Here is a 115,343-nt window from a genome sequence, read left to right on the forward strand (position 1 = left end):
AAATTGTGGTTAGTAAGGTGTATTTGAGAACTTTCAATCCCATTAAACGAATGTCTTGAGCACTTTTCATGCCAGAGGCTGTAGCCACAATTGAGAGAAAAATGATCGGAAGGCTGACCAGCTTAAGCAAATTGATGAAAACCTCTGAAATAATAGAGGCTCCTTGATCTATCCATGGCAAATTCATATAACCTGCCAGTAGTCCAGCAAATACAGCAACAGCAAAACCGCTGTTCCCGTTATAATTTATTTTTAGGGGCATGGTGAGAGATCCTCGATAGTCATTGTCGTGTAGCTTTTTTACCGCTTAAGGGGTTGTTATAGAACAAACTTCTATTATCTGTCAAAACCGAGCTGCTATTCCCTTTTGCCAAAAATTGCGGTGCCAATCCTTAACAAAGTCGCCCCTTCTGCAATAGCCCACTCAAAATCATTCGACATTCCCATGGATAGATGAGAAAGAGGATACCCGCCGGAAACAACCAATTGCTCTTTAAGTTTACGTAGTTTTTTGAAGCACGTCCTGACAATATATTCATCTTGAGAAAAAGGAGCTATTGTCATCAGCCCCTCCACGCAGATACCAGAGAGGGAAAGAAGTTGCTCATATCCATTTCGGCAAGATTCAATCGTCCACCCCTGCTTCGTTAATTCTCCTGAGGTATTCACTTGAAGAAGGACGGAAGTTTTTTTGCCTAGTTTTAAGCTCGTCTCGGAGATTTTTCTGGCTACTTCGAAACTATCTACCGAATGGACAAGAGCAAATTTTCCTATAACTTTGGAAACTTTATTGAGCTGCAATGAACCAATCAAATGCCATTGGATATCTTGGGGAGTAAGGGGCTGTTTTTTGAGGGCTTCTTGAACCCGGTTTTCTCCAAAATTATGGCACCCCACCTCATATACAGATAAGATAGCTTCTACAGGATAAGTTTTAGTAACAGCGATTAGAGAGATTTCACCAGGAAGCCTCCCATAAGTATAAGCGAGTTGTTCAATACGAGTTTTAAGTTCGAGGTAATTGTCTTGAGCCCATGTCATTTTAAATCTATTCCTACTAAGGGGATTAAGCTTTTATAGGGAGAAGGCCAAGGAAAGGTGAAGGGAGGGTGGGTCAGTCTCTTTCATAACCTTTCGGCTTTCCCAAAATTTCATGGTAAAGGATCATATCTTTGGCAGAAGAAGCTTGACGCACTAATTTTTTTGCTCGTGACGCAGAATTTTTTGCATAGCGGGGATAATGAAATTCTTTAGAGGCAACAGGTAAAGTTTTGTCAAGAAGGCTTTTTTTGGCTGTATGTCCTGTAGAAATAGGCTTAGGGGGATTTTTTTTAGCTGGCCCCTTTACTTGCACATCCAATGCCCCCCGCAGTTCTTGAAAAGCTCGGGCCTCTTGCCCGCGTTCAAGTTGAAAATCGTCGGGATGGGAGCGACGTCTTCTCTCGTCTAGCACTTTTTTAACGAAGAGAAAAACCGCCGCGAACATCCAAATAATAACTCCCAAAACCTCGCTAATATCCATATTTACCGGATAGGCCTATCTTTTTCTTCAGGTTGAGCAATGGAAGCCCGCATATCTGTATCGGCTTGAATATTTTGGATACGTTGGTAGTCCATAATTCCTAAATTCCCTTTCTCAAAGGCATGGGCCATAGCGAGAGGCACAGCAGCTTTAGCTTCCACAAGCTTAGCTTCCATATCTTTAATTTTGGCAATATTTTCTTGTTCTAATGCAACAGCCATGGCGCGCCTTTTTTCAGCTTCAGCTTGAGCAATTTGCATATCTGCCTGCGCTTTAGCTGCACGCAGCTTAGCTCCAATGTTTTCTCCCAGATCCATTTCCACAATGTCAATCGATAAGATTAAAAAGGCGGTCGAAGAATCTAATCCTTTTTCAAGCACGACCTTAGAAATTCTTTGAGGTGATTCTAAAACTTGCAAGTGAGTATCTGACCCTCCGATAGCGCTGACAATCCCCTCACCTACCCGAGCAATGATCGTTTCTTCAGTGGCCCCCCCCACAAGCTGAGCAATATTAGTTCTAACCGTCACTCTCGCCCGCACTTTGATTTGAATTCCGTCCTTTGCTACCCCTACGCTATAGCCGCCAGGACTTGGACAATCAATCACTTTGGGATTAACAGAAGTCTGTACGGCGGCTTTCAGATCTCGTCCCGCTAAATCGATCGCGGTAGCCCGACGCCAATCTAAATTCAAATTTGCTTTATCTGCCGCAATCATTGCTTCTACGACTTCTGCGACATGCCCCCCTGCCATATAGTGGGTTTCCAAATCCGCTACTGAAATATCCTTTAAGCCTGCTTTATAGGCATTGATGCGAGCATTCACAATTAATTTTGGCGGAATCTTTCGCAAACTCATGCCGATAATATTAAAAAGCCCAATCGGGGTTCCTGAAACGAAAGCTTGAAACCATAGGCTGATAAATTTCCCTAGGATCCCTAGCATAATAAAAGCCACAATTCCTAGAAAAATAAAGAGCATATAAAACTCGCTACTAATCTCTGCTACTAAAAGATGCATAATCATACTTCCTTATGTGTCGTTGAATGGAGAGGAGGGTGAGTTAAATACTTTAACAATTAAACTTTCTCCTTCGCCACCGATAATTAAAACCTCAGTTCCTTTGATCAAATATCCGCTTTGAGAAATTGCTTGTAAATGCCTTCTCTCAAAAAGGATGATCCCCCCAGGTTTTAGATCGGTAAAAGCTATCGCGCGTTTTCCCAATAAAGCATTATCATACGTGGAAGCTTGATAGCCAGACTGATCTTGATTGGAGTAAATACTGAAACCCGGCTGGCTGCGTGGAATTTTCCATAACATAAATTTGCATACACCTATAACCAGGATAAGAGCTACCATTAAAAACAAGAGTGTTTCTACTGCAGATTGGGAGGACACCGCAAATAAGACAATGCCGATGCAGAGAGAAATGGCTCCCAAAACTGCCATAATAGCCCCCGGCAGATAAAATTCTATGCTAATTAACAAAAGGCCAATCAATAAAAACCCTATAGAAATCATGCTTTACTCTCTTCTTCTACCACTAAAGCGCCGCTGTCAAACCCGATAACACGAATAGGACTTCCCTTCTCTATCAATAAGCCGTTAGAAATCGCATCGTAATATTTTTCATCAATCATCACTTTGCCTGCAGGTCTTAAAGGGGTCTCTGCCGTTCCCTTTTTACCTGGCTGGGGCAAAAGCTCTGGGGAAATAAAGAAAGCCTGGTATCCTTCTTGTTCATGTCCTTTAAGCACAAACCTATTAAATCCAGAAAATGAAGGGGTGACATACCTAGCTAAAAGCATCATTAATCCAACAGCTGCCACCAAAGTCCCCGAAAGCCATGCAAGCCGGCTCATGACAGCCTCTCCAGCAGCATTGAAAGTGCCTGTATCAAATTCAAAATGCATGGAGCCTGCACCAGGCAGCATCAATCCAAACAATCCCACAAACAATAAGATCCCACCAAAAATACCCATTAAACCAAAAGTGGGAAGCACAAACAAATCGAGTATCACCATCACCCCACCAGCTAACAAGAGGATTAATTCTAGCCAACTTGCTATTTCCAATGCAAAGCTTGAAAGGATGATTAGAAATAAACACACTAGCGCAATCGATCCTGGAAAGCCAAAACCTGGAGTACTAAGCTCCATATAGGCTCCCATTAATAGCCCTAAAAATAACGCCGAAGAGACAACCGGATGACTTAAAAAGACAAAAAATTGCGTTTTCCAATCCATACGATATTGGTCGATTGAAGCTTGTGGGATAGATGAAAAGAAGGGATAATGGAAAAGCAGCATTTTAGAAGCAGCCCATTGGCCACTCTCTTTTTCCCGATCGGTGATTTGCGCAAGTTTTTGCGGTAATAGCTGCAAATCTGCCACACCATATTCAATTAACTCATTAGAATTTAAGGTTAAAAGCTTTCCTTTAGGGGTGATGATTCTATCTGGATCTGTTCCTGTTGTCCGAATTTGACTTTCTTGATCTAATTTAACGATTTTTCCATGCCGCAAAACTAAGATGATGTCTTTATCGACCATCGCTTCCGCAAGATAAGGATTGCGGTCAAAAAAACGGGCGCGATTAGCAAAGTCCGCGCGCAAAGCTGAATTGACTTTTTCAGAGGCGGCCTGCATTTGTCCGCTTTCATTCGCAATCACAGGCTCTGCAGCTCCCATGCTACCATCTTTAACCACTGCGATATACCTGCAAGAATAGGCTAACATGGCGCCTGCCGAAATCGCCCAGTTATTAATATAGGCCACTATGGGAATTCCAAATTGCGTGTCTATCTCTTTGAAAGCATCTGAAATTTTTTGAGCAGCAAATATTTCTCCTCCGGGGGTATTCAGCTCTAAGATAATGAAACTTGGTCGGTTCTTTTTGTAGTAATCCAACGCATTTTTTACATAAATCCAGGTAGACTGGTTGATCCCATTTGTCTGATCATCAATTCTGATGAGTCCCACTTGATTTTTCCCGTGCGGATTGAATGGAATATGCTGCTTTAGACTCTCTTCCAAGGGTCGATGAGAGATTTCCAAAGGAGAGATCGATGGAGCAATGGGAGCTGGCATATGGCTAGAGATTTGCTCCCATCCCATTTTTTGTTTAAAGGATTCAAGAGAAAGAATCGCTTGTAAGAGCTCCAAGTGTTTCAATTGGTTTTGATTGACCACTAAGGCTTCCCCAGCAGAAGAAATGAGACTACTTTTATCTCCCTTAACCTCTTCAGCGAGCTTCCATCCGGATTGATCGACAATTTGCACAGAAGGATCTGTCATCCCTAAAGCAAGAACTTGCAAAATTTGAAAATGGGGATTTTCCGGTACAACCAGGCTCACAACTCGGTTTCGCAAAATATTCTTAGGAAGCACTAACTCAGATCCTAAAGCCACGTCCCCCCAGGATGTGAAGAAAGAACAATAGAGCGCATCCGCCAAAAAAGGAAATACAGCGGCAGGGCCGAGTGCACTGTTTTCAATATATACAATAAGGGAAATCTTTTTCTCGGCTTTTAATTCATACAGATGCCTAGCCAAATCAAAAGCTTCAATTAGATCCCCCGAGGAAGAATCAATAAGCAAAATAAATTGCTGCTTCCCCTCTTGCACAGCCTGATCGATAGAACTTTTTCTCTGGTCTAAAACATCTTTATCTAAATGCCCTTTTAAATAAACCCAGGTAGGCTTTGCCGGGATCTCTTGCGCAAAGGCTGAGAACACATAGATGGAAAAGAGCAGAATAAGCGAATAAAACGATGCAGGCTTAACCCTATTTAACATTCCTAGAACCTATCTTTTCAAGCGGGACACAAGACTTTCCTCTCTGCTCTTTTTAGCAAAATAAACTATTAAAAAAAAGAAAAGAAAATGAGAGCTTGACGAGAGGGTACTCGCAGAGAGTCTGGCGAATAGGATGAGATAAAAATAGAATTAAAAAAGGGAATTTCTTATTCAAAGATGGTATAAGTTTGCCTAAAAAAGCAAAATTAATGATAGTTAAAATGTTTTGACTAATTTTTAACAAAAAATTAAAAAAAGGTGGATATGATGACTTTTCAAATTAACAGAGAAAGCTTTGGTTCTCACTTAAAAGAAATTGAAGAGATTAGCAATACAAGTATGGTGCAAACAGCTCCTTTAAAAGTCTCGCAAAAAGTGCACAAATTTGTAGAGAAATATCAACAATTTATAGAAGCAAAAGATCAACTAGTTTTAATCCGGGTGCTTGAAAAGCTTAAGGCTAACATCCATAAATGTGAAAAAGAAGAAGAAAACGGCATTCATAAGGTCATTAACAAAATTCATTCTCTACTTTCAGGCACTCCCCTTGAAATAAAAGGCCTTGCTAAGCCTCTTGAAATAAGCGATCTCCCTCAGGAAATGCTTGAGAATATATTGCTTCATCTTCCCTGGGAAAACTATAGAAGCTGCTCAAACGTAAATAAAATATGGAATGCCTTGATTATAGAAGTGAATAAAAAAAAGCAGGCTTTACTCCTCCGCACTTTTATTCAATGCACAATTGACCATGGCACCTTTCAACACAATCTCTCTCTCCTTGGTAACAGTAAGGGCAATCTGCCGGCATGTGAAATTGACACTTTTTGGCAAAAAAAAATAAAGGACCTAGAAAACATAAAAAATGGACTTAGCTTTTCACCCGCCAACACAACTAGCCAATTAGCAAGCACCCTTTGGGAGACTTATGTTAAACTTTTGATAGTGGTAAGATCTTATGATAAAAAGGCCTTGCAAGCATTGGAAGCGCGATCTAAAGGTTTGGAATTGCCTTGGGCCTTTGTTAAATTTTTTAAGCTCGTATCTGACAAGATATACATTCAGAAGGTTGCAATAAAGCTCATAGAAGACCTCATATATAGAGACCTATTTGATAAAGTTACTGAGTTCATAGAGCTGCTTGATGAGGACTTAGGTATTCTCAGAGATGTAGCTTTTTGGTTAATCACAAAGGACCGATACGAGCAAGCTTTTAAAGCTGCTGAAAAAATTAATAAAAACGGCCAAGACCTCCTGATGATTGGTATGGAATTCATAAAAAAAAAGCAAGGGGATAAAGCCATTGTAATTTCAAAAAAACTTAAGAGTCCTTATCTTAAGTTCAATCTAGACGACGCTTTGTACAACTTCTCTAAGGACTTAGCAGGAACCCGCCAATTTGAAAAGGCGCTTGAAATTGCCCAGGCCATCCCTGATAATCACCACCAAGACAAAGCTTTGTTGGCAATTTCAAACCTATTGGCTAGAGCCTCCCACTTTGAGAAGGCGCTAGAAATTGCCCAGGCACTTCCTAATGTATACGACCAAAACAAAGCTTTCTTGGCAATTTCTATCGTATTGGCTGAAGCCAGCCAATTTGAAAAGGCGCTGGAAATTGCACAGACAATCCCTAATGCATACGACCAAAGCAAAGCTTTCTTGGCAATTTCTATCCTATTGGCTGAAGCCCGCCAATTTGAGAAGGCGCTGGAAACCGCACAGACAATCTCTAATCAATACGAAAAAGATGAGGCTTTCTCTAAGATTTCTATCCTATTGTTCAAAACCAACCAATTTGAAAAGGCGCTGGAAATTGCACAGGCGATTTCTAGCAACCCCGAAAAAAATGAGGCTTTCTCTAAGATTTCTATCCTACTGGCCCAAACTAACCAATTTGAGAAAGCATTAGAAATTGCACAGTCAATCATTTCTATTGAATGCTATAAAAGCAAAGTTTTCGCTGAGATCTCTATACTATGGGCCGAAGCCAGCCAATTTGAAAAGGCGTTGAAAATGGTACAAACCGTCTCTGATAGAGACCAAAAAGATGGAGCTTTTCTTAAGCTTTCCATCTTATTGGCTAAAGCCAGCCAATTTGAGAAGGCTTTAGAAATGGCACAGACAATCTCTAGTGCATTCAAAAAAGACGCAGCTTTTTTTAAGATTTCTATCCTACTGGCCCAAGCTAACCAATTTGATAAGGGGCTGGAAATTGCACAAGCAATCTCTTCTTATACAGATCAAAAAAATGAAGCTATCTCTGAAATTTCCGTCCTATTAGCTAAAGCCAACCAAATTGAGAAGGCGCTTGTAATTGCACGGGCAATCCGTGAGAAAAATAAAATGTATGAAGGTTCCACTCTAGCCAAAAAAAACCAAGCTCTCTCTAAGATTTCAATCGTATTGGCTAAAGCCAACCAATTTGAGAAAGCGCTTGAAATTGCACAGACAATCCCTATTCTAGGCGAAGGAAACGGGCGTGTTATTGGACGCCCAAGAAGCAAAGCCTTCAGCGGGATTTCTATCTTCTTAGCTAGAGCCGGCCAATTTGAGAAGGCATTGGAAATGGCACAGACAGTTTCTAATCAATATGAAAAAAACAAAGCTCTCTCTAAGATTTCTATCTTATTGGCTAAAGCCAGCCAATTTGAGAAAGCGCTTGAAATTGCAGACGCAATCGAAGAGGGATATGAAATTTCTTTAAGTTTCCCTCTAGTCCTAAGAAACAAAGCTCTCTCTAAGATTTCTATCCTATTGGCTGAAGCCAGCCAATTTGAGAAAGCGCTTAAAATTGCACAGGCAATCCCTAAGGACCAGCTAAGATCCGGATTTTCCGCTCCAGACCAACAAAACAAAGCTCTCTCTAAGATTTCTACCCTATTGGCTAAATCCAGCCAATTTGAGAAGGCGCTAGAAATTGCACAGGCAATGTCTGGTAAATACTCCAAAAGCCAAGCTCTCTTTGAGATTTCTATCCTATTGGCTGAAGACAACCAATTTGAGAAGGCGCTAGAAATTGCACAGGCAATCCCTGATGAAATTAAAAAAAATGAAGCCTTCTCTAAGATTTCCATAGGATTAGCAAAAGTTGGCTAGCTTGTAAAGGCCTAAAAATTGCGGATATAAATGATCGAATGGCTAATAGCTCAGAAGTTAATCTCTCTTTAAGAGTTTTAAGCTAACCCATTCGAAGCCATTAGATGGTTCGAAGGTCGTACCTAACAGGAGTAAATATAGGGAAGTACTACAAATTATAAGAGATAAAAAATTCCGAAAAAGAGCGCAGTTGTACTTCCCTTTTTTATTGCAAATGATCTGCTTGTCAGCATGGAAAGGCTTTGCAATTTCCATAAGCTTCTATACTAGCCCTTCAGCTAAGTAAAATAATTGAAAGCCGAGAAGAAAATCTCAAGTTTATGCCCCGCGCAAGTTGTAAGGAAAAAAGAACCCTTGCTTACTTATCCCTATTATTAACCTGCTTTAGAAACTGTGCAGGTACTTGTATGCTTTTATTTCCATGGATAGAATTAAGACACCCTTTAATTCCCATACATAGCTACTCCCACCCATTTTCTAAGTAAAGCTTTAAACAAACTTTCCTTTACATTTTTCCTAAGGAACCCTAGATTTTGGAAAAGCTTTGAAAGGAGAGAGCTGTGAACCTGGTCAAATATTGGTTATTTTTTTTATGCGCGGTCGTTCAAATCGGGGCTACAAATTTTGAACACTCAGATTTTTATAAGCTTCCTGTTTTGTATCAAGGCCGTTTCCGCCCTTTAAATGCTTATACGCTTCTTTCAGAGCTTGATCTGTTTCACACCGCTACAAAAAGTCCCGATTTTCTTTGGAACCTTTTCCTTTATGGCCACCCTTCTTTCGACCATCAGCCTTTATTTAAAATCGACTCTCCTGCATTAAAAATCATGCTTGGATTTTCACCTCAAACCTCACTTTTTAGTTATCATGAGCTTCATCAAGCTTTGTTTGAACAGCCAGAGACCAATTTGGCGGTTATGCGACATTTAATTCCCAAAATTTACCTGGATTCCCTAAGGGAGACAAGCCCTTCTCTAATTGAGCTAACTTCCCTTGCGCCGGGGTTATGGATAAAACGGCAAGGAGGAGACATCCTGGTCGTTTCAACACCCAAACATTCTCCCTGGCAACATCTCACTGAAGGGATGGTTTTAAATACAGGGGAACCTCTTGATCAACGCATCGCCCAAGAAAGCCATGAAATGCTTAGGCGCCTGAATCGGTATGTTAAACTCAAACAAAAAGAGTTTCCCCTTGCCTCAATTGTCCAGGTTTTGAAAGATAAGCAACTCACCTCTCAAGAAATTGCGCTATTTTTAGAGGAAAAATTTCCTCTCCTCTCCCGAATTTTAGAAAGTGGCAGTGAATTTCAAATGCTTCCTTTAAAAGCCCCAAAAGATAGATGGGTTTCCCTCTCGGCCTTAAGCTTAGAGGTTTTTGATCCTGAAACAGGACTTTTAAAGCCTATTTCAAACTTTACACTTTACTCCGATTCTCTATTTAACGACATTCAGACGGCCTACCTGGCGCTTTTAAAAGAAAATGGCTCTAAGGACTTCCACAGACTAATTAAAGGGTTGAAAGAAGGCTATTCTTCCCTTGAAAACACAGTTTACCGCAAAAGCGCTGGCAAGCAGCTTTCTTACCCTTCTACCAATCAATTGCACTTAGAAGCTTTTTATTACTCTTTCCCATTGCTCGAATACGCTCTCTTTTTTTATGTCTGTTCGGGTTTTTGCTTTTTTTTAGCTTATAGCTTAAAGAACAAATTTTCAAAAAACATAGCGATATTTTGGATGATTTTAGGCTTTGTTTGCCACACGGGGCTTCTAGCTCTTCGCTGCTATATTTTGCAAAGGCCCCCTGTTTCAAACATGTTCGAAACGCTCTTATATGTCCCCTGGGTGGCAGTCTGTGCTAGCTTTTTCTTTTATCGGTTTTTTCAGAATATTTTTCCCCTCTTAGGAGCCTGCATAGTTACAATTCCTCTGCTTGCTTTACTTTCTGTTTCTCGCTTAAATACTGGCCTAGAAAATGTGCAAGCCGTGCTCGATTCGCAATATTGGCTCACTATTCACGTGTTGATGATTGTGGGAAGCTATAGTTTTTTTCTACTCTGTGGTATCCTAGGTCATCTTTTACTTTATGCCTATTCCTTTCACCTAGAAGAGCGCGATTGGGCAAAAAAATTGGAGCCTTTAATCTTGCATTCCATGTATGTAGGCACAGCCCTTTTAATACCAGGCACTTTGCTAGGGGGGGTTTGGGCTGCAGAAAGTTGGGGACGTTTTTGGGATTGGGATCCGAAAGAATCGTGGGCTTTTATTTCGAGCTGCATTTATCTGTTCTGGATCCATCTCTATCGCTTTCACCACATTAAAAGCTTCGGGCTCGCTTTTGGGGCAGCTGTAGGGATGCAATCGATTATTTTCACTTGGTACGGAGTCAACTATATTTTAGGAACAGGACTTCATAGTTATGGGTTTGGATCTGGAGACCACTTTTACTATTTCTTATTTATTGCCATCGACTTTGGCGTTCTGCTAGCTGCAGCGCTGCGATACATACAGCGGAGATGAAGATCACTCATTTTGAAAGCTGTGCAAGAACAGTTTCTGCTTGTTGTTTGATTTTAGCAAATTGCTCGTGGTTACCTGCATATTCAATGGCAAGCAAAAGAGAATTTTTTGCATTTTCATTATCTCCCACTGCTAAATAACAAGAAGCAGAGTGATAATGTGGCACAGGATTGGTCACTTCTGTCATGAGCGCCATTCCATAAGCCACTAAAGCCCCCTCGTATTCCTTTTTAAGCTGTTCTGACATCCCTAATCCTAGCCAATAATTGTGAACCTGGGAATCTAGAGTAGTTAAAAATAAAAAAGCGTCCGAAGCTTTCCCGTATTCTTTTGCTTGGAAAAGCCGATAAGCAGCCCCATAAAATTTTTCCATGGTTTCTTCAGAGTAACCGATAATTTCTCTTAGGCTTTTTCCTGCGGCCATTTCTTGGCGCAGGTGATCCACATTTTTCAATTTTTTTAACACTTGTTTAGGAATGTGAAACTCATCCATTTGATCCATAGTCAGCCTAATTGACTTGTAAAAATTATTGTTTTTTGACTTCATCCAGCAAAACTTGATACCCTTTTGCTAATCTTTCTCGAAAATTCCCCATCGTGGAATAGATTTTAGATTTAATTCTTTCAGCATAAAGTTCAAAAGGTTCTAGATCATTCCGGTAGCCCTCTTTTAAGCTGTCAACCACCGCATCGGCGACTTCTTCCAATGTCTCTTCATATTTCATTTCTGCCTGGTTACCCAAAGAATGCTTCCTTTTTCGCATCTCAGCCATGACACCTCTCCTTTTATTTCTTTTATCCCTATATTTAGCAGCCTGTTGATTCTTTTCGTACCTTTTTTATTAGCAAGGCCAAAAAAGGATAGATTTTTTTCAGCTTTTCTTACCTAAAATGATTTTAAGCACCTTTCTTTAATCACATAAAACAAAAATTAAATTAACTACATTTATTATTGTTTTTATTACAATTATATTTTAAAATTTATACTAAAACAAGCCGGCTTTAAATTAAATAATAAACAAACAGTTCAATTAAACATTTGCTACAATATTCAACTTCATTAATAATAACTAATTAAGCGTGATATACTTATGTTAAAGCCCCAACCAAAAAAATCTCGGATCAACTTGAGTGATTATCCTTATGAAAAGGATTTAGAAAATCGCCTACAGATGGCTTCTTTTTCTCCATTAGAAATTGATCTTCTGGATGTGATTTTAAATGGCTCATTAACGATGAATTTTCAAGAGCTAGAAGACGAATTAAACCTCAACGAAGAGGAGATGATTCTTTCGCTTGAAAAATTTGCTCGTTTAAAATTGCTGCAAATTCAGGGTAAAAAAATTCTCATCAATAAAGAAATGCGCAAATACTATGAATTGCATATTTCTCGCTTTAGCACAGATTTTGAACCCTCCATTGAATTTTTACAAGGATTGTTAAATCAAGTTCCTATTCACTTACTCCCCGTATGGTATACGATTCCCAAAAATTCTACGCATATTATTCAGGCGATCATTAATAAACACTTGCTGACCCCCAAAATTTATGAAAGATATTTGCAGGAAATTGAGGTGGAAGAACCTCTTTTGTATGCAATCGCTTCTGAAGTTTTTGCTTCCTCTTCTCTTTCTCTTTCCAGCTCCTTTTTAAAAAATAAATACCAACTAAAAGACAAGGAATTTGCCGAATGTGTAATGCGTTTAGAGTTCAATCTTCTTTGCTGTTCAAAATATGAGAGAAAAGGTAATGGCTGGGAAGAAATGCTAATCCCCTTTCATGAGTGGAGTGAATTCCTTTTATTTAAGCAAAACATGGCCCCCTCACCCATTAAAGAGGTAGACCTCATTGAAAATAGGCACCCCTTTCCTTTTGGATTTGTGCACGATTTAACTGTATTAACTCGACATCTAGGGCAAGCCCCTATTCCCTACCATACGTTACAAGATAAAACCCTGGAAATGCTCCCCCATATTTCTACTTTAGTCTCTTCGCAAGCTTATCTTTCTCAGCTATCAGAACAACTTATCGAATTAGAGCTTGCTTTTGAAGATGAAGGATGGCTGCGTCAACATCCCAAATCGATCGAATGGCTGCAAAAAGACTTGGAAACTCGAGCTTTAGGGGCATATCAAAGCTCTCTTATGAAATTTCTTACTTCTCAATCGCAATTTTTTGATAAAGATACACGCGAAATATTAAAATTCTTAAAGTCGGTCCGTAAAAAGGGGTGGATTTACTACCAAGATTTCTTAAAAGGATTCACGGCTCCTATTGGACGTGCTGACAACATTATGCTCGTCCCTAAAGGAAAGAGATGGAGATATACCCTCCCCTCTTATTCAGTAGAAGAAATGGACTTTTTGGAAACATTTATTTTTCTTTATCTTTTAGTGGGAGGGATTGTCTCTACAGGCACGCATAAAGGCAAGCGCTGTTTTTGCATCACCTCTTATGGCTACCATGCGCTCGATGATTATGCTTAGGCTAAGCGAATCGTTCGCTTTTCTGAAGAGATGCCTTCGCCCCTTGGCATCTCTTGCGTAGTAGTTAGAAAGACTTGATGCAATCCTTCAATATATTGGAATAATTTAGCCTTGCGAAAGGAATCCCAGCCCATGCCTGCATCGTCAATCAACATGAGAGGGGTCTCTCCCGTGATAGCCTTAAGGGAGTCCCATTCTGCCAGTTTTAAAGCAGCAACGAAACTGCGCTGCTGCCCTTCACTCGCAAAATAACGAGCTTCTTTGTCATTTAAATATAAATGTAAATCGTCTTTGTGCGGTCCTATTAAGGTATACCCTAACTCGCTCTCTTTTTTGCGAAGCTTTTGAAATTGTTCTAAATAATAATTTTTTAATTCCTCTTCAGAAGCTCCTTGTGGAGCAGCCGTTTTATAAATGACCGATAATTTTTCACGATCTGCACTTAATTGCTCATAAATCTGAGATCCTTTTTGGCACAATTCATGGGTAATTGCCGCTCGTTTTAAGATAAGGTAAGAGGCGGCATGAGCCATTTCATATTCCCAACTTTCGATGGTGGTTAAATTTTTCCCTCTTAACAAGTAGTTTCGCTGCCGCATAGCGCGATTAAAGCGGGTTAATTTATGAACGTACAAAGGATCGCTTTGAGCAAGTTGCAAATCAAGAAAGGCGCGGCGCATTACAGGGGCCCCTTTAATGAGAGCTGAATCATCAGGGCTTATGCACACTCCATAAAATACTCCTAACAAATAGATGAAGGAATGGTAAGAGGTGTGATTCAAAATGACTTTTCTTTCCTTCCCATTGTAGAAAACTTTTAAGCTCTGCTCGATCCCTTGCTTGATAAAGGTAGCTTCAAGCGAAAAATAAGCAGACTTTGTATGGATAAGGTCAGCTATTTGAGAGGTCCTAAAAGAGCGGCCAGCCATTAAAAAATGGATGGCCTCTAAAAGGGTAGTTTTTCCCACCGCATTAGGACCACAAATTACATTAATAGAAGGGGAAAAATCAAAACTAGCTTCTCGATATGAGCGAAATTGATGCAAATGGAGCGTACGTAAGAACATACCCATTTATGCATCTTCATTTAAGCGCATAGGCATCAAGACAAATAAAGGACTCACGGATGAATTAATTTGGGAAATCCCTTCCTTATCTGTAATCACTCCAGGGTTAAAAGGATCCGTTAAACCCATTGTGACAGTCTCTCCTTTGCTATGTCGCAAAATATCCAAAAAGTAGATCGGATTAAAGGCAATTTCTAGACGTGGCCCCGTGTAATTCACCGGCATGCTCACTTTGCCTTCTCCAATTTCCATGGTATTGGCAGCTAAGCGAAGCTCCCCTTCAGTAAAGGTAAAGCGCACAGAATGAGAAGTATCCACTGTGAATAAGGAAACTTGTCGCAGAAGGGTAATGAGTTCTTCTCTATGAAGGCTTAAGACAGTTTCTAATTGAGAAGGGATCACGCGGCTAACATCCGGATAATCCCCGGAGAGTAGCTTCGTAACAAGCAGGGTATTAGTGGTTTCTATTCCAATTTTATCATGCATCAAGTAAACCGTTGCTTCTCCACTATCTGAAAGGTTTTTTAAGATTTCTTCTACTGCTTTAATAGGAAGAATGTAATTTCCATTAAACGCAGCATCCAAACCTAAAGAAAGGTAAGTTCTTGATAACCGTTTTCCATCTGTTCCTGCAAATATCGCCTTTCCCTCAGTAATTTGCATAAACACACCTGTCAAAGCAAATCGGTTATCATCTCTGGAAACAGCAAAGGCTGTGCAAAACAGCATCTCCTTTAGATCGCTTTCTGAAATCTTAAATTGTACGGCTCCTTCCATTTGGGGCAACGAAGGAAATTCACTTTTATTCATTCCATGCAATTTGAAACGAGAGCTATCGGCGCTGATCTGGGTGGTTTCATTATCGTTTGTCGAAATTTCCACATTTATAGAAGTAAGTTCTCGAATTAATTGAGCAAATCGCTTTGCTGGTAATGCTGTCGCTCCTTCTTCAAGGACTTTCGCTTCAGTATGGCAACGGACTCCCACCGTTAAATCTGTGGCTGTTAAAATCAACTCTCCATTTTTTGCCTCCATAAGAAAATTGGAAAGAATCGGAATAGTCGCTTTTTGTGAAACGATGTTTAGACATTTATTAACCAAAAAATTTAGTTCCTGCGTTGAAATCACAAACTTCATGTTTTTTTCCTTAACTTAAGCTCTAAAGTCCCTACAAGCGTTTAATGGGACGTGTTTTATGGGCAGACATTCAAATGAAGAAATCATAGCATTATTTACTGTTTTGTCCTATACTATTTATGAGCAGCGCAGAAATTCTAAAGGCCTATTCAAGCCCGCATGGTAGATAACCAAAAACAGCCCTGCTCCTGCTAACTTGCCATCAACTCAACCTAACTGATCATCTATTATGAATGAACAAAAGCAAGAGCTCGTTTCCAACCGCCGTGCCACCTTTAACTATGAAATTTTGCAAACATTCGAAACAGGTATTGTTCTTTTAGGCACCGAAATCAAATCTTTACGCGATCATGGAGGAAGCCTCCAAGAAGCTTACGTTAAAATTTTCGACGACGAGTTATGGCTGCTTGGATGCAATATTGCGCCTTACCGTTTTGGCAATATTCATAATCACGACGAAAGGCGGCAACGTAAACTTTTGATGCACAAGCGAGAAATCTTGCGCTTGAAAGAAGCCGTGCAGGAAAAAGGACTTACCTTGATTCCTTTAGCTTTTTTCTTAAAAAATGGAAGAGTCAAGGTCCGCATCGCTACAGCAAAAGGAAAGAAAAACATCGACAAACGGGATTCTATTCGAGAAAAAGAAGATACCCGTAAAATGCAAAGAGCCCTTAAAAATGCAACTTAAGCTTCCATGTTAAAAATCAAAATTTTATCTGTTGGCAAAACCAAAGAAACATGGCTCAATACGGCTATTGAAGAATACCAAAAAAGGCTTCAAGGACAGGTTGAAATGGAATGGGTATGGGCTAAGGATGACCCTCAACTGATGGCTCTCGTTAGCCGCGAACCCTTGGTGGTTTGCCTAGATCCCCAGGGAAAAATGCTTTCTAGCGAGCAGTTTTCCTCATTTCTCATGCGTAAACTAGAAGAAGGGGGAAGCCGCTTAACATTTGTTATTGGAGGAGCTGAGGGGCTTCCCTTGTTTCTCAAACAAAATAAAGAAGCCATCAGCCTTTCACTTTTAACATTTACCCATCAAATTGCACGTGTGGTTTTGATTGAACAAATTTATCGAGCCCTCGAAATTGCCAAAGGCTCTCGCTACCACAAATAATGGCTTATTAAATCTGCTCCATGCGAGGAAGCGCAGATCTCAGATAGTAAATACCTCCCTGAATTAACGCTGTTCCAACGGCAATATCGATGAAAGCCCGCACATCTGAAGGCATCCCTAACACACGCATCATCACCCCTAATCCTATCATCGCCACAATTAGAAGGAAATTTCCTCTACTGTAAATGTTGAGAAGATGAGTGGGGTCAGAAAAAGCTTTAATTCTCAGCAAGTTTCGCAAGACTGCTTTTTTCAAGACAACCCGCCCCTTAAAAAATCCTGTCAAAAGGCTTAACACCACAAGGGCTAAAGCTGCAATCTTCACTTCTCCTACCGCACTTAATTGGTTCATTAACGGATACGTCCCTTCCGATTGCAAAAGCAAAGATTGCACGGCTTCCATTAAAAATCCTAATCCCAGTTGCAATAAAAAAACGCCAATTCCAATCCACATTGAACCTGCAATCACGATTAAAGTTTTATGACTGACTTTAAACATACTCTTCCTTAAATAGATTTAACATATAATAAACGATTGGACCCATCCTCGCCTGAAGGCTCTTGGAGTTGGACCCTGCCCTCTTATCCGAGGAACAACATTATTTTGGGCTGCATTAACGGCAAAAACGTGTTCTGTTGAGAATAGATAGAGAAATATCAAGTTCTTCATAAGTAAGTCCATGCCGCTAAGGCCCCTGCTATAAAGCTCTTTACCCTGCAAGCTGAGCCTGCAGCGTCTTAAGCCTGCTCTTTTATCGATTACAAGCTGAATTGAAAGGGTTTCCTCAGGTTTACAAGACAATGATATAACTTGGCTGATGAAAGCGTCAATAGATTTAAAAGGAGGAAAAACAGGGACTTTTCTTAATAGCCTCCATTCTATCGCACTACAGCGATCTCCCCCTCTAAAGGTCGCTGTTGACTCCCTTCTTAAAAGCCCAGCTTTTTATACAGCTTATGGATAAAATTGGGAAATCCTAAATAAGCGACCTTCGATGACTTGCAAATAGGCAACAAGTAGAAAAACGTTTGAATTCCCTTAAATCCACAAAAAAAATGGAATAAAGAGAAGAAAGATAAACAAAAGAGATTTCGAAACAGATCTAATTTCCCGCCTGTTATTTTTTTTAATATATAGACAAAAAATAGACCGTTCAATTATACCAAGTTGGGGACGGTCTGGCTGCCATCCTCAAGTCAATTGTTTAATCAAATATAAACACATGAGGCTTATCCGCAAAACCGCTTAGCCTTCTGCTATTTTTCGTGCTCACCTCGTTTTCCTCAAGAAAACCAGTTTTCAAAAACCACATGAGAATAGCTTTATTTAATGCGAGCAATGCTTAAAGGTTTGATTTTTCATTTCGGACTCCAGATGGTGGACTAAAATCAGAAAACATTAGCAAGACCGTAACAATATAGTGATCAGAATACAACAAAGATCGACTGAAAAATTAAGAGGACTTAATTAAAATGATGAGTATTTCTCTCGTATGTATCCGCGCATTTTTTGTGGCATTCGCCGTTCTTATTGCCCTAGCTTATGTCACAATTTATCCCCTTAGTTTCTCCCCATTCCTCAACCTTTCTATGGGAATTTTAGGAGGATTAGTCGCAAGCTTTATTATCGTGGGGTTAGAAAGCACCTGGAAGCGTTTCGGAATCATTGAATTTGCCCTTACATTAGCAGGTATCGTCCTCGGGAACTTTATGGGAGAAGCCCTTTGGACAATCTTGCAGCCTTTATCTTTTTACAGCCCCTCTGCTGAGATCGCCTCTCTTTTTAAAGCTAGCGTTTTTCTAATTTCGATCTACTTTAGCTTAAGCGCTCTTTTCCACACTGCTTATAAGCTTCAACTCCAGTCTTATTGGAAAAAGAAAGAAGCCAGCACCAGCTATACTTCTAACATATTGATTGATTCCTCTGCTCTTATGGATCCTAGGATTATTGACTTAGCTGCTTCGGGCATTTTGGACAACCATTTAATCATCCCTTCGTTTGTCACAAAAGAATTACAGCAGTTCGCGGATCAAATCGATGAACAAAGCAAAGCTAAGGGTCGCGCAGCTCTTGATATCATCAAAAAACTAGAAGCTCTTCCCCACTTAGAACTTCGGCATTCCGATATAGATTTCACTGATCTGGGAGGAGACACCAGGGCGAAATTAAATCGCCTTGCCACCGTTTTACCGGCAAAAATTTTAACAGCTGACATGAGCCGTACCCCCCAAAGTTCGGACGAAATTTCGATTATCAATATTCATTTTCTGTCCAATGCTTTAAAACCCATGACCCAAACAGGAGAATGCCTCACAATTAAAATTCAAAGGTATGGGAAAGAGCCTCGCCAAGGCGTGGGATATTTGAAAGATGGAACCATGGTGGTTGTCAATGGAGGAGCTGAATTTATTGGAGAAGAAATCAAAGCCTATGTTTTATCAGTCAAGCATACAGCTTCTGGGCGGATGATATTTTGCAACGCATCTGACGACGAACTCACTCCTGATCTTCCTGAACAAGAAGCTGCCGATCTTAAGGTTAAAAATAAAAACTACTACACGATATAAAAGCCCTTTGCATGCGGAGAATTAAAAAATGGCCATCCTTGGAATAGGGAATGATATTATTGAAATTAGCCGCATAGCAAAGAACATTGAGCAATACGGTCAAAAGTTTCTTGACCGCCTATTCACAAACCAAGAGCAAGCTTATTGCCTGCAGTATCGGCAATCAGATCGTCACTTTGCTGGACGCTTTGCTGCCAAAGAAGCAATCGTCAAAGCATTTGGCACAGGTTTCGGAACGCAAGTTGCATGGACAGACCTTGAAATCCTCAACGATCCTTCAGGGAAGCCTCATGTTCGCTTATCCGCGGCTTTGGAACTTCGCCTTCCCCCCGATACCCAAATTTTCATTTCAATCAGCCACTGCAAAGAGTACGCCACCGCCTGTGCTATCTGGACCGATGAAGCTAAACATCAAAGCTGGTAAAAAGATTTGTTAAAGACCAAAGGGATAAAGGATCGAAATGGTCAATTGGCTTGCTGTACGCGGGCAATTATGAGCATACACCCGCATCCCAAATTCTATCTCAGCCGTAGCCGTAGAATCCCATGCATATTGATACTTGGCCCCGCAATCAACAGACTGGTGTCGAACTCTGCCATACCCCTGAAACTTATGGATACGCAACCTTCTCGTTCCTAAGCCCCACAAAGAACGCACAAACATCCCCCATTGATGTCGATCCCCATGATTATTCTCCCAGTGAAGATTGGCCCGAATCCAAGGAGCCCCCTGATCCGCGATCCCTAGAGCAAGCAAGCCCCATCCACGTGATGTCCAAAATTCTTCGCTGCTAACCTCTTTTCCCCAGGCAATGTGTGGCTCTATTTCGAAGCCCCCATGATGAAAAACGCTGATATCATTTAGACCTTGCCTAAATACTTGGGTAAAAGCTACCCCCGTGACTAAACTTACACGTTCTCCAATCACATCATTCATCCATAAATAACGTCCTAGCAAACTTAAATGGTCAAAGTTAAAGCTATGCCGGTGCGTCTTAAGAAAACCACATTCAATTTCCACGTTGATAAGGTCTAGAATAGGAACCGATAAGCTCCCCTCTAAGAAGTAATCTGTAGAAGAATAGCGGCTCGATCCTTTGGCATTAACTGAAGAATAGGCTTGAATTCTGTTGAACAAACGGCTTTGGATTTCTAAATTACGCCCATACCAAGGGGAAAAGTCCAAGGCATGGCTAATAGATATAGAAAAGCAACCCCACAAAAAAAGGGAGAAAAGCAAAATTTTTCGCATTCTTAGATATGCCCCCGCGCGGCAAGCTCTCTTTCCGCTTCAATCGCAGCCATACAGCCTGTTCCAGCGGCTGTGATCGCTTGCCGATACACATGATCTTGTACATCTCCACAGGCAAATACAAGCTCTTTGCTTGTTTGGCAGGTGCCTGGCTTTACTTTAATATAACCGTTATCGTGCAGGTCGAGCTGATTTTTTAAAAAGGCTGTATTAGGAGTATGCCCTACTGCGAAAAAGACTCCCCCCGCTTCTCGCCTAGTTTCTTGGCTGGTTTTCAAATCTTTTAATACCACCTGCCTAACAACATCATCCCCTTCAATGCGCTCAATGACATGGCTCCATAGGATCTCCACTTTAGGATGATTCTTAGCTCGCTCTTGCATAATTTTGGATGCACGCAATTCGTCTCGCCTATGCACCAGATAAACCTTACTTGCAAATTTAGTCAGATACAAAGCCTCTTCTACTGCTGAATCTCCGCCACCCACCACATATAAGTCTTTGTTTCTAAAAATAGGCATTGCCCCGTCACATACGGCACATGCCGTCACACCTTTTTGCCAAAATTCTCCGTCATTAGCTCCAGGGATATTCAAACGATTCGCACTTGCTCCGGTTGAAATAATGACTGCATCCGCCTGATAGGTCATTTTGGTTCCATAAACGATATAAGGGTGTTGGCTAAAGTCAACTGCTGCCACATCCTCGCTTAAAAACGTCGTATTAAAGCGGAGGGCTTGCTGACGAAAATTATCCACTAAAGCAGGCCCAGTAATACCTTGGGGAAATCCAGGAAAATTTTCGACCTCTGTTGTAGTCATCAACTGCCCCCCCGCAACACCAGAATAGAACCCTTCAAAAAGAACGGGTTGAAGATTTGCGCGGGCAGCATAAATAGCAGCAGTATATCCAGCGGGACCTGAGCCAATAATTACAATTTTTGCTTTGTGCATGATTTCTCCTAGAGTTAGCAAAGGCAGAGCCATTTATTCCTGATGTATGGTACCAAAACCACCTGAATTAAAGAAAGGCAGGGGATGGGCATACTTGAAGCTTAGCTGTGGATTTCATGGGAACGGGAAAGAGGTTCTCTTTATTGGTATACGAACCTTCAACCGAAAGCAGGACGCCCTTTTGTTAAGACACCCTTAAAAGGCGGTTGATATGTTCGTAATCTTCATCAGCGGTCTTTCGAATAGCACTAGGGGCCATTTTTGCTCCAGAAATACCTTTTTTTCTGTTATCAAGTCAAAAGCTTCATTTCAATTTAAGTTAACCATACTAACCCTTATTCTTGGATTTTGCAATAGATACTATGCGTGAATAAAAATAGAGAAGTGCTGGAGACGGAGATCTTATAATAGGCTTTTATAAAACGCTATGGACAATCCAGCTGGAGCAAAAAAGTGAATCGCTCATTAAGGCTACCGCTGGGTATTAATCACCTTAAACACCCCCATAAAAAGACAAATTATTTCTTCAAAACAAACTAAATATCTCTTGACTTTGCGTAAGCAATTCATAATAATTGTCCACAATTTAACTTCCGAAGTTAGAGTAGCTTTTCTTACAAAACCCAAAAGCGATCTCTTTCATACTTTGAAGCCAAGATACCCCTTACTCCCAACGTGAAATTTATGGATTTATACGCTTTAGCTGCCTTTCTCACCTATTTTACTATTCTTGTTACAATCGGCGTTATCGCACACCAAAGACTCCGCACTTCGGCAGATTTCATTTTAGGGAATCGCTCCTTGAACTTTTGGTTAACTGCCTTATCCGCCCATGCCAGTGATATGAGTGCTTGGCTCTTTATGGCGCTGCCTGCTGCGGTTATGCTAGGAGGGCTATCTCAATCTTGGATTGCGTTTGGACTTTTGCTTGGCATGTTTCTCAATTGGCAGTATATTGCCAAGAAATTGCGCCAAGAAACAGAAAGGTATCAAAGCTATACCTTATCGAGTTATTTTGAAAGCCGCTTTAATGACCGAAGCGGAACCATTCGCCTCTTAACAGCTTCTATGGCTCTGATCTTTTTAACCTGCTACCTGTCAGCAGGCATGATCGCTATGGGTCGTTTATTTGAATCTGTCTTTGGAATTGATTATTATATGGGCCTTACAATCGCCTTATTTGTGGTGGTGTTCTACACCTCTTTTGGGGGCTTTACAACGATTGCCTGGATCGACCTCTTCCAAGCCCTTTTCTTGCTCTTTATTATTGTTTTCGTACCTGTTATGGCTTACATCCATCTACCTAACGGATTAGAAACGATTGCACAAGCCGCAGCCGTGCAAGATATCCAGACAGGTTTCTTCCACAAAATCTCCGCCACTTCCTATGGAAGCATTCTTCTTCCTATTTTAGGGTGGGGATTAGGATATTTTGGGATGCCACATATCTTAACCAAATTTATGGGAATTAAAAACCCTGAAGAGATCAATAAATCAAAATATGTGGGTATGGCTTGGCAAGTTGTGGCCCTCACTGGCTCCGTTGCAATTGGGTTTGTAGCCATCGGCTTTTTTAATGAACCTTTAGACAACCCCGAACTCTTATTTATTGATATTGTGCAAAGTTTGTTCCATCCCTTTTCAGCGTCTTTCATTATCTGCGCCATCTTAGCCGCCAATATGTCCACGATGGACTCGCAGATCTTAGTGTGTAGTTCGATTTTAAGCGAAGATCTTTACAAACATATGTTTCATTCCCACGCTTCTTCAAAGGAGCTGTTGCTCGTTTCAAGGATCGGTGTGGTTCTCGTTTCCTTCATTTCTCTAGCAATCGCCTTCAGCAATAATTCTTCTATCCTTGATACTGTATTATATGCGTGGTCAGGATTAGGATGCTCTTTTGGCCCACTAGTTTTAGCCGCCCTTTATTCTAAGCATGCCAATCGGCAAGGGGCAATCGCGGGAATTATTTTGGGAGGTGTGACGGCGGGAATATGGCCCTTAATCAATCATCGGTTGTTCGAACTCGAGATTCCTTCAATGATTCCCGGCTTTACTGTCAGCTTACTTAGCATCGCCCTTTTTTCCTATCTGACAGCAAAGCCAGCTCTTGCAGGAACTGTAAATGGAAAAGGCCTAAGACAGGATAAATCCTAGCCCCTGCAGCCCCCCAAAAATAAAATGAAGCAAAGCTCCCCGGGCTAAAAATCCATTATAGGCAGGACTGGGTTCTGTTTTCCAGATGTCTTGATTGAGGCGGATAGCTAATGGCAAAAGTAGCAGAGGCAAGGTAGCTGCCAGATAAAAGCCAGCCATTAACCACGCAAGGTTTAAAATAAAAGGGCAGAAAATGAGAAAAGTAATCTCCTTCCGGACGAATACCTTTCCAAATCTAACAGCTAACGTTCGCTTATTCACCTTAGCATCCCCCTCCACATCTCGCAAATTATTGATGGCAATCATCACGGTAGAATGGAGGCCCACTTGAGTTCCAGCTAGCAAAGCTAAAATACCCAAGTTACCTGTTTGTAGATAAAAAGCTGAGCAAGTCGCTACCCATCCAAAAAAGATAATCACAAATAAATCCCCTAGCCCGACATAAGCAAGCGGAAAAGGCCCCCCTGTATACAAATACCCACAAATTGCTGAAAGAACCAGCGTTAGAAAAAGAATCGGACCTCCTTTTAACACCAAAGGAATACCGACACACAGGGCTAAGAGAAAGCTCAACAATCCTCCCCATAAAATTTGTTGAGAAGTCAACAAACCCAGTTGGGTCACTCGCACAGGCCCCAAACGGGCTTCATTATCGGCACCTTTTTGAAAATCCAAGGCGTCATTCACAAGATTTGTCCCTGTTTGGATAAAAATAGCAGACAAAAGGGCAAAAAGAGCTGTCCACCCTTCAAAAGTTTTTGTCAATCCTATCGCTAGCGAGGTGCCGATAAATGTAGGAACAAAAGAGGCGACCAAGGTTTTAGGACGTGCGGTTAAAATCCAAGGGCGCATCTGTTCAAGCTTAGCTGTTAAATTTTTACTAACCATAAAAATATTCCTGATTGTAAGGGCATACGCTTATGCCCTATCTCAATAAATTAAGGAAGGCGCGTAAATTTTGAAAAATCGGGCTTTCTTTTTTCTAGAAAAGCGTTCTTCCCTTCTTGGGCTTCTTCACTCATGTAGTACAACAGGGTGGCATTTCCTGCTAATTCTTGCAACCCGATTTGGCCATCACAGTCAGCATTTAGAGCACTCTTTAAACAGCGCAAAGCTAAGGGAGAGTGTTGAAGAATCTCTCTACACCATTCTAAAGTTACTTTTTCTAATTCCTCATAAGGGACGACACAGTTCACCAACCCCATGTCTAAAGCTTGCTGCGCATCATACTGGCGGCAAAGGTACCAAATCTCACGCGCTTTTTTTTGCCCCACAATTCGCGCTAAATAACTACTCCCCAATCCTCCGTCAAATGATCCCACTTTGGGGCCAACTTGACCAAATTTAGCATTGTCTGCCGCAATGGTTAAATCGCATACCACATGCAATACATGCCCGCCGCCAATCGCATACCCCGCAACCATCGCCACCACAGGTTTAGGCAAAGAGCGGATCTGCTTTTGAAGGTCTAGTACATTTAAGCGTGATACTCCGTCATCCCCTACATACCCCTCAGCGCCCCGAATTTTTTGATCTCCCCCCGAACAGAAAGCGTCTTTTCCTTCCCCGGTCAGAATTATCACCCCAATCTCAGGGCTGTTGCGGCAGTATTCAAAAGCCTTTTGCATCTCCATCACAGTTTCAGGGCGAAAGGCATTTCTAACATGGGGACGATTGATCGTAATTTTCCCAATTCCATCCTCCGTTTTTTCAAACTTAATATCTTCATATTTTTTTACTGGGGACCATAACAAACTTTCTGTAACCATTGGTTTCCTTGCTTATAATTTTTTCAAAAAGTTGACAACGTGCGATTCAAATAAATGAGGCTTTTCCCAAGGCACGCGATGGGCAGCGCCGGGAACAACCGCGATAGCCGATTGAGGATGTGTAAGGCGGAGCGATTGGGCAATTTGCACATAGGGAGTATCCTCTTCCCCCACTATCCATAAGATAGGAAGATCGAGCGACTGCATGGGAATTTTTAAGTTGGCCTGATTACCCAAAGACCAAGTCATCAAGGCGTCTACCAATTGTTCTCGCGAAAATTCTGTTTCTCTTCTTTTCAAGCGGGGAGAAATTCCTTTAAAAGCTGGCTGGGCGTTCCACTTTAACAGTAAATTTTCCCATCCTTTTGTCTTAAATTCTTCTGCCCACTTCTGATCGGCTACCCTTCGAGAAGCTTTCTCGCTTTCCGTCTGCAAACCTAAGTTCCCTGCGATAAGAATGGCCGCAGTCCAAATCTTCTCAGCATCTAAAAGAGCATGCATAGCTAAGCGGGCCCCCAAAGAATATCCCAAAAGAACCCGCCGAAAGGGATTTTTCAACCCTATTACGTGGGCATTAAATGAGGCTGCCCACCCTTTAAGCCCCTTCCCTTTCGTATAAAAAGCAGGATCAAAAAGAGGGACGGAATGCAATTGGGTTTCTTGCTTTAAATGCTTAAACTCCTCCCAATCAGAAGGAAGACCCAAAAAGCCGTGCAAAGCGAATAATGAAATGGCCATATCTCTTTAAAGGGTTCCTAATTTTTTCCAAAATCGTGTGGTTGCTTCACTATTAGGGCGCAACTCAATCAAAGCGCAACCCTCTATCTTTAATTGATCGGGGATCCTCTCCCATAGCGCGTAAGGGAGATTCCAAAAAGCAGCAAAATGCTGAAATGAAATTTGATGTCCATTTTGAAAAATTTCTTCCCTGTACATGCGGGAGAAAATTTTTCCTCCCTGATTATTGACCACCATAATTTGAGCTGAAATATGTGGCAATTGAGGCAGAATCCAGGGGCCGGCCAAATCATACAGGGCGGTTAAATCCCCTAACAAAGCAAACTGAGGAGTATGCGGAACACACCATCCTAAAAAGGTGGAAATTTGCCCTTCGATTCCACTCATCCCTCGGTTCGCCTCCACCTGAATATCCCGATCTTCATGGCTAGCAGCCATATCCCACTCTCGAATAGGCAAACTATTTCCCAAATATATTCTGGAACGAGGAGGCAATAATTTTGAAAGAGAGGCGATCATCGAAGGCTCGGCTTCAGGCTCTTCATGGCATAGAGCTTGAAAAGCCAATTGGTATTGCTGATCCGCCTCAATCCAAGGGCGCGCCGATCTTTCAAAGGAGACTAATTTTTCATAGCTCGCAAAAAAAGGTTTTAAAGCTGTTCGGATATGCGCACCTCGGTTAAGACCCGCAAATGGCAACTCGCTAATGGAACAGACGTGCACATGTTGTCTTTGGTCCTCGAGATCTCGCCATAGACGAACGGTGGGAACCCCTCCAAGACGTAAAACTCCATCGATTTCATATCCTGCTCTTTCGGCATGTTTCCACAAGTTTTCTGTGCGTGTAATGCGAAGAGGCTGCAGTTTAGGATTTTCGCGCAACCCCGAGGTTGCTTCTAAATAGCAAGGGGCACCCAATTTTACCAAAAAATCGGCCACGGCCTCTTTATCAACCACTTTTAAAGCACTCACTATGACTAAAGGCCTTTTAGATAGCTTAAAAAATTGATCCAATAAAGCGCGGTTTAAGGGATTTTCAGCATCTGAGGAAGCATACAAAGGCTCTTTTTTCAAATCCCGGAAGTCTACCCTTTCAGCTTCCTCAGAAGCCATACCACTCGGATCCTCTAGACAAACATTGAGGTGCGCGGGAGCGCTTAAATCCCATTTTTTAAGGTGGCAATTTTCCCCATCCGCCAAATCTTCAGAAAAAATCGCGTAAGGACCATATAAATTCACTTGCTCGGCTGTTTGAGGGGCCCCTGTGCCTCTTAACCTGCGTGGCCGATCGGCAGTTATGGCAAGTAAAGGCAAGCCTGAATAATACCCTTCCATCATCGCAGGAAGTAGCTCCCCCGCTGCAGTCCCAGAGGTCGTAATCACCCCCACAGGGCGACCGGTTTGCTTAATTCTGCCCAAAGCAAAGTAGCCAGCAGACCGTTCTTCAAACCAAGAATAAACCCGAATGCCAATCGCTTGATTTAAAATTTTAACAAAATCTGCATTTCGAGAAGCTGCACAAATGCAAAATTCCTGCACCCCTTTTTTAAGGGCTTCTTCCAGCACTTTTAAAGCCAAAATTTTGCTCATAAATCAAGCATTTCCTTAATTGATTGCATTTTTAGGTTAATCTCCTTCCATTCGTGATCGACTTGGCTTTTTGCCACCACTCCGCAACCCGCTCCAATCATCATACGTTCGGCATTCCATTGCACATTGCGGATAGAGACAAAACAGCTTGCTAAGTTTTTGTAGATATACCCAGCTGGTGCCCCAAAGCGGGCACGTTTAACCGTCGTTTGGTAATCTTTCATCCAATCAAAACTCTCTTTCTTAGGAAAGCCCCCCAAAGCTGGGGTTGGATGCAAGGCCTGCACAATTTTCTCAAAATCTGCCAAAGCATGCAATTCCACTTCGATGGGAGTGATAAGATGGGATAAAAAGGGCAAATGCAAGGTTTTTAATTCCCCCACCTGAATCCTTCCAAAAGGAGTTAACGACTCCACAATCCCCCGCACAACCACCTGATGCTCATGCCTTTCTTTTTCATCAAATAAACTTGCCGCTTCTGCGTAACAGCGGGTACCTGCACAAGCATGAGTAGATAAGAGACTTTTCTCTTTTTGCTGAATTTTAAATAATACCTCCGGGGTCCCTCCTAAAATGCCGCCTTGCTGATTCCAAAATCCATACACATGGACAGGATGAGCGTCCGAATAATCTAACAAGCGGGACAGGCAATTTTGAAGTTTTTCGCAAGACATAGAAGGGCTTGATAGTTCAAAAGCGAAAGGAACGGCTTTTTCCATTTTCCCCTGGCAAAACATCTTTTGCAGATCGTCAAACCCTTTTATAAAATACTCTCGGTCCGAATTGATCCAATCTTGCTTAGTTGATTTGATCGGTTGAAAGAAATCTTTTAATTCCTCATAAGATCTTTCTTCCCAATACTCATGCTTAAACCAAGCAGATGCCGTTTGTAAAAAAAAGTCTGGAAAATAAAAGCTAGGGGACAAATCGCAAGGGGAACTTAGCCATGTGCGCGCTCCATAGCCGAGCAAAAAAGCTCCCCCTCCCAAACTCATAATGGTTCCGTTCTCTAAAAAATCCTTACAATTCTCAAACCTCATGCACCTGTCTCTTTATCGCAGTTAGCCAATCCGCCAGATTATAGGTGAAATCCTCTTTTTGGCAATTTTTTTGCTTAAACCAAACCGCTTAAGTTCTACTCAACCTTTGGGATTTTTAAAATGTTTTTTTATTGATTTTGATTTTTAAAATTGTTTCTCGCCCTATTTCTCTCTCAAAAATCTCTCTATTTGCTGAACAAAGGGTGATTTAGATGAGATTAACAGCGATTTGTTAGCATTCTAGGGTACTTCCCCTTTCCATAGATTTTGATAAGTTGGAGAACGCCCCATCTTTATACCTAAGTACCTATTCTAAAACTTTAGCGAAGAACTCACTTAAATCTTTAATAACCTTCTCAAATGGGAGAGGCTCATGGGAAATATCTTCCAAAAAGGCATTCCACTTATTTTTTTTAATCGGATGGTTATAGAAGGATTCCAAAAAAGCATTTGGACGAGCTTCAATAGCGGTTCCTCGGTTTTTTAGAACTTGGCGAATGATTTCTTGAAGTTCTTTTCGATCAAAATCGAACTGCTGTATCAATAACCATATGTCATAGAAGTCCTTCATGCGCGTATTAGCAAACCCCAATCGTATGATAGATTCAAATTTCTCTGCTATGGATGTTTGAGGCGTATATCCCCTTAATTCTGGGGCTGGGAAATCTAAAAGAGTAGGATACTTGATTACAGCAGGATGAGGTAGAATAGTATCACTAAACCCAAAATCTATTCGCAAGGGGAACTTTGCCGTAAATAAGTGGGCTGAAAAAGCGGCACTGATCCCACGATATTCAGCTTCTAACTGCGCTTCCGATAATTTCAATGTTTCTGAAGCAAATTTCAAACCATCAGAGAATACCTCGATATCGCAAATAGCATTAATAATTTTTTGCAAATTTTCTATAGAATTTGAAGTCTTTGCAAGAAGATCAATATCCACTGTAGCTCGATGGCTCATAGGATTCCAAACCTTTAACATCAAACCTCCCTTTAGATAAAAGGCATTTTGATAAGGAGATACGCTCAAGCGATATAAAAAACGTTCCATTGCATAATATTTCAGCACTTCCTGGACTGGTCTTTTTCTCTGCCTCGCGACATTCTTTAAGCGACTGTAGATCGACTCATCTAGATTCTTTTTAACCCTCTCCATTTTTATTGGCTCACTATGGTTTCCATAATAGGTTGAAGCACTTTTTCAACCCGATTCATTTTTGCATATTCATATAATCGATCAATCCGAGTTCTTTTGCGTTGCCAGTACATCTTTAACGCTTCAATGACAACATCCATGCCAATTTTATTACGAAACTTAACACAATCAGCTAAAGTTTTTTCGATATTATAAATTTTGACTGGATAGCCTCCAATTGATGCTGTTTTAATACCCGTCTTATAAAATTTTTCAGAATAATAAAAGTAACGAATAGGTGGATAATCTAATCGAGACTGTCTTGACTTCGTAGGAATGGCAATATACACAAAGTGGGGAATTTGGGTCGTGAGTTCATGATAAGCCAGAGCTGAAATCAAACATATGATGCCCTGAGGAATTTTCTTGGAAACAAGAACCAGATCTGTCTCGGAAAAATCAGGCGCTTCAACCAGCCTGTAAGTCCCTTTAGCCAATTGCTCTAATAGCCCTTCATCTCGCAACTGGTAGATCAGGCGAGGATGAATGCCCAAACGGATCGCTTCGGCAGTCCGAAGAAGCCCTTGGTTTTTTTTAAAGAGCTTTATAGCTTTCTGTCTTGCATTCATGGATAATAATGTTGGTAAATTTTAACTTTTTCCTACATTTTTATCCATCATCTATTCCAAGTCAATGGAAATCGCATCCATGGCTTTTAAGTAGATATTAAAATCCGAACGATGGTCTCGATTGTATCCCCGAACACTCTGAATTCTCGCTTCACTCTGTTTTGAAAGACCGTGTTATTTTCCATCCACTGAAAAAACTGGTAAAACCTAAAGGAGGGCTCTTTACCTTAATTCCTAAGGTCTACGTGGCTCTCCTGGCAGTCATAGCCATGATTTATCAACTTAAATTAAAATTAGCTGTTTGCCGAGGAATCTCAAATCAAAAATTTTATACTGTAGACTATCCCTTATCCTGAGCTCAAGCAAAACCGCTTCTTGCCAAACGTCCCTTATTAATGATATAATGAAATGAATTTTAAAAATTTAGAGAATATGCATTTGCAACTTCACCAACAGATCGATCTTTTTATACGCTCGCTTGGTTCTTATGGAGAGGGGGTTGGTTCTTACGAGGGATTAACTTTTTTTATAGAGGGTGCTCTGCCTAAAGAAACTGTCCGCGTGCAAATTACAGAGCTAAAGAAAAACTATGGGCGGGGAAAGCTTTTAAAAGTCCTCCATTCCTCGCCCGATCGATTACAGCCCCGTTGCCCGATTTTTAACCAATGTGGGGGTTGCCAAGTGATGCATTTGAGCTATCCAAAACAGCTTGAAATGAAACAGCAAATCGTACGCAATGCGCTAGAAAGAATCGGCCATTTAAAAAACGTTGAGGTTGATCCTTGTGTCTCCTCCCCTTATGAATTGGGCTATCGGAATAAAATCCAACTCCCTGTCATATTAAAACCGAATGGAGTTACCGTTGGGCTTTATGCGCGAAATTCCCATACAGTCATCCCTGTCGATCACTGCCTCATTCATTGCGGACAAGGGGAAACTGTTTACCAAGCCATAACCCAGCTTTTGAAGCAAGCCCCTATCGCTCCGTATGATGAAAAAACAGGCCAAGGAATTTTGAGACATTTGCTCATTAAAAGTGCGCTGAAGACCTCAGAAAGCCTGGTGATTCTTGTCACTTCCCCTGAAAAAAGCCCTGCCCTGCAAACTTTAGCAGATGAGATCATGCAAGCATGCCCACAAGTCAAGGGGGTGGTGCAAAATATCAATCGGAAACGGGATAACGTGATTTTGGGAGCTGAGTGGCAAACTTTAGCTGGGAAACCCTACATTCAAGAGATAATTTGCAACCGCTATTTTCATATCTCTCCTTCCGCCTTCTTTCAAGTGAACCCTGCGCAAGCTGAAGCCATTTATCAGCATGTGTTATCGCTTGCAAATTTAGACAAAACCAAAACTTTTTTAGATGCATTTTGCGGGGTGGGAACCATGACTTTAATCGCAGCAGAGCATGCTAAAGAATGCATAGGGATTGAATGCGTTCCGCAAGCAATTGAAGATGCGGTTGCCAATGCTCAGCTGAATCAAATTTCGAACGTCACTTTTTATTGCGATCAGGCAGAGTCAAAAATTCAATCTCTTAAAGCTCTCGATGTGGTCTTTCTAAACCCTCCCAGAAAAGGGTGTGAAGAGAGCTTGTTAGACCGTCTAAAAACAGTTAAACCTGAAACCATTCTTTATATGTCCTGCGATCCTGCGACGTTGGCCCGAGATCTGAAAATCCTTGTCAAGCACGGCTATCGGATCGAACAGGTGACCCCTTTTGACATGTTCCCTCAAACAGCCCATGTCGAATGTGTGGTAAAACTAACTTTCCATGCTTAGGCAAGCCTCCGCAATCGCGAGCTCTTCTTGGGTATGAATGACGAGAATTCGAACGGGAGAATCTTTTTTTGCCACATCTTGGTTGGGGATGCAATTGTGATTCGCTTTTTGGTCTAAATGAATCCCTAAAAATGCAAGCCCTTTGCACGTTTCTTCGCGAACCCGTATGGCGTTTTCCCCAATTCCCCCTGTAAAAACTAGGGCATCCAAGCCCTCTAGAATAGTCGTAAATGCTCCGATATAAAATTTTAGATGATAAATAAACATCTCAAAAGCCAATTTGGCTCGCGAATGACCTGCGTCGTTTTGCTGGACAATCCATTGCATATCGCCACTCTCTCCACTAATTCCCTTTAATCCCGAGTCGTAGTTAAGCAAATGATCCAAGGAATCGATTGAAGCCTTATTATAGCGCAATAAATGCAAAAGAATGGCAGGATCAACTGAACCGCTTCGACTTCCCATCATCAAGCCTTCAAGGGGCGTAAAACCCATCGAGTTGACCACACTGCGCCCTTGATGGATAGCTGTTACCGAGCAACCGTTGCCAAGATGGCAACAAATCATTTTTTCGGCAGGAAAAGGATGCAACATTTCTCGGGCTTTAGCGGCGCAATATCCATGACTAATTCCATGGAAGCCATAGCGGCGAATCCCCTGCTCTCTCCATTCATAAGGACCTGGATAGGTATAAACAGCTTCGCTCATGGTTTGATGGAAGGAAGTATCAAAAACGGCAATATGGAGACTTGTGGGGAAAAGTTTTTGCGCCGCTTCAATCCCCTGCAATCCAGGGGGATTATGTAGGGGAGCTATCGAGCAAAGGGACTCGATCTCTTTTTTTACCTCTGCCGTGATCACCGTAGGTTTTAAAAGCTTCTCTCCCCCATGCACAATGCGATGGCCCACCCTGGAAATCTCTGCAGGGTGATGCAAAAGGGGACTCTTTCCTGCCCATAGGTTTTCCAAAAGAGGTTTTACCCCCTCATACAGGGAAGAGAGTTCAATCGGCTCTTCGTGCGAACCCCCTTCTTGAGTCAACTTAAGAATAAAAACATTCTCTTTTCGGCGCGCCAAAGTCCCCTTCCATCGGGTTTCAAGGCCTTCCTCTCCTTTCTTGAATAGCGCAGCTTTAATGCTACTCGATCCCACATTTAAAACTAGAATATGCATTTTAGCCACTGTAAATAAATTAGTATATCTTTATTTATAAACACCAAATAACCTAATATTTTTTAAAACAAACCATTACAAAAAAAATATGAATATCCAGTATCTAAATAACACCCTCGACCCCTATCAACTTTTTATCCATTCTAAGCAAAAAAATCGAGAGCTATATAAGGTTTTATTTCAGATTTTTCAAAGACACGCCCCTGTTCCTGGACAAGGAGAAATCATTGTCTCAGGTGGCGTATTTCCTGACGGCAAAGGGGATTACTTTCATATGCTTTCCCTTGTTAAGCAGCTTCATAAAAAATTTCCCCAACGTCAAATTCATTTAATTGTGAGTTGCACTCCCATTCACACAGGACAGCTGCCTCCACCCAAAATAAACCGTTGCTCCTATCAAATCTCCTAAGGGAGCCCCTCTTTTGAGGAAAAAACCCTCCAAAAAATTCAAAAAGCCGCGCTATGGATTTCAGGCCCTATCAGTATTCCCTGGAAGTTAGATCATCTTGCCGCTCAGCATAAAGAAAAAGGAGTCAATATTTATGAATACGACGACGATCCTTCCACCCCCGGCCATTCAGGAGGCTACCCACACTGGAAACATTCCCTAGTCATGGGTTTAGGCTCGACAAGCTATGGGATATTTACTTTAAGTGATAAAGCTTTTAAATGGGAAATGCTGGAAAATAAAATCCTTAAATCCTTTTTATTTGGAAGTGAGCACCCCAGCCCAGAAGCAATCGAAGCCTATCTCTCCCAACACCATCTTTTTTTCTGTTACATGACTAGCTTAAATCAAGCCGTACATTTTATTTTCGATGCGGCCGCTTTTGCTAAACTTCAACCTCAACTAAAACTGCTCGATATCTGCTTTCCTTGTAAGGGAAATTTAGCTCCCCTTCTCAGCAAACTTAAAGGTGAAAGAGCCCAATTGATTAAACACAACATCGCTTGTGTAAAAGTAATAGTGTATGAGGAAAATGGCTTAAAAGAGTCATCCCTAAGCGTACTAGATAAAGGGCTCGTCTTAAGAATCATAGACGTGGGGCCCCTTTCGCCTAAAGACTTCAAAATTTTAGTCCAATTAAGTGCCCCCTTAGTCGGATGCACTGGCGATAATTCTCTCGCCGCAGCTCTTTCCTACGGAAAAATTCCTTTTTATGAAAAGTCCCCTCATAAAGTTAGCCTAGCTGCTAATTTACTTAAGCTAGTGGAAGAAAAACTAGGTTTAGACTCAGAGCTTCATCAATACCTGTCAGCTAAACTGTATACTTCTAATGCCTTTGCCCAATTGTTCCCCTTTTCTCCAAAAATCGTTCAAGAGGCTAAAACACTGGGAGCTTATATTCGGGAGAACTATTCTTTCAATGCGGTGATTCAAGGGCTTGCCAATTACCAGCTCTATCGTTTACAACATCCTCATTTTGCTGCAAGCATCGATCGCATTCAAATCCAATTTATTCAAGGAGAGATCACGTTGACTGAAGCAAAAAAACAAATCGAAGTAGAATTACTTAAAACAGAAGCTATTCCACTTAAAATATCCCAAGCCGATTAATGTGGCTATTCCATTTTGCTTAGAATTTTCTCATAAGCCCATTGAATGTCCTCCACCTTAAAAGTAGCTGAGGCGTCTTGCTCAGCTTCTAAGCGGCGCCGATTTAAGAGGGCATAAAACCGGACAATCCGGTGAGCTTCACAGGTAAAGAGTTCTTCTTCAATTTACTTTGCATCTCCCCTGCCGCTTTAATCTAGCATAACGGGGTAAAAAAGCTTCTGATCTCAGCTGCTAAAAAGGTATTTAAAGGGATAGCAAAGCGAGGAAAAATCTTCTCCCGTTTATTTTTGCACCTTTAAACTATCTCGGGCTAACAATGGTAAAGGAAAACTGTTAGCTTATATGATTTCAGCTGGCAATATGAACAATAGAAAATCCTTTTCTATTCTAATCGACAAGGTTTTTAGGGAAGTATTTGAGGATAAAGGCTACCTTTCCCTAGTACTATTAACAAGATAAAATAAAACCTACGAAGCAAGTTCGCCCCTTAGCAGCCAGGCATTCATGATCTTTACTCATTAGCCACCATAAAAACCACTAGATTTTTAGATAGCCAAATGCCTACTTCTAAAAATTAATAGGAGAGCAAGAATGCACGTATGTCCTAAAAAAACAATTACAAAAATACGGTAATTCTAGCAGATGGTCTTAAGCCCCGCATGTTTAAGTTATAATTTATAAAAAGCAGCTTAAAATAAAAAAATTATTAAATAAAACTTAAATTCGGATGTCAAACCGATAGCCATTTTGTAGCCTTCTAACTTGTCACATGAAACAGCTTGATTTCTCTTATGGAATTGTGGCAAACTGATTGGTTCTTGGAAGAGTGGCAGAGTGGCCGATTGCGTCTGTTTCGAAAACAGATGTACTAGCAATAGTACCGGGGGTTCAAATCCCTCCTCTTCCGATTCACCTTCCCTTCACCTGCTTTTTTCTTAAAATAAAACTGTGTCAAGTTTGTGCTGTTTTTTAACAACTTTTTAGCATTTAAAATTTTCTCCTCTCTCCCACTAAATTAAAAAGATTGAAAAAAAATTCTGTAACATTTACAAACCTAGCACGATCTCAATGAAGTTGTGATTATTTTGAAATTGCGAGAACGAAAAAATGGAGAGAGATTTCTTATGGGCCTATCTCGGCGATATAAGCTAAACCAGCCAGGCGTGAACTACCAAATTTTAGATGAGGAGGCTGTTATCGTGCATCTGGAAACAGGGACTTATTATAGCCTCGATCTGGTAGGCACCTTTATATGGGCTCACCTGATGGAAGGAGCTTCTGCCCAGCAAATCTTGCAAGATCTCTATGTCTGCTATGAGGAGATCCCCCAAACAGTTGAACAAGAGATTCTCGCATTCATCCGGCAACTTGAAGAAGAAAAACTGATTGTGCAACAAAAAGAAATTGAATTAACTTTTAACTTCTCCTCCCCCAGTCCAGCTTTTGAATCAGCCAAAGGCTTATTTGTTACCCCTTGCTTGAACAAATATACTGAAATGCAGGAGCTGTTGCTTCTCGACCCTCTTTTTGAAAGTGAGACTCAAAGCATGCTGAATTTGGCCTTTTCCTCTTTTTAAAAAAAGAATTCCCATGAACATTTCCAATTGCCCGATTGATTCTGGTGAAATTTTTATCTACCACGGTCCAGGGATAGATCGGCTTTGTGCGCAAAGAATAGGGAATAAATTTGAAAACACGGCAGCTTCTCATTATCAAGTGAAATACCTTAAACAGATTTCCCAACTGCCCTTATTAGATTGCTATGGGAAGACCCTGGTAGTGCCTGGAGGTCACGTTTTAAAAATTTTAGATGGTTTGACCATGCAGGAGGTTCAACGCATTCGGAAGTTTGTCGCTCTCGGCGGAAATTATTTCGGCGCTTGTGCCGGAGCGGGAATAGCGGCCGAAGGGACCTGCCTCCATACGAGCTTAGAATCCCCTCCTTCTAAAAATTCCCAGCTTTATTCGCCAAAATATTTAGGATTACTTAAAGGAAATTGCTTTGGCCCTCTTTTTAGCCATTCCAATCCCGATCCCTCTTCGCCGCTTCACCACCGCGCTACGGCTGTTAAGTGGGTAGCATCAGAGGAGATAAAAAAGCCGTTTGCCATCTTTTCCAATCACGCTCTTGGCTTTCATATTCCTAATCAAAATGCAGCCAAAATATTACTGGAATATGAGTCCCATGTCCCTGTGGCTATTTCAACTACATTTGCTGAAAAAGGAAAAGTGGTATTGATTGGAAGCCATCTAGAGATTCAAGGACACCATTTAGAAGAAAAATGGGAGAAAATTAAGCGAAAGACCCAACAAATTCTTTTACACGAACATTTGCCAGCGCGCATGCAAGAAAAATTAAATGCGTGGGAATCAGAAGAAATGAGAAAAACTATTCACCTATTAAATACTCATAAAGCTGAGCAACAACTGGCCTTCAAATTGCTTTTACAAGAACTTCATATTCAAGCTAGGGAGCAATGGGAGAACTCAGCCGCATCCATTAAAGTATCTTCCCATACGTCTGGGGATAAAAAAGTCTCGGAAATAGCAGATTGAGTAGCCGGCTCTTCCAGATTGCTACTTTTATACCGCTCTCCTAATTTGCAAAAAAGAGATGTTTGTTTGTAACAGCTTCCCTCCATCTAAATGCATGGCAGCGCCAACCATGAAATAAGCTGTTAGCCCCTTTTCAGGCTGTCTTGCTAAACCCCAGACTCTTTCCTCCAAAACATCTCAAAATTCTTTTTCCGAAATGGCTCAGAAACAAGAGAATATTTTTGACAAATAAAAGTTTTTATCCCTTTAAAATGAGCTTTAATATTTTTTTCCGCAAAGCTTGCCAGATTTAGCGGATATCGTATAAAATTGCTATACGAATTTACGGTTTTTTACCGAAGTTTCATTTTTACAAAACAGCAATCCACTCCACCTAATAAATAAAAAAAGTGAATAATCGCCAAATTATTTTAAAAAAGGTTAAGGTCCACAACCTTAAATCGGTGGATCTAACAATTAATCCCAACCAGCTGGTTGTCCTCACAGGCGTATCAGGATCTGGCAAATCTTCTTTAGCGTTTGACACTTTGTACGTCGAAGGGCAGCGCCGCTACATTGAATCCCTTTCTACCTTTGCCAGGCGACAATTAGGCGATATGGCAAAGCCCGATCTCGAGCATGCCTCCGGGATTTCTCCCACGATTTCCATCGAGCAGAAAACTGCCGGGCGTAATCCTCGCTCTACAGTTGGGACCATGACAGAAGTGTACGATTATCTTCGCGTCCTTTATGCGCGCATTGGGATTCCCCATTGCCCTGAGAGCGGAGAAGTTGTCTCTCCTCAAAGTAAAGAACGAATCATTAAAACCATCCAAACAATGCCTGAAGGGACTAAGCTGCTCATCCTGTCTCCTTTTGCGCGAGGGAAAAAGGCGGAGTTTAAAGAAGACTTCCAGGATTTATTGCGCAAAGGTTTTATGCGAGTAAGAGTGGATGGGCAAGTTGTGAGTTTGGAAGATAATATCACCTTAGATGGTTCTGTTGCTCATGACATCGACATTGTGGTGGATCGGATTGAAGTTAAATCGGAAAATCACTCGCGCATTGCAGAATCGGTTACTCATGCGCTTAATCTCAGCCAAGGGGAATGCATTGCTTTAAGCGCAAACGGAGAGGATGAGCAATTTTTTTCCATGCATGCCTATTCTCCTAAATCGGGGCTTTCCTATCATTCATTAGAACCGCATGACTTTTCTTTCAATAGCCCAGCTGGCATGTGCCCGAGATGTAGTGGACTTGGCACTGTGGTGGAATATAATCTAGAGCTGATCATTAATCCTGCTTTGAGCATCGCTGAAGATTGCTGTTCGATAGGCAGCTCTTATCAAACTGTCCGCTACGGCAACATTTATAACAACCTGGCTGAGCAGTTTGGGTTCAGCGTGCATACTCCTTGGGCTAAATTAAGCGAAAAAGCAAAAAAAATATTTTTATATGGAACAGAAAAAAAATGGACTAAGATGCAGTTTGTCCACCCAGTCACAGGCTATAGCTGGGTAGATAGAATCCAATGGAAAGGAGTTTTGCACGAAGCACACACCCGTTACACAGAGGCTAAAAGTGACACCTATCAAAAGAAAATGCAAAAACTCATGCAACAGCAAGTTTGCCCTGAATGCCAAGGACAGCGCTTAAAACCTTACCCAGCGGCAACAGAGCTAAACGGGAAAAGGATTTCGGAACTGTCAGCGATGACCATTGCGCAGTGCGCCCACTTTTTTGCAAGCCTCCAGCTCACCAAGCAGGAAACTTTAATTGCCGGCGAATTACTGAAAGAAATTCAAGAAAGGCTTCATTTCTTAATGGAAGTTGGATTGCACTATTTGACTCTCGATCGTACGGCTCCCACCCTTTCTGGAGGAGAAGCCCAACGTGTTAGACTTGCCTCTCAAATTGGATGCGGCTTGGTCGGGATCACCTACATTCTCGATGAACCCTCTATCGGTCTTCATCCCCGCGACAACACCAAACTTATCGCCACCCTCAAGCATTTGCGTGACCTGGGCAATACAGTTATCGTGGTTGAACACGACGAAGAGACCATTTGGGCGGCCGACCATATTTTGGATTTTGGTCCAGGTCCGGGTGTTTTAGGGGGTGAAATTGTGGTGGATGGGGATTTAACTGCCCTTTTGACCCACCCTGTTTCTCTAACGGGAGCCTACCTTTCTGGCCGTAAGCAGATTTTTATTCCTAAAAAAAGGCGCAAGCCCCAAAAAGAGTGCTTAGAAATCCAAGGAGCCACCCATCATAATTTGAAAAATGTGGATGCCAAGATTCCACTCGGCGTTTTTATTGCAGTGACAGGGGTCTCAGGTTCGGGTAAATCTTCTCTCATTACCGATATTCTCTATCCCGCTTTGTCTAATCATCTCCATGGTGGCGATCACCGGGTAGGGACCCACAAAGGGATCCAAGGAATTGAGGCGATCGATAAAGTGATTGCCATTGATCAATCCCCTATTGGACGCAATCCTCGCTCCAATCCAGCCACTTATGTTAAAGTTTTTGATGAAATTCGGGATCTCTTTAGCATGCTACCCGAAAGCCAAGCACGCGGGTATAAGCCGGGGCGCTTCAGCTTTAATGTACGGGAAGGCTCTTGTTTAAATTGTGGGGGGATGGGCCTTGTTAAAGTGGATATGGATTTTCTTGACGACGCCTGGGTAGAATGTGAGCAGTGTAAAGGGAAACGCTTCGATCATGAGACTCTGTCGGTTTTCTACAAAGGAAAAAACATTTACGACATCCTAGAAATGGATGTCTCCCAAGCTTTAGCTTTTTTTACAAACATTCCTTCCATTAAACACAAACTAGAAATGTTGCAAAAAGTGGGGATGGAATACATTAAGCTCGGGCAATCCTCTACAACCCTTTCTGGAGGGGAAGCTCAACGCATTAAGCTGGCTAAAGAGCTTGTAAGACCCTCTACAGGCAAAACCCTTTATATTTTTGATGAACCTACCACAGGATTGCATTTTCACGATATTAACCACTTGTTAGAAGTCTTACATGAGCTCGTCGAACGTCAAAACACCGTTTTAGTGATCGAGCATAATACAGACGTGATCAAAACGGCAGATTGGATTATCGATATTGGCCCAGAAGGAGGCTCAGAAGGTGGAAGAATCGTCGCCACAGGAACTCCCGAAAAAATTGCAAAGCAAGATACCCCCACAGGCCTTGCAATTCGGACTGCCCTTGAGCATTCCTTTGCAAAAAAGGCTGAGGAGATTTTAGCAAATAAGCATCAAAAGAAAAAACAGTTAAAACCTGACTCCTCTACCGAAACCATTCACTCTATTACGGTAGTAGGTGCGGAACAAAACAACTTGAAACTTGTGGATGTGGCAATTCCACGTGAAAAATTAACGGTTTGTACCGGCCCCTCAGGATCAGGAAAAAGCTCGCTGGCTTTCGACACCATTTACGCAGAAGGGCAAAGAAGATACATTGAATCTCTTTCCCCGTATGCCCGCCAATTTGTCAAACAAATGCCTAAACCTAAAGTTCAGCATGCGGAAGGTCTTTCTCCCGCAATTGCCATTGAACAAAAATCACATGCCGGAAATCCCCGCAGTACCGTGGGGACCATGACCGAAATTTACGATTATCTCCGCATTCTGTTTGCCCGCCTCGGCATTCCCCATTGCCCTGAAACAGGCGAAGTGATTAAAGCCATCAGTAAAGATCATGTGGCAGATCGCATTTTGAATTACCCATTAGATGAAAAAATTCAAATCTTGGCCCCCATAGAACTTCGAAAAAACGAAAAATTTACGGACGTGATCACCCGCTTAAATAGACAAGGTTTTGTCCGGATTCGTTTAAATGGGGAATTTTATGAATTAGATATAGACCCCGCCGCCATCCCTTTTGATCGAAAACGAAAAAATGAGCTTTATCTAGTCATCGACCGACTTAAAGTCTCCCCTACCATTCGACAACGCCTTTTAGAAGCTATCGAAAATGCCTCAGAAAAAGGAGGAGGAAAGTTAGTTGTGATGCACGAAAAAGGGGACGAGCTTTTCAACCTCTCTTTTGCGGTTGAAAAAACAGGAAAATCGTATCCAGAAATTACCCCTCACACCTTCGCCTTTAACACTGCCGAAGGAATGTGTCTAGATTGCCAAGGCTTAGGATATCAGTATGGGGCTAATCTCGCTCAAAAAAATGAGGTCATGAATCATTCTGTAGAAGGCCTTATGCACTGGCTATGGGGAGAAAACACCACTCATTCTGCCTTAAGCTTTTTAGAAAAATTCCTATCTGAGGAACAGATCGATCCTTATTGCCCCCTTAACCAGCTTCCTGCCGAACAATTACAACTTTTAATGAAAGGATCCGAGGCACTTTATACGCTCGCCTCTAAAGGCAAACTTCCCCTGACTTACCGCTGGCCAGGAATTGATCACGTGCTTTCAAAAGTGGGCAAACATGGAAAAGGGGAGCTTAAAGATGGAGTGATCCCTTTGTTGGATGAATATGAATGCCCATCCTGTGGAGGGTCGCGCATTACCCCATTAGCCAGGCACGTCACCCTCAATGGATTAAATATCCATCAAGTTTGCCAACAACCGATCGAGCAAACTTTGCAATTCATCAACCAGCTTTCCCTTAAACAAGAAGAATCGAAGCTTCTAGACGAGGTTAAAACCCAGCTTTTAAATCGGCTGCGCTTTCTCTGCCAAGTTGGCTTGCACTATCTGGCGCTTGAAAGGCGTGCTCCCACCTTAAGCGGCGGAGAGGCCCAAAGAATTCGTTTAGCCCGCCAATTAGGAAGTGGGTTGACTGGCGTACTGTACGTACTGGATGAACCTACTATTGGCTTACATCCTCGAGATAGCGATCGGCTAAACCAAGCTTTGCAAGACCTTAAAAATTTAGGGAACACTCTCTTGATGGTTGAACACGATGCGCGCTCCATTCAAAAAGCCGATTACATTCTCGATTTTGGCCCTCAATCTGGAGAACATGGGGGGCATGTGACAGCGCGCGGCACCTATCAAGAAATCTTACACGATCCCCAATCGTTGACTGGAGCTTACCTATCGGGGGTTAAAACGATTCCTATCCCTAAGAAACGGCGCAAAGTTGTCTTAGAAGAAGGCATTTCTATCAAAAAGGCGACTCTGCACAACTTGAAAAATATTTCGGTAAAAATCCCCAAAGGAGTATTTACCTGTTTAACGGGAGTTTCAGGGTCAGGCAAATCTACCCTTTTGGGCCAAATTCTAGTTCCCGCCTTTGAAAAAGGGCTTTTAAAAACAGATGTGGTCGCACTGCCGGGAGCCACCGTCTCCGGGATTGCAAATTTTGATAAAATGATTTCGATTGATCAAAACCCGATTGGCCATACTATCCGCTCAGATGTCTGTACCTATGTGGACGTCTTAACACGCATCCGAGAATTTTTTGCATCCTTGCCCTTAGCAAGATCTAAGGGATTACAGCCTAAGCACTTCAGCTATAATCATCGCAAAGGCATGTGCACAGCTTGCTGGGGCCTTGGCTATCGGCGAGTCGAAATGCATTTTCTACCAGCCGTTCAAGTAGTCTGTGAAGAATGTAAAGGATTGAGATTGAATCCGATCAGCTTAGAAGTGTCCTATAACGGAAAAAATTTGGGTCAATATCTCCAAATGACGGTAGACGAAGCTCGCCTCGCTTTTGAGAACCACCCTCGCATTGTCCGCATTTTAGATACCCTTATTTCAGTGGGACTAGGCTATTTGCAATTAGGGCAAGAAATGGTCACCTTATCGGGAGGAGAAGCTCAACGTATTAAGCTAAGTCGCGAGCTTGCTAAACGTTCAACTGGCAAAACTTTATATCTCTTAGATGAGCCCACAACGGGACTGCACAGCGACGACATTGAAAAATTATTAAAAGTTTTACACAAACTTGTGGACAAAGGAAATACGTTGGTCGTGATTGAACACCACCTGGATTTCATCCAGAATAGCGATTACATCATTGATCTTGGTCCAGAAGCTGGAGAAAAAGGGGGAGAAATTATAGGAGTAGGAACTCCCGAAAAAATCGCCGACCATCCCACTTCTTTGACAGGATTTTATTTACGGGAAATGAATCTATCCCACAAACCAAAAAGAAGGGGAAAAGCTAAGCAGCCTGCGCTGCTCTCCTCCTAATGCGAAAGGATGAAAAGGCCTAGAGGGCGTTTTGAGAGATTAACCATTGCACCCAACTTAAAGCCTAGCGCTTTACGGGAAAAGCACTTGGCTTTTCTCTTTTTAGTTAGGCTAAGCTCTCAAAGTATTCAATAAAGACCGCATTTTCTTCAGGATTTAAACCGGGATGGAGCCGAATAGTACTTGAATCTTCTACCTCATTGACAGAAATAATTAAAGCATTGGGGTGATATAAGCCAAAAGTCGCGCGCGTCTGTAGCTTGATCCCCTTCGAAATCATTTTTTCATAGAACCTGCCTAGTAGCTCTATACTACGCGCTTTATGGCCTAATCCTAAAACTTTGATATCAATGAAACAGGCATCCATGTCCTCAGAAGCGGTATTGATTCTAAGACGCTGCTTGGGGTTGAGAGGATTGCCAGGTTTTAATTTTTCTGGGATATGGTTCAAGATTTGTCGAGTATTATCAAAAATAAGTTTTCGATACTGCGAAAGAACTGTAGTAGCGTATTGATTTGCCAAACAAAACCATTGGCAGCTTAAAATATCCGTTTGGTGGACCTCTCGTGTGGGAAGCCTATTGAAAGGCTTCCATTTTTCGGACCCATTATTGACAGCGTAAAAAGGGGCTCCAAAATAGTTGTCCATGCCAAGCATATCAAATTTTTGACCACTCCTGAAAAATACAAAATTTAAGCTTCCCGCCTCGATTTCTTTTTCGAACTGTTGCAAGAGGTCGCGGACATTTTCAGAGTCGTATTTATCAATTGTACAATCAATCGCTACAGTTAGCTGAGGGGCAGCTTTTCCACTAACAAGCAGGGCGCGTATATCCTTTGCTACATCGCGCCGTTCATAGCCAACAAAATTAGAGGCTATTTCAATATTGGGATTAAATTGCCCAAAATATAAATCCACGGGGGGAGAAGAATCCTCTTCCCTTATTTTTTCAAATTGGTTCTCATACCCCACAAAGGCAGCTTGCTCAAAGTAAAAACCCTTGCTGTAGACGCAATGGGGCGCAGGATTGATGTGCCACACGGCTTCATTAATTCCCGCGCATAAATTTACAGCGGTTTTTCCTAGCCCTACATGCACATATTCCTGCAAGTTCTCAGGAATTGTGGGACGAAGTGCCTCTTTAAAAATATCGCTAAATGCGCTTGGTTGGTAGGGCCGAAAAATTTCCAGAAGAGTTGCTAGTTCAGCGTGAATAAGCTCCATTTGTTGTGCAAATTGGTTGAATTTATCTAGATGAAGCTCTGCCGTTGCTAAGGACTCCCGAATCTTAAACAAAGAAGCTTGTATAATTTGGGAATAAGTCGCATGCTGATGAACTTCTTCCCAGTGAGTCCCCTCTATCTGGCTTAATAAGCCTGTGAGTAAGTCCATGGTTGCCTTACCGAGTAGTAGCGTGTGAGGGTGTTTAGCAATGTCGGCTTTTCTAAGACGAAGATCTTCTGCGCTTATCCCTATTTGTTTCTCTAAAGGGGCCGTAGCAGAAATAGATCCAAAAATAGCTGAAAATCGTTGATAAAAAGCTGCTTCTGTAAAAGTATGAATTTGAGGATAAAAGCGTACGAAAGGAGAAGGATTTGACGCTTTAGCAGCATAGCTGACCTTTTTATGCTGCTCCAAGCTATTAGGCATCTCCTTACGTAAGCTCACCGCTCCCATTCCAATGCCCGTTGAAATAACAAAATCAGCAAGGGCATGGTGCATTTTTAAAGCCCGGAATCTTTGAATTTTAGAAAATAAAGGAAGAACTTTTATGCCTGCCACCCGATCTACCTGAGTACGGCATATGCAGGTGGAATTTTTTTTCACAAATTTTATCAATTTAGATCGATGCCTTGCGAGTTCGGGCTTTTGTAAAATTAACTTATCAACGGCCTGCCCAATGGCGGCATTAAGTTCGGATTTAAATAGGCCAAATTCTCTCCTAAAAGTTGTTTCTTTTTGCTTATTTCTGGCGGTTTCAATCTTTTGTCCCAGTGTCGCACTGAGGTCAAAAAGGAAAGGGCACGACATGGGAGCCCCTAGGGCCTTTTTACCGCTGGCCCCAAAATGTTTAACTAACCCCGTTAAAATTGAATCTGAGTCGGGGTGTATTTTCTCTATGACGTGAAACTTTAAGGGAAGCAAATGTTGAAACTCGGTGGTATCCGTTAAAATGAAAGGACTTTCCTCTCCATAAGCAAGTCTCAAGTTTATACTTGCCCCTAAATGGATTAATTTGCGCAAAGAAAATCGATGGTAATAATCGTGCTCATTCGGGGTGCCGCTCACTTGAAATAAAAAGGCCAATTTTCTAAAAAATGTGCGCATTATTTTTAGATGAATAGGAGCAGTTTTAGCTAAATAATTGGAGGCTAGAAACTGAATCTGTTTTTTTTGCTCTTCTGTCAACTCTGCAGAATCAGCCGCTTCTCGAATAAGAGCCAGATTCATAAACCAAGCATTTTTGCTTTTATCTATTTTTTCTTGGCTTAAGAGTAACTTATTTTGATTTGGAATCTTTCTATTAAAAACTAGATTAGATAATTTTATAATTTTATTTACTAAACTTGAAAGCTTTTCCGAAATAAATGAAGTCACCACAGTTGAAACTAAACCCAATGGTCGATTTTTTTTCCATTTAACGAGCTTTTTTGCGATTTTTTCTAAGATTTTATTTTGAGTGTTACCGACTTTTTTTGTTTGAGGGGAAGAATTATTTGTAGGTTGGTTATTATTACTAACACTTGGTAAAGAATTCATAACTTGCCTATTTAAATTATAATAAAATTCTGATTTTTCAACTAATTTTTATTATAAACTAAGTAAACAATTTATTTGAATTGGTAACCCGCTATAAAACTTTTCAAGGGAGCTACCCCCTAAGCTTTAGTTCACAAACTATAAGGATATGGTATTATTTTATTTTGAAAGTAAGCGGATATCTCTGCCTAAATTTAAGCGTATCTACAATCGAGTGTTTCAGGAAAGGGTGATAAGGAAGGCTATAAGAGCAAAAAAGCTCCCCTTATGAAAGGGAAAATTTGAGAATTTCTTTATTAAACCGGTTAAGGTTGAGGTAACAAAAGAGGGATTTAAACGCTTGGATTTAATAAGGCAGGTTGGCACAGTCAATTAACTTTTTCTTTATTCACTCTTTAAATTTAACATTTAACTTTTTGCGAATCAATCAGCCTTTTCAATAAAAAACTCTCTTTTTGGCAACTTTAACCACAGAATTTTTTTGTTTTTATTAGGTATTTAACTAAATTAAAAAAGCGTTAACCTTCATTCGATCTTTATTCCATCTTACGACAATTTATGAGTTCCGCTACAAATTTAAATATCTTGCAATCAAAGGCTTTTGATAAAAATTTTCTGGTGATAGGGAAAGATGGAAGCACTTTAAAAGTAGCCACTTTTCTAGGGAAAATTTAACGCTGCCTCCGCAAGTTCTTGGGAAAAATGATTCCTTTCATGATTGCGAAATAACAAAAGTTGCGATCACAATGAAAAAGATGATGAGTCACATCCTGTAGAGTCGCAAGGGAATAAAATTCTCAAAAAAATTCAAGGAAATTCTTTCGTAAAAAAATAAAGCCTACCAACAAAAAAATCATTGAATTTTTTTTACCCGGTTTTCCACGATAAACTTTCCGGCAAGTTTTAAAAAAAAGGATTAGGGGTTTTAAATCTGTGTTCTCTTGCTGAGATAAAAAAATCATCGATTCGCTGCCTGAAGAGGGATTAAATAAACTCCTATTTAGGAAAAGCCCTCCTGTTCCAAGCAAAAAAGATTTAATTCCCTTACTTGCGACTGCTATCCTCGATATTTCAGACCCCGCCAAAGCTCTGATTCTCATGCAAGAGCTGAGCTTAAGAGGAGCCGCGACCTTAAAAGTATAGCGATAAGGTACACCGATGAGCCTCTCGATAGGATCGGCTCTTTAATTTATAAAAGACTCGTGTTAGAGATAATCACCATCCCTCTACGCCAAATTTTAAGTATAATCTCATGAGATTTAAAAAATATAACTCTATCCATACTCCTGTCATTTTTTATGAGGAAGGAAAAGGAATAACGACAAACTTACTAGTGGCAGCTGTTCAAAAACTACAAGGTTTACGTCGATCAACGGTCGTCAGAATTTTACTTGAAGCTGGAGCAGACCTAGACGCTAAACTGGGAATTTTTGACTACCAGACGAGATCTGCAACCCAAGGCCCCCTCTTGATGAATACGTCAAGGAGGAAGATCCAATGTTATATGGGCAGCTTTTGAGAGCAAGACGCCAAACAGCCAAAAAAATTATTGGATAAAGTCGGCTTCCAGCACATGGAGAATTTCAGCTGGGCTAAATCCTTTGCGCACGAGAGAAGCGATAGCTTTTTGCCTCTGTGAGTAATCCGATAAATCTCGCTTAAGAGCCTGCTTGGCTAGTAAGCGTTGAATTTGTTTTTTACGTTCATCAAGCCCATACAAGGATTCAAAAAGGTCGGGCAAGCCTTCAATTACCACCCCTTTAGCTTTAAGCTTTTGGGCAATCATGTGAGGGCCCCATTTCTTGGTAGCTTGTGATTTTATCCACTGCGCCCCATGCAATTGATCATCTAAGTAGCCTTTCTGAGTCATCTCCTCGATTACGCGGCTGATAGTGGGGGCACTGACCAAAAGTTTCCTTAAAGTCTGTTCTAACTCTTGAGTAAAATAACCGCGCACAGCCAACTTACGCAAGACATATTGCTTAGTTGCCTGATATTCTAATGCATAAAATTGCTCTTCAAAAAGGGAAATCGTTAAGCACTCTTGAGGAAGGTGGGGTTTATGCCCCCAAACAGCAGTGTGAATAGTTTTCCACTCTTCCTCATCCACCCAAACCACTAAATGACTGTTTTTAGGGGTTGGTGCCCACCTAATTTTTTTCATGGCTAGGTTGTTCCTTCATTTTTACCTACCAAAACTTTTTTGACCCCCCGATTTGCAATTCTTATTCCTTTTGAATTGACCCCTTTCACTAACGTTTCATTAAAATCAAATTCCATTTTAGAAACCTTTTGTTTCAACTTAGGGATAAATTGGATCTCTAATTTTACATTAGGTTTGGTCGAAATAAATTGCAATTCTAACTCTTCATCAAAATAACGATAAACTTTATCTAAGATAAATTGCGAAATAATAAAACGTTTAGCAAAGCAGAAGTGAGTTTTAGGGTCTTTCACTAATACATTCATGACTGTTTTTTTATCGGCACATCCCACATATACCACTTTCTTCTTATCTGTATGCAAGTATTGTTTTTCGGGAATATTGATGACCGTATAGGTGCCGTCATCAAACAAAATTAACACCTTATCAAAATTCGTACATTCAAAAGAGAGCTTTCCCGTTACCTTAGTCCCTAAAAACCCTGTGGTGGGATCAAAGCCAATGGCCATTTGTCGAGTCTCAATGGCGCGCATGTTAATTTCTTCAATTGCGGTCATTTCGGTTCGGCGGGGAAAATCTTTTGCATACTTTGCTAAAAGCTTTCTCAAATAATTAATGGCAAATTTTTTAACATTTTTTAATTGCTTTTCCACTTCCCCTAGTTGCTTCGCGAGGGCATGAATTTCCGACTGATTTTTTTCTAAATCAAATTTAGAAATTCTTCTAATGGGAATGCTGAGTAAGCCTTCCCTATCCTGGTAATGGGGAATGCGGGAAAGCTGGGCATGAAAAGGAAAGAGCCCCTTTTCAATGGTCTCGTGCACTTTTTCATAGGAATCGGCATTCTCAATGTTCTTATACAGGCGATTCTCGATAAAAATTTGTTCGAGAGTCTTGGCAAAGATCTTTTCCTTTAATCTGTCCCGTTCTAACTCTAATTCTATGCGCAGATACTCCTGCAATTTTTCTGTGTGCAAGTGCAAAATAGAAGCAACGTCTGTTTCCCACGGTAAATCGTCTTTAATCACCACAATTTGAGAATGAATGGTGACTTCACATTCTGTATAAGCGTAAAGGGCCTGAATCAATTCTTCCGCGTATTGTCCGCGAGGCAGCTTAATTTCTATTTCTACTTTTTCTGCCGTGTAATCGTTAATCGCGTCGATTTTAATTTTTCCGCGCTTGGCAGCTTCATCAATCGAGCGGATTAAAGATTCTGTTGTCGTTCCGTAACATATTTCCGTAATGACTAATGTTTTTGAATCCCGTACCTCAATTTTTGCACGCAGTTTGACCTTGCCTCGCCCTTGATTGTAATCAGAGGCATCCATAATTCCACCGGTGGGAAAATCGGGAAAAACAGAGAAATCGCGTCCTTCTAAAATGGCAATTTCCGCCTCTAAAAGCTCGCCAAAATTGTGGGGAAGAACGGAAGTTGACATTCCTACCGCAATCCCACTCGCTCCTTGCATCAGTAAAAGGGGGATTTTGGCCGGCAAAACGATCGGCTCTTGGTGCCTCCCATCGTAAGATGGCACATAAGCAGTCAGATCAGGATTAAAGAGAGTCTCTTTTGCAAGGGCAGCTAAGCGCGTTTCAATATAACGCGCTGCGGCGGCGGGGTCTCCTGTAAAAATATTCCCAAAGTTTCCTTGCTGCTCTAAGAGATAGCCTCGATTAGCCATATTAACGAGAGCTTCTACAATGGGGGCATCTCCATGAGGATGGTAAGCCATGGTCTGCCCAGCGACATTGGCGACTTTATGGAGCTTGCCATCATCCATTGACCACAACGTGTGCAAGATACGCCTTTGGACAGGTTTTAACCCATCCGTCACATGCGGGATCGCTCTATCTAAAATCACATACGATGCATACTTGAGATAGTGATGACGCATTAATTGCTTAACATCTTCCATACCTTATCCTGCTGTGTAAGCAGCCTCCAGAGTGGGTTCTAATTCATTGATCAGATTTTCCATAATAAATTGCTTCCGTTGAGGCGTATTTTTGCCCATGTAAAAACCGAGGGTGGTCTTGATGTCGGAAAACATATTGATGGTAACCGGAATTAAACGAATATCTTTTCCTATAAATTGTTTGAATTCATTGGGAGAAATTTCTCCCAGTCCTTTGAAACGGGTCACTTCAATCCCTTTTTTCAGTTGTTTAATCGCTTTATCCCGTTCCTCTTCCGAATAACAATAAAGGGTTTTTTCTCGGTTGCGCACTTTAAACAAAGGGGTTTCCAGAATAAAAAGATGTCCATTTAAAACAAGCCCTTCAAAATAGGTCAAGAAGAAGGTGATCAACAGATTGCGAATGTGCATCCCGTCTACATCCGCATCGGTAGCTAAAATCACTTTTTGGTACCTTAAATTCTGAATGTCATCTTCGATATTCAAAGCGCTCATCAAATTGAACATCTCTTCATTTTTGTAAAGCTGGTCGATCTTCATCCCATAGACATTTAAAGGTTTTCCTCGCAGAGAAAAAACAGCCTGCATCAGAGGGTCTCGCGAGGCCACAATCGAGGCGCTTGCCGAATCCCCTTCTGTTAAGAAAATCATGGTTTTTTCCCCAACATCTGCTTTATCCTGAGCATGGTATTTGCTATCTCGCAGTTTAGGAATTTTAAAGGAAATTTTCTTTTGCTTTTCTTTGGCCTCTTTTTTGACAGCAGCTAGTTCTTTGCGCAATTTTTCATTAAAAATAATCCGCTCAATGATGCGATTAGCTGTGGTAGGGTTTTTATAAAGCAAGTTGACCAAAGCATCCTTGACTTCTTGTACGAGTGGACCACGCAATTCAGTATTGCCCAGCTTGTTTTTAGTTTGGGACTCAAAAACGGGATCTTTGACCCGCACTGCCACAGTTCCTACAATCCCTTCCCGTAAATCAACTCCTTGGAAATTCTTTTTAGAGTACTCGTTAACTCCTTTTAAGATCCCTTCTCTAAAAGCAGATAAGTGCGTTCCCCCATCGGAAGTATATTGACCGTTGACAAAAGAGAAATAACTTTCTCCATAGCTTTGCGTGTGCAACAAAGCAAACTCTAAGTGCTTTCCGCGGTAATACAAAGGTTCATACAATCGATCCTCAGTCACTTCTTCGTTTAGCAAATCAAGCAACCCATTTTCAGAGTAAATATCTTGCCCATTATATTCTAAAATTAAACCGGTATTTAAATAAGCGTAATGCCATAAACGCTTCAAAATATATTCGGGATCAAAACGGTACTTTTTAAAAATTTCTTTATCAGGAATAAATTCCACATATGTCCCGTCAGGCTCGCTTGTTTTTTGAGATTTTTCCTTGATAAGCTTTCCCTGGGAGAACACAGCTTCCATGGATTTGCCTTCCCGATGACTTCTAACTAAAAAATGACTGGACAACGCATTGACAGCCTTTGTCCCGACACCATTCAGGCCGACAGAAAATTGAAAGACATCGTCGTTATACTTGGCCCCTGTATTGATTTGGCTGACACAATCCACCACCTTCCCCAGAGGAATCCCCCGTCCAAAGTCGCGCACGGAAATGAGACCTTGTTCTGCATCCACTCCAATTATAATCCGACTCCCGTGCTTCATGATGAATTCATCTACACTGTTATCGATGACTTCTTTCACCATAATGTAAATTCCGTCGTCGGGGTGGGAACCGTCACCCAGACGCCCAATATACATCCCGGAACGCAAACGGATATGCTCTAAGGCCCCGAGAGTTTTTACACTGCTTTCATCATATTTTTTTGCCATGATTCAAACTCTACTGCTATATAAAATAAAGGAACGAGCAGAATATAATAAAACCGAATTCAGAATCCAGATATGATTCATTCATCCAGGAGAATCCATGAGTCAAAGCTCTCTATTTGCAAATAAAAATGTCCTCATCACCGGCGGTACAGGTAGCTTTGGGCGCGCCTTTGCTAAAAACCTTATCGAAGAAAATGCATGCAATAAAGTCATCGTTTTTAGTCGCGATGAATGGAAGCAGTGGGAAATGAAACAATCAAGTCCTCTCTTTGCTCATCCGAAAATGCGCTATTTTTTAGGAGACATACGGGATAAAGAGCGACTACGTAGAGCCTTTAACGAGGTCCATTTTGTGGTCCACGCAGCAGCTCTCAAGCAAGTTCCTGCCGCAGAGTATAACCCTTCGGAGTTTATCAATACAAATGTTTTGGGCGCCATGCATGTGATTGATGCGGCAATTGATTGCGGGGTGGAAAAAGTGATTGCCTTATCTACCGACAAAGCGGTCAATCCCGTCAATCTTTATGGGGCGACTAAATTATGCTCCGATAAACTTTTTGTAGCGGGCAACAGTTATGTCGGAGCCAAAGGATATCCCAAGTTTTCCGTCGTGCGTTATGGGAATGTATTGGGAAGTCGCGGAAGCCTCATCCCATTTTGGAGAAAACTGATTGAAGATGGAAGCCCCTCTCTTCCTTTGACAGATCCCCGAATGACGCGCTTCTGGATTACCTTAGAGGAAACAGTTTCTTTTGTGCGGTTCTGCTTTTCTAAAATGCATGGAGGAGAAATTTTTGTCCCTAAAATCCCCAGTATGAAGATCGTCGATTTAGCGGCAGCCATGGCCCCAGGGCTTCCTCTTACTCAAATGGGAATTCGAGAAGGAGAAAAACTGCACGAACTGATGATCAGCGCCGAAGATGCTCGGCATACATTAGAATTTGAAAATCACTACGCCATCATCCCGGAAATTTACCAAAATCATCCCACTCTAATCGCCAAATATCAACAAGGCTGCTTGAATGAAACCCTGCCAGAGGAATTTCGCTATGCCTCCGATACCAATCGGCAGTGGCTTTCCAAAGAAAAACTTCAAGATTTGCTAAAAACTATTTAATAACAACAACTTCTGCAAAGCATAGCGAGAATTTTTTCTGCGGGGGCGAACCATCCCCTGCAGTTTACCCCTTCGAGATACTAGGCATGGATAGCGAGCTCAAGTTTCCGCCTCAAACATGCTTTCAAGAATTGCCTTATACTCTTCCTAACCTATTCCTCCAAAAATAAGGAATAGCGCATTTCGCCTCTTCCTTCTGTCCCTTCTTCCTCAAAATGGCGGATTGCAATCAAAGGAGTGGCAAGAATATGAGGTTTTATCTATATACCTTACTTTTAGAAGATCGCACATCAATGATAAGGCTCGGGAGTTCTCATATGCGTGTCGGGGTGATTGGAATTAACCACAAATTAGGAGATCTTAAATTAAGAGAATCCTTAGCAAAAGTATGCCATCGCCGCTTTGGTTTTTTATCTTCTTCCCATGCATTTATCTCTTTCGTTCTGCTTTCCACCTGTAACCGCACCGAAGTCTATTTTTTTGCTGAAGATCTCGCAGCGGCTCATTCTTACCTCTTGAATATCCTCAAAGGGGAACTCGAGGGAACGGAAGAAAATTTTGAGCAGAAATTATATTCTTATTTTAATGCCGACTGCTTTTTGCACTTGGTGAGAGTCACTGCGGGATTAGATAGCGCCATTTTGGCTGAAACAGAAATTCAAGGGCAAGTCAAACAAGCTTATGAATCGGCTTGTGCTTTGGAAAGCCTTCCTTTTGAGCTCCATTACCTTTTTCAAAAAGCCCTCAAAATAGGGAAAGAGTTTCGGTCCCTTTATTCCCTTGGGAGAGGAATTCCAAACTTGGAACATGCGGTGTTTAATATCGGGCAATCTAAACTCCGGCACCCAAAAGAAGCCAAAGTTTTGTTTATCGGGGCTTCTGAAATCAACCAAAAAATTTTAAAATATTTGAAAACTAAAAACGTACAAAGCATCGCTCTTTGCAACCGCACCTTAGATGCAGCGCAAGCCGTTTCCCAAGAGCATCAGGTAGACATTCTCCCATGGGAAGATATTTCCAAGTGGTCCAATTTTGATTGGATTATTTTAGGTACAAAATGCCCAGAGCATTTATTGACGCAACAAGACCTCTATCAAAAAAATATCGGCCACAAACTGGTGATTGACCTTTCAGTCCCCCGAAATGTGGAGCCCAAGTTAGCGAGAGATCCGCGCATTACCCTTCTGAATATCGATCACATTAATCGCATTTTGAAAGGGCGAAAAAAACAACTGCACCACCTGCTCGCCTCTGCGGAGCAATTTTTAGAAACAGCAGCCTTGCGCCAACTTGCCCTTTTTCAGGAAAAGGAGCAAAACCGCCTCAGGCTCGTTGCAGTCAATGCTTAAAGAAAGTTTCCACCTATTAGGAGAACATTCACTCAAACAAAGCAAAAGCTTTTCTCCCAACTATTTGATTTAAAATAGTTTATTACTTACAATCAACTTTACTAGATGGGTTCAAGGGAAAGCTATGCTAATGACCATAAGCCTATTTCGGTAGAGGAAAATTAGCAAGTTTCAAACTTCAGAGGGCTGATAGCTGCAGAGGTTTGACTTTAACCTCTTGCCTGAACTTCCACGCAGCGCACCTTATACAGCTTCCTGTTATTTATATAGCTTTCCGCCCCTGATAGGAAATTTAAGGAGATTAAAAATGCCAACTTTTAAAAAAATCCTACCGTTTCGGTTGTCTAATTTTATTATGCTCGTTTCTTTGACTCTGGTTACAATTGGAGCATTTTGGTTGTTCTTTATTGGCTTAACGCAAGCAGGGATTTGTTTTCCTGAAATAAAAACGGAACAATTTGCTGACCTGGGCTTTTTTTCAGTCTCTATTTTTGGGGTGATCATATTTTTGACTATGATTCCTTTTCAAACGGTGGAAGGAAGGTTGTCTCCTGGTTTCTTTTCTCGCATTTCCAACAGAACGACAGCCCATTTTGGCCTCTATGTTTTAGTCACGGCAGCTATTATGTCTTTTTTAATTATTTCTCTGCAAAAAATGTATTTTGTTGAACATTATTTAAGTCAATTATTTGCAGCATTAATAGCTTCTATCATTTTTGCGATTATCTTTCACCGTAGCTGGGTCATCCGTTGTCTTTATCAACCATATGTTATCTACCAGCATATCCATGAGCTTAAAGGAGAAGAAACCGAAGAAGAAACTTGGCTAGAACTCTTTGAATGTGTCTATAAAGCGATCAAACAAGGACGCATTAATGACGCCAGAAATATTATCAATTTAATGTCTCATCATTTTAAAGACTGTTGCAGAGAAGGAAAAACTAAGGCTTTACACGAAGACCTTGCAAACCTGTATGCAATTGCTCAAGATTGCCGACCTGTGGCGCGCATAATGGAAAAAAAATGGCCTTTTTTATTATCAAAAGAAACTTAATTGCGGCAAGAGCATGCGGAAATTAATAATTTGTTTAGCTAGCATAGGTGCGTGTTCACCTATTGTTTTAATTTATTTTAACATGAGAGTTTTATTGTGAGTTCACCTATTGATTCAACTATTAATCCAAATCGTACTTCCCCTCCAGCTTTAGATCCAATACTCAAGTCTCTGTTATCCCCGCTAATCCAACAGCCTAACAACTCGCGCAAACCATTTTAAACTCATCCGTTCCCCAGGCTCCCTCCTTCCTGCAAGTTTTTCAGGGCAAACATGTCACTGTAAAAAGCCCGGAAGAGTATTCTGACTCAGATAAGAGAACAAATGCAGCCATGCTTAAAGCCATGCCCCCTCTAAAAAAGGAGCCTTATTTAGAACGACGAAGAAACATGCGATCCAGATAGCAATTCTGAAAACACTTGAAATGTTTCGAAGGAACTCCTAATTCCCCCTCTTTTTCAGAACTATTCCCCTGTGAATGCCTTGTCAAAATAAGGCATTCTTTTTTCCTCTTTCGCCATTGTTTACCGCTTATGCTTAACCAAATTAAAATAAAAAAGCTCAATAAGTTTTGTTGAGAAGTCTTTATAATTACAGATGACTGCCCTACCGAATCTATCCCGATATTCAAAAAAATTAGACCGCCGTTTAAGATATCTTTCTGATAAAGAAAGGAGACACAACAGGGCTGGAAGATTTGAAGGATTGACAGATGCTCAATGGGAGATTTTAGAACCCTTTATGCCTGAGGAAAAAGTTTACGCGGGCAAGCCGCATACTCCTTGGAGGAAAGTCTGCAATACAATTTTTTGGATTTTGATTAATGGGGGCCGTTGGGCTGATGTTCCCATTGGAGAACAATGGGGATCAAGATCTGCTTCTCATAGATAGTTAGGACTTTGCAAGAAATGGCTAAAGCCGCAGGTAGTCGTTGGGCTATTGAAGAGTGTTTTTAAGGCATCTAAAGGAGAAATTGGGCTAGATCACTATGAAGCCAGGAGCTACACAGGTTGGTATCGGCATATGGCGCTGTGCCTAGTAGCCTTAAGATTTCTATCTGCCTTCCGCCAAGTTTTTAACCAAGTAGTGGAGAAAAAAAGCGATCAAGCCGCATATGGAAAAGTTTTTAAAAGCGCACCATTTAATTTAATCTGCTATACCTTGCAGGAAGTTAGACATTTGTTAAACTATGTTCAAAAGCCTATCAAACAAGCATGGAGCTATTGGCTGGAATGGTCTACTCGGTGACGCAAGCATCAAGCAAGCGCTTGCTATTACTATTATCAAAGGCAAAAAGAATTTTTAGTTAATTACCGCTGTAGTACTAATGCTGTACTTATCACGCTGCTTATCATCTGCCTACTGACAAGTTTTTAAACACCCAATCTTTTCCTTAACAATTAGAGATGCCAATTAAAAAGTCCAGCTCAAATATTATGCTTTGTCTCGCAGCTATTAAAATGAAATTGCCTAAAAAAGGAAAAAAGAATAAATACTTTAAGTAAAATATTAGCTATATTTAAACTTGATTAGCTATCTTACCATACAATTGAAGGAGCTTATATGGGACCGCCAACAACTTCTACTTCTAATACACACGCAAACTTTCGAACCATGGTTTCAGAGTACATCGAGGATGCCGTTTCAGGAGAGCCGATGAGGAAAGCGGTGACTTTGGTCCCTTGTGGCCATACTTTTGATGAAGATACGGTGATCCAATGTTTAGCGAGCAAAAAGCTTTGCCCCTTGGATAGGCAACCTATTGAAAAATATGTCCGTAACTATGCAATTAGGCAGCTAGCCGACGCAGTTGCAGCGCATCCCTCAGAAGAAGAGCTCATGGCCGAGGCCCAAGCACATTTCTTACGGGGAAAAGAGCTTTGTGAAAAAGGCAAGCAGGAAGCCGCGATAGAAGCTTTGCTACAAGCTTTGCGATTAAGCCCTTCTTTAGCGAGTATCTCTGCTACAACAGTACAAGACTTCTCTTCAGTGGCAATGGTCTCTCTTTATCGGGAGATCCTGCATTTTCATTTTCCTGAAGAAAGCGAAAATCTGGCAAAAAAAGCCCCCATTTTAGATAAAATTTACAATATTGGCTCCGGCCTAGGTAGTGAAGCCAAAGTGCCCCTCATCTTTGAAAGCCTCTTCAAGCAAGCCCAATCCCTTTCTCCTTTAGAATTTGAGAGCAAGAATTTGAAAAACGAACCTTTTACTTTGGCTAATTATACATCCTATCTCCTAAATATTAACCGCCTTTTGCTTTGGCAAAAGCTTCCTGCAGGGGAAGACTACTTAAGCCAACCAGAGATTAAAGCTTTAACCTTGAAGCAAAAAGGAGAGCTTTTAAAAGCATGGATAAAAGAGCATGGAAAAAATATCTCCGAGTTAGAGTTAGGTGATACAGGCTTAACTTTTTTACCACCAGAAATTAAACACTTTTCTCAATTGCAAAAGCTTAATTTAAGCATAAACCAGCTAACTGTTCTTCCTGCAAGTATTGGACAGCTTTCTCAGCTGAAAGAGCTTTGGTTAAAATCAAACCTGCTAACGACCCTCCCTTCTACCCTTGGACAGCTTTCTCAGCTGAAGGGGCTTGACTTAAGCCGCAATCAGTTGGCGGTTATTCCTGCCATCCTTGGAAAGCTTTCTCACTTGAAAGCGTTTTGGCTAGACCATAACCAGCTAACGACTATTCCTGCCACCCTTGGACAGCTTTCTCAGCTGCAATGGCTTAGCTTAAGCTACAATCAGCTGACAGATCTTCCTGTAGAAATCAAGCGGCTTGACAGGTGTACAACAGTACTGAATGGAAACCCTTTAAAAGCTGAAGGGGCTTGACTTAAGCCGCAATCAGTTGGCGGTTATTCCTGCCATCCTTGGAAAGCTTTCTCACTTGAAAGCGTTTTGGCTAGACCATAACCAGCTAACGACTATTCCTGCCACCCTTGGACAACTTTCTCAGCTGCAATGGCTTAGCTTAAGCTACAATCAGCTGACAGATCTTCCTGTAGAAATCAAGCGGCTTGACAGGTGTACAACAGTACTGAATGGAAACCCTTTAAAAAATGCATGAGCCAAGAATAAATAGCCATGATGAAGTACAAAGGTTATACCGGCTAAGACGGATAGGATGACACAACCAAGATTTTTCATGTCGAGGTGCTTGGGATCAAGAACTGCGTTACTTTCTTAAGCACCTCTATCAAAGAGATTGGGAAGGCATTTAAGGACTCAGGCAAGGATTACCTGGCTTTTTTTGAGGAGAGAAAAGAAGAGCCTGAACGACCTCTGTCTGAGAAATTTAACCTATGCATTCCACCAACCTTGCATGCTAAATTTGTCCATTACAGTACAGCTCTAAGGAGAAATCCTCAATAATTACATCAACGAGGTACTGAAAAAGCTCCTAGCTTAATCTATCGATTGGCAGATAAAATGGCCTTGTTGCATAAATGCCCTGACGGGCATTCATGCAAAATTTGAAAAATCTTATTAATTAAAAATTTAAATATAAGCAGACTCTTGCGGTTAACCACAAGTGCATAGGAGTCGCCTCATGAAATGCTATCGAATCAAAAACCAGCATTTTAGGGCACTTGCAAAGCAGACCGTTGCCAATCAAGTAAACTTTGATTATGTGCTTGCTGATAATTGGTTTGGGGCAAAGGACAACATGGAATTCATCCATTATGATCTAAAGAGATTTTTTATATTTGGCATCAAGAGCAATCGATTAATCGCTTTTTCAGAGGAGGAAAGAAAAAAGGGTCAGTACCAAAACCTCAGTGCGTTTCATTTTCAAGATGGAGAAAAAAAGATAGGCTATCTTAAGGATCTCACCTTCCCTGTAGCATTAGTGACAAAGATTTTCAAAAACGAAGACAGCTCTACAGGCATTCTACACGTCGCTACAAACGACTTAAATAGTAATGCTGACCGAATCTATGAAGCCTACCAAAAAAGGTGGCGTATAGAGGAATATAACAAATCACCCCCTGCCTGTTATTACTTCACAAAGTAAAGGATGTAGACAACAAAGCAATTGTAGGAAAAATGCTCAAAGAAAAAAGTTACCTGATTGCGAAAGAAGCGGCCAGTTATATAGGTCAGAACTTCCCCAAAGTGGTCGATGAAGCCCTTGGTTTATTTGAAGAGGCCAAAAATACCCTTGAAAAGTTTCAATTGATTGAATAGAGACGATCTAATCGCGCTTTAATTAAAAGCCGATGAGTAAAAGCGCGACTAGAAAATCTTTTTTAAAAACTTTTGTTTTTGAAGAACAATATTCTCCCCTACCGCCGGGATTCTCCCTTTGACTGCACAAGAAAAAGGAGTCCCTCCTTTATCTTAAAAAAACATGCCCAACTCTTTTCTTGCCATTCACTTTTTGTTCAGTCATACTGCTTTTTGACAAACCCTAAAAACGGGTTTCTTGTCTTCGATTTGGGAAATTAGCTCTTCTCTTAAGCAATTACTGTTTAATTTTTTAATATTAAAAAACGTAATTTATTCCTCTTTTTTCTTTTTTTTCTGGGGAGAAGGCAAAGCATGTTCTACTTCGGTTAAATTGTGGTTGCCGTCTTGTTGGTTTCTACCGCTTCTCGATTTTCTTTTTTTAAATTTTTCGGTTACCGCCCTTTTTGTTAAGTTGCCTGCTTGCTCTTCGCTTAATCGATCTTCTATCATTTCCTCTGGTTGGAAGCTGTCTTTTTTTGCAGGGAAAAAATCGAAAATTTGGCTATTGGCAAAAAGGTGTCCTCCATTAGGCGAAAACTTCACAGAGAAAAGAGAGCGATTGCCTGTTTTTAAAGTACTTAAAAGTATTCCTGTTTCTATTTCCCATAAACAAATCGTTTTCTTATCCGAGCAGGTTGCTATCCATTTGCCATTGGGAGAAAAATCAAAATCACTAATTGAGTTCTTATGCCCTCCTTTCAAAGTGTGCACACGTTTCCCACTCTCTACATCGTAAAGGCAAACTTTCTTGCTATCATAATCAAAAGTCTTCCAGCTATCGCCATCCCCATATCTCCCTACGGCAATCCACTTGCCATCCAGGGAAAACTTAAACTTCGAATTCTCATGACCAGAAAAATTGTCTGTATTTTCTCCAAGTAGCCGTTGGGATTCAACCGAAGGTAGATCCCACAATTTGACGGAAAGACGCCTCCCCCTGCCAAGAATACCCGTGGCAAGCAACTGATTATCGGGAGAGAAAGCAACTTTTATCACACTCTCCTGAGGGGATTGGAAGATATGTTTGCACCGGCCACTTTCTACTTCCCAAAGGCGAGCTGTACAATCACTAGAGATTGTCACCACGAATTTACCATCTGGGGAAAACTCTACGCTTTTGATCCCAGCTTCATGCCCTTCTAAAATACTTTTATACGTACCAGCCTCTACTTCCCAAAGGTGCACGGTATGGCCATCGGGGCTTGTAGCAATTAATTTGCTATCTGGGGAAAACGCTACCGTTTTTACAGTTGGTTTATGCCCTTCCAAAGCGTATAAAAAATTCCCTTTTTCTACATCCCAGAGTCGTGTTTTATGGTCATTAGAGCCGGTAGCAATTAGCTTGCTATTAGGAGAAAAAATGACATCCCAGTTGTATTCCATAGGTATTTTTAAGTGATACAGCTGCCTCTTTGTTTCGAGATCCCAAATGCGGGGTACAGCCTCAGGCTCCCCAAAGGTTAATGTAGCAGCCAGCCGACCATCCGAAGAGAGCGCTAGGAAGCTAATAGGGAAAGGCCTCCGACCTTCAAACCATAAGCACTTCGATTCCTGCACGCGGTTAGCCTTCATATTAGCTTGGGCTATTAGCTGATCTTTGGGGTGGATCCCTAGTTTTTTTGAGACAGAAGCTAATAGAGGAAAAGTTCGCTCAAGAAGAGCGGCCCAAAGGAATCTATCAGAGGCCATAGCCTTCCATTCCTTGCTTACCAAAGGGAGAACAGCTATATCTCGAAGAGGTAAACAGGAAAAAACCTTGATATAAAGCTCCAGGGGCAAGTCAAGAAGCCGGTTTTGGCTGCTTTCATTTTCCTCCTCCATAGCGCCACCCATAGTAGAGAGGAGGCCCTTTTGAGAGTTATTTCTAAAATAATTTAATGTCGGATCCGTTTCAATCACCCCTTCTATGCTCCCTTTGCTCTGTATAACTCTCGCGACTCCAAGCAACCGAATATTCTTTGAAAAACCTCTATCTACCCATTACTATTTATGCGTTTTTGCTTCTCTATTTCCTTAAGCACAGGAAATATAAAAAATTCAGTCCGTAATCCTGTATTCATCGACTTATCCGTTTGGTTTTGTTGCAGCTTTATTTCAATACTCCTGCTGGGGATCCTCTGTTTGCCATTTTTCCCTCCCCTTAAGAGCGTCCTGCATTATAAAGAAAAAAATGATGAGTTCAACTGAAATGTCCTCATAATATAGTCCAAAAAAGCTTCATTGAAAGGCCCCTATTTTCAATCAGGAAATAAAAACGGCATGCCTTAAAGACCTAAATTGCTTTTACAATTTTTGGATTTTTCCGCTACCGCGCACCTTGCTAGACAAAGCGGGATTACCTCGATATTGAACGTGGCCACTGCCTGAAATCTGAACATCTAATTCCTTTTCAACGCTCAAGATAGCATTTCCTGAGCCTCTTATCCTAACCGCCGCCGTTTCGCTACGCAAGCCTCTACCTTTATATTCCCCTGAACCCGAAATAAAAACGCTCTGATGCTTAACAGCGCCGTCAAGGTTAAGATCGCCAGATCCTTTCACACATGCCATTAACTCTTCTCCTGCTAGGGACATTCGAACATCACCAGAACCTTTGATATAAATTTCCAGCTTTTTAAACTGCCATTGCCCCTTACCAAACACATCTCCAGGGCCTTTAAGGTGAATAGATGCGATGCTTGGGGTGGTTGTATAAACTTTTATTCTTTCTGCAGGACTCACTTCCCACCAGTCGAACGGTTTTTTTAATCTAACAAGAAGATGACCTTCCTTAATTTCGGTAAGCACATCATCTATAAGATTGTCTTCCGCGGCAACTATTAAAGGTTGTTCCCCACCTTGTGTTAAAAACACATCAATGGGCCCCTTGACGATAAGATGGTCAAATGCCGAGCCTGGGCGGCTTCGTGTGACCACCTTGCCAGATCCTCGGAGAATATCCTTCCAATAAGCCAAACCCAAGGCTAGGACGGTAGCAATTTTGATAGCCTTCACGAGGTCCCTCTCCTTTTATGTTTTTATTTTCTAAAGTTTAGGGGAGGATCGTATAGGATTTAGTATGTATGGGAACCTATTCCACTTCTCTGAATAAAACAAGCAGCCCTTACTTGGCTTTACTTCCCCATAGGCAATGCAATGGTTGATAGCAACTTGTTTTTTTTAATGCTTATTTCTAAAAAATAAAACTAGAGGGATTATTTTTGTAAGTCAAACAAAAAAAAGAAAATTTATTAAAAACTCGATTTTTCATAGTTTTAATAAAACTAAACCTTGAAACTTTCCTCATTAATTACCATTTCGAAAATATTAAATAAACATCCCACTCTTTAATTAAAGGTTTTATTACAAAATTTCAAACTCCCCCTCAAGATAACTTCAACCAAAAACCCTCTCTAAAAAAACAGGCCCAACTTTTTTCTTGCCATTCCCTTTTTGTTCAGCCATACTGCGTACCCAAACAAGGATTTTATCAGCGCTGGTTATTAGGTATGGATTTAACAGTTTCAGCTTCGCAAAACATTCAAGATCAAAAAGTTTCGCCCATGATGGCCCAATGGCACGCTTGCAAGCAGCAAGCAGGTGCAGCAATCCTTTTATTTCGCATGGGAGATTTTTACGAAGCCTTTTACGAAGATGCGGTTCTTTTAGCCAAAGAGGCAGATCTGACACTCACTCGTCGGCAAGGGATTCCGATGAGCGGCGTTCCCCATCATTCAAGCGAAGCTTATGTCGATAAATTAGTTTCCAAAGGTTTTCGAGTGGCCATTGCCGAACAAGTGGAATCGGCTAAAGAAACTAAAGGGCTTGTCAAACGGGAAATTGTGAGGATGGTGACCCCTGGTACCGTGATTACATCCTCTCTTCTCTCTGAAAGCACAAACAATTTCTTTGCCTCCGTTATTCAAGTGGGGGCTTTGTATGGTTTAGCCTTTCTCGATCTCACCACCTCTGAATTTAGAGTCATTGAGTTTGAGCATGAGCAAGAATTGTTAAATGAGATCTTCCGCCTTAATCCGGCAGAATTTTTAACTTCTCAAAAATTTTCTCAAAAACATCCCCATTTCTTTGAGGAGATTCTCAAAAATAGCTCAGCTCTCGTCAATACGCATGACGATTGGCATTTTGAACATCAAGTCACCTATAACTTTCTGATTCAACACTTCAAAGTACATTCTTTAGATGGGTTTGGCCTTAAAGGCATGGTCCCAGGCATTCACGCCGCCGGAGCCCTTCTCCAATATTTGCAAAACGAACTCAGCTTGCCTATTGAGCATATTTGTGAAATTCAACCTTACACGACTTCCCAGTATCTGTCGTTAGATCGAATGACATTGCGCCATCTTGAACTTATCGATCCCCTCCATCACGGTAACCGAAAAAACACGTTATTAGGGGTGTTGGACTACACCCATACGCCTATGGGAGCGCGCCTTTTGCGCCAATGGATCAAGCAGCCGCTTCTTTCTATCCCTGAAATCCATAAGCGCCAAGAAGCCGTTCAAGCTTTTTATGGGACCCCTCCCCTCATGCAACGTATGGGGGCGGTGCTCGAACAAGTTAGGGATTTAGAGCGCTTAATGATGCGCGTAAGTTCGGGATATGCCACGCCAAAAGACCTTGTCTCCTTGCGATTTTCTATGGAATCGCTTCCCGAAATTAAAACCCTTTTGCTTAACTTAGCTGACCAATCGACCTTGTTAGCCGCCGAAGCTCAACGCATTGATTTCTTACCCGAAATGACGCGTCTCATTGCCAATGCTCTAGTTGATGACCCCCCAGTTAGAATCACCGAAGGGAAAATTTTCCGCGATGGTTACCATCCCGAATTAGATGAACTGCGCGAAATCAGCCGCGATAGTAAATCTTGGATCGCCCGGTACCAAACTCAGATCAGGGAAGAGACCGGATTAAAAAGCCTCAAAGTAGGCTTCAATCGGATGTTTGGCTATTATATTGAGGTCAGCAAAGGGCAGGCCGAAAAAATGCCCGATTCCTTTCAAAGACGTCAAACATTAGTGAATGCCGAACGGTTCATTACGCCTGAGCTGAAAAATTACGAAGCCAAAGTTTTAAATGCGGAAGAACGGATTAGTGCCATTGAAAACGAGCTTTTCCAAACGCTTCGTCAACAAATTGCTCAATTTTCTAAACAAGTCTTAACCACCGCACAAGCGTTAGCACGTATCGACTGCTTGCGCTCTTTTGGCGAAGCTGCACGCGCCAATCAATATGTGCGCCCTCTTGTGGATGATTCTGCCTATTTGAAAATCACAGATGGGCGTCACCCTGTGATAGAAGCAGCCCGAGTGGGAGAAAGGTTTATTCCAAATGACACTTTACTCGATGGCTCTGATAACCGCTTATTGCTTATCACGGGTCCTAATATGGCAGGTAAATCCACCTACATTCGCCAAGTGGCTTTACTCACCATCATGGCCCAAATGGGCTCTTTTATCCCTGCCAAAGAAGCCCATATCGGGCTGATTGATAAAGTTTTCACCCGCATAGGGGCTAGCGATGACCTCTCGAGAGGGCAATCCACTTTCATGGTAGAGATGGTCGAGACGGCCAATATTCTTCATAACGCGACCTCCCGTTCTCTGGTTATCTTAGATGAAATTGGGCGCGGGACAAGCACTTATGACGGAATTTCTATTGCCTGGTCTGTGGCAGAATACCTCCTCATAACTGAAGGGAAAATGGCTAAGACCTTATTTGCCACGCACTATTGGGAATTGACCAAACTTGAAGAAAAAATTCCTGGAGCCGTCAACTACAATGTGGCTGTACAAGAAAATGCAGATCAAATCATCTTTCTGCGCAAAATTATTAAAGGCGGCACCGATAAAAGCTATGGGATTCATGTCGGCCGCTTAGCAGGACTGCCCCCTGCTGTGATTGCGCGCGCCAATGAGATTCTGATCCATCTTGAGGAAAATGCAAACCAAAAAAGTGTCTTCGAACCTTCTCAGCCCAAAAGACAACTGCCAAAGAAAAAACCAGCTTCCGATGCCTTTCAATTGACTTTTTTTGGGTAGTTAAAAACCGAGGAGATCACCATGCCGGGGCTTATAGCGTTAGATATTGACGGGACACTTACCGATTCTGGAGAAGTCATCTCTCCAGAAGTCAGCGCTTATCTCTCTGCACTAGTTTCAGATGGCTGGGGCCTCGTTTTTATTACAGGTAGGACCTTCTCTGACGGGTTCAAAATTCTGAAACCCTTGCCTTTTCCTTATTATTTTGCAGTGCAAAACGGAGCGATCACGCTCAAAATGCCTCAGCAAGAAATTGTGTCAAAACACACGCTTGGTAAAGAAATCTTTCCTGCCATGGAAAAAATATGCCAAGACGAGCCAACCGATTTTGTCCTCTTTACAGGTTTTGAATATCAAGATTATTGCTATTATAGGCCACAACACTTTTCAAATGAATTGCTTGATTATTTGAACGCGCGCGCGCTGGCTTTCAATTCAGTATGGCATGGGGTAGAATCTTTCGAAAACCTTGCCATAACAAACTTTCCTTCCTTAAAGTGTTTCGGAAAAATTGAGTCTACTTCTAGAATTTCCCAGCGGATCGAAAAGGAAATTGGGCTGCACGCTCCTTTGATTAAAGACCCTTTTCAGATGGGCTATTATGTCGTGCAAGCCACAAATGCCTCGGTAAACAAAGGATCTGCTCTAAAAGATCTAAAACAAAAACTTCAAATTCCCACGCCGATTATTGCGGCGGGAGATGATAACAACGACCTCAGCATGCTTGAAGAAGCCGATATTCGTGTCATCATGGCCACAGCGCCTGACCACCTACTCCGCACTGCCACTGTCATCGCTCCTCCTGCTCGAGAAAAGGGAATTATTCAAGGAATTCAGAAAGCTTTAAACTTACTTTAACTTTAAACAAGAGGGCCTCATCATGCTTGATACATGGACATACCCTATCACAACTGTCGGAGGACTTATCGTTGCTGCCGATGGAGACGTTTTATTAGTTTATTCTTCAAAATGGAGCCATTGCTATACCACCCCAGGGGGAAAAGTTGAGCTAGGCGAATCTAGAGAAGCAGCCTTTGTGCGAGAAATCAAAGAGGAAACAGGTCTCGAAGTTACGAATATACGCTTCATTTCAACCCAAGAATCGATCTATTCTCCTGAATTTAAAGAGAAAAAGCATTTTATTATGAACGATTTCATCGCGGATTTAGCCCCTGGCTATTCAAAAGAAGATGTCGTGTTAAATGAGGAAGCAGAAAGTTACGTGTGGGTTTCGGTAGAAGAAGCCAAAAAACTTCCACTCAATCGAGAAACACGCTATTTGCTTAATCAGTACGCACACTCCTTACAGAAGTCTCAGTATGGTTTAATTGGATTTGAAAACCATCAAATTCCTTGCATCATTGGTATCCTTCCGCATGAACGTACTCACACCCAAACTATCTTTGTGGATCTCAAAGTGGAAGCTGATTTTAGAAAATGTGCCCTCTCTGATGACATCGTAGACACGGTAGATTATGTCGCTTTAGCAAACGTTTGCTCAGAGTTTGCACAAAAAAGAGGTTACATGCTCATTGAAAAATACGCTTACGATGTGCTTCAAAAGCTTTTGCATGACTACCCGATTAATTGGGCGTGGATCAAAGTGAAAAAACCTGAAGCTTTAAGTTCGGCGGAATTTACCACTGTCGAACTCAAGTTATGCAAAAAAGAGCAATAAAGCGATGAGTTGGATCCTTGTTACTGGGGCAGCCAAAGGGCTTGGCGCTGAAATTTGCCATCAGTTGGCAAAAGAGGGACACTCTGTTGTGATCCACTACAGGACAAGTAGGGATGGGGCTCTTCAAACAGCGGAACGTTGCAAACAATTAGGCGGCAAAGCTGAAGTAATCCAAGGGGATTTTTCATCCGATCAATCTTTACGAGAATTTATCCACAATTATCAACAACGCTTTCCTCATACCGAGGGTTTGGTCAATAATGTCGGCAATTACTTGGTTAAACCCGCCTTAAGCACCTCTTTGCAAGAATGGAACGATCTATTTCAAACAAATTTGACAGCTCCGTTTTTCCTTATCCATGAACTAATCCCGAGCCTTAAAAAACATCAGGGATCGATTGTGAATATAGGAAGTGCTGGAACACACGCATTTTTAAGCAATAGTTACTCTTCTATTTATCATTTAACTAAAACATCTTTGTGGATGCTCACGAAAAATTTAGCTAAAGAGTTAGCTTCCGATTTAGTCCGCGTCAATATGGTTTCTCCAGGGCAATTAGAAAATTCTGTCGACCCTTTACATTATTCAAGGCTCCCTATGAAGCGCTACGGCACTCTGGCTGAAGTGGCTGCAGTTGTCACCTTTTTAATGCACAAACAAAATTCTTATATTACAGGCCAAAATATTGAAGTCACCGGGGGTTTGCATGTTTAAGCAGTTTCAAACGCACGAAGAATCTCTGCGTTATTTAAATGAGCAAGCAGTTGCCAAAGGAAAAGCGCTTCAAAGTCCTCAAACCGGGTTTGTGCACTATTTTTATCACGCCCAAGAGACTGCCCACCACACAATTCCCTTAGTGGAAAATGGGTATTTCATCTTAGCTCTCATGCGGACTAAAACAATTGAGCAGATCAAAGAAGCCAAAGAACTGCTTGATAAAATTTTGCTTTTTCAAAATCAATCGGGCAATTTCCCCATTTATTTACATGAATATCCGAGCTGTAAAGATCGTTTTTTAGGGGCTCATTTGCTTCCGATCTTTTATTGGATTTTGAAAGACTTTCACATCATTTTAGGGCAAGAGCTTAAAGATCGGCTGATTAAAGCCACCACCTCTTTAGCGCTGTATGCTTTAGCCGCTCACGAGGAAAAACCTGGCCCTTATCATTTATCTCTAAAATGTGCCGCGGCGTGGATCGCCTTGGGTGAATGGCTAGAGCTCCCCCGCCTACAAACTGCAGGACACCAACTTTTAGAAACATTCAGGATGAAAGGGATTACAGTTGCCTGGGGTGATCCTCACTGTCTGGGAGAGATTTTAGCAAGCCTTCAAATGATTTATTCAGAAATTGCCGTTTCCCCTTGGGATTTTTTCTGGCATTATCTCTCTGATACTTGGCATTCCCCTACAGGCTGCTATACAGGCCCGGCCAGAAAAGTCTTCCAGGCCGGCTTTCAACCTCAAGGAAGTTTATACGATCTTTATTTAGGGTATTTTGAAAAAACTTTTCCTCACAGACAAACAGATGGGTATCCATACGAACTCTTAGCCTCGCTCATCCAACCGTCTAAAGATCCTTTCATTCCTACCTCCCCTTTAGCAAAAAAGGGGCAGGCTCTTCAAGAACAGTGGACCCTGGTTAAAGAAGAAGTGTATACTTATTGCTTTCTCGAAAACGATAAGGCTTTAGATCCATCTCAATATAAAGGCTATCATCTCTTTCGCTTGCTATGGGGAACCCCTTCTGAGGTGCATAGCTTTGTTTATCAAAAAAGCAAATCCCTTACCGAGATTAGATGCACAGCGCAAAAAGAGCACGTGGAACTCGATCTCCTTTTGGAAGGGCCCGCTCCACAAGAAAATGGAGAGCTTGAAGGGGAAGTTAACTTTTTTGTAGACTTGCATGAAGGCTGTCGAATTTTTGTCGACAATATTCCTGCCACAACTTTTCAACTTAACGATACCTTGCAGCTCAAAAGCCCCCTTCTCTCTTTTTCTATTCAATTTCAATTAACAGAGGGAGAAGCCGTTTTTTTTGGGCACATTCTAAGAGGAAATCGCCCCGCCCAAATTTTAAATAAAGGGGAACAACGGTATGAAGCTTATGATTGGCAAATAGCCATCCGCACTATTAAAAGGTCAGAAAAATGTCGCCTAAAAGTATTAATCGACATCGTGAAAAAATAGCTGTATGTCGAAATATCCTCTGCTTATTTTACAAGTTTTTGCGATAGTGGCAACCTCTTGTTGCAAACCTTGCTCCGTGGAATATGGCCATTTTTATAACCATCTAAATACCTTTTCAAAACCTGAAACTGTCTTTAAGGAGTCCCCTTATTTTCTCGTTGTCCTAGTGAATGCCCGCCATTTAGATTACACTAACAATCGATCTTTTTTGCGCACCTTAGCCAAGCATCCGAGCGATGGCAGCAAGAATAGCGATGTTGGCCATGCCTGGATTTGTTTGAGAGGAATACTCGATGGACAATATGTGGAGATTGAAGGGGGCCACTCGGGTGAAACCGGAGTGATCCAAGCCAGATATTTTGATGGGATTATGGATCTGGTAGAAAAGGGCTCCCCAAATCCTATTTGCTATTTATGGGAAACGCAAAAAGATGGCTTTTTTCAAAATGGTTCAGGAGGACATCGCCCCACTTTTGCCGCCAAAATCGATCTGACAGAAGACCAATTCCATCATATTTTAGCTTTTATCCATACCTACCCTTACCAGGAATACTCGATCACAAAAAATCAGTGCTCTTCTTTTGTAGCCCAAGTCGCAGCGTTAGCAGATTGGGAAATTGCCTGTGAAGTCACGCTGGCAATCGATTCTAAAATTCAGATTGGTCAAGACCAACTAACGCTGTGGAGCGATCTCCACTATGCCACTCTGACTATTTCCAGCCCAGATGTAGTAGAGAAAAGCTTGATGGAAGCAGTCTCTACAAAGCGAGCTCAAGACGCCCGAAAATGGTATTTACATACTCATCCTCAAAGCTCTCGAGCTGCTTTTTTTCAGCTCATTGAAAACATTCAATTGGCCCCTCAAAGGATTCAACGCTTACTTTTATTTCGTTAAACGGCACTTTCGGTTTTTTGGTTAAATGCTGCGCTATCAATTGCCATTCCCATCGCATGCATTCCATTATCCACATGGATTGTCTCACCCGTAATGGCGGAAGCTAAAGGAGATAAAAGAAAAGCGGCCACATTGCCTACTTCGATAGGGGTTAAATCTTTTTGCAAGGGAGCATTCGCTTGTGCATAATCAATCATTTTATCTATAAATCCAATGGCTCTTGCAGCCCGACTACGCAGAGGGCCTGCAGAGATGGCGTTTACGCGAATATTCCATTTACGTCCGGCTTCCCATGCTAACGTGCGCGTGTCACTTTCCAGAGCAGCTTTGGCAGAACTCATCCCTCCCCCATACCCTGGAATAGCTTTTTCAGAAGCAATATAGGTAAGAGAAATGGTACTTCCTCCAGCATTCATGATAGGCCCTAAATGCGCTAAAAGACTGATAAAGGAGTAAGTTGAAGCACTCAAAGAAGCAAGATACCCCTGCCTAGAAGTTTCCAAAAGAGGCTTTTGAACTTCTGGTGCATTTGCAAGGGAATGTACAAAATAATCGATCTTTCCAAAATCTTGACCGATCTGCAAAGCAACATCCTGAATGGTATAGGCATCACAAGATTTATAACGCTTATTTTCCCTGGTTTCTTCAGGAACCTCTTCCATTTTGTCAAACGATGCATCTAAAGGGTAAATTTTAGCAAATTGCATCATATTCCCATCTGATAAAAGGCGCGATTGATCGTATTTGCCGCTTTCTAAGCTTGTTTGAAAAATTTTCATCACAGGCGCCCACGTGCCTACCAGAATCTCGGCCCCCGCTTCCGCTAATGATTTTGCAATGGACCACCCAAAGCCTTGATCATCGCCAATTCCTGCTATAAAAGCTTTCTTTCCTTTAAGGTCTATTTTAAGCATACATTCTCCTGCAAGTTTGATAGAGATAAATCCAAAAAAGCGATGATAGCAAATGGGGGGATTTAATCCTCCCACAATCAACGTTGCAAAATATTATGCTCGAGTAGCCAGTCTCTATAATTATTCACTTCTGTTTGATCAATCTTTTGAGATTGGGCCAAAATGGGGTAAGTCAGCTTCCAAGCCTCTCTTTCCCACTCCCTCGCCTTGTCTCCTTTATCGGGGTTGGCTTTAAGATAGATGTCAAAAGCTTCATCGGGGTTCTTCTGACAATACACTATCGTTTCTTGCATGGCAGCTTGCAGCTTTTCCACAAACTCAGGAGAAGCTTGCAAAGAGCCTTCTTTGGCAATCAGAATGAGCTCTTGATAAGGAGGAATTCCCAAATCGTTCATTGTAAAGAAGTCCGTTTCAATTCCTAGCGAACGTAAATGGGGCACCTCAATATTCCAATAAGCATCATACACAGCATCCACTCGCTTTGCTGCAAGTGCGCTTACTAGATCAAAGCTCACATTATGCATGGCTTGAGGCGCGATATGACGTTGCTTTAATAGGACTTGCAAAGATTTAAAATTCATCCCATTCATGCTAAATCCAATCACCTTGCCATTCAAATCTTCTAAGGCATGAATCCCTCCCTCTTTGTGATACAGCAAGGAATTGAGTGGCTCTTGGATGAGAACCCCTACCATTGATAACTTAGCTCCTTTTTGCATGGCTTGAAGCGCTTCGGTCGTATAGTAGACAGCTAGGTCAGCTTGCCCAGACATTAAATACCCTACAGCGTCACTTGGATCGTGCAACTTCAAAATCTGCAGATCTATCCCCTTTTTTTTGAAAAATCCCTTATCAATTCCCACATAAAGAGCCACATGATTAGGATTGGGGACCCAATCCAATAGAAGCTTTGTCTCCTTTTCTTTCGGTGAAGGTTGACATCCAAAGACTATGGTAATCAAAGCGGCCGCAGCTACACCATTCACTGATAATCGCCAAGTTTTTCGATTTTTCACCGCTTTTTCTACGGCTGTCATTCCTAAGTAAAGAGCTAAGCTAATAAAAGTTAGGCAAAATAAGGCTCCAAAGGTGATTTCTAAATCCGTTTCTCTTCTGCTTTGAAGCATCAAAATTCCTAAACCCTCCTGAGCGCCTGCCCATTCTCCCGCAATTGCCGCAATGCCTGCAATTGCCGCTGAGATCCGAAAACCGGCAAAAATATGGGGAAGAGAGGAGGGAAGCTGTAACTTAAAGAAAAACTGCCAAGGGGTTGCCTTTAAGGTTTTAAAATAATCGGTTAAATGCTGGGGAGTGGATAAAAGCCCTTGATAAATATTCATGGTCAAGGGGAAAAAAATCATTAAAGCAGTGGGCAGTACAATCGCCGTGTAAGACCAGCCAAACCACATTACCATTAAGGGTGCCAGGGCAAACATGGGAATGCATTGAATGATAATAAAAAGCGGCTGTAAAATCATGCGCATGGATTCCCAAAAGGCCATCATCCAAGCTAAAGGAAAAGCCACCAGCAAGGCTAAGAGAAAGCCCCCTCCCATTTCTTTTAAGGTGATGCCTGTATGAAACAGTAAACGATCCGATTTTTGCCAGGTACAAAGAAGAATGCGAGATGGGGGAGGAAGGACAAAAAGAAGTTCAGAAAAAAAACGGCTGCAAAATTCCCACGATCCGATTAGAAAACAAAATGCAATGAATGGAACCCATGTTTTTTTAGCCATAAGTTATCCTCTCAAATAAACTACTTATGTAAAAGAAAGATTTATTTTTGCGTCGCATTATTGCCGATTAAATCATTTTTTGCAATAAATGAATACGTTTTTTCTATTTTATTTTACAAAACGTTCCTCTTTATAGCCGCTTAAGATTAAGGTTTTTATTCTTAGCCGTCAGCCTTTTCAACTTAGCTAGCAGGCTATTTTCTGCGAAAAAGTTTTGGTATTGGTATCTAAAATATCGAGCTCTCCATAAGCAACGCTCAAAACCGCTTCCTATGTAATTTTAAATGAACGAAATCCAAAATTTGATGGCTTATCTATCGAAATAGTCTTATTTAGTGCTAAAGGCTTGTATAGGAAGACAAAATTAGCATTGTAAACCCATGCTTGCCACTAAGCCGCCACTTTCAGGTAATTTTGGCCAATCCTTGTTTCAACCATGACTATAACTTATTGTTTATCCTACAACAAGACAGCCCCGGGGGAAAGAAGTAGACAGTGGGCACAACGAGAGGCTGAAATCTATTGGGAAATTACCTGAAAGCTTAAAAAATCTCATTTTATCTAGCAAAAATTTTGGTATGTGGCATTAATTATTGCCTGGCTATTACCATCTTGACGTCAGTTCAATTTTTTAGCTAATTTGCTACCAGAAACTAAAGAGTATTTTTTTCCAAACGCAAAGAAGGTTTCTTAGAGCGAGTTTTCAAGCATAATTTTCAGAATAAGTGTTTATTTATAAGCAACTTAATCAGTATAAAGATTGCTTGGATTAGCAGGAGAGGAGTACACTATGAATAATCAACATTAAGGAGGTTGCTATGCGGGCTTCATATAGGACTGACTTATCGGATGCGGAGTGGAATCTGATCAAACATTTGGTAGAAAAGCCAAGAGTAGGATTCCAAGAAAATACTCTCGAAAAGAAATACTCAATGCGATTTTTTATATTACACGGACTGGATGCCAGTGGAGAAATTTACCTCACGATTTTCCTCCTTGGCAGACTGTATACAGCAACTTTCGGAATTGAGAAACGACAGGCGTCTTTGAGCAAATTAATACAGCCCTCCGTGAGCAATTGCGGATAAAAATAGGAAGAGACAAAGAGGCGACTGGAACCCTCATAGATAGTCAAGCAGCCAAAACTACCGAAAAAGGGGCCTTGCCGCGGTTACTGTGCGACCAAAAAGGTATTTGGGAGGAAAAGAGATATTCTAGTTGATACGGAAGGCTTACTCTTACAAGCAAAAGTTACTGCTGGATATACAAGCGACAAGCAAGGTTTAATAGAAATTTTGCAAGAAAAGAAATATCCCTCCGTACGTAAAATATGGGGAGACTCTGGCTATTCAGGAAGTGATCTGAAGACTATAGCTAGTCAGCATGGAGCTCAAGTCAGAGGTTATTAAAAGGCCTCCGGGAAGAATTCGCATCTATAATGAGCAATGGAGGGCTGAATACCTTCCTATAGAAAGGGAGTTTACAATCCTTCCTCGAAGATGGGTGGTCGAAAGAACCTTTGCGTGGATGGGGAGAAACAGGCGACTTAGCCGTGATTATGAGTATTTGCCGTGCCTTAGTGAGTCCTATCTATACATCTGCATGAGTCGATTAATGCTCTCTCGATGGAGTAAAAATTATGCTTGAAAACTCGCTCTTAGTATAAGAAAAGTATAAGCAATAAAACTTGTTAATAAATTGACAACACAATTACTTGGGCCCCTATGGGCTGGAGTGCTCAATCTGAGGGGTATTCTTAAGCTGACCTATAATTGTTTTTTAATAATCTCTCTTTTTTTCTCAGCCAAAGGTTATCTATATAAGGCATGGGCTTACTATTTGATTTTACTAGGACATGAGGAAAGCCCCATGTTAAGTAGTTACGTACGTTGTAACAGTCGAAGAAAGTTTTAATTTTTTTTAAGTAGTCATATGAAATAAAGTCTCTAAAGTCATGGCCTAGCTGAGGCATAACCTAGATCCTCTTTTAGGGGCTTTATTTCCTTCAGCTAGCCATTTTGGCTTGCATAATCCCTAGAAATTTTTCCAAAAGCCATCTACGCAGCAGTGCTGCTCCGCTAAGCTAACCATCTTGCTTCCCCTTTGGTTTAGTCTGTTATCATAACAAACATTCGCCAATAGGGAAGCTTTTTCTTGTGCTTTTTCTTCTTGAAATAAGCTTATTTTAAAATCAAACTGTCATTCTCTTAATTCTTGATTCCTAGCTGGTAATGTTTAAATATCGCTTAAAAATTTTATTGCTGCGCACGTCTTTATATAGCTGAAAAGCTCCCTCATTCTCAGGTAAAATTTCCTTATTATAATTATAAATTGAAGGCATTTTTCCTTCTTTATCTGTGAGTGTCTGATTAGCACCAGCTTCTAATAAAATAAAAATAGTGTTTTGATAATTTTTTTTAATTTTCTCTCGAGTTGCTGCGTCTTTCGCTCCCGCTATTCCCTTAACTCCCCCGATAACAGCTAGATGCAAAGCAGTTTTTTTGCTGTCTTCTCCCTGAGAATTTACTTCAGCTCTTACTTCCTTAATAAGAAATGCAACATTATGAGGGTGACCCAAAGAGGCAGCCCTGCGCAAGACAAGATCTACAGAATCGTCTTTATATTTTTCCTTTATCTCCTCTAATTTTACTTTCTTATATGGTTCTAGGCAAGCTTCCATATACTTTCGATCCTGCTGTACAAGCTGTTCTAAGACTTTAGGAGGCGTCCCCCATACCTGCATTAAAAAAGGATTGGCAAATAATTCGCTCTCCTTTACTGAAAGAGAAGGCTTATTCACTTCTTGTGGAAAAGGAAATCCCTGGTCTTCTAGCCAATTATAATCTTTTAATTCATCTAATTTTGTTTTAAAATTGTCCCATTGTGCTTGAAAATTTTTAATCTCCTCCTCGCTTTTCAGCTGGTTTATTAACGGGTCCAAAAATTGATTTATTTCTAATATTCCTTTTATTATTTGAATTACCGTCCACTTTCCTTCTTTCTGTAAAATAAAATTTCTTATTTGATTGCTTATAGAAGGCAGCCCCAAACTATCTACCTGTTTATCAAATTTTACTAAATAGTCGATGAGCAGCTGAACCCATTTAAAATGCTCTGGGTTATTGTTCTCAATCCTTTTAATCGTAGGAATAAAAAACTTCTCCTCTTCATCTTCATACATTAATTTTTTAAAATCTTCTGGATTTACAATACCAGAACACGCTAAATAAATTAGCACTGCAGGCGTGCTAATAAAATAAGCCAGTCGAGTTTGAAGCATAAGCTCTTCATAAACAGGAAGAGGAGTATAACTCCTTTTCTCGCCCTCTTTGCTCTCCTTTATCAGATGGTTGCTTTTTATCATTTCTATGCACTTTTTTACATGTGATTCAAAAGGAACTTCTTGACAAAAAGATTTGATTTTCTCTTTTTCGCTTTCGCCAATGAGATAATGGCCCCATTTTAATTGGGCGTAATTTACCCCATAATCCCATAAAATTTTCTCACCTTCTTGAATACCTGTAATTTCTCCCCCCATAAAAAGAATTCTAGCAGGTTGCCCTCTTGTATTGTTTAGCTCAACAATAAAAATATTAGGCCATCCATCATTAGCGTGACGAGAAATATTGCCATGAGTGTCCGCATTTAAAAAAGAGCACTCATATGGCTCTGAAAAATGTTTTAGTTGTTCAAGAAAGCTAGGTTCTGCATCCCTTTTTGTGATAAATCTTCCTGTGTACTCGCAAATAACTTCTCCAAACCCTAGATTTTGGCCAGCAAGGACCCCCCAAGCATCAATAAAATTACCCTGACCATCTGGTAATCTTTCTTTTTTCAAGATAAGCGCTGGCGGGTTTAGACGCATCTTTTGGTAAGCTTTTGGTAAAAATAGTTGTATAGCTAACTCTTGCAGCCCTTCTACTTGCTTTACATTACTTTTCCAATAAGTTTTAAGAAAATCAAATGAATAGAAAGGCTCATCTGTGTAAGTGGTAAGAGCTGTATACTTCTTTATCTCTTCTATTTCCACTTTTCTCTTATTGCTTTCCTCTTCTTGCAAATATAGAGGGCGAGAATCGATGGCAGGCTCTAAACCGAAAAATTTTCTCAAACAAGATGGAGTAGCTCCAAGTCTTGTCATCACATTTAAATTAGGCTGAAATTTTAAAAAAGCTTGAAAAATTTCATATGAAACTAAAGCTGCGTGATGCAGAGCCGTCCATCCGTATACATCACGACTGTTAGGATCTGCCCCAGCTTCAAGAAGAGCATTTACCACCTCTACGCGTTTTTTCAAAGTAGCAATATGTAAAGCAGAAAATTGATATTGGCTGTTATCGCACGTGGAGAGGATTTCCCTTTTTGACCCCCTAATGAACTCAAAAATTTTTTCATTGGTGGGATCGTGAGCTATAAGATAATTGAGAACATTCTTTCTCTGTTGTGTTGGGGGATATAACTGTTCCCACTCATTTTGTGATAAAAAAGAACATTGATCAGAAAGTGAAGAAGGTTCCATTTCTACTCCTTATAAATTGCTTAAATAAATTGCTTAACAATATTCCCTGGCTTGAAGCCATTTATCTTATCGAAAAAATTTATCCAGCCCATTTCCTTGCTATTCTTCATGAGCTTTTATTTTCCATACTTTGCTATGGCCTCTCTTTTACACGATCACATTTGCAAAAGCAAATTATTTCAGGATACCTTTCCACTAAAAACTCTAATAAGGAAAGAATCCATCCATATGAACAGCCTTCTAACTATCAAACCTGATTTTCGCTTGGTTAATAGCTGGCCTTTCTGCAGAATTTGGTAGAGTTATCGTTCCAATCTATCGCTATAGACGCTCGGCTTCATCGTGGGTAAACCTACGATTTTTTCGGAAAACTTTGAATTTGGAAGGATTAAAAATCAGTGTATTTACAAAACAAATTTTTTTGCATCTCTCATGGCATGTCCGATGAATTTGGTCAGAAGGCATTACATTTAGCTGAGAAAAAAAGGCAACCATGAAGCTGTATTGCCTTTTTTCATACAGATCCTTATTAACAGTTACAACTTTAGTTACCTGCCAAGTACAAGGAGTAATTCATCCTTAAAAATTTATAGATAAGTTATTCAGAAAAATTAGGATAAAATTATTATTTTAATATTTACCCCAAATACATGTAAATTTGAGCTAATGCCAGGCATTGCCTAGCTAAATCCCGGAAAGTTTCCTACCAAGAGCCAATCTTCCTGGCATAACAAAAAAAGCAAGGTAAAATGCCTCTTATAGATTTGCATCTTAAGACACATCAGTTTGAGCAAAATCTTATTTAATCCTCATGGATTAAGTTTTCCTTTTCTGGCAAAAGAGGCAACTTTTTTGATTAAATTCGCCCCCTCCTTTACATCAAAATAATTATCAATTACAGCCTACGACAATGCCATGTATAATTTTAAAACATAGCGGTTTAGCTTTCTATCAAGCTATGCCTACATTCTTTGTAAGTATCTTTCGCATAAAATGTTCGATTGATTTGCCTTCCATTTTTCTTTTGAAAACTAACCATACGAGCGATATTGGAACCAGATATTCAGCAAATCCGCACATTGGCTATAGTGGCTCGCAAAGCCGGTAGGATTGAGCAAGTTAAAAAGCTTTTGGAAATTGTTGCTCTCGCTTCTCTGTTGGGTGCTGTTTTGCACAGCTTTTAAGCATTATCTCCATTCAAGATGGTCAGTACGATACAGCCTCTCAATACTTTCTTGAGACTATGCATCTTGATCCTAACAATCTCCTTTACCCTGCCAGCTTAGCCGGAGCGCTCCTTCAAGTAAAAAACCTAGAAGAGGCCCTTACAATGCTTGCTCTTTATCCTGACCGTACCGAAGGATTGAAACATCTTGATGCAGCAATATTGAGTCTTGGAGATTTTGACACGGCTGAAAAATTACTGCTCAAAGCCATTAGCTTGAATCCTTCCATCTAGAAGACTCCCATTGAATTTAGGCGCTTGTTTTTTCAAATCCACTATAAATGAAGAAGCTGCCGCAGTTTGCGGACGTATTCTTCATATCTTGCTTATTGCGATGGAACGGCCATGTACGTCATAGATTTTTTAGAAGCGTGGTAATTTGAAGGGTTTTATCACTAATTGCTAAGAGGGGAAATAGACAGCTGCTAGTGGTTTAGGCATTGTAAAAGAGACGAGGCGGCGATAATGCGCAACGATTGGAAAGGCTCTTCTAACTGCTCGATCAAAAAGGGAATAGAGGTGCTGGAACCCACTCTTCCCAACCCTTCTAGGATTTTTTCTTTAAGTTCTCGCGAAGCCTGTGGATAAGCTGTTTGTAAGGTCTGAATAGCTTTCTCCCCTCTCCCCCATAAGGCGAGGACCAGGGCTGCTTGGATACGAATTTGAGGATCGGGATCCTGAATCAGATTTTCAATGATTTCTACGGCTTCTTGGTTGCCTTCTGTCAAAAGAAGGATAGATGCCATTCCAGAAATTCCCCAACGCTTCTCTTTTAAAAAATGTTTAATAGCTTCCTGAGCTTTTGGTGATTGCATGATGGCTAAAATATTTAAAATCTCTAAACGAGTGGATTGGTCGACACTTTCAGGGTAGCATGGGATATCTTCAGCATGTTTGATGGTGCTAACTGCCAAGGCTTTAAAAATCCCAAATTCCTCCCACATCCATCTTTCCGGATGGTTTTTCAAGCCCTCTTCCAGTACGCTGCAAGCTTTTTCAATGTCTGTTTGTTGGTGAATGAGCCCTAAAGCGGCATTAAGTTGCACAAAAGGTTCATTTTCTTCATTTAAAGCATATTGAAGAAGTGCAATGCCATACTTTCCAGTCGAGACTAAAGCTCCTGCCGCTTTTACCCGGATGGCTTTGTCTGCATGTTGTAAAAGCTGCCTAAAAACTTCTTCACCGCTTGGATGTTCTGTCAAGACCAAAATCCAAGCTGCTGATATCACCACTTCGGGGTCTCGATCTTGGATTAATCGCAAAGCCCTGTTAATCGTCTGCTCCCGATAAGGAGATGTGCGCCCTAATAGCCCCAAGACCTGCAAAGCGACGGCGCGCACTTGAGCGTGGGAGTCTTGTGTCAAATCGAGCATCTCTTCTAGATCATCCACGAGCGACCATTTATAAACAAGTTGACAGGCCAGTAAACGCAATCCCATTCGATTACTTTGAACAAGTTCATGCAATTGCTCATGCGAGATCGATTCCATCATGGTAGAAAGGGCAACTGCTGCAGCCATTTTTTCTTCCAGAGTGCTCCTCTCATCTGCCAAAATTTTGATTAAATACGGCTTGGCATCCAAGACCTTCATCTCTCCTACCGCCTGAATGGCCTCTTGATAAACCTTCCAATTTCTTTCTTGGCACAACAATAAAAGAACTTTTTTACAAAGAATCTCATCGCGCATATGAGAGGAAAGTTCCACAATTGCTCGTCGAATAAAAGCATTCGAGTCCTTAAAATGATGAGCTAGTAGGCTGACTCCACGGGCATCTTGGCTAAAAAAAGCGGCTAGCAATGAAACAACTCGAATGATTGGAGAGGGAGAAGAAGCGCCTTTATGGATGATTCCCCAGGCCATTTCTTCCATAATTTGCCGGGAATCTTGATCAGATGCCCCTTGTTTATAAGATTTCCAAGCAGACACGATCTCCTTTTCATCTCCTTTAGCTGATAAGGCTTGGATGTAAGCCTTATGGATAAAGGGAGAATTGGGAAAAGTGCGGATTCCTTGCAAGGCCTCACGGCAAGCTTCGTCCACATCGTTTAGCACTAAATGGGCATGGATATGCTTGACAATGGTTTCTTCATTAAATTCACTTGAAAAGAGGTTTTGCACGGAGGACAAACAAAGTACAAATACAAGTAAGAAGAGTTTCATTTCACAAGTTGGCTTATTTGCTTAAATTCGGCAGCCGCTGCATCCTGTAATAACTCAAATAACACTGTTTCGACGCTGCTGATACGCACTCCGCAATCGCGCATTTCGGCAATGGCTGTTGAAAAATTGGAGATGGAGCGAGAAGAGATCGCATCATTTAAGACAGTCACTTCCCGCTTTGCAGAAAGCAGATCTTTTGCCGTTTGCAACATGCAAACATGCGCTTCAATACCGATTAAAACCCATTGAGTAATCTTATGTTGGCTTTCAAAACTTAAAAATGCCTTTTCTTTGGCACAAGAGAAGGCCGTTTTTTCTATCACCACTGGATTCTGCGGAAGAGCATTTTTTAGTTTTGCCACAGTCGGCTTTAGTCCTTTCGGATATTGCTCTGTCACTAAAATAGGCAAATTCAAGATTTTAAATCCTTCTACCACTTGTATCATGGAACGCAGTACTTCGCCTGAGCGTTCCATATAAGGATAAAGGCTTTCTTGAACATCAATGACTAGCAGTCCTGTTTGATGGCGCGCAAGCTTAAAAGGATGCATACGATTCCTCTTTATCTTCTGTCCTTATGCCAAAGGGCCTAATTGGCGCCCACCGATCAAATGGAAGTGCAAGTGAAAAATGGTTTGGCCCGCTAACGGACCGTTATTCGTTAACAACCGGTACCCTTCTAATAGATTAAACTGGGCAGCCAATTGCTGGGCAACTTGCATGATTTCGGCGATTAAGGGCAAATCCTCCGGAGTAACAGATTGCAAATCGGGAATCTCTTTTTTAGGCACGATCAATACATGCACAGGGGCAGCGGGATGAATATCCTTAAAAGCAATAATTCTTTCATTTTCAAACACTTTATCGCAAGGCAATTCACCGTTAATGATTTTCTTAAAGAGAGTCATAACACCTTTTTTTCTTTATTAAGGATATAATCCAAAGCATTGAGGGCATCTTCGCGTGTTTCCCAAACAGAAATAAAGCGCCCTTTATGGCAAAAAATTGCTCCGTCAATGCCTGAAATTTTTTTGAGCTCTTCATCAATTAATCCGGCCCATTCTTGGGGCAAAGGAAAACGCACATTCATTCTATCTTCGTAGGTAGGAGGAATGCCTCGTAGTTTCCAATGGCTTCCTGAGGGCATAATGACAAACTTGGCAGGATGGTTGACTCCATCTAATTCGAAAAAAGTCTCTAACCACGGGATCCCTTTTTCAAAAATTAAGCACTCAGAGTATTTATTCATGGTTTCTTCCACCACTTGCCGACAAGATTGGGTATAGCAATACCGCTCCCACAAACGCCTTAAATGCCCAAGAGCAAATTCTAAAGCTTCAAAAAATGCTTCGTTTTGAACTTGTGGGGATGCGTTGTGGTCAATCGGACTAAAGTTTGAAACCACATGAGAATAGGTGCATAAGCCTTGAATTTGAGGATCGTTTCCATTGTCTGAAGCATCCACCCCTAAAATTAAGGCGTGATTAAAAAATTGATATTCGTTCGGCTTGAGAATTCCTTGATCTTTTAAGTAGAGCAAAGTCATGCCTGCACTGCTCATCATTCCTTGATATTGCACTTGATGATGATCGAACAATTTTTGCGCCGGATCATAAATTCCCCCCACATCACATACATATTCGCAACTAGCGAGTTGCTCGAGAGAACGGGTCCTAACGATTTTATCCGAATCGATCAAATCAAAAAGCAAGAGAAGCGCACACGCCGTCACCTCATCTGCATGAAATGCTCCGTCGTGAGTCCCTAAGCTTCTTGGCACTTTTTGATCTTCCATGGTGGGCCTCAAAGTAACTGCCAGGCAAATATGACACCTTATCATTTCTTGTAGCCATACGGGCAATAAGATTTTTGCCTTCTTAAAAAAGGAACATTATGTCACAACTGGATTTTATGCAAAAGCTTAACCTGAAGAGAAATACTCTTTAGAAGAGAATTTATCCTTCAAGTTATAAACAAGCGATCACCCAGCAGAAATGCCTATCAAAATTTCTTGGAGCTCTTTCAGCTTTTAAACTTAAATACCTTAAAATTAGGTTATTACGACAAAAAGCTTTTCTAGCAACCTTAAAAGGTAACCATTTTTCGCAAGGAAAATAAGCGCAAATCCATTTTTTAAAAACATCCTATCGACAAAATATCCACAAAAAAACCCACACAGATAGAGGCATTTCACAATTTTAGTGAACAAAAGGCGCTATGGAAATCTCCCCTCTTTAATGTTAAAATAATTCTTCAAAATTAAATCGCAACCTCCTCTAACTTAAATTTTGCATTTTACTTAAGGAGAGTATCAGAGCGATTTGAACATCCCTCCAAGTTTTTTTGCAGATGACCTATCAGGTAAGCTAAAAACGGGATCCCCCTTTAGCTTTGTGGATAAAGGGGCAAGAGGCTTTCAGTTTTACCTAGCGATTGCTGGGAGTGGTTCCCATCCCTGCCTCACCCTTTTAGTCCTACTCCCCTTAAAAAGGCTGCGGAAGCAAGCTGAGTCCCCGTTTCCCCTGGCAAAGAGGGCTCTAAAATTACTCGTCGTAAATCTCTGCTTAAACTATGATGAAAAATCCTTAAAAATTAGGAGTAAAAAGCTATCCTATGGAATTTGATTTTGATTATTCTTATCCAGATTTAATAACCCCTGATGGTTGCATTACGTCCATAAAAAAAATTGATGAAAGAACTTCTCACGCTGTGGTTTTTATCGAAAATATTCCTCCCGTTTTTGTGGGATATAAGATTGATGCTTCCTTAATCTTTTTTAACATAAAAAGTACCTTAGCCCAATTAGGAATTGACGGGGTCAATCAATCTATCCAGCTTAACCAAAAAAGTGGCTGTGCGGAGGTGTTAGTAGAGCTTACAGCCTACGGAGCTCTCGCCATAGAAATGCTTAATCTTTTGCAAGCAGGGGCTTACATTGGCAAACTTTTTGCCGCTGACGACCGGCGCCGAGTTCGCAATCCCGATTACTTATCGCGGATGTTTGGAAGAGCCGACCGCTGGGGAAAGCCTCTTCTCTCTTTAGGAGGGCTGCATGGCAGCAATGACCTCATTTTAGAAAAAGTAGAGGGGCGTACAGTCGCTTATCTTTCCTTGCAACATGGACGTGTGCAATACGACCCGACGACCTATGGTTTTCTTCCCACCATTGCAAAAGCTTTAATTAGCAAAACCCCCATGCGGGATATGCTTCGCTTGCATCAAGAGTGGAAATCCCATTTTCCTAGAAATATTGAAGGAGACGAAATTTTGTTGGTGAAAACCCTCCCTTTGCATATTCGAACTGTTTTCGGAAGGGTCGTAAACGAGCTTCTCTCTCAGGGCTATCAACACACCTCTGCCTCTATCCTTCAGCCCGATACGACAGCTTCTGGGGATATCTATGAGTTATTTGGCAGAAGCGTCCGGGAAATTACAGATATTCCGCTAGAATTTTATACTTTAGAACCTTACCGCGAACACGTCTTTTTCTCCGATCGGGATCAATTGCAACTCTCTCTCGAAGATAGCGAGGCTTTATTCAAAGCTTTCTCGACAGCTCCCACTCCTATTGAAAACAAAGCCTCTGTCTTTGTGGTAAAAGGTGAACAGCTGCTTTCTTTAAAACCAGAGGATTGGATCAGCCGAGAAACCCGTTTTCACGATTTTCCCGGCCAAACACAGGCTAACCGTCAAGCCCTGATGGTGGAAAGATATATTGAGCAGCAACCAGCCTATCCTTTCTTAAAAGCAATTGACGCAGGCTACATCACAAGCCAAGGTATTTTGTTAACTCGCTACTTTCCCTCTCCTTTGATGAAACGGATGCTGCTCAGCGATCAAATTCAGCGTTGCTTAAAAGGGATCTATTTCCAGTACCCTTCGCAGAGCTATGGGATGTTTTTCTCAGCTGAAGATCGCGCGCTTTTACACGATTTAAATAAATTTGGAATCCCCGTTTATTGGGTCGATGAAGCAAGTGGAAAAATTTTGCAATTCACCGAAAAAGCCTCCCGCGATTCGGGAATGTTTGTGCCTCTAGATCAGGTGGATACCTTTTTGCGAGCCACAGTTTTTGGAATTTATGGATCCAATCTATTAAAAGGAAACTTTGATAGAGAGTTAGAACATCTTTTACAAGGAGTGCTTGAAATGCGAAAAGAGATGCAGCACCCCTTATTGCATGCCTCTACCCCTCTGGCCCTTGTCACCGGAGGAGGACCCGGAGCTATGGAAATCGGCAATTATGTGGCCACCAAATTAAAAATTTTGTCTTGTGCCAACGTGGTCGATTTTAGGCAAAAAGATAACTCTATCGTCAATGAACAAAACCAAAACCCTTACGTACAAGCAAAGATGACCTACCGATTAGATAAGCTTGTTGAGCGACAGGCTGAATTTCTTTTAGACTTCCCTATTTTTCTAACGGGAGGCGTTGGGACTGACTTTGAATACTGCCTAGAAGAAGTACGCCGCAAAGTGGGCTCCATCCACCCTTCTCCCATGCTTTTATTTGGCGAAAAGGAATACTGGAAAGACAAAATCACTTCTCGTTTCCGGTGTAATTTAGAAAGTGGCACAATTATGGGTTCTGAATGGTTAAGTAACTGCTTCTATTGCATTCAAAATGCAAAGCAAGGCCTTAAAATTTACCGTGAGTATTTTTTAGGAAAGCTTCCGATTGGAAAAGACGGCCCTATTTATGAGGAAGGATTTGTCGATGCAAATCTTCTCTTTAAAGATTAAAAATTGTGACGACCGCTCTTTAGATATTTGGAAGCTGTAAAATGCCTTGCATAAAAAAAGAGCTAGCTTGCTTCTAGACAAGTGTGTCTTAACTTCCGAGAAGACACCCGAAAGCACTGAAATAACTGCAATAGCTATCCTTTCTTCCCACCTCAGCAAAAGTTTTTAAGAAGGAAAAAGCTTTTAGGTCTGCTTTTATTAAATGATCAATTTTTTGCACTAAAGCCTGCTAACCTGCGGCAACTTTTGCACTTTCGAGACCAACCGCGTATTGCCTTACTGTGCCGCCTAGGACTACTCCCTTTTTACTGGAGGCGCCTCTCTTTGTTTAAACCCTTAAGAGAGGAGCTGCAATATGCAGAAAGCAATTAAAACAGCTCCTCGCGCAATTCGCCAAAGACCCCGATAAAAATCCCTTCACGGGCCCTGGTTTGTTCTCTTTAAAAAGCTCTCCTTAATAGCCGTAGACTAGACGAATGCTAAGGTAGTTATTCGCTATTCGCCCAAACTGCCCATCCACCGAATAGCCATCATGGTACTCTGCGAAAAGGCGTACTTTTTTGCAGCGTCCACATATTTTTCCCCATTCGTATCCTAACGTGTAAGTCATATCGACGTGGTTTTTAAAATCGGCTCTATAGCGGCAATGCATGGCATAAAAAGGAACCCCATACAATTGTTGTCTGCGATCAATAAAACCAAGGCCTTCCGCTCTCAATTCTATGCCCCCTTCCGCATAAATTCTACGTATTTTAAAGGATTCATCTTGGTGCAAAACGCCTCCTACAAGTCCGTATAAGCGGATTTCATCTGTAAAATCATGCGAGACAGAAAAATCTAAAAACTCTGCACTTGGGTTAAGACGGTCAAAGCAAGGGTGCTCTAGTAAAAACTCATCTCCAATATGGGCGGAGACGTGAAAAGCACGCAATCTAAATGACCAGTTATCGATTGCATAGGTAATCGGTATGGCAACATAGTAATCTGCGTTAATTAAGGGAGCCGTTTTTTTCAAAGGCGCAAATACCGCCCACAGAGCTCCTTCAATCTCGATTTGCATTTGACCCCACCATGGCCATACATAAAACCATCGGTAAAGGGGTAATGTATCCCCATAGGAGACGTCTATCACATTTTTAGCTAACGCTTGGTCATTAAAACGCCAACCGACTGAATAGCAAACCTGATGAGGATCTGCAATAAAGGGCCTAAATAAAACGGGGTCTTCGGGTAGCCAAACCCCTGTTAGGCCATTGTGCGTGCCGCGAGCACGTTCACTTAAAGTAAAGTCATAATAACTCCAAGGAGAACCGTGAGAATAGTGATGCCACCGTTTCCAATATTCGTAGTTTTCATAGGGGTCTTCTTCCTCGTTGTAATTTGCCTCTTGCAATTCTCCCTGGTAGGCTTGGACTTGGTTGCCTTCGCAACCGTATGCACAGGGGGTTTGCATGGAGGGTTCATTTAAGAATATTCCATTTGAGGATTCCTCCGTGGTTGGTGCATTAGCAAAAAGAAAAGAAGTCGCTCCCACCCAAGTTAAGAAGGCTAAACACACTTTTTGAACAATCTTGCTCATCTGAGTTCCCATTTTATTTGTTTCCAGCTTTCTGACATTTATTCAAGCAGACGTCATGCTATCCAAAATGCAGCAAAAAAATAATCCTATACTGAATCAGCAAAAAAAGGGAAAGATAAAAAGCGCATTTGGCGCTATATTGCCTGAAAATCATCTATAAGGGTGCCTGCTCACCTAAAATATTTTGCTCACAGGCTCCTGTTGCTAATAGGTTTGTATTGAATGCTCTAAATTAAAACTTAAAAAACAAAATTACATTACCTTGAATAAAATATTTGAGCTAAATTAATAATTTTGCTAGCTTTTTTGGATTAGTCAACTTTTTTGTACGATTGTGAGTTTATGAAAACTTATTCATTTAGGTTTCGGGCAAAACTGTGAGACTTTTTTAAATAAATCCAGTTTTTGATTTAAATATCCAAGCTTTCCTTTTACAGCTTTGATTGAGACTGACGTAAATAAAATTATTATTAAAATCTAACGGTTACTGAATTAATTAGCTATCTGCGACCAGGGACAAACCACTCATGGAAGCTTTCGAACGTTTTAAACTTGTCTTATTACTGTTTTCCGCCGGCTTTTCAAACGGCATTTCTTCCGCTGCGGAACTATACAAAAAATTTAATGAAGCCAACATCACTTTAGCAGAAATTAATCAATGGCTTGATCAATTTGACCAAGAAGACCGGGAAGCCGCCATTATGCTGCTTCAACAAATTGACTATTATTCTTATCGGCAGCTCATTAAAGATCTTTCCTTTTTACACCGTCAAGTTCTCGCTTGTTTAAAGAAGGAAGGATTTATTGAAGATGACACTAAGGAAATTTTATTTAATAAAATTGATTTCTCCAAGACCTATCCCGCTAAAAGTGGGGATCTCATCTCTTATTTTTACCGTACTGCCAATAAGATTCGGGGCGTCGCCTTTAAAAACTTGGATGACCTTTACCGAGATGGGGAAGATAAATCCAATCGTTGCTTGATTATTTTAGATGATTATGCCAGTACAGGCACTCAGTTTTTATTTGAACAGTATGCCAATGCACACTACGACCTTTTTAACCATTATCGAAAAGTTTTTCACGTAGTCTTAGTCGCCAATAAAAGTGCGATTGAAAAATTTGAGAAAGTTAAAAGGGGAGACCATGAATCGCTTGCTCAAGATTTTTTTCAGATTTTAAATGTCAATGAAGAGGCTGAGAAAAAGAAAATTTATGAAAATGTCAAAAAAATCCATTCCGACAAATTAGAAATTATCTTTTTACATCAAGAAGTTCCGCTTTTCGAAAAAACCAAAGACTGCGATGCTAAATCCTCCGAAAAAATTGCCGATCTCCTGCAAAAATATTGCATGAAACAGTACTTAGGAGGCAATTATGACACCAATGGGCACACGGTCTTTTTTTATAATTGCCCTAATAACCTGCCGGAAATTTTGTGGAATAGTAAATCGAAAAAACGTGACGGTTCTCCTTGGACCCCCCTCTTCAAAAGAATTGAGGATCTTAGCATTTACGATATGGCAAAAGGAATTCCAGCAGAGGAACAGATTTGGTAAAGCTTAAATTCTAAGTCCAAATTGATTACCCGATTCCTATAGATTCGAGAAGCCCAGGCTATCTTTTGCGCTTGCAGCGTTGAGCAGGGCTCCTAGCAACTTCTGCGAGTATCCACCAGAAAGATACCTTTTTCTTCCCTTAATTTTCTTGGCTTTATCATAACCTTTGAGTCCCTTTTTCCTGCCGTTTAGCAGATTGACTATCGACAATAGCCGCAGTCAGGCAGAAATTTTCGAATCCACATATTCTTCGCCCTCTGCTCGGAATAACCCATCCCCTAAAAAATAGCCTAAAAATGAAAGGCCTAAGCTACAAACCTCTCGACCCAGTTCTAAGGATGCTCCTCTAAAGGCGATAAACCCGAGGGCTCCGCCCAGCATAGATATTCCAGCGGCATATTTATTTCCTTGTTTTTTAAATAAGGCAAAACACAAAGGAACAAATAAACAACTGACAGAAAGCTCATAGCTCAAGATCAAAAGATCCACAATATTGCTAAAATAAAAAGAAAAGAAAATTCCAGATATCGCAATTAAAGCGGAAAGGAATTGAGAAAAACGGACCGCATTCATCCTTAAACCTGTTAAGCTAAAATCTTGGGATAAATTCGAGCTGACGGCATTAATTAAAGAGTCAGCCGTAGAAATAATCGCAACCAAAATTGCGCAACCGACCAGAGAAGTGACGAAAGGATTGGTCATTTCTTGAATTGCAACCATTAATACGCTGCTTCCAGGAGGTATGAGGAGGGCATTGTTTTTAGCCATGATTCCAAAAAAGATGGGAATTAAGCTTACTGCAAGTGTACATGCAGCTGCACAAAGGGTTGCCATCGAAACAATTTTGGGAGATTCTGCCGCAAAGCAACGTTGTCCCATATCTTGCTCAATCACCATAAAGAGTAAAGGCATCAAAAGCCATCCAGAGAATTTGGAAATATCGACTGTAAAATTTTCATTCCCCCCACTTTCTAACCATAGGGCACTTAAAGGATAGTCAAGGGTATAAAGGGCATAACCGAAACAAAGAAAAAACACGATCACAAAAAAACACGCTTGAACAGCATCGGTGGAAATGACAGCTTTTAATCCCCCTAAACAGGTATAAATAATCACTATCCCCCAAAAAATAAAGAACCATACAGGATTATCCACCCCTATGCTGATCATAAACTTCTTTGAAGCTACAATTTGAGCAATGAAAATAGCAAAAAGGGAAAGCACGGAAAGAAGAGAAGCAATTTTTTTTAGGATAGGCGATTTATAGGCCACTTCAAAAATTTGCGCAACAGTCGAAACTTGGAATTGGGAAAGCTTGCGCCCCGCCCCAACGCCTAGTAAAACCAAACCTAAGCAAGCTCCTAAAGGATAAAAGAAGACGCCCCATCCATATTTATAAGCTTCTTCTGCAGATCCTAAAATTAGCCCCCCTCCCACTTGAGTGGCTAAAAACGTCATCATTAAAGGGAAAAAACGAATTTGCTTGCCTGCTAAAAAATAATCTTCCTGTGTTTTTGTCCCCCTTGCTGATTGGCTTCCTACAATCAAGCAAATCAATTGAAGGCCTAATAATGTCACAATAAAGGTTGTCAAATCCATAATATCTCGCTGTAATCTATAATTTTAAAATAATGAAGTTAATCAGACAGCAGTTCAATAACGACATTGTCTGTTTGAAAATTTTAATATGTAAAATGAAAAAATAAATTTACCGTAAAAGTAAACTTAGCAAGAATGGATGGGGTGATGGTAATGATGAGCAAGAAAAGGTGCAAAGGACAAGCGATTTGAAGAATTTGTTGAACAAAATTGACCGGGCAAAAACCTGCCAAATGTTTGTAGGGTCTTTTGCATATCAAAATTCCTTATTTGAATCATTTCCCATATAAATGCTTGAAAACCACTTTTGTTCAAGCTATACACCCAGGGTAACATAAGTTTAGAAAAAAAGCTATAATATGTTTTATTTTATCTTTTCCTTCTAAAATCGTTGACTTTTTTTTAAATCTTGCTTATCAGATTAAAATTCATATAAACCTCAAGAAGGATTTTTAAAATGTTATCCCCCCTATTTTCCTCTAAAATGACATTGCCCGTCGCTTGCTTAGCAATTTTAAATCCTGGGATTATGCAAGCGGCTTATCCTGTCAACTCCTTTCAAGCTGAGGAATATTATTCAGAGGAAAAAGACAGAACCCCTTCTTATAAGAGTCAGCAGCCGAATCTCCACCCACAAGAAACCCCTGCCAATCTGACCTCTCACGGCCATACTCCTCATCAAACACATGAAAGAGATCCTCAAGCTATTTATTCCCCCTCTTATACCCAAAGACACGCTTTCATTCATGGAGACTCTTCCCATGATCCTCGCTATGACGGGCAACCTATTTCTCAGCAACCAGGGCATACTCCTAATGCTTCTTCTCCTCAAACAAAATTTTATCAGGAAAGACCTGTGCCTCAACTCCCATGCGATTATCCCGGTTATTCGCAGAGCTCCTACTCTAAGAATGAAGAGCTGAGCGATCAAGCTAAAGGCGAGCCAGCCATCTTGCAAATACCCCCGCCTCCAAAATCTCTCCGTTCTCCCCGCCACAATCCTCCCTGTGAAAATCAGGCGTTTTCCCTATCCCAGGGGTGCCAATTTTCTCAGTTTGGCTATTTACGTGGTGCCTACACATTTGGAGAAGGGATTGGAATTCGAGAGTCCTTTTCCACATTAACGGCTACTTTTGCCCCTCTTGTCCCTTATAATAATTATTATCCTTTTTTAGATTTAAGGGCCCATTACATTAAAAATAGCCGTTGGGCAGCCAATGTGGGTGGCGGTCTACGCTGGAGAGACAGCATGACAGGCTTTATTTTTGGAGCCAACCTGTACTATGATTATCGAAAGACAGCTCAAATGGATGCCAATCAATGCGGATTTGGGCTTGAATTCTTGACACCTTGTTTTGAAATGCGTTTAAATGCCTATTTCCCTTTAAAAGATGGCAACCATTGCGACGGGCATGCTAAGCATGAATATAAGGGACCGTATTGCGCTGGATGGGAGCACGTTGAAGTGACCCAAAAAGGGGCCGATCTTGAAGTAGGACACACCTTCTGGAAATGTCCTTACTTTTCTCTTTTTGGGGCAATCGGAGGGTATTACTATACAGATGTTTGTGGACATCGTCACCACTCCCACCATCATAAAAAAAGGTGGGGAGAAAAAGCGCGAGCTTGCCTAAATTTAGGTTCTCTCTTAAGCATTCAAGCAAGATTTTATCATGACCAGTCTCAACATAGCTTTTGGCAAGGCGTAGCCATGCTATCAGTCCCGCTCGACTTTTGTTTTCGGGCTGCCATTCAAGAAAACTACACGCGCGTATTTACCCAACCGGTTGAACGAAACGAAATGATTGTTAAAAGGAGATTTTATTGATAGGTTGCATGAGAACACAGCCGTTTGAGACTCAGATATAGAACGACCTATAAAATCGTAGAAGATGGTTAATAGCCCATGTAATGCCCATGCAAAAAAAGCACATTTGCTTAGAAGTTATAGCCCCGAAAAATAGAAGCATCCTACATAGGTAAAAGAAGTACAGATGCTTGCGCTGGAGGCCATTTTTCAATTTCTCAGCTCCGAAGCATTAGAGGCCGGTATGGTAAACCCTAGCTTTACCTTACAAGATTGCTTTCAATCCATATTTGATAGGTATCTATCTTACGTATCTATCTAGGGAGAAGAGAAGCAAAGGCTTGTTCCGGCCACATGGTTTCTACTGGAAGCAAAGTGACCTTTCAATTTGAAAAGCGAGAAATTAAAAATTTCCCTCTTTGAGTAATGCAAACCCTTTTGAATAATTAAGCAGTTGTCTGCAAGGAGTCTTGAAGGGCGCTTTGGCCCATTTTAGTTTGCACGCGATTTTTTAAAAAGTATACAGCCACCAGCCATGCCAGAACAGAAAGGATAATGATGGGGGTTAGAAAATGGGCAATACTTAAAACTGAGCTAACACTCAAGCATTCCATTAATCCAACTTGTATCCACGAAGAGCCCGATTTTCCAAAGCGAGATGCCACTACATCTACTGCGGCTTTTCCTTTAGTTTTGGTCTCCTCATCCAGTGAAATATAGGCCATTTCTTTTGTAGGATCAAATAAACAATATTTCATGGATTTGCACGCTACATTGTGTAAAGCTCCGCACATGACAATTAAGGTCAAACCGCTTGCTCCAATAGCCAGGGGCGATTCGGCATAATAAGCGTAGGATAGATAAGTTCCTAAAAAAATAGCGGACGCAGTTCCAAGTACAATTGGAGTAAGTTTTGCTCCTCCGCTCCAACCAAAAGTGCGAATAATGTTGCCGCCTGCAAACAACGAGAGAAACAGTGAAAGCCAGCCTGTAATGGAAGAAATAAGCCCCATAAATGCTTGGTAATCATTCGAATTAGGATACTTTAATTTCAAAGTGGCCTTCCAAAGAACTTCTACCATATTCACAGAAAGGCTATAGCCAATCACCATTAGAGCGATCCAGCCTAAGTTTGGAGAAAACAAAATATGGAGCAAACTTTCTTTCAAAGAAAGGCCTGCATTTTTCTTTTTGCTAGCGATAACTTGGATCCCGTCTTTGGCAATATGCCGATTCATTAGCCAATAAGTAAAAAACATGAGTAAATTAACCAGGGTCACAAATCCCATGAGATATTGAATGGTCAATAAATAGGAGTGGTTGACAAAGGATTGGGTAAAATACCAAATCAGATAACCGGCCGCGATAATCCCCACATGCCCTCCAGCCGATAAAATGGTATAAAATCTGGAGGCCTCTTTAATCGTATTAATTTGGTTGGCAAATCCCCAAAAAAGCAATCCAATGACAACCCCTCCCCAAAGCTCTGCCATGAGAAAAAACAAAGAATCCATCCAGTTGCGGTAGACCGCAACCCAGTGCCCTCTCTCTTCGCCGAGAACAGAGATTAGCCAGTCCGCAGATTCTGTGGGAGAGAGGAGCTCTCGATTAGGATAAAGAAAAAAACCATAGATAGCAAAAAAGGCAAGAAAAGGACATAAAGCGAAATAAAACAATTGAGAAGACGAAAGATGATCGCTAAGTTTTGAATAGACAATCATAAAAAGAAATGCAAAAAATAAAACAAAAGAGCCTTTTAAAATCGGGATGGTTTCGGCTCCGAATCCCTGAGTTACAATTAAAGTGTCTTTAGTTGCATGGAGAATCGCAAAGTTGAAGGAGACACAAAATTTCAAGAAAAGAAGAGAAAACACCTTTTTATTTTCAGAATAATGAACAGGCCATAACCTCCTGCGCCATTTGCTTAACTTGTCAGAAGGTTCCCCGTTTTGTTCGTCCATAGGAGCAACACTCATGTTAAAGATCTCCTATAAGGAAACTTACACTGGTAGGTAGCGTGATTAATCTCGTATTTTTTTGCATTAAAGCCCAATTACTATTTGCAGGATATGTTTTTGCTTCCCAAAAAGGCTAACAAACAAACAATTTTTATTCAAGGGGTTTACAATAAACACATTCGCTCTTCTGCAAGCTTCCACATTCTATGCAGAGATCCCCAAAAAGTTTTAGCTTAGTAGAAAAGCAGCAGTTCAAGTTAGTAAGTAAGCGGGCTTAAAAATCAAATCGACGCTGCGGTCTCAAAGGAAAAGCTCCTCCTACAGATAGAGCTGCGTGTGCCTCTGAAACTTTTTATCGTATATGTTGAGGAGAGAGTGTGTTTGTAGCCTGAATTCCATAAAATACAGCGCTTAAAAGGATTCCAATCCCCAGAAACTCTTCCAGAGGGGGAAATCTTTGTTCAAAAATATATACAAATAACAACCCAAAAATTGTTTCAAAAATTGTCAATTGTCCGGCTAGAGTAACAGGCAAATACAAGCTTGCTTTATTCCAAAGATAAGCGCCAAACCACGAACAAACGCCCCCCAGAATTAAACAACCATTGAGAAAGCGATATAAAGCTGAATTTAAAACAGTATATTTTTCCCATTCAAAATCATTCCCAAACACAATCAGTCCAATCCCCCATATAACCGCCCAAAATAACGTCGATACTCCCACTAAAGTAGACCAGGTTGTTGAGGCCATTTGAGGGGTACTTTTTAGAAACTTAGCATTTGCAACCACATACCAGCTCCAGGCAAAATTTGAGAGAAAGCTTCCCAGAATCCCAAATCCATAGTGGGAAAATGACTGCACCTTATTAAAATAGGGAAAATTAATGACAACCAACCCAAATAAAATAAGCAGAGAAGGGAAGAATAACCCCCTAAAATTCCTTGTGTGCTCCACCCAACTTCCGTACAAGGAAATTGTAATGGGGCTTATGCTTAAAATAAGCGTACACACCGTAGGATTCGAATAGCGCAGAGCTAAGACTAGGCAAGTATAATAAAAAACTGTTGATACAAACGAAAAGCCTAGGGCTCGAAGCCAAATAGATAAGGGATAGCTTTGTCTAAATTTATTTTGGCTTAGAAAAATACCCAGGGAAAGGAGGCCATATACCAAATAACGCCCTAAAACCACTTCAAAAGAGCTAAATTCAACCATGGTTTGGGGAATAATAAAAATCAATCCCCACACAAAACAGGCGGTTAAGGCGAACATCATTCCCTTGAACATACTTGAAATCATTTTTAAATTTAAAAGAAGTTTTAGACGCTAAAATATGGGGATTATTTTAAAGAATAATTTAAAATAGTGCAATTATATTAGCAAGCTAAAGAGAAGTTCATGCCTTCCTTTTTTCTTTTTTGATCTTTGTTTTTAATTTGGCTATAGAAGCCTAATCCAGATTGCAGAGCCTCCCCACCTCTCAAAATTTTTGTACAACTTTATCTCCCTCGATGATTGGCAAAAAAGTATGAGCAGCAAAAAGATCGCTCTTTCCCCCTTGGAGTAAGGATTTATTCCCTTATCAAAAGAAGAGCAGTTCTTCCAGTTCATTCAAAAATTTTGATTGGAGAAAAATTGCGCAATTTTAAAGCTTGCGGCAGGCAAGCTAAAAGGGCGCATAGGGATTATACGCTTGGCCTCATAAGCCTCATGATGAATCCCTTGCAAAAGCAGGAATGCCTCTTTAGCAAAGATTTCTTCCTTTTATACTTAAATAATAGTCTCTAGGATTTTTATAGCTTGGTTGTTTTCACTTAAATGGTTTACTTTTTCTCTCTCTCTTGCATCCAACCTATTTGCTTTCCAGTTAGCCACTTTCTTCTTTCTCCGCATATAAAGGGTAGCGCCTTCAAAAAAGCGACGCTTGTCAGTTTAGGCAAAAGTGTCTCAGTCCTTTTGCTTTCCACCGGCCACATTTTGTCAAAATTTTCCTGCGTTTTAAGTTGAGAATAATCAAAATTCAATATTTGCTGATCTTTTAAAGCCTTCCAATGGCCTTCTGAAAAGTAGGGAAAAAGTTGATAAAGTTTTTCCACCGGCAAAGCTTGGATCCGTGTTTGAAAATTCGAGTTTTGTTGGGAGAAAATTTCGTCAAAAATAGCTTGATCAATTTTTGAATAATCAAATTGACCCAATACTTCTAGGCTGAGTTTTCCCCAATCTCCTTTCGTAAAATATTGGCTAAGCACATTTATAGTCGCTAAGGGTAATTTTCCGAGCAGATTCCATTTTTCTTCCTCTTCTCTGAATATGGCGTTAAAAATTTCTTGATTAATGGGATATTTAGCAAAGTTAAAATGGATAATGTGCTTTCGACTTAAGTGTTTCCAATGGCCCGTACAAAAATAGGAATGAGCGCGATAAATTTGCGCGAGACTCAAGGACTTTATCAGGTCATATCCTTTTGTTTGAGTAAAAAACGTCTTTAAAACATCTGGATCAATTTCAGAAAAATCTAACTTGATTAGCTGGTCTGTGCTTAATTTACTCCAGTGTCGAAGAGTAAAATATTTCATCACTAGCTCAACTTTAGAAGGAGCCAGCCTTTGAAATAACTCTGGAATAGAAAACTCGTTAAAAATAGCCTCAAAACCCGCTTGAGTCATTAAGCTATAATCCAGAGACAAAATTTGTTCCTCTTTCAATCCTTTCCACTCTTCGCCTGTAAAATAGGGGCATAGTTGGTTTAGCTGAGGCGGCTTTAAAGATTGTAAAAGAGTTTTACCGCGCTTGGAATTCTTAAAAATTTCGTTAAAAATTTCTTGATTAATATAAACAAAATTTAAGGCGAAAATTTGCTCATCACTCAGGCGAGTAAATAATTTCGGCGGAATTTTATCTAGGCAACGATCCACTTGTGCGGTAGAGAGCAGATGCACACGCTCTTCTGCGAGAAAAAACGTTTCAATTTGATCTTCTGACATCCATTTTGTATTCAAATCTTTAATAATCGAATTAGGAAATAAAATAAATGCCATCGGAGGAAGATGGCCCATCCATTGATTAACCCATCTGCCTTCCAATTTGTAAAGTTGGATTAAAGAAAGCTGTAGAAGACCATCAAAAGACACAATAGACGGCTCTAATTCTTGTCGGCTTGTTGCAGCCAATTTTATGAGGCGCTTTCGTATGACCCTTTCGATAAATTCGGGCTCGAAGCCTTGCATATTTTCTAAAGTTAACCTGGTAAATTCTTCATCTGAAGCAAGCGCATATTTTAAGGGGGAATTTTTCCATCCTTGCAGAAAATCACGTAAAATAAGTTTGCAATCAGGAATTCTTTTTAATCTTTTTTTAAGCTGAATGGCTCTTTCAAACATTTCTAGTCGCTTGCTTATCGCATCTTTTGATAATTCTGCTGCAGAGCTGTTTAAAAGTGAATAATAAGGATTGGAAGAATCTTTATCATTCATAAAGTGGGAAAGAGGAATTTCCAAAAATTTGAAGCCAAACATGTCAATTTGGTTGTCGGAGAGGGTCCCTTCTTTTTCAGAAAAAAATTTACTAGTAGATAAGGGCTTGTTTAAGGGACCATCTGCATCTATGGTAAGAGTTAAAATATCTGGCAAATCTTCTCCATCATCCTTGTCCAAATCTAACTCTGTATTTTTTAAAAGGGGTTCTTTTTTAACACTTATGCGTGCCAATTTTTCAAAATTTCCTCTGGCAGGATCAATAAGAAGTGCGTAATGAATGCTCGTTTTTCTCTTAGCCATAAATTTTCGAAAGCGAGCAGAGGCATAAGCTAGGCCAAATGAAATAAAGATAAAAAATAGTCCACAAATTTTCCTCAAGGCGATTTCTTGGTTTGAAAAAATACGAACCTTTTTAGCCACAAGCTTATAATGTCTTTTACGAAAATCTTCGCCTACAGGGAGACGATTTTCATCTATAAGCTTATCTTTATTTTTAAATTCGATCTTCTCTTCCCATTTGGGGTCAGAACGGATTTCATGCAGATTTTTTATAAATAGAACGTTTTCCATAATCCTTTCATTTGTTTAAAAACTTTAAATTCGCGATCAAACTTTCGCAAGGCTGGGAGGCGTTTTTCTTCTTAATTTTTACTTTTTTGACGTGCCTCCTCTCCAGCCTCACAACGACAAGCAATCATTTTTAAGAATTAACACACGCCCATGTAAGATAAACTTTACCTGAGTTATTCCTTCCTGTTTTTACTAAGTTCAGATAGGATTAAATCGCAAAGACCGTAAAAATCTCTTTACCATAAATCTCTAAAATTTTTATATCAAAATTTTAAAAATTCCTTTTCCGAATTTTTAAGCTATATAAAAATTCAAATATCCATGTGAGAATTCAATCGCTATGAAGATCCCCGCTTTTCTTTTGCTTTTTTTCGTTTTTGTTATGCCCATCCACCTATCGACTTTAAAAGGCTGTCCAGTTCCTTCTAAGCCTGCTGAAAAATCGGCCCCTGCAGTCCCTATAGAGGCTTCACCCGAGCTGTAAGAGCAGCTGAAATTACAGATGCTGAGGATGTAAATGGGCGTTCAAGGCAAAATAACCTTTGGATGCCTTCCTAAACCTTCCACAACTAGCTCCATGCGGAAGATTCTCGGAGTTCTTACTGCCCCACCAGCCTCCCCCACGATTTTTTTGACCTCTTCTTATATTGGCCAATGGCGCCACTGCGGAAGGATGGCTTGATAGGCTCCCTTCGCAGGCAAACTTACCTCGTTTACCTTTGCGTATATCCTTTCTGCCAACTTGTTGCAATGGCTTTGGAAGTTAGCTTAAAGCAAACGGGTGTAGGCAGGGGCATAAAGCGCCTCCTAAGCCTTTAACCAATCTAGAAGAAACGGTAAAAACCGTAATGACGAGCCCTTTAGGATCAGCTGAAAACCAAAAGTCAAATCTTTTATCTTGTTTAGTCCGGACCATGTGGACCAATGAATTATATATTAAAATAAGAATTTGCCTTCTTACGCGAGCATCGCCAACCGAGCAGAGCAAAATGTTAGGCTCCAAAAATTAAACCTCGCAGGCAGAATAAGCCGGTGGATTATCCCTGCTTGTTTTCACTTTTCTTGCTCTTTAGTGGGAATAGGCTGCCCAGCATCTAAATATGGCAAATAAAGATAGCTATCTAGGTTATTCCCTCTATGGATCGGCTCTATCTTGGAGTTTATTTCGGGTTTTCAAATGGCTTTTCAATTGGCTGCAAAAGGGTTTCTTTCGATAAAGTTTTCGTTTCTAAAAATAAGCCCCTATTTATCTAGCCAAAATAGAAGGCGTGTGATGAATGGCCACCTTATCCGCATCAGTTACCCAACCACCGCCTAATGCTTTGTATAATTTTACCATCGCATTAAAATTTTCAGTCTGGACTTGGGTTAAATCTAGCTGAGACTTAAAAAGCGATCTTTCTGCATCGAGGACTGTTAAATAGTCCACTTCGCCTTCTACATAACGCAGATTGGCAAGCTGAAGATAATCACTTAAAACTTTAACCTGGCTGGTATGCTCAGCCACTAGTTCTTGATTTTTTTGACAAGCAATCAAGGCATCATTAGCTTCCCGGAATGCTGTTAAAATGGTTTGCCTATAAGTAAATAAAAGCTCATCTCGCCGAGCTTTTTCAGCTTCAACTTGGTAGTAAGTTTTGCCTGCATCAAAAAGAGTCTGTACAACAGAAATCCCATATTGCCAAAATTCAGCGGGAGAAGCGAGAAAACGGCTGATTCGATTGCTTTCACTCCCGTAGATGCCCGTCAAGGTAAATTGAGGAAAAAATAAAGCCCTCGCTTCTGTGACATGCGCATTAGCTGCCATCAACTGATATTCCGCTTGGACAATATCAGGTCTTCTCGTTAACAAGTCCGATGGAAGTCCCAAGGGGATTATTTCGGGATAGTGAAAGGTGTCTAGAGTTTTTCCTCGCAAAATCGGATGAGGATTCTCTCCTAATAAAACACTAATCAGGTTTTCTTGCTGAGGAATGCTCCGTTCCAACTCAAGCACACTGATAGCGGCTGTTTTAACTTCAGACTCCGCTTGCCTTACTTCTAGCTGAGAAGTCTCCCCTACCTCGTAGCGATTGAAGGCAAGTCCTAAGGATTTTGTGCAAGATTGTAAGTTTTTTTTAGAAATTTCTAGTTGCGCATCAAGCCCTCTCAAAGTGATATAGGCATCGACCACAGAGGTAATCACGGTAATGGTTACCATGCGCCTAGCTTCAATTTGGCTTAACATATCAGCATAAGCTGCATCGGAAGCCCCTTGAAGGCGGCCCCAAAAATCCAATTCCCAATTTAAGTTTAAGGAAGCCAAAAAATCGTGATTGATCCGCTGAATTCCCGATCCAGAAGTAGTAGAATTAGTTGAGCCGAGATTTTGGCCAGATGCAGGGGTGGTAGGCAAAGCGATCGAGCTTTTGGAACGGTTATAGCCTGTGTTTCCTGTAAGAGAGGGAAAAAGGGGAGCGTTTGTCACCCGATATAAGGCATAATATTCATATACTCGCTTGATGGCAACTTGCAAATCTTGGTTATTTTTAAGAGCAATAGCTATCAATTCATTTAATACAGGATCTTCAAGCTGCTCCCACCAGCCGATATTGTTTAAAGTGCTCTCTTCATTATTTTGCCACCTCCACTGGTCCGGCAGCTTGACATATTGCCGATCATAATGGGGACGCATGCATCCTGCCAGCGAGATAAACCCCAATAAAATCGATGCCCATCGCCTCATTTTTGAACTCCGAAAACATTTTTTTTCTTTTCTGAATAGCTCGCAATCAGATTAAAAAATAAGGGAACAAAGAATATCGCCAAGAAAGTCGCCGCAAGCATCCCTCCCATAACCCCCATGCCGACAGAGTGGCGGCTATTAGCACCAGCTCCTGAACTAAGTACTAAAGGAACCACGCCGAAAATAAATGTTAAAGAGGTCATTAGAATCGCTCGAAAACGAAGCCTTCCCGCTTCAATGGCTGCCTCTTTAAACGACATCCCCTCCTCATGCTTGATCATCGCAAACTCCACGATTAAAATCGCATTTTTGGCCGATAAAGCAATGATCGTAATTAACCCAATTTGGAAATAAACGTCATTGCTCATCCCCACTAACCATATTGCGAAGAAGGAGCCAAAAATTCCGAAAGGGACAGCTAATACAATTGCTAAAGGAATATTCCATCTTTCATAAAGTCCGGCCAAAATTAAAAATACCATCACTAGGCTAGCCATTAGCATGTTAGTCGAAGTGCCCCTTGCTGCTTTTTCTTGGTAAGATTCTCCTCCCCATGCAAAGGCCATATCAGAAGGCAAGACTTCTCTTGCTACCTCCTCCATCGCTTGCATAGCCTGCCCTGAGCTATAGCCAGGAGTTGCGCTTCCATTCACTTTGGCTGAAGGAAAAGAATTAAATCGACTTACCAGATTTGGCCCCGAGACATTTTTGATGGTGACAAGAGATTTTAAAGGAATCATTTGACCTTGAGAAGATTTGACATACACCTGCTCAATATCCAAGGGGTTTTCTCTTAACCGGGACTTGGCCATAATCATCACTCGATAAACTCGCCCAAACATGTTAAAATTATTGACATAATAAGATCCGAAAAAGCTTTGTAAAGAGCTATAGATCTCACTGATCGAAACGCCAAGAGAGCGAGCTTTGTCTCGGTTAACATCAATATAAAGTTGAGCGGCATTCGCGTTGATTGAAGAAATAAGATTGGCAAGCTCTGGCCGCTGCCTAGCTCTTGAAAGGAAATTTTGGGTAATCTCTTGAAGATACGCGTAATCCCCCTTTCCCCTATTTTCGATCCAAAATTCGAATCCTCCAATCGTCCCTAATCCTTGAATAGCAGGAGGATTAAACAAGAGGGTCTGTCCTTGTGGAATACGGTTATATTTTTTAGATAAATCCATCAAGACAGCTTCGGCATGCTCTTTGGGGTTTTTTCGTACGTCCCAATTTTTTAAGACAATAAAACTCGATCCCTGATTTGTGCGATTTAGGCTATCGATAAAACTATACCCTGTTAATTCAAAATTTTCTTCAACGGCAGGATTAGCCAAGGCAATTTGAGCAGTCTTAGCCGAAACTTCCTCGGTGCGATTTAGGCTAGCCCCTTCAGGCATGTTAACCATAGCGATCAGATATCCTTGATCTTCCTCAGGAATAAAACTTGTGGGAACTGCATAAAAGAGAAGCCCCGTGACGCCGCATAAGGCTAAAAAGCTCCCTATTCCCACCCAAGGGCGTTCCATAAGCCAGCTCGCTCCTCTCACATAAAATCCCGTGAAGCGGTCGAAAAAGCGATCAAAGTAAAGGGCAAATTTTGATGGTTGTTCCTGGGGTTTAACCAAAATGGCAGATAGGGCAGGGCTTAAAGTTAAAGCAACGAACCCTGAAATAATAACAGAAATGGAAATAGTCAAAGCAAATTGCTTATATAATTGTCCTGTAATTCCTCCCAAAAATGCAACGGGAATAAAGACTGCACATAACACTAACACAATAGCAATCACAGGAGCCGTTACCTCATGCATAGCTTGGTAAGCAGCTTCTTTGGCAGAGGCCTTAGCGAGGCGCATATTGCGTTCCACGTTTTCAATGACAACAATCGCATCATCCACCACAATCCCAATCGCTAGAACTATTCCAAATAGAGTTAAAGTATTGATAGAAAGCCCCATGACTAGCATGCCTGCAAAAGCTCCAACAATTGATACGACCATGGCTTGCAAGGGGATAATTGTTAAACGCAAATTTTGCAAAAAGATATAAACCACCAATGCAACCAGGATGGCAGCTTCCACAATCGTTTTTAGCACTTCCCGAATAGAGGCATTCACAAATTTAGTGGTATCATAAGGAATGGAATAGGTGATTCCTTGAGGGAAATTTTTAGCAATCTCCTCCATTTTCTTTTTGATATTCTGAGCTACCTGGAGAGCATTTGCTCCAAACTGTTGAAAAACAGCGATGGAAATAGTGGGAACACCATTTAACTTACTGGCTACATTATAATTTTGGGCTCCTAATTCGGCATACCCCACATCTTTAAGGTAAACCATTGAGCCATTGGCATTAGCTTTCAAAATGATCCGATTAAATTCTTCAGGGGTACTTAGGCGCCCTGTACTGGTAATCGAAATCGTTAATTCAGTAGGGCCTTCGGTTGGAGGTTCCCCAAGGCGACCCACTGAATATTCCGAATTTTGTTCCACAATTGCACTTGCCACTTCGTCGGTCGATAACCCATATTTGGCTAATAATGCGGGATCGAGCCATATTCTCATAGCATAGGTGCGATCATTAATAATGGAAACGCTGCTGACTCCAGGAGTGCGCTGAAGCTCTTGCACAATATTTACAGTGGCATAATTGCTTAAAAAGATTTCGTCATACCGATCGTCGGGAGATTGGAGCCCAATGGCTAGCAGGATTGAAGGCGTTTGCTTTAAAATCGTCACGCCACTTTTTTGCACTTCAGATGGTAAAAGCGGCCGCGCAATATTGGCCTGATTTTGAACATTAATTAAAGCTTCTTCAATGTCAGTCCCAATATTGAAAAAGACATTTAAACTATAATCCCCTGTGTAGGAACTATTCGAGTACATATAGATCATGTTCTCTACGCTATTAATTTGCTGCTCCAATGGAGCCGCTACCGAATTAGCCACAGTTTGCGCACTTGCTCCTGCATAAGAGGCTTGAACGTTAATTTGCGGCGGCAAAAGATTGGGAAACTGCTCGATGGGTAGAAAAAAAAGCGCTGTCAAACCGGCTAACAAAATAAAAACCGATAGGACGGTTGAAAGGATTGGACGATCGATAAAAAATCTCGCTAACATCGTTTATTCCTTCGAAGAGGGGATCTTAGAAGAGGATTGTGCAGAAGCCCAATTTTCTGCCACATGTACAGGCATCCCAGGAAATACTTTATTGATTCCATCCACAATAACTTTATCCCCTGGTTCTAACCCATTTGTGATAATTTGATACTCTCCGTACCAATCTCCCACCGCTACATCTTGAGCAGCCGCTTTTCCTTGTTTGTCAATCAAATAAACAAACATCCCCTCTTTTTTTTGCATCAATGCCCGCCTGGGGACAAAAATCGCGTTTGGGCGTTCAATCCCATGAATTTTAATTCGCATAAATTCTCCCGGACGAATTTCAGCCTGAGGATTGGAAAACACGGCCCTCATCAAAAGAGTTCCCGTGCTTTGATCATAAGTGGGAGAGCCAAAATCTAGCTTTCCTTTATACGGATAAACGCTTCCATCACTGCGGAGGCCTTCAACCACATACCCATTATTTTGGGGGAGAGTGGTCATTCCAACTTGGGGCACGTTAATGGCTTGCTTATTTTGCATTTGCCTGATACGGAGAATATCGTAATCCGATACATTAAAATACACCCAGATAGGATCTAGAACAGATAAGGTTGTTAAAAGATTATTATTCCCTGGGGTCATGAGAGCCCCTTCGCGATAGTTTGATCGATCTGCATAGCCTGTAATAGGAGAAAGAATGGTCGTATAGCCAAGATTGATCTCATTGTCTAAAAGCTGAGCTTTAGCAGTTTGAAGAGCAGCTTCCGTGGAAAGTTTATCTGCAATCGCATTGTCTAGGTCTTTTTTACTTGCGGCTTCTTGCTTATATAAGGGCTCTAAACGGCGAACGGTTAATTTTGCATTTTCTAAAAGAGCTTCTTGTTTAGCGACATCTCCTTTGGATTGCTCTACCCTCGCCTGATATTGTTTGGGATCAAGCTGAAAAAGTAATTCTCCTTCCTTGACAAGCTGCCCTTCCTGGTAAGCAATTGTGTCTAAATACCCTTCTACTCGGGCCCTAATTTCTACAGCATGCGAGCTTTGCGCAAAGCCTACATAGTCATACACCATAGGCAGCGTTTTTGGTTCTACCACATATTGTGTGACTTCTACAGCTGGAAGGGGAGACTTCTCAACTTTAGACTCACATGCAAAAAGAAGGAAAGCAAGCAATAGAGATTGAAAGAAAAAATAGAGCCGCATAGCCGTATCACTTGTTTTGTTTAAAGGCATAGCTATACCCCAATCGGCTGCAAAGTTGCACGAAAAAAATGCATTATTTTTTTAATAACAAATTTACCGAGGGATTTATCCTCATTTAGCGAGATAGCTAACAAATTTATGGATGAATCTTTGTAAGTGAAGATCTGAGCATTCAAAGGGAATATTGTCCAAAGTGTACCAATGAATTTGATGGAATTCTTCCCTATCATAGCGCAACGGCTGATCGCTATTGCCTTTAACTACATACCAAAGGGAAACATCGGTATGCGCATCCTCGCAATTTGCGGTATTTGTGACCGTTAAAAAGATCGGATCGTCAAAAATAAAATCGGCTTCAATTCCCAATTCCTCTTTAATTTCTCGCTTAACAGTTTCCTTAGGATCTTCCTCAGGCTCCACATGTCCTCCAGGAGGCAACCATAAATTAGATTTTTTATGATCTACCAAGAGAATTTGGTTATTACGCTGATCAAAGACCACAAAATAAGAAACTAAATGAATAAGAGGAAGTGCAGGTTTGTTTGTTCGAAAAAGGTAAGCTCCAGATTCAATCCAGCCGTGAGTGAAGTGGATATGCTCACTCTCTTCTTGGTCAAATGGCTGAATGGAAGCAACAATCGCTGAAATTGCAGATCGAATAGTCTCCATAAACTAAATCCTTAATTATTTCCACCATTATATAAATGAAAACAAAAAAATCGAGATGTTCGGATGCTAATTTCACAATTGAAAATTTAAAATATTTTCAACAAAAATTCAAATAAGTAAGCAAATTTTCTAGCCTAGTTAACAAAAGCCATTCAAGAAATGTTAAAGGCTGATAAAACAAGAAAAAAATAGCATTTGAGAGCTTTAAGGGGTTCTTCATCGCTTATATCTCAAGCACACTGGTGCGCCTGCAATTCGCTTGGCTACCTACCATGCAAAGTAATAGCAAAGAACTCCTCCCATTAGTTTAATGGAAATGAAATAGGGGGAGAATTACAAAATAAACTCGTTTTTAGGGTCCACTCTATCGACACGCAACGCAAGAGAAAAAAATAACGGCATTGTCTCTGGTTACATTGTCGAGTGATTTTGTCCTATCAAGCAAGCTTTCTACCTCTTATTAAAATAAAACGTCTTGGCTATTTCATTTATCCCATAAAATAAAAGCTTATTTGGGATATGAAATTCACGGGCTTCATGTATAGTGCACACAATCAGAATCTAGATTAAACCATCCTATGCCCTTGATTTGCAGCTAAACGAAAATATTTAACAGCTTCTGCATCGAATTATAGAATCTCCTTCCCCTTCTCATACATCCTGTCAAGATTACATTGAGCCTCTGGGTAGCCTTGCTTTGCAGCGCGCCGATACCAATCAGCAGCTTTTTCATCAGATTGCGGCACCCCTCGTCCCTCCTCATACATGCAACCGAGATTAAATAGAGCCGCTGCATTCATTTTTTCTGCAGCTTTCCGATAATATCTAACAGCTTTTTCATCAGATTGCGGCACCCCTCGTCCCTCCTTATACATGCAACCGAGACTCACTTGAGCTTCCGCATCCCTTTGCTTTGCTGCTCGCCGATAATATTTAACAGCTTTTTCATCAGATTGTCTTACTCCTTGCCCCTTAGCATAACTATAGCCAAGCCAGCATTGCGCTGCTATATGACCTTGCTTTGCTGCTCGCCTATAATATTTAACACCCTCTTTAACAGCTTGTGTTACCCCTCGCCCCCATGTATACATGAGTCCGAGGCTAAATTGAGCCTTCGCATAGCCCTTCTCTGCTGCTTGCCGATAATATTTAACAGCTTCTTCATCAGAACGTGGTACCCCTTGCCCCCATTCATACATGCAACCAAGATGGTATTGAGCCTTCGCATAACCCTTCTCTGCTGCTTGCCGATAATATTTAACAGCTTCATCATCAGAGTCTGGCACCCCTCGCCCCCATTCATACATGCTACCGAGTTTGAATTGAGCCTTCACATAACCTTTCTCTGCTGCTTGCCGGTAATACTTGGCAGCTTCTTCATAAGAAAGTGGTACTCCTCGCCCCCATTCATACATATAACCGAGATGGTATTGAGCCGCTAAATGTTCTTGCTCTGCAGCTCGCCGATAATATTCAACAGCTTTCATAGCAGAGTATGCCACCCCTAATCCCTTCGCATACATGAAACCGAGATTAAATTGAGCTTCTGCATTACCTTGCTCCGCTAAAATTTTGTTAAATAAATAGGAAGAAGTGCTATAAATAATTATAGTACTTTTTCCATTCCAACAAGCTTTCCAATCATCTCTGATAGTTTTAGAAAAAAGCGCAAAAAATAGAGAAAATAGCGTTTTAGCAAAAGTGCGGACTGCCAGCCAAATTCTAGGTCCCAAGGCGTAAGTTTTTTCTGAAATTCCTACTAACGTATACCTTTTCCCTTTGTATTCTCTCTCTAGGTTTTGTCTACTCACTAAAGGAGAAGCTAAAGAGGGAGTTGAATAATTAGGGGGAAGTTCTTTGCTTATATATTCTATTCTCATGTTTTCTCTAATTTATTTAGAAAAAATTAGCTAAAAGGCAAAGCATTAACAAATGGCATAAACAATCTTACCTCTATCAAATTTTTTTTTCAACTATTTTCCCAGAATATGAGTATGTTAAAAGGTTATGACATCAAACAGACATTTTGAAAAAATCAGCCCGGCTGTTTCAATCGAACTTCATTTACGATGGCTTATGCCTTTCTTCTGAGCCCATTTGGCCATCTTAGTACTACCCTGGCAATTAACTCTAAATCCTCTTTTGCCTTTAGCCAGATCGCAATCCGGTCCCAGGGTTGCATGATCGTTAAAGAAGACCGCTAAGATAGCAGCAGATCACTCTTACTCTAAACAATTTCACAGAGAATAAAGAGCATAGGCTTCATCAGCCACTACCAAAGAGGTTTTGATGGTAGGGCCTAAAAGCTCGTTATAGTATCATTTGAGCTAGCTAGGATTCGGCTTAATGTCACCTCTGACGGGAATATTTAGCAGCCTCTACATCATGCTCCCGCCCCACCTACCTGCATATAAGCAAGATTAAACTGCGCTAACACATGCCCTTGCTCTGCAGCCAGGCGAAAATATTTAACAGCTTTTGCATCCGATTGCGGAACTTCTCGACCTTCGAAATACATGCTACCGAGTTGGTATTGAGCTAGCGGATGCCCTTGCTTTGCAGCTAGACGAAAATATTTAACAGCTTTTACATCTGATTGCGGGGCCCCCCGACCTTCGAAATACATGCTACCGAGATGGTATTGAGCTATCGGATGCCCTTGCTTTGCAGCTAGGCGAAAATATTTAACAGCTTCTACATCCGATTGTGAGACCCCTTGGCCTTGTTTATACATCCAACCGAGGTTACATTGAGCCCTTGCGTGCCCTTGCTCTGCAGCTCGCCGATACCATTCACCAGCTTCTTTGTCGGATTGCTGCACCCCTTGGCCTTTGTCATACCTCACGCCGAGGGTATATTGAGCCCCTGCATAATCTTGCTCTGCAGCTTGCCGATACCATTCAACAGCTTCTTTATCAGATTGCTGCACCCCTCGACCTTGGGTATACATCGCGCCGAGGTTATATTGAGCCCTTGCATAACCTCGCTCTGCAGCTCGTTTATACCATTCAAAAGCTTCTTTATCGGATTGCGGCACTCCTCGACCTTGGCCATACATCAAGCCGAGGTTATTTTGAGCCCTTGCATAACCTCGCTCTGCTGCTAGCCGATAACATTCAAAAGCTTCTTTATCGGATTGCAGCACCCCTTTCCCATGGAAATACATGTTACCGAGATTAGTTTGGGCCTCTGCATCGCCTTGCTCTGCAGCCCACCGATAATAATTAGCAGCTTCTTCATCCGATTGTGGTACCCCTCTCCCCTGTTCATACATTTTGCCGAGGCCAGATTGAGCCCTTGCATAGCCTTGCTCTGCAGCTCGCCAAAACCAGTTAACAGCTTCTTCATCAGATTTTGGTTCCCCTCTCCCCTGCTCATACATTACGCCAAGGCCAAATTGAGCCATTGGATTGTCTTGCTCTGCAGCTTGTCGAAACCAGTTAACGGCTTCTTTATCAGATTGGGGCACTCCTCGTCCGTGCACATACATCCCACCAAGAACACATTGAGCCTTTGCATGGCTTTGCTTTGCAGCTCTCCGAAACCACTTAACAGCTTCTTTATCAGATTGGGGCGTCCCTCGTCCCTCTACGCACATCTCACCAAGGGCATATTGAGCCTTTGCATGGCCTTGCTTTGCAGCTTGCCGAAACCACTTAACAGCTTCTTCGTCGGATTGTGTGGCTCCTCTCCCCTCCCCATGCATCAAGCCAAGATTATATTGAGCCTCTACATTCCCTCGATCAGCTAAAATTTTGTTAGACAAATAGGAGGAAGCGCTATAAATGATTACTGTACGCTTTCCGTTCCAACAAGCGTTCCAGTCATCCCTCGCAGCTTTAGAAAAAAGTGCGAAAAATAAAGTAAATATCGTTTTAGCAAAAGTACGAGCTACCAACCAAATTTTAGGAAAGAAAGTGTAAGTTTTTTCTGAGCTTCCTAGCAACGTGTATGTTTTCCCTTTGTATTCTCTCTCTGGGTTTAGCCCGCTAACTGAAGGTGAAGCTAAAGAGGGAGTTGAATAATTAAGAGGAAGCTCTTTGTTTATATATTCTATTTTCATATTTTCCTCTAATTTATTTAGAAACATTAGCTAAAAGGTAAAGTACCAACAAATGGTATAAGCAACCTTATCTCACACAAATATTTTTTTCAAATCATTTGCCAGGACACTTGGTATGCTAAAAGATTCTAACATCAAAAATTCATTTTGGAAAATTAGGCAGGCAGCTTCTATCCAATCCCATTTACGATAGCCTTTCCCTCTCTCCTTATAATGGCAATTAGTCTAAATTCTCTTTGCCTTTAAGGCTGCCCATCTGTTGGCTGGATTTTGGCAAGGATACGGCTAGCTGGATAGTCATCCATCCTCAGGCTTACATAATCGTTAGAGGCAATCGTTAAGGCAGCACGCGAATTTAGAAGAGTTTCGTCAACAAAACCGTTCATCTTGAGTCACAAAAGCTCTCGATTGTTTGCTAGGAATGTCAAATTTCTAAGTGTTAGGATTAAGTCCAATGGATTCTCCTGGCCTCATAATAAGTCCTAGAACGTTTTACTTATCTGTAGTCGATTTGCCTGCTAAAGCCCTTTTTTGAAACCTTTGCCAGAAATCGTCAATCAGATACCCCTATTCATCCTTTCGCTCTCCTATCTTAAAAATCACCCATATTTTTAAGCTAAGTTTTTAATTATTAATAATTAAAATCCACTTGAGTTTTTATTAAATATAGAATTAGTATTGAGGGAAAAATTTTCATTATTCACAACTCAAGTGATCTTAATGCAATGTTAAACCCTTATCTTTTATTTAAGGAGGATGTGTATGTCTTATGTCCAAAACGTGTTTGGTAGTTCCCCCTCTGTGGTTGCTCCGAATACGCAAAGAGAGGGCCAACAGGATGAAAGGGAAGGCGCTATCCCAAGCGTTCCCAACGAGGTGTGGCTTCACATTTTTTCTTTCCTCTCTGCTAAAGATTTGAGCAACAGCCAACAAGTGTGTAGACAGTGGAAGCTATGGAGCGACGATACGGGCTTGTGGAGGCGTTTACTCCACAAAACCTTTCCTTACTTATCTCGCCTTGTGGGCAGCTCAGAAAACGATTGTGAAGCTCCCTTCAAAGGCATCTTAGGCGCACAAGCTAATCTAAAAGCGTTAAAAGTGATACAAACATCTAGCTTGGACTGCCCACATTTTAGTCAGGATTCAACATTTTCTTGGGATGGTAGGCGTATCGCCACTTTGGATCATAGTAGGGGTGACCCCTCCCGTCGTCGGTTTGAGCAGCTCTGCATTTGGGATGTTGAGAAGAAGGAATGCTTATTATCCATAAAACCCGTAGACGAATTAGGCGGGCCAATGAGAATACGAGATTTCGCCTTTTCGCCTGACGGTCAGTCAATTGCTGTTACTTTTTGGTTCCATACAGCAAGACTATACAGCCTCGAGACGGGAAAGTGCCTAAGTATATTGAAAACCTTTATAGATGAGCGTGGGAGTTATCCAGGTAGCCTCTCTTTTTCCCCCAATGGCCAATCTATCGTTACAGTCTTTCCCACTGGAGAGGCTAGCGCAACACCTATCGTATGGGATGCTAAAACAGGCGAACCGTTGCATATTCTAAAAGGACATACTCAACTTATAGCTAAAGCGGTTTTTTCGCCTGATAGCCAAAAGATTGCCACAGCGTCTTCCGATTCTACGGTGCGAGTATGGGATGCTAAGACGGGGCAATGCTTACATACCTTTGGTGGTGAGGATTTCGGGCTTTGTTATAGTGATCCTGCTTTTTCTTCCAGTAGTCAATGGCTGGTGACTTCTGTTGACTCGGCGGATAGTGTGCAAATATGGGATGTGAATACAGGGAAATGCTTAAAGAGGATCGTACCTTTGCCTGAGATGGGGCGCGTTTCGCACATCGCTATCGCCCCTACTGATCAATTCATCGCTTTCGGCACTCAGAGGGGACAAACTGGGGGGCAAGGTGCCAGTGTGCATATTTGGGATATTCAAAGTGAAGGGTGGTTAGGGAGACTAAACTATGACGATGGGAGGGCGGAGCCGAACGTCTGGAGGTGGGAGGATACGGAGATTTGGAAGATAGCTTTTTCTCCCTGCGGAAGGAAATTACTCGTCAATGACACGCTCTTGGATTTTTCTCCTTTGAAAGTTGCAAGAATGTAAAGCAAATGCCTCAAAATGGTTGCCATTTCTGAGGCAAAAGCTTCCTGATTGAATACACCTTCAACTATGCGCTCCTAAGGTCTATTAAAGGGGCTTCCTGCTATTTATTCCTCTTATCTAAGCATAATGGTTGACAATTTTCCCCCAAATTTTGTACACAACCATTCCATATTAACTAAAACCTATCCAAAGACAAATAGAGATTTGCAAGAAGCCTGCTTAATAAACCAAATTCATAAATGGGGAGTTTAGATGAATCACACACAGCACGAAGATTTTATGAAACGCGCTATCGCCTTAAGCAGAAAAGCCTCTCTAGAAGAGAAGACAGGCGGTGTTTTCGGTGCGGTTATTGTCAAAGATGGGCAAATTATCGCAGAAGGCTATAATCAAGTGATTAAGCACAACGATCCTACCTGGCACGCAGAAATGCATGCGATCCGCGAGGCGTGCAAAAAATTAGGTTCTCCCCATTTACAAGGATGCGTTTTATACACGAGCGCCGAATGCTGCCCTATGTGCTTAGCTGCCGCCTATTGGGCTCATCTTGATCACATTTACTATGCCTCGACTATCTATGATGCTTTGCAATATGGAAACTTTGCGGATGTGGATTTTTTAAAAGAAATTAAGAAGGACCCCCCAGAGAGAAAAATAAAATTCACAGAAATTATGCGCTCAGAAGCTGTGGAAGTATGGAAAGAATTTTCAAAAATGCCTGATAAAGCGTTTTATTAAAATGGATGTGATCGTGATTGGCGCTGGCTATGCTGGCTTAACTTGTGCTTACACACTCACTAAAAATAGTTACAACGTCCTTTTACTCGAAGCTTCCCCAAGACCAGGTGGAAGAGCATTCGATTATAAACTAAAGGATTCTTCCTACCTCGAAATGGGAGGGCAATATATTTGCGAGGGGCAAAAAAGAATTCATCGGTTGCTAAAAGAATTCGGGATTAAAACTTACCAAACAAAAACAAGCGGGCAGCATTTTTTCTCCTTCGAGACCCACAATCTTGCCTTCCATTCCTCCCTTGATCCCCTTTTTGAAACGCTGGATTCTTCTGGCTTTTTGAGAGAAGAGTTCACTTCTGCTATCCTTCAACTTGAAGAAATGATAAAGGGTTTTGGGCCCACCTCAGCCTGGGCCTGTGAAAATGCAATCGATTGGAATACCATCCCCTTTCAAGATTGGATCGATCAAAGGTTACACTCATCACAAGCCAAGCAGCTGTTCCGATTTATGATCAACCAAGGTTTCTCTATTGAACCTGAACAAATATCCTTGTTGCAAATCCTGTGGCTTTTTAAAACCAATCAGGGCTTGCCAACCTGGACATTAGGGGGCAACCAGGCTGATCGGATAGAAGGAGGATCTCAAATCCTAGCTTATCGCCTTTCAAAAGCCCTAGGAGAACGCATCCAATACAATCAAGCCGCCAAGGCTATTACCCAGAATAGGGAAGGAATTTGCGTTCACACACAGGACAGTCTATTTAAAGCGCGGGCTGCCGTCATCTGCATTCCCCCCAATCGCGTAAAAACTCTTTCTTTGCCCCCTACCCTTCCACAAAACCTTTCTCAGGCCTTTAATGCTTTTGAAAAGGGGCAAACATGGAAAATTCAAGCGATTTACAAGCAACCTTTTTGGAGAAAGCAGGGATGGTCAGGCAATGGAATCACTATCCAAGGGATTTCTGTTTTAACCAATGACAACACTCCTCTTAATAGTTCTTTGGGAGTTTTATCAGGAGTTTTGACCGCCAAAACAGCCCTTGAATGGGGAAACAAAAATAAAGTCGAAAGAAAAAAAATGATTTTGCAAGCTTGGTCAACCATTTTCGGAGAAGCGGCTTTGGATCCTGTGGAATATATGGAATATAACTGGACAAATGACCCCTTTATTTCCTGCGGCCAAAGCAGTCATACCTCCTCAAACAGTTGGCATATGGCTAAAGAAGCTTTTGGAACTTCTCGTTTACCAAAATGTAAGCGTATTTTATGGGCATCTTCCGAACTGGCTAAAGAGTGGAGTGGTTGTTTAGAAGGCGCAATCTGTGCGGGCGAGCAAGCTGCTCAAGAAGTTGAAGAAATGCTGAAACATTCGTGCGTCTTGGCATAGGGCAAACTCTGTTATTTACTCTCTTTGCGGAGGGCTAATTTTCGTAATTTTTAATTTCTTAGACTCCCCTTTGATGCGCCCCAAGAGTAAAAGATTTTACACAAATCGTGCAAACCACTTAGCTTATTCTCACGACGCTTTCAATTTTACTAATTTCGGGACCCCCTACTATTTTCAATCTTTTCGCTTTTGGAAAGAAGCCTATTAGAGCCATGATAGGAAAGCGACACATTAGATCTCTTTCGAAATCTCTGTTCTTTTAAAAAATCTTATAAATTTATCAGGAAGTCCCTCCCCATTCTTAATCAGCTTCTGCGAATATTTGGGAAATCTTTCTCACAGCTGAATTTTTACTAACTTCATCAGGAATGGTATGGGCAATTTCTAGCGCCTTCTCTAAGTGGCCAGCTTTGGCGAACATTTCGGAAATGTAGGTGAGTGTAAAACATTTTTG

At 41.1% G+C, this 115,343-nt stretch carries 89 protein-coding genes, 1 tRNA gene and 2 pseudogenes (2 of these 92 cut by a window edge); 44 read left to right on the forward strand and 48 right to left on the reverse strand.

Features of this window, described 5'->3' with window-relative positions:
- The 6 genes from PARA125_RS07440 to PARA125_RS07465 all read right to left on the reverse strand — a co-directional run.
- Positions 1-262 carry the start of a dicarboxylate/amino acid:cation symporter gene (locus PARA125_RS07440; protein WP_213158212.1) on the reverse strand. The gene continues 995 nt to the left of window position 1, outside the view, so the window shows 262 of its 1,257 coding nt (coding positions 1-262); the start codon lies at positions 260-262; its stop codon lies beyond the left edge, outside the window.
- 95 nt (positions 263-357) lie between these two features.
- Positions 358-1,041 carry a YggS family pyridoxal phosphate-dependent enzyme gene (locus tag PARA125_RS07445; protein WP_213158214.1) on the reverse strand — a complete coding sequence of 228 codons (684 nt, stop codon included), beginning with the start codon at positions 1,039-1,041 and terminating at the stop codon, positions 358-360.
- A 73-nt stretch (positions 1,042-1,114) separates the two neighbouring features.
- Positions 1,115-1,522: a hypothetical protein gene (locus PARA125_RS07450; RefSeq protein ID WP_213158216.1), complete on the reverse strand. Its 408-nt coding sequence runs from the start codon at positions 1,520-1,522 to the stop codon at positions 1,115-1,117.
- A gap of 2 nt (positions 1,523-1,524) precedes the next feature.
- Entirely contained in the window at positions 1,525-2,550 is a 1,026-nt protein-coding gene (gene floA, locus PARA125_RS07455; protein ID WP_213158217.1) for a flotillin-like protein FloA, read from the reverse strand.
- 6 nt (positions 2,551-2,556) lie between these two features.
- On the reverse strand, positions 2,557-3,048 hold the full coding sequence (locus PARA125_RS07460) for an NfeD family protein (RefSeq protein WP_249274260.1): 492 nt from the start codon (positions 3,046-3,048) through the stop codon (positions 2,557-2,559).
- Entirely contained in the window at positions 3,045-5,324 is a 2,280-nt protein-coding gene (locus PARA125_RS07465) for an NfeD family protein (protein ID WP_213158218.1), read from the reverse strand. The genes PARA125_RS07460 and PARA125_RS07465 overlap by 4 nt, the downstream gene beginning before the upstream one ends.
- Positions 5,325-5,588: 264 nt before the next feature.
- Here PARA125_RS07465 and PARA125_RS07470 point away from each other — a divergent pair, with 264 nt between their 5' ends.
- Together PARA125_RS07470 and PARA125_RS07475 are read left to right on the forward strand one after the other, a co-directional pair.
- Positions 5,589-8,417 carry an F-box protein gene (locus PARA125_RS07470; RefSeq protein WP_213158220.1) on the forward strand — a complete coding sequence of 943 codons (2,829 nt, stop codon included), beginning with the start codon at positions 5,589-5,591 and terminating at the stop codon, positions 8,415-8,417.
- Between the two features lie 560 nt (positions 8,418-8,977).
- The gene (locus tag PARA125_RS07475; RefSeq protein WP_213158223.1) at positions 8,978-10,936 is read left to right on the forward strand and encodes a cytochrome c biogenesis protein; all 1,959 of its coding nucleotides are present in this window, start codon (positions 8,978-8,980) and stop codon (positions 10,934-10,936) included.
- Between the two features lie 7 nt (positions 10,937-10,943).
- Here the strand turns inward: PARA125_RS07475 and PARA125_RS07480 are convergent, their stop codons facing one another.
- Positions 10,944-11,438: a SycD/LcrH family type III secretion system chaperone gene (locus PARA125_RS07480; RefSeq protein ID WP_213158224.1), complete on the reverse strand. Its 495-nt coding sequence runs from the start codon at positions 11,436-11,438 to the stop codon at positions 10,944-10,946.
- Positions 11,439-11,463: 25 nt separating this feature from the next.
- A complete protein-coding gene (locus PARA125_RS07485) occupies positions 11,464-11,709 on the reverse strand; it encodes a hypothetical protein (protein ID WP_213158225.1) in 246 nt (81 codons plus the stop codon).
- Between the two features lie 318 nt (positions 11,710-12,027).
- Between PARA125_RS07485 and PARA125_RS07490 the strand changes: the two genes are divergently transcribed.
- Positions 12,028-13,422, forward strand: coding sequence for a hypothetical protein (locus tag PARA125_RS07490; RefSeq protein WP_213158227.1), 1,395 nt, complete (start codon positions 12,028-12,030; stop codon positions 13,420-13,422).
- On the opposite strand, the gene recF is transcribed toward PARA125_RS07490, so the two are convergent.
- Positions 13,419-14,495, reverse strand: coding sequence for a DNA replication/repair protein RecF (recF, locus tag PARA125_RS07495; RefSeq protein ID WP_213158229.1), 1,077 nt, complete (start codon positions 14,493-14,495; stop codon positions 13,419-13,421). The genes PARA125_RS07490 and recF overlap by 4 nt on opposite strands.
- Entirely contained in the window at positions 14,496-15,626 is a 1,131-nt protein-coding gene (gene dnaN, locus PARA125_RS07500; RefSeq protein ID WP_213158230.1) for a DNA polymerase III subunit beta, read from the reverse strand. It abuts the gene before it with no gap.
- Between the two features lie 229 nt (positions 15,627-15,855).
- Between dnaN and smpB the strand changes: the two genes are divergently transcribed.
- Both smpB and PARA125_RS07510 read left to right on the forward strand, forming a co-directional pair.
- Entirely contained in the window at positions 15,856-16,314 is a 459-nt protein-coding gene (gene smpB / locus PARA125_RS07505; RefSeq protein WP_213158231.1) for an SsrA-binding protein SmpB, read from the forward strand.
- Between the two features lie 6 nt (positions 16,315-16,320).
- Entirely contained in the window at positions 16,321-16,743 is a 423-nt protein-coding gene (locus tag PARA125_RS07510) for a 23S rRNA (pseudouridine(1915)-N(3))-methyltransferase RlmH (RefSeq protein WP_213158233.1), read from the forward strand.
- A gap of 7 nt (positions 16,744-16,750) precedes the next feature.
- Here PARA125_RS07510 and PARA125_RS07515 read toward each other — a convergent pair whose 3' ends face one another.
- The gene (locus PARA125_RS07515) at positions 16,751-17,242 is read right to left on the reverse strand and encodes a hypothetical protein (RefSeq protein WP_213158235.1); all 492 of its coding nucleotides are present in this window, start codon (positions 17,240-17,242) and stop codon (positions 16,751-16,753) included.
- A gap of 974 nt (positions 17,243-18,216) precedes the next feature.
- On the opposite strand from PARA125_RS07515, the gene PARA125_RS07520 reads away from it, so the two are divergent.
- Together PARA125_RS07520 and acpS are read left to right on the forward strand one after the other, a co-directional pair.
- Positions 18,217-19,311 carry a PIN/TRAM domain-containing protein gene (locus PARA125_RS07520; protein ID WP_213158237.1) on the forward strand — a complete coding sequence of 365 codons (1,095 nt, stop codon included), beginning with the start codon at positions 18,217-18,219 and terminating at the stop codon, positions 19,309-19,311.
- 28 nt (positions 19,312-19,339) lie between these two features.
- Positions 19,340-19,735 (forward strand): holo-ACP synthase, encoded by a 396-nt coding sequence (gene acpS / locus PARA125_RS07525; protein ID WP_213158239.1) that lies wholly within the window; start codon positions 19,340-19,342, stop codon positions 19,733-19,735.
- Positions 19,736-19,744: 9 nt separating this feature from the next.
- Here the strand turns inward: acpS and PARA125_RS07530 are convergent, their stop codons facing one another.
- Together PARA125_RS07530 and trxB are read right to left on the reverse strand one after the other, a co-directional pair.
- Complete coding sequence (locus PARA125_RS07530; RefSeq protein ID WP_213158240.1) at positions 19,745-20,563, reverse strand: hypothetical protein; 819 nt, start codon at positions 20,561-20,563, stop codon at positions 19,745-19,747.
- A gap of 2 nt (positions 20,564-20,565) precedes the next feature.
- Entirely contained in the window at positions 20,566-21,516 is a 951-nt protein-coding gene (gene trxB / locus PARA125_RS07535; RefSeq protein ID WP_213158242.1) for a thioredoxin-disulfide reductase, read from the reverse strand.
- Between the two features lie 684 nt (positions 21,517-22,200).
- On the opposite strand from trxB, the gene PARA125_RS07540 reads away from it, so the two are divergent.
- Positions 22,201-23,673 (forward strand): sodium/proline symporter, encoded by a 1,473-nt coding sequence (locus PARA125_RS07540; RefSeq protein ID WP_213158244.1) that lies wholly within the window; start codon positions 22,201-22,203, stop codon positions 23,671-23,673.
- Here the strand turns inward: PARA125_RS07540 and menA are convergent.
- The 7 genes from menA to PARA125_RS07575 form a co-directional block, all read right to left on the reverse strand.
- A complete protein-coding gene (menA, locus tag PARA125_RS07545) occupies positions 23,653-24,561 on the reverse strand; it encodes a 1,4-dihydroxy-2-naphthoate octaprenyltransferase (protein ID WP_213158246.1) in 909 nt (302 codons plus the stop codon). The genes PARA125_RS07540 and menA overlap by 21 nt on opposite strands.
- 50 nt (positions 24,562-24,611) lie before the next feature.
- A complete protein-coding gene (gene menB / locus PARA125_RS07550; protein ID WP_213158247.1) occupies positions 24,612-25,442 on the reverse strand; it encodes a 1,4-dihydroxy-2-naphthoyl-CoA synthase in 831 nt (276 codons plus the stop codon).
- Between the two features lie 12 nt (positions 25,443-25,454).
- Entirely contained in the window at positions 25,455-26,180 is a 726-nt protein-coding gene (locus PARA125_RS07555; RefSeq protein ID WP_213158249.1) for an alpha/beta fold hydrolase, read from the reverse strand.
- A gap of 6 nt (positions 26,181-26,186) precedes the next feature.
- Complete coding sequence (gene menD / locus PARA125_RS07560; protein ID WP_213158251.1) at positions 26,187-27,770, reverse strand: 2-succinyl-5-enolpyruvyl-6-hydroxy-3-cyclohexene-1-carboxylic-acid synthase; 1,584 nt, start codon at positions 27,768-27,770, stop codon at positions 26,187-26,189.
- Positions 27,767-28,810, reverse strand: coding sequence for a chorismate-binding protein (locus PARA125_RS07565; RefSeq protein WP_213158252.1), 1,044 nt, complete (start codon positions 28,808-28,810; stop codon positions 27,767-27,769). Before PARA125_RS07565 ends, menD begins: the two co-directional genes overlap by 4 nt.
- A gap of 307 nt (positions 28,811-29,117) precedes the next feature.
- Positions 29,118-29,966: a nucleotidyl transferase AbiEii/AbiGii toxin family protein gene (locus PARA125_RS07570; RefSeq protein ID WP_349305703.1), complete on the reverse strand. Its 849-nt coding sequence runs from the start codon at positions 29,964-29,966 to the stop codon at positions 29,118-29,120.
- Positions 29,967-29,968: 2 nt separating this feature from the next.
- Complete coding sequence (locus tag PARA125_RS07575) at positions 29,969-30,574, reverse strand: type IV toxin-antitoxin system AbiEi family antitoxin domain-containing protein (RefSeq protein ID WP_213158256.1); 606 nt, start codon at positions 30,572-30,574, stop codon at positions 29,969-29,971.
- Between the two features lie 408 nt (positions 30,575-30,982).
- Between PARA125_RS07575 and rlmD the strand changes: the two genes are divergently transcribed.
- Positions 30,983-32,356 (forward strand): 23S rRNA (uracil(1939)-C(5))-methyltransferase RlmD, encoded by a 1,374-nt coding sequence (gene rlmD / locus PARA125_RS07580; RefSeq protein ID WP_249274261.1) that lies wholly within the window; start codon positions 30,983-30,985, stop codon positions 32,354-32,356.
- Here rlmD and PARA125_RS07585 read toward each other — a convergent pair.
- Positions 32,339-33,529 (reverse strand): acetate/propionate family kinase, encoded by a 1,191-nt coding sequence (locus PARA125_RS07585; protein ID WP_213158257.1) that lies wholly within the window; start codon positions 33,527-33,529, stop codon positions 32,339-32,341. The two genes, rlmD and PARA125_RS07585, sit on opposite strands and share 18 nt — an antisense overlap.
- 88 nt (positions 33,530-33,617) lie before the next feature.
- Here PARA125_RS07585 and PARA125_RS09835 point away from each other — a divergent pair, with 88 nt between their 5' ends.
- The 7 genes and pseudogenes from PARA125_RS09835 to uvrA all read left to right on the forward strand — a co-directional run bounded on the left by PARA125_RS09835 (position 33,618) and on the right by uvrA (position 43,795).
- Positions 33,618-33,938 carry a hypothetical protein gene (locus PARA125_RS09835; RefSeq protein WP_249274262.1) on the forward strand — a complete coding sequence of 107 codons (321 nt, stop codon included), beginning with the start codon at positions 33,618-33,620 and terminating at the stop codon, positions 33,936-33,938.
- Positions 33,939-34,142: 204 nt separating this feature from the next.
- Entirely contained in the window at positions 34,143-35,087 is a 945-nt protein-coding gene (locus tag PARA125_RS07590; protein WP_249274263.1) for a hypothetical protein, read from the forward strand.
- Between the two features lie 276 nt (positions 35,088-35,363).
- Positions 35,364-35,546 (forward strand): annotated as a pseudogene (locus PARA125_RS10185) (transposase); the annotation flags it as partial.
- Between the two features lie 361 nt (positions 35,547-35,907).
- Positions 35,908-35,994, forward strand: a tRNA-Ser gene (locus PARA125_RS07600).
- Positions 35,995-36,211: 217 nt separating this feature from the next.
- Positions 36,212-36,664, forward strand: coding sequence for a PqqD family protein (locus PARA125_RS07605; protein ID WP_213158259.1), 453 nt, complete (start codon positions 36,212-36,214; stop codon positions 36,662-36,664).
- A gap of 13 nt (positions 36,665-36,677) precedes the next feature.
- Positions 36,678-37,643, forward strand: coding sequence for a BPL-N domain-containing protein (locus PARA125_RS07610; RefSeq protein WP_213158261.1), 966 nt, complete (start codon positions 36,678-36,680; stop codon positions 37,641-37,643).
- A 389-nt stretch (positions 37,644-38,032) separates the two neighbouring features.
- Positions 38,033-43,795 carry an excinuclease ABC subunit UvrA gene (gene uvrA, locus PARA125_RS10005; protein ID WP_349305704.1) on the forward strand — a complete coding sequence of 1,921 codons (5,763 nt, stop codon included), beginning with the start codon at positions 38,033-38,035 and terminating at the stop codon, positions 43,793-43,795.
- A 106-nt stretch (positions 43,796-43,901) separates the two neighbouring features.
- Here uvrA and PARA125_RS07620 read toward each other — a convergent pair whose 3' ends face one another.
- Positions 43,902-46,556, reverse strand: coding sequence for a hypothetical protein (locus tag PARA125_RS07620; RefSeq protein ID WP_249274264.1), 2,655 nt, complete (start codon positions 46,554-46,556; stop codon positions 43,902-43,904).
- Positions 46,557-47,808: 1,252 nt separating this feature from the next.
- Between PARA125_RS07620 and PARA125_RS07625 the strand changes: the two genes are divergently transcribed.
- A complete protein-coding gene (locus PARA125_RS07625) occupies positions 47,809-48,075 on the forward strand; it encodes a hypothetical protein (RefSeq protein ID WP_213158262.1) in 267 nt (88 codons plus the stop codon).
- 27 nt (positions 48,076-48,102) lie between these two features.
- Here the strand turns inward: PARA125_RS07625 and PARA125_RS07630 are convergent, their stop codons facing one another.
- From PARA125_RS07630 to PARA125_RS07640, 3 genes are read right to left on the reverse strand one after another with little or no spacing between them, the layout of a single operon-like run.
- Complete coding sequence (locus tag PARA125_RS07630; RefSeq protein WP_213158263.1) at positions 48,103-48,720, reverse strand: regulatory protein RecX; 618 nt, start codon at positions 48,718-48,720, stop codon at positions 48,103-48,105.
- A gap of 2 nt (positions 48,721-48,722) precedes the next feature.
- Positions 48,723-50,639 carry a DNA topoisomerase IV subunit A gene (locus PARA125_RS07635; protein WP_213158264.1) on the reverse strand — a complete coding sequence of 639 codons (1,917 nt, stop codon included), beginning with the start codon at positions 50,637-50,639 and terminating at the stop codon, positions 48,723-48,725.
- A gap of 3 nt (positions 50,640-50,642) precedes the next feature.
- Positions 50,643-52,481, reverse strand: coding sequence for a DNA topoisomerase IV subunit B (locus PARA125_RS07640; RefSeq protein ID WP_213158265.1), 1,839 nt, complete (start codon positions 52,479-52,481; stop codon positions 50,643-50,645).
- Between the two features lie 97 nt (positions 52,482-52,578).
- Here PARA125_RS07640 and pseB point away from each other — a divergent pair, with 97 nt between their 5' ends.
- From pseB to PARA125_RS07690, 10 genes are all read left to right on the forward strand, one after another.
- Complete coding sequence (gene pseB, locus PARA125_RS07645) at positions 52,579-53,598, forward strand: UDP-N-acetylglucosamine 4,6-dehydratase (inverting) (protein WP_213158266.1); 1,020 nt, start codon at positions 52,579-52,581, stop codon at positions 53,596-53,598.
- A 248-nt stretch (positions 53,599-53,846) separates the two neighbouring features.
- Positions 53,847-54,947 carry a Rossmann-fold NAD(P)-binding domain-containing protein gene (locus tag PARA125_RS07650; RefSeq protein WP_249274265.1) on the forward strand — a complete coding sequence of 367 codons (1,101 nt, stop codon included), beginning with the start codon at positions 53,847-53,849 and terminating at the stop codon, positions 54,945-54,947.
- Between the two features lie 307 nt (positions 54,948-55,254).
- Positions 55,255-56,001 (forward strand): hypothetical protein, encoded by a 747-nt coding sequence (locus tag PARA125_RS07655; RefSeq protein WP_213158269.1) that lies wholly within the window; start codon positions 55,255-55,257, stop codon positions 55,999-56,001.
- Between the two features lie 597 nt (positions 56,002-56,598).
- Entirely contained in the window at positions 56,599-56,892 is a 294-nt protein-coding gene (locus PARA125_RS07660; RefSeq protein WP_213158270.1) for a transposase, read from the forward strand.
- A gap of 48 nt (positions 56,893-56,940) precedes the next feature.
- Entirely contained in the window at positions 56,941-57,249 is a 309-nt protein-coding gene (locus tag PARA125_RS07665) for a hypothetical protein (protein WP_213158272.1), read from the forward strand.
- Between the two features lie 315 nt (positions 57,250-57,564).
- On the forward strand, positions 57,565-58,839 hold the full coding sequence (locus PARA125_RS07670) for a hypothetical protein (RefSeq protein ID WP_213158274.1): 1,275 nt from the start codon (positions 57,565-57,567) through the stop codon (positions 58,837-58,839).
- A gap of 16 nt (positions 58,840-58,855) precedes the next feature.
- Complete coding sequence (locus PARA125_RS07675; RefSeq protein WP_213158275.1) at positions 58,856-59,074, forward strand: leucine-rich repeat domain-containing protein; 219 nt, start codon at positions 58,856-58,858, stop codon at positions 59,072-59,074.
- Positions 59,075-59,160: 86 nt separating this feature from the next.
- Entirely contained in the window at positions 59,161-59,379 is a 219-nt protein-coding gene (locus PARA125_RS10190; RefSeq protein WP_213158277.1) for a toxin-antitoxin system HicB family antitoxin, read from the forward strand.
- 178 nt (positions 59,380-59,557) lie between these two features.
- Entirely contained in the window at positions 59,558-60,022 is a 465-nt protein-coding gene (locus tag PARA125_RS07685) for a transposase (RefSeq protein WP_213158279.1), read from the forward strand.
- Positions 60,023-60,054: 32 nt separating this feature from the next.
- Positions 60,055-60,195 (forward strand): hypothetical protein, encoded by a 141-nt coding sequence (locus tag PARA125_RS07690; RefSeq protein ID WP_213158281.1) that lies wholly within the window; start codon positions 60,055-60,057, stop codon positions 60,193-60,195.
- 312 nt (positions 60,196-60,507) lie between these two features.
- On the opposite strand, the gene PARA125_RS07695 is transcribed toward PARA125_RS07690, so the two are convergent.
- Together PARA125_RS07695 and PARA125_RS07700 are read right to left on the reverse strand one after the other, a co-directional pair.
- Positions 60,508-62,136, reverse strand: coding sequence for an F-box/WD repeat-containing protein (locus tag PARA125_RS07695; RefSeq protein ID WP_213158283.1), 1,629 nt, complete (start codon positions 62,134-62,136; stop codon positions 60,508-60,510).
- A gap of 384 nt (positions 62,137-62,520) precedes the next feature.
- Positions 62,521-63,231: a head GIN domain-containing protein gene (locus PARA125_RS07700; RefSeq protein ID WP_213158284.1), complete on the reverse strand. Its 711-nt coding sequence runs from the start codon at positions 63,229-63,231 to the stop codon at positions 62,521-62,523.
- Between the two features lie 494 nt (positions 63,232-63,725).
- Between PARA125_RS07700 and mutS the strand changes: the two genes are divergently transcribed.
- The 6 genes from mutS to PARA125_RS07730 are packed head-to-tail and all read left to right on the forward strand — an operon-like array spanning position 63,726 to position 71,037.
- Entirely contained in the window at positions 63,726-66,275 is a 2,550-nt protein-coding gene (mutS, locus tag PARA125_RS07705; protein WP_213158286.1) for a DNA mismatch repair protein MutS, read from the forward strand.
- Positions 66,276-66,296: 21 nt separating this feature from the next.
- Positions 66,297-67,133 (forward strand): HAD family hydrolase, encoded by an 837-nt coding sequence (locus PARA125_RS07710; RefSeq protein ID WP_213158288.1) that lies wholly within the window; start codon positions 66,297-66,299, stop codon positions 67,131-67,133.
- A gap of 22 nt (positions 67,134-67,155) precedes the next feature.
- On the forward strand, positions 67,156-67,953 hold the full coding sequence (locus tag PARA125_RS07715; protein ID WP_213158289.1) for a dihydroneopterin aldolase: 798 nt from the start codon (positions 67,156-67,158) through the stop codon (positions 67,951-67,953).
- A 4-nt stretch (positions 67,954-67,957) separates the two neighbouring features.
- Positions 67,958-68,668 (forward strand): SDR family NAD(P)-dependent oxidoreductase, encoded by a 711-nt coding sequence (locus tag PARA125_RS07720; protein WP_213158290.1) that lies wholly within the window; start codon positions 67,958-67,960, stop codon positions 68,666-68,668.
- Complete coding sequence (locus PARA125_RS07725) at positions 68,661-70,142, forward strand: hypothetical protein (RefSeq protein ID WP_213158292.1); 1,482 nt, start codon at positions 68,661-68,663, stop codon at positions 70,140-70,142. The genes PARA125_RS07720 and PARA125_RS07725 overlap by 8 nt, the downstream gene beginning before the upstream one ends.
- A gap of 4 nt (positions 70,143-70,146) precedes the next feature.
- Entirely contained in the window at positions 70,147-71,037 is an 891-nt protein-coding gene (locus PARA125_RS07730; protein WP_213158293.1) for a hypothetical protein, read from the forward strand.
- Here PARA125_RS07730 and PARA125_RS07735 read toward each other — a convergent pair.
- Together PARA125_RS07735 and PARA125_RS07740 are read right to left on the reverse strand one after the other, a co-directional pair.
- Entirely contained in the window at positions 71,034-71,951 is a 918-nt protein-coding gene (locus tag PARA125_RS07735; RefSeq protein WP_213158294.1) for an enoyl-[acyl-carrier-protein] reductase, read from the reverse strand. The two genes, PARA125_RS07730 and PARA125_RS07735, sit on opposite strands and share 4 nt — an antisense overlap.
- Positions 71,952-72,028: 77 nt before the next feature.
- Entirely contained in the window at positions 72,029-73,687 is a 1,659-nt protein-coding gene (locus PARA125_RS07740) for an ABC transporter substrate-binding protein (RefSeq protein WP_213158295.1), read from the reverse strand.
- Positions 73,688-74,543: 856 nt separating this feature from the next.
- Here PARA125_RS07740 and PARA125_RS10195 point away from each other — a divergent pair.
- The 3 genes and pseudogenes from PARA125_RS10195 to PARA125_RS07755 all read left to right on the forward strand — a co-directional run.
- Positions 74,544-74,717, forward strand: coding sequence for a transposase (locus tag PARA125_RS10195; protein WP_213158296.1), 174 nt, complete (start codon positions 74,544-74,546; stop codon positions 74,715-74,717).
- Positions 74,718-74,814: 97 nt separating this feature from the next.
- Positions 74,815-75,096: a transposase gene (locus tag PARA125_RS10200; protein WP_213158387.1), complete on the forward strand. Its 282-nt coding sequence runs from the start codon at positions 74,815-74,817 to the stop codon at positions 75,094-75,096.
- A 64-nt stretch (positions 75,097-75,160) separates the two neighbouring features.
- Positions 75,161-75,334, forward strand: a pseudogene (locus tag PARA125_RS07755) (transposase); the annotation flags it as partial.
- A 574-nt stretch (positions 75,335-75,908) separates the two neighbouring features.
- Here the strand turns inward: PARA125_RS07755 and PARA125_RS07760 are convergent.
- Positions 75,909-78,206, reverse strand: coding sequence for an ankyrin repeat domain-containing protein (locus PARA125_RS07760; protein ID WP_213158299.1), 2,298 nt, complete (start codon positions 78,204-78,206; stop codon positions 75,909-75,911).
- 1,049 nt (positions 78,207-79,255) lie between these two features.
- On the opposite strand from PARA125_RS07760, the gene PARA125_RS10010 reads away from it, so the two are divergent.
- Positions 79,256-79,390, forward strand: coding sequence for a hypothetical protein (locus PARA125_RS10010; RefSeq protein ID WP_283248341.1), 135 nt, complete (start codon positions 79,256-79,258; stop codon positions 79,388-79,390).
- An 11-nt stretch (positions 79,391-79,401) separates the two neighbouring features.
- Entirely contained in the window at positions 79,402-79,665 is a 264-nt protein-coding gene (locus PARA125_RS10085) for a tetratricopeptide repeat protein (protein WP_349305715.1), read from the forward strand.
- Between the two features lie 191 nt (positions 79,666-79,856).
- On the opposite strand, the gene PARA125_RS07770 is transcribed toward PARA125_RS10085, so the two are convergent.
- The 4 genes from PARA125_RS07770 to PARA125_RS07785 are packed head-to-tail and all read right to left on the reverse strand — an operon-like array spanning position 79,857 to position 83,388.
- Positions 79,857-81,593 carry a HEAT repeat domain-containing protein gene (locus tag PARA125_RS07770; protein ID WP_213158300.1) on the reverse strand — a complete coding sequence of 579 codons (1,737 nt, stop codon included), beginning with the start codon at positions 81,591-81,593 and terminating at the stop codon, positions 79,857-79,859.
- The gene (locus tag PARA125_RS07775; RefSeq protein ID WP_213158301.1) at positions 81,590-82,144 is read right to left on the reverse strand and encodes an isochorismatase family protein; all 555 of its coding nucleotides are present in this window, start codon (positions 82,142-82,144) and stop codon (positions 81,590-81,592) included. Before PARA125_RS07775 ends, PARA125_RS07770 begins: the two co-directional genes overlap by 4 nt.
- Before the next feature lie 24 nt (positions 82,145-82,168).
- Positions 82,169-82,501, reverse strand: coding sequence for a histidine triad nucleotide-binding protein (locus PARA125_RS07780; protein WP_213158302.1), 333 nt, complete (start codon positions 82,499-82,501; stop codon positions 82,169-82,171).
- On the reverse strand, positions 82,498-83,388 hold the full coding sequence (locus PARA125_RS07785) for an MYG1 family protein (protein ID WP_213158303.1): 891 nt from the start codon (positions 83,386-83,388) through the stop codon (positions 82,498-82,500). Before PARA125_RS07785 ends, PARA125_RS07780 begins: the two co-directional genes overlap by 4 nt.
- An 818-nt stretch (positions 83,389-84,206) precedes the next feature.
- Between PARA125_RS07785 and PARA125_RS07790 the strand changes: the two genes are divergently transcribed.
- Positions 84,207-86,336 (forward strand): LOG family protein, encoded by a 2,130-nt coding sequence (locus PARA125_RS07790; protein WP_213158304.1) that lies wholly within the window; start codon positions 84,207-84,209, stop codon positions 86,334-86,336.
- A 454-nt stretch (positions 86,337-86,790) separates the two neighbouring features.
- Here the strand turns inward: PARA125_RS07790 and PARA125_RS07795 are convergent, their stop codons facing one another.
- Entirely contained in the window at positions 86,791-87,915 is a 1,125-nt protein-coding gene (locus PARA125_RS07795) for a DUF1207 domain-containing protein (protein WP_249274267.1), read from the reverse strand.
- A 527-nt stretch (positions 87,916-88,442) separates the two neighbouring features.
- On the opposite strand from PARA125_RS07795, the gene PARA125_RS07800 reads away from it, so the two are divergent.
- Complete coding sequence (locus PARA125_RS07800; protein WP_213158306.1) at positions 88,443-89,474, forward strand: phosphoribosyltransferase-like protein; 1,032 nt, start codon at positions 88,443-88,445, stop codon at positions 89,472-89,474.
- Positions 89,475-89,693: 219 nt separating this feature from the next.
- Here PARA125_RS07800 and PARA125_RS07805 read toward each other — a convergent pair whose 3' ends face one another.
- Entirely contained in the window at positions 89,694-91,073 is a 1,380-nt protein-coding gene (locus PARA125_RS07805; protein WP_213158307.1) for a sodium:solute symporter family protein, read from the reverse strand.
- Between the two features lie 457 nt (positions 91,074-91,530).
- Between PARA125_RS07805 and PARA125_RS07810 the strand changes: the two genes are divergently transcribed.
- Positions 91,531-92,901 carry an inverse autotransporter beta domain-containing protein gene (locus PARA125_RS07810; RefSeq protein WP_213158308.1) on the forward strand — a complete coding sequence of 457 codons (1,371 nt, stop codon included), beginning with the start codon at positions 91,531-91,533 and terminating at the stop codon, positions 92,899-92,901.
- Between the two features lie 425 nt (positions 92,902-93,326).
- Here the strand turns inward: PARA125_RS07810 and PARA125_RS07815 are convergent, their stop codons facing one another.
- From PARA125_RS07815 to PARA125_RS07865, 11 genes are all read right to left on the reverse strand, one after another.
- On the reverse strand, positions 93,327-94,856 hold the full coding sequence (locus tag PARA125_RS07815) for an Npt1/Npt2 family nucleotide transporter (protein ID WP_213158309.1): 1,530 nt from the start codon (positions 94,854-94,856) through the stop codon (positions 93,327-93,329).
- 334 nt (positions 94,857-95,190) lie between these two features.
- Entirely contained in the window at positions 95,191-96,114 is a 924-nt protein-coding gene (locus PARA125_RS07820) for a DMT family transporter (RefSeq protein WP_249274268.1), read from the reverse strand.
- A 548-nt stretch (positions 96,115-96,662) separates the two neighbouring features.
- Positions 96,663-98,885 (reverse strand): hypothetical protein, encoded by a 2,223-nt coding sequence (locus PARA125_RS07825; RefSeq protein ID WP_213158310.1) that lies wholly within the window; start codon positions 98,883-98,885, stop codon positions 96,663-96,665.
- 763 nt (positions 98,886-99,648) lie between these two features.
- Complete coding sequence (locus PARA125_RS07830; RefSeq protein ID WP_213158311.1) at positions 99,649-99,888, reverse strand: hypothetical protein; 240 nt, start codon at positions 99,886-99,888, stop codon at positions 99,649-99,651.
- A gap of 243 nt (positions 99,889-100,131) precedes the next feature.
- Positions 100,132-101,610 carry an efflux transporter outer membrane subunit gene (locus tag PARA125_RS07835; RefSeq protein WP_213158312.1) on the reverse strand — a complete coding sequence of 493 codons (1,479 nt, stop codon included), beginning with the start codon at positions 101,608-101,610 and terminating at the stop codon, positions 100,132-100,134.
- The gene (locus PARA125_RS07840) at positions 101,607-104,726 is read right to left on the reverse strand and encodes an efflux RND transporter permease subunit (RefSeq protein ID WP_213158313.1); all 3,120 of its coding nucleotides are present in this window, start codon (positions 104,724-104,726) and stop codon (positions 101,607-101,609) included. The genes PARA125_RS07835 and PARA125_RS07840 overlap by 4 nt, the downstream gene beginning before the upstream one ends.
- Positions 104,727-104,729: 3 nt before the next feature.
- On the reverse strand, positions 104,730-105,944 hold the full coding sequence (locus tag PARA125_RS07845; RefSeq protein ID WP_249274269.1) for an efflux RND transporter periplasmic adaptor subunit: 1,215 nt from the start codon (positions 105,942-105,944) through the stop codon (positions 104,730-104,732).
- Positions 105,945-106,025: 81 nt separating this feature from the next.
- The gene (locus PARA125_RS07850) at positions 106,026-106,583 is read right to left on the reverse strand and encodes an NUDIX hydrolase (RefSeq protein ID WP_213158315.1); all 558 of its coding nucleotides are present in this window, start codon (positions 106,581-106,583) and stop codon (positions 106,026-106,028) included.
- A 629-nt stretch (positions 106,584-107,212) separates the two neighbouring features.
- Complete coding sequence (locus PARA125_RS07855; protein ID WP_213158316.1) at positions 107,213-108,463, reverse strand: SEL1-like repeat protein; 1,251 nt, start codon at positions 108,461-108,463, stop codon at positions 107,213-107,215.
- 503 nt (positions 108,464-108,966) lie between these two features.
- Complete coding sequence (locus PARA125_RS07860; protein ID WP_213158317.1) at positions 108,967-110,646, reverse strand: SEL1-like repeat protein; 1,680 nt, start codon at positions 110,644-110,646, stop codon at positions 108,967-108,969.
- A 242-nt stretch (positions 110,647-110,888) separates the two neighbouring features.
- Entirely contained in the window at positions 110,889-111,032 is a 144-nt protein-coding gene (locus PARA125_RS07865; RefSeq protein ID WP_213158318.1) for a hypothetical protein, read from the reverse strand.
- Positions 111,033-111,408: 376 nt separating this feature from the next.
- Between PARA125_RS07865 and PARA125_RS07870 the strand changes: the two genes are divergently transcribed.
- From PARA125_RS07870 to PARA125_RS07880, 3 genes are all read left to right on the forward strand, one after another.
- On the forward strand, positions 111,409-112,767 hold the full coding sequence (locus PARA125_RS07870; RefSeq protein ID WP_213158319.1) for an F-box/WD repeat-containing protein: 1,359 nt from the start codon (positions 111,409-111,411) through the stop codon (positions 112,765-112,767).
- Positions 112,768-113,019: 252 nt separating this feature from the next.
- Positions 113,020-113,505, forward strand: a complete 486-nt coding sequence (locus PARA125_RS07875; RefSeq protein WP_213158321.1) for a nucleoside deaminase — start codon at positions 113,020-113,022, stop codon at positions 113,503-113,505.
- Position 113,506: 1 nt separating this feature from the next.
- Entirely contained in the window at positions 113,507-114,889 is a 1,383-nt protein-coding gene (locus tag PARA125_RS07880; RefSeq protein WP_213158322.1) for a flavin monoamine oxidase family protein, read from the forward strand.
- 301 nt (positions 114,890-115,190) lie between these two features.
- Here PARA125_RS07880 and PARA125_RS07885 read toward each other — a convergent pair whose 3' ends face one another.
- Positions 115,191-115,343, reverse strand: partial view of an F-box protein gene (locus tag PARA125_RS07885; RefSeq protein ID WP_213158324.1) — the 3' end only. 1,686 nt of this gene lie beyond the right edge of the window; only the last 153 of its 1,839 coding nucleotides appear in the window; its start codon lies beyond the right edge, outside the window; it ends in the stop codon at positions 115,191-115,193.

Source organism: Parachlamydia sp. AcF125, assembly GCF_018342475.1.
GTDB lineage: Bacteria > Chlamydiota > Chlamydiia > Chlamydiales > Parachlamydiaceae > Parachlamydia.

Bases quoted from the DNA above. Each gene is read 5' to 3' on its own strand.
- floA (WP_213158217.1), bottom strand. From the start codon at position 2,550: ATGATTATGCATCTTTTAGTAGCAGAGATTAGTAGCGAGTTTTATATG.
- menB (WP_213158247.1), bottom strand. From the start codon at position 25,442: ATGGTTACAGAAAGTTTGTTATGGTCCCCAGTAAAAAAATATGAAGAT.
- acpS (WP_213158239.1), top strand. From the start codon at position 19,340: ATGGCCATCCTTGGAATAGGGAATGATATTATTGAAATTAGCCGCATA.
- PARA125_RS07510 (WP_213158233.1), top strand. From the start codon at position 16,321: ATGTTAAAAATCAAAATTTTATCTGTTGGCAAAACCAAAGAAACATGG.
- PARA125_RS07515 (WP_213158235.1), bottom strand. From the start codon at position 17,242: ATGTTTAAAGTCAGTCATAAAACTTTAATCGTGATTGCAGGTTCAATG.
- PARA125_RS07720 (WP_213158290.1), top strand. From the start codon at position 67,958: ATGAGTTGGATCCTTGTTACTGGGGCAGCCAAAGGGCTTGGCGCTGAA.
- PARA125_RS07800 (WP_213158306.1), top strand. From the start codon at position 88,443: ATGGAAGCTTTCGAACGTTTTAAACTTGTCTTATTACTGTTTTCCGCC.
- trxB (WP_213158242.1), bottom strand. From the start codon at position 21,516: ATGCACAAAGCAAAAATTGTAATTATTGGCTCAGGTCCCGCTGGATAT.
- PARA125_RS07785 (WP_213158303.1), bottom strand. From the start codon at position 83,388: ATGGAAGATCAAAAAGTGCCAAGAAGCTTAGGGACTCACGACGGAGCA.
- PARA125_RS07590 (WP_249274263.1), top strand. From the start codon at position 34,143: ATGGGTTTAGGCTCGACAAGCTATGGGATATTTACTTTAAGTGATAAA.
- PARA125_RS07805 (WP_213158307.1), bottom strand. From the start codon at position 91,073: ATGGATTTGACAACCTTTATTGTGACATTATTAGGCCTTCAATTGATT.
- PARA125_RS07685 (WP_213158279.1), top strand. From the start codon at position 59,558: ATGAAATGCTATCGAATCAAAAACCAGCATTTTAGGGCACTTGCAAAG.
- PARA125_RS07480 (WP_213158224.1), bottom strand. From the start codon at position 11,438: ATGGATCAAATGGATGAGTTTCACATTCCTAAACAAGTGTTAAAAAAA.
- PARA125_RS07610 (WP_213158261.1), top strand. From the start codon at position 36,678: ATGAACATTTCCAATTGCCCGATTGATTCTGGTGAAATTTTTATCTAC.
- PARA125_RS07650 (WP_249274265.1), top strand. From the start codon at position 53,847: ATGAGGTTTTATCTATATACCTTACTTTTAGAAGATCGCACATCAATG.
- PARA125_RS07840 (WP_213158313.1), bottom strand. From the start codon at position 104,726: ATGTTAGCGAGATTTTTTATCGATCGTCCAATCCTTTCAACCGTCCTA.
- PARA125_RS07490 (WP_213158227.1), top strand. From the start codon at position 12,028: ATGTTAAAGCCCCAACCAAAAAAATCTCGGATCAACTTGAGTGATTAT.
- PARA125_RS07740 (WP_213158295.1), bottom strand. From the start codon at position 73,687: ATGGCTAAAAAAACATGGGTTCCATTCATTGCATTTTGTTTTCTAATC.
- PARA125_RS07795 (WP_249274267.1), bottom strand. From the start codon at position 87,915: ATGAGCAAGATTGTTCAAAAAGTGTGTTTAGCCTTCTTAACTTGGGTG.
- rlmD (WP_249274261.1), top strand. From the start codon at position 30,983: ATGAATTTTAAAAATTTAGAGAATATGCATTTGCAACTTCACCAACAG.
- PARA125_RS07485 (WP_213158225.1), bottom strand. From the start codon at position 11,709: ATGGCTGAGATGCGAAAAAGGAAGCATTCTTTGGGTAACCAGGCAGAA.
- PARA125_RS07870 (WP_213158319.1), top strand. From the start codon at position 111,409: ATGTCTTATGTCCAAAACGTGTTTGGTAGTTCCCCCTCTGTGGTTGCT.
- PARA125_RS07735 (WP_213158294.1), bottom strand. From the start codon at position 71,951: ATGCTTAAAATAGACCTTAAAGGAAAGAAAGCTTTTATAGCAGGAATT.
- PARA125_RS07470 (WP_213158220.1), top strand. From the start codon at position 5,589: ATGATGACTTTTCAAATTAACAGAGAAAGCTTTGGTTCTCACTTAAAA.
- PARA125_RS07815 (WP_213158309.1), bottom strand. From the start codon at position 94,856: ATGAGTGTTGCTCCTATGGACGAACAAAACGGGGAACCTTCTGACAAG.
- PARA125_RS07565 (WP_213158252.1), bottom strand. From the start codon at position 28,810: ATGAGGTTTGAGAATTGTAAGGATTTTTTAGAGAACGGAACCATTATG.
- recF (WP_213158229.1), bottom strand. From the start codon at position 14,495: ATGGGTATGTTCTTACGTACGCTCCATTTGCATCAATTTCGCTCATAT.
- PARA125_RS07690 (WP_213158281.1), top strand. From the start codon at position 60,055: ATGCTCAAAGAAAAAAGTTACCTGATTGCGAAAGAAGCGGCCAGTTAT.
- PARA125_RS07810 (WP_213158308.1), top strand. From the start codon at position 91,531: ATGTTATCCCCCCTATTTTCCTCTAAAATGACATTGCCCGTCGCTTGC.
- smpB (WP_213158231.1), top strand. From the start codon at position 15,856: ATGAATGAACAAAAGCAAGAGCTCGTTTCCAACCGCCGTGCCACCTTT.
- PARA125_RS07540 (WP_213158244.1), top strand. From the start codon at position 22,201: ATGGATTTATACGCTTTAGCTGCCTTTCTCACCTATTTTACTATTCTT.
- PARA125_RS07875 (WP_213158321.1), top strand. From the start codon at position 113,020: ATGAATCACACACAGCACGAAGATTTTATGAAACGCGCTATCGCCTTA.
- PARA125_RS07855 (WP_213158316.1), bottom strand. From the start codon at position 108,463: ATGAGAATAGAATATATAAGCAAAGAACTTCCCCCTAATTATTCAACT.
- PARA125_RS07825 (WP_213158310.1), bottom strand. From the start codon at position 98,885: ATGGAAAACGTTCTATTTATAAAAAATCTGCATGAAATCCGTTCTGAC.
- PARA125_RS07835 (WP_213158312.1), bottom strand. From the start codon at position 101,610: ATGAGGCGATGGGCATCGATTTTATTGGGGTTTATCTCGCTGGCAGGA.
- PARA125_RS07860 (WP_213158317.1), bottom strand. From the start codon at position 110,646: ATGAAAATAGAATATATAAACAAAGAGCTTCCTCTTAATTATTCAACT.
- PARA125_RS07725 (WP_213158292.1), top strand. From the start codon at position 68,661: ATGTTTAAGCAGTTTCAAACGCACGAAGAATCTCTGCGTTATTTAAAT.
- PARA125_RS07670 (WP_213158274.1), top strand. From the start codon at position 57,565: ATGGGACCGCCAACAACTTCTACTTCTAATACACACGCAAACTTTCGA.
- PARA125_RS07780 (WP_213158302.1), bottom strand. From the start codon at position 82,501: ATGACTCTCTTTAAGAAAATCATTAACGGTGAATTGCCTTGCGATAAA.
- PARA125_RS07635 (WP_213158264.1), bottom strand. From the start codon at position 50,639: ATGGAAGATGTTAAGCAATTAATGCGTCATCACTATCTCAAGTATGCA.
- PARA125_RS07770 (WP_213158300.1), bottom strand. From the start codon at position 81,593: ATGAAACTCTTCTTACTTGTATTTGTACTTTGTTTGTCCTCCGTGCAA.
- PARA125_RS07820 (WP_249274268.1), bottom strand. From the start codon at position 96,114: ATGATGTTCGCCTTAACCGCCTGTTTTGTGTGGGGATTGATTTTTATT.
- PARA125_RS07530 (WP_213158240.1), bottom strand. From the start codon at position 20,563: ATGCGAAAAATTTTGCTTTTCTCCCTTTTTTTGTGGGGTTGCTTTTCT.
- PARA125_RS07715 (WP_213158289.1), top strand. From the start codon at position 67,156: ATGCTTGATACATGGACATACCCTATCACAACTGTCGGAGGACTTATC.
- PARA125_RS07760 (WP_213158299.1), bottom strand. From the start codon at position 78,206: ATGGAACCTTCTTCACTTTCTGATCAATGTTCTTTTTTATCACAAAAT.
- PARA125_RS07585 (WP_213158257.1), bottom strand. From the start codon at position 33,529: ATGCATATTCTAGTTTTAAATGTGGGATCGAGTAGCATTAAAGCTGCG.
- PARA125_RS07555 (WP_213158249.1), bottom strand. From the start codon at position 26,180: ATGGCCATTTCATTATTCGCTTTGCACGGCTTTTTGGGTCTTCCTTCT.
- PARA125_RS07660 (WP_213158270.1), top strand. From the start codon at position 56,599: ATGACTGCCCTACCGAATCTATCCCGATATTCAAAAAAATTAGACCGC.
- PARA125_RS07625 (WP_213158262.1), top strand. From the start codon at position 47,809: ATGAGATTTAAAAAATATAACTCTATCCATACTCCTGTCATTTTTTAT.
- menA (WP_213158246.1), bottom strand. From the start codon at position 24,561: ATGGTTAGTAAAAATTTAACAGCTAAGCTTGAACAGATGCGCCCTTGG.
- PARA125_RS07460 (WP_249274260.1), bottom strand. From the start codon at position 3,048: ATGATTTCTATAGGGTTTTTATTGATTGGCCTTTTGTTAATTAGCATA.
- PARA125_RS07850 (WP_213158315.1), bottom strand. From the start codon at position 106,583: ATGGAGACTATTCGATCTGCAATTTCAGCGATTGTTGCTTCCATTCAG.
- menD (WP_213158251.1), bottom strand. From the start codon at position 27,770: ATGAGCAAAATTTTGGCTTTAAAAGTGCTGGAAGAAGCCCTTAAAAAA.
- PARA125_RS07630 (WP_213158263.1), bottom strand. From the start codon at position 48,720: ATGAAAAAAATTAGGTGGGCACCAACCCCTAAAAACAGTCATTTAGTG.
- PARA125_RS07520 (WP_213158237.1), top strand. From the start codon at position 18,217: ATGATGAGTATTTCTCTCGTATGTATCCGCGCATTTTTTGTGGCATTC.
- dnaN (WP_213158230.1), bottom strand. From the start codon at position 15,626: ATGAAGTTTGTGATTTCAACGCAGGAACTAAATTTTTTGGTTAATAAA.
- mutS (WP_213158286.1), top strand. From the start codon at position 63,726: ATGGATTTAACAGTTTCAGCTTCGCAAAACATTCAAGATCAAAAAGTT.
- PARA125_RS07880 (WP_213158322.1), top strand. From the start codon at position 113,507: ATGGATGTGATCGTGATTGGCGCTGGCTATGCTGGCTTAACTTGTGCT.
- PARA125_RS07605 (WP_213158259.1), top strand. From the start codon at position 36,212: ATGGGCCTATCTCGGCGATATAAGCTAAACCAGCCAGGCGTGAACTAC.
- PARA125_RS07620 (WP_249274264.1), bottom strand. From the start codon at position 46,556: ATGAATTCTTTACCAAGTGTTAGTAATAATAACCAACCTACAAATAAT.
- PARA125_RS07845 (WP_249274269.1), bottom strand. From the start codon at position 105,944: ATGCCTTTAAACAAAACAAGTGATACGGCTATGCGGCTCTATTTTTTC.
- PARA125_RS07640 (WP_213158265.1), bottom strand. From the start codon at position 52,481: ATGGCAAAAAAATATGATGAAAGCAGTGTAAAAACTCTCGGGGCCTTA.
- PARA125_RS07710 (WP_213158288.1), top strand. From the start codon at position 66,297: ATGCCGGGGCTTATAGCGTTAGATATTGACGGGACACTTACCGATTCT.
- PARA125_RS07445 (WP_213158214.1), bottom strand. From the start codon at position 1,041: ATGACATGGGCTCAAGACAATTACCTCGAACTTAAAACTCGTATTGAA.
- PARA125_RS07465 (WP_213158218.1), bottom strand. From the start codon at position 5,324: ATGTTAAATAGGGTTAAGCCTGCATCGTTTTATTCGCTTATTCTGCTC.
- PARA125_RS07730 (WP_213158293.1), top strand. From the start codon at position 70,147: ATGTCGAAATATCCTCTGCTTATTTTACAAGTTTTTGCGATAGTGGCA.
- PARA125_RS07865 (WP_213158318.1), bottom strand. From the start codon at position 111,032: ATGAACGGTTTTGTTGACGAAACTCTTCTAAATTCGCGTGCTGCCTTA.
- PARA125_RS07575 (WP_213158256.1), bottom strand. From the start codon at position 30,574: ATGAATGCAAGACAGAAAGCTATAAAGCTCTTTAAAAAAAACCAAGGG.
- pseB (WP_213158266.1), top strand. From the start codon at position 52,579: ATGAGTCAAAGCTCTCTATTTGCAAATAAAAATGTCCTCATCACCGGC.
- PARA125_RS07655 (WP_213158269.1), top strand. From the start codon at position 55,255: ATGCCAACTTTTAAAAAAATCCTACCGTTTCGGTTGTCTAATTTTATT.
- PARA125_RS07775 (WP_213158301.1), bottom strand. From the start codon at position 82,144: ATGCATCCTTTTAAGCTTGCGCGCCATCAAACAGGACTGCTAGTCATT.
- PARA125_RS07570 (WP_349305703.1), bottom strand. From the start codon at position 29,966: ATGGAGAGGGTTAAAAAGAATCTAGATGAGTCGATCTACAGTCGCTTA.
- PARA125_RS07790 (WP_213158304.1), top strand. From the start codon at position 84,207: ATGGAATTTGATTTTGATTATTCTTATCCAGATTTAATAACCCCTGAT.
- PARA125_RS09835 (WP_249274262.1), top strand. From the start codon at position 33,618: ATGAATATCCAGTATCTAAATAACACCCTCGACCCCTATCAACTTTTT.
- PARA125_RS07450 (WP_213158216.1), bottom strand. From the start codon at position 1,522: ATGGATATTAGCGAGGTTTTGGGAGTTATTATTTGGATGTTCGCGGCG.